General features: G+C 31.0%; 70 protein-coding genes and 3 tRNA genes (1 of these 73 running past the window's edge). 41 read left to right on the forward strand and 32 right to left on the reverse strand.

Annotation, left to right across the window (positions count from 1 at the left end; all coding sequences use genetic code 11):
- The 3 genes from Q0997_RS06630 to Q0997_RS06640 all read left to right on the forward strand — a co-directional run.
- On the forward strand, nucleotides 1-3,183 hold a 3,183-nt coding region (locus Q0997_RS06630; protein WP_299886402.1), incomplete at its 5' end, for a hypothetical protein.
- Between the two features lie 954 nt (nucleotides 3,184-4,137).
- Nucleotides 4,138-5,949 (forward strand): hypothetical protein, encoded by a 1,812-nt coding sequence (locus Q0997_RS06635; protein WP_299886405.1) that lies wholly within the window; start codon nucleotides 4,138-4,140, stop codon nucleotides 5,947-5,949.
- Between the two features lie 29 nt (nucleotides 5,950-5,978).
- Nucleotides 5,979-7,745, forward strand: a complete 1,767-nt coding sequence (locus Q0997_RS06640; protein WP_299886408.1) for a hypothetical protein — start codon at nucleotides 5,979-5,981, stop codon at nucleotides 7,743-7,745.
- Nucleotides 7,746-7,892: 147 nt separating this feature from the next.
- Here Q0997_RS06640 and Q0997_RS06645 read toward each other — a convergent pair whose 3' ends face one another.
- Nucleotides 7,893-9,554 carry a tetratricopeptide repeat protein gene (locus Q0997_RS06645; RefSeq protein ID WP_299886411.1) on the reverse strand — a complete coding sequence of 554 codons (1,662 nt, stop codon included), beginning with the start codon at nucleotides 9,552-9,554 and terminating at the stop codon, nucleotides 7,893-7,895.
- 201 nt (nucleotides 9,555-9,755) lie between these two features.
- On the opposite strand from Q0997_RS06645, the gene Q0997_RS06650 reads away from it, so the two are divergent.
- The 11 genes from Q0997_RS06650 (at nucleotide 9,756) to Q0997_RS06700 (ending at nucleotide 53,044) form a co-directional block, all read left to right on the forward strand.
- Nucleotides 9,756-15,272, forward strand: coding sequence for a LamG-like jellyroll fold domain-containing protein (locus tag Q0997_RS06650; protein ID WP_299886413.1), 5,517 nt, complete (start codon nucleotides 9,756-9,758; stop codon nucleotides 15,270-15,272).
- 88 nt (nucleotides 15,273-15,360) lie between these two features.
- The gene (locus tag Q0997_RS06655; protein ID WP_299886416.1) at nucleotides 15,361-17,064 is read left to right on the forward strand and encodes a tetratricopeptide repeat protein; all 1,704 of its coding nucleotides are present in this window, start codon (nucleotides 15,361-15,363) and stop codon (nucleotides 17,062-17,064) included.
- A 191-nt stretch (nucleotides 17,065-17,255) separates the two neighbouring features.
- Nucleotides 17,256-27,071, forward strand: coding sequence for a M4 family metallopeptidase (locus Q0997_RS06660; RefSeq protein WP_299886419.1), 9,816 nt, complete (start codon nucleotides 17,256-17,258; stop codon nucleotides 27,069-27,071).
- Nucleotides 27,072-27,228: 157 nt separating this feature from the next.
- Nucleotides 27,229-30,501, forward strand: coding sequence for a hypothetical protein (locus Q0997_RS06665; RefSeq protein ID WP_299886422.1), 3,273 nt, complete (start codon nucleotides 27,229-27,231; stop codon nucleotides 30,499-30,501).
- Between the two features lie 323 nt (nucleotides 30,502-30,824).
- Nucleotides 30,825-39,290, forward strand: coding sequence for a BspA family leucine-rich repeat surface protein (locus Q0997_RS06670; protein ID WP_299886425.1), 8,466 nt, complete (start codon nucleotides 30,825-30,827; stop codon nucleotides 39,288-39,290).
- A 173-nt stretch (nucleotides 39,291-39,463) separates the two neighbouring features.
- A complete protein-coding gene (locus Q0997_RS06675; RefSeq protein WP_299886428.1) occupies nucleotides 39,464-44,104 on the forward strand; it encodes a LamG-like jellyroll fold domain-containing protein in 4,641 nt (1,546 codons plus the stop codon).
- A gap of 88 nt (nucleotides 44,105-44,192) precedes the next feature.
- A complete protein-coding gene (locus Q0997_RS06680; protein ID WP_299886432.1) occupies nucleotides 44,193-46,181 on the forward strand; it encodes an ATP-binding protein in 1,989 nt (662 codons plus the stop codon).
- A complete protein-coding gene (locus Q0997_RS06685; protein WP_299886435.1) occupies nucleotides 46,174-46,806 on the forward strand; it encodes a response regulator transcription factor in 633 nt (210 codons plus the stop codon). Before Q0997_RS06680 ends, Q0997_RS06685 begins: the two co-directional genes overlap by 8 nt.
- Nucleotides 46,807-47,063: 257 nt before the next feature.
- On the forward strand, nucleotides 47,064-48,761 hold the full coding sequence (locus tag Q0997_RS06690; RefSeq protein ID WP_299886437.1) for a hypothetical protein: 1,698 nt from the start codon (nucleotides 47,064-47,066) through the stop codon (nucleotides 48,759-48,761).
- 19 nt (nucleotides 48,762-48,780) lie between these two features.
- On the forward strand, nucleotides 48,781-52,230 hold the full coding sequence (locus Q0997_RS06695; RefSeq protein WP_299886440.1) for a LamG-like jellyroll fold domain-containing protein: 3,450 nt from the start codon (nucleotides 48,781-48,783) through the stop codon (nucleotides 52,228-52,230).
- A gap of 37 nt (nucleotides 52,231-52,267) precedes the next feature.
- On the forward strand, nucleotides 52,268-53,044 hold the full coding sequence (locus Q0997_RS06700; protein ID WP_299886443.1) for a T9SS type A sorting domain-containing protein: 777 nt from the start codon (nucleotides 52,268-52,270) through the stop codon (nucleotides 53,042-53,044).
- A gap of 77 nt (nucleotides 53,045-53,121) precedes the next feature.
- On the opposite strand, the gene Q0997_RS06705 is transcribed toward Q0997_RS06700, so the two are convergent.
- The 4 genes from Q0997_RS06705 to Q0997_RS06720 all read right to left on the reverse strand — a co-directional run bounded on the left by Q0997_RS06705 (nucleotide 53,122) and on the right by Q0997_RS06720 (nucleotide 56,135).
- On the reverse strand, nucleotides 53,122-53,913 hold the full coding sequence (locus tag Q0997_RS06705; protein ID WP_299886446.1) for a hypothetical protein: 792 nt from the start codon (nucleotides 53,911-53,913) through the stop codon (nucleotides 53,122-53,124).
- Between the two features lie 101 nt (nucleotides 53,914-54,014).
- Nucleotides 54,015-54,569, reverse strand: a complete 555-nt coding sequence (locus Q0997_RS06710) for an RsmD family RNA methyltransferase (protein WP_299886448.1) — start codon at nucleotides 54,567-54,569, stop codon at nucleotides 54,015-54,017.
- Entirely contained in the window at nucleotides 54,569-55,396 is an 828-nt protein-coding gene (locus Q0997_RS06715) for a DUF3822 family protein (RefSeq protein WP_299886449.1), read from the reverse strand. Before Q0997_RS06715 ends, Q0997_RS06710 begins: the two co-directional genes overlap by 1 nt.
- Complete coding sequence (locus tag Q0997_RS06720; RefSeq protein WP_299886451.1) at nucleotides 55,374-56,135, reverse strand: hypothetical protein; 762 nt, start codon at nucleotides 56,133-56,135, stop codon at nucleotides 55,374-55,376. The genes Q0997_RS06715 and Q0997_RS06720 overlap by 23 nt, the downstream gene beginning before the upstream one ends.
- Before the next feature lie 123 nt (nucleotides 56,136-56,258).
- On the opposite strand from Q0997_RS06720, the gene Q0997_RS06725 reads away from it, so the two are divergent.
- The 6 genes from Q0997_RS06725 to Q0997_RS06750 all read left to right on the forward strand — a co-directional run bounded on the left by Q0997_RS06725 (nucleotide 56,259) and on the right by Q0997_RS06750 (nucleotide 61,496).
- A complete protein-coding gene (locus tag Q0997_RS06725; RefSeq protein ID WP_299886454.1) occupies nucleotides 56,259-57,692 on the forward strand; it encodes an AAA family ATPase in 1,434 nt (477 codons plus the stop codon).
- Nucleotides 57,693-57,796: 104 nt separating this feature from the next.
- A complete protein-coding gene (gene kdsB, locus Q0997_RS06730; RefSeq protein WP_299886457.1) occupies nucleotides 57,797-58,525 on the forward strand; it encodes a 3-deoxy-manno-octulosonate cytidylyltransferase in 729 nt (242 codons plus the stop codon).
- Entirely contained in the window at nucleotides 58,516-59,220 is a 705-nt protein-coding gene (locus tag Q0997_RS06735; RefSeq protein ID WP_299886460.1) for an HAD family hydrolase, read from the forward strand. The genes kdsB and Q0997_RS06735 overlap by 10 nt, the downstream gene beginning before the upstream one ends.
- Before the next feature lies 1 nt (nucleotide 59,221).
- Nucleotides 59,222-59,851: a CatA-like O-acetyltransferase gene (locus Q0997_RS06740; RefSeq protein ID WP_299886463.1), complete on the forward strand. Its 630-nt coding sequence runs from the start codon at nucleotides 59,222-59,224 to the stop codon at nucleotides 59,849-59,851.
- Nucleotides 59,852-59,863: 12 nt separating this feature from the next.
- Nucleotides 59,864-60,946 (forward strand): iron-containing alcohol dehydrogenase family protein, encoded by a 1,083-nt coding sequence (locus Q0997_RS06745; RefSeq protein ID WP_299886465.1) that lies wholly within the window; start codon nucleotides 59,864-59,866, stop codon nucleotides 60,944-60,946.
- 1 nt (nucleotide 60,947) lies between these two features.
- Nucleotides 60,948-61,496 carry a 1-acyl-sn-glycerol-3-phosphate acyltransferase gene (locus Q0997_RS06750; RefSeq protein ID WP_299886467.1) on the forward strand — a complete coding sequence of 183 codons (549 nt, stop codon included), beginning with the start codon at nucleotides 60,948-60,950 and terminating at the stop codon, nucleotides 61,494-61,496.
- A 248-nt stretch (nucleotides 61,497-61,744) separates the two neighbouring features.
- Here the strand turns inward: Q0997_RS06750 and Q0997_RS06755 are convergent, their stop codons facing one another.
- Nucleotides 61,745-62,251 (reverse strand): hypothetical protein, encoded by a 507-nt coding sequence (locus Q0997_RS06755; RefSeq protein ID WP_299886470.1) that lies wholly within the window; start codon nucleotides 62,249-62,251, stop codon nucleotides 61,745-61,747.
- Between the two features lie 179 nt (nucleotides 62,252-62,430).
- Here Q0997_RS06755 and Q0997_RS06760 point away from each other — a divergent pair, with 179 nt between their 5' ends.
- On the forward strand, nucleotides 62,431-64,200 hold the full coding sequence (locus Q0997_RS06760; protein WP_299886473.1) for a phosphatidylserine decarboxylase family protein: 1,770 nt from the start codon (nucleotides 62,431-62,433) through the stop codon (nucleotides 64,198-64,200).
- 272 nt (nucleotides 64,201-64,472) lie between these two features.
- Here the strand turns inward: Q0997_RS06760 and Q0997_RS06765 are convergent, their stop codons facing one another.
- A complete protein-coding gene (locus Q0997_RS06765; RefSeq protein WP_299886476.1) occupies nucleotides 64,473-65,426 on the reverse strand; it encodes a M57 family metalloprotease in 954 nt (317 codons plus the stop codon).
- Between the two features lie 252 nt (nucleotides 65,427-65,678).
- On the opposite strand from Q0997_RS06765, the gene Q0997_RS06770 reads away from it, so the two are divergent.
- Nucleotides 65,679-67,163 (forward strand): hypothetical protein, encoded by a 1,485-nt coding sequence (locus Q0997_RS06770; RefSeq protein ID WP_299886478.1) that lies wholly within the window; start codon nucleotides 65,679-65,681, stop codon nucleotides 67,161-67,163.
- A gap of 144 nt (nucleotides 67,164-67,307) precedes the next feature.
- Here Q0997_RS06770 and Q0997_RS06775 read toward each other — a convergent pair whose 3' ends face one another.
- Nucleotides 67,308-68,759 (reverse strand): TonB-dependent receptor, encoded by a 1,452-nt coding sequence (locus Q0997_RS06775; protein ID WP_299886481.1) that lies wholly within the window; start codon nucleotides 68,757-68,759, stop codon nucleotides 67,308-67,310.
- Nucleotides 68,760-68,864: 105 nt separating this feature from the next.
- On the opposite strand from Q0997_RS06775, the gene Q0997_RS06780 reads away from it, so the two are divergent.
- Complete coding sequence (locus Q0997_RS06780) at nucleotides 68,865-69,632, forward strand: MBL fold metallo-hydrolase (protein WP_299886484.1); 768 nt, start codon at nucleotides 68,865-68,867, stop codon at nucleotides 69,630-69,632.
- Between the two features lie 84 nt (nucleotides 69,633-69,716).
- Nucleotides 69,717-70,157 carry a hydrolase gene (locus Q0997_RS06785; RefSeq protein ID WP_299886487.1) on the forward strand — a complete coding sequence of 147 codons (441 nt, stop codon included), beginning with the start codon at nucleotides 69,717-69,719 and terminating at the stop codon, nucleotides 70,155-70,157.
- Here the strand turns inward: Q0997_RS06785 and Q0997_RS06790 are convergent.
- The 5 genes from Q0997_RS06790 to Q0997_RS06810 are packed head-to-tail and all read right to left on the reverse strand — an operon-like array spanning nucleotide 70,154 to nucleotide 75,372.
- Nucleotides 70,154-70,801 (reverse strand): alpha/beta hydrolase-fold protein, encoded by a 648-nt coding sequence (locus Q0997_RS06790; protein WP_299886490.1) that lies wholly within the window; start codon nucleotides 70,799-70,801, stop codon nucleotides 70,154-70,156. The two genes, Q0997_RS06785 and Q0997_RS06790, sit on opposite strands and share 4 nt — an antisense overlap.
- Nucleotides 70,801-71,130, reverse strand: a complete 330-nt coding sequence (locus tag Q0997_RS06795) for a hypothetical protein (RefSeq protein WP_299886493.1) — start codon at nucleotides 71,128-71,130, stop codon at nucleotides 70,801-70,803. Before Q0997_RS06795 ends, Q0997_RS06790 begins: the two co-directional genes overlap by 1 nt.
- A 3-nt stretch (nucleotides 71,131-71,133) precedes the next feature.
- A complete protein-coding gene (locus Q0997_RS06800; protein ID WP_299886496.1) occupies nucleotides 71,134-72,384 on the reverse strand; it encodes a dihydroorotase family protein in 1,251 nt (416 codons plus the stop codon).
- Nucleotides 72,381-74,312 (reverse strand): BatA and WFA domain-containing protein, encoded by a 1,932-nt coding sequence (locus Q0997_RS06805; RefSeq protein WP_299886499.1) that lies wholly within the window; start codon nucleotides 74,310-74,312, stop codon nucleotides 72,381-72,383. The genes Q0997_RS06800 and Q0997_RS06805 overlap by 4 nt, the downstream gene beginning before the upstream one ends.
- Nucleotides 74,313-74,364: 52 nt before the next feature.
- Nucleotides 74,365-75,372, reverse strand: coding sequence for a glycosyltransferase family 2 protein (locus tag Q0997_RS06810; protein WP_299886501.1), 1,008 nt, complete (start codon nucleotides 75,370-75,372; stop codon nucleotides 74,365-74,367).
- A gap of 126 nt (nucleotides 75,373-75,498) precedes the next feature.
- On the opposite strand from Q0997_RS06810, the gene Q0997_RS06815 reads away from it, so the two are divergent.
- The 3 genes from Q0997_RS06815 to Q0997_RS06825 all read left to right on the forward strand — a co-directional run bounded on the left by Q0997_RS06815 (nucleotide 75,499) and on the right by Q0997_RS06825 (nucleotide 79,633).
- Nucleotides 75,499-77,406: a peptidase M61 gene (locus Q0997_RS06815; RefSeq protein ID WP_299886505.1), complete on the forward strand. Its 1,908-nt coding sequence runs from the start codon at nucleotides 75,499-75,501 to the stop codon at nucleotides 77,404-77,406.
- Nucleotides 77,407-77,548: 142 nt separating this feature from the next.
- Nucleotides 77,549-79,174: an aryl-sulfate sulfotransferase gene (locus Q0997_RS06820; RefSeq protein ID WP_299886508.1), complete on the forward strand. Its 1,626-nt coding sequence runs from the start codon at nucleotides 77,549-77,551 to the stop codon at nucleotides 79,172-79,174.
- A 129-nt stretch (nucleotides 79,175-79,303) separates the two neighbouring features.
- Nucleotides 79,304-79,633 carry a DUF6799 domain-containing protein gene (locus Q0997_RS06825; RefSeq protein WP_299886511.1) on the forward strand — a complete coding sequence of 110 codons (330 nt, stop codon included), beginning with the start codon at nucleotides 79,304-79,306 and terminating at the stop codon, nucleotides 79,631-79,633.
- A 59-nt stretch (nucleotides 79,634-79,692) separates the two neighbouring features.
- Here the strand turns inward: Q0997_RS06825 and Q0997_RS06830 are convergent, their stop codons facing one another.
- The 4 genes from Q0997_RS06830 to Q0997_RS06845 are packed head-to-tail and all read right to left on the reverse strand — an operon-like array spanning nucleotide 79,693 to nucleotide 84,243.
- Nucleotides 79,693-80,457, reverse strand: a complete 765-nt coding sequence (locus tag Q0997_RS06830) for a TIGR02757 family protein (RefSeq protein ID WP_299886513.1) — start codon at nucleotides 80,455-80,457, stop codon at nucleotides 79,693-79,695.
- Nucleotides 80,458-80,475: 18 nt separating this feature from the next.
- Nucleotides 80,476-81,039 (reverse strand): CPBP family intramembrane glutamic endopeptidase, encoded by a 564-nt coding sequence (locus Q0997_RS06835; RefSeq protein ID WP_299886515.1) that lies wholly within the window; start codon nucleotides 81,037-81,039, stop codon nucleotides 80,476-80,478.
- Between the two features lie 9 nt (nucleotides 81,040-81,048).
- Nucleotides 81,049-81,711, reverse strand: a complete 663-nt coding sequence (locus Q0997_RS06840; RefSeq protein ID WP_299886517.1) for an ABC transporter ATP-binding protein — start codon at nucleotides 81,709-81,711, stop codon at nucleotides 81,049-81,051.
- Between the two features lie 51 nt (nucleotides 81,712-81,762).
- Nucleotides 81,763-84,243 carry a DUF5916 domain-containing protein gene (locus tag Q0997_RS06845; protein ID WP_299886520.1) on the reverse strand — a complete coding sequence of 827 codons (2,481 nt, stop codon included), beginning with the start codon at nucleotides 84,241-84,243 and terminating at the stop codon, nucleotides 81,763-81,765.
- Between the two features lie 177 nt (nucleotides 84,244-84,420).
- On the opposite strand from Q0997_RS06845, the gene msrA reads away from it, so the two are divergent.
- The 3 genes from msrA (at nucleotide 84,421) to Q0997_RS06860 (ending at nucleotide 85,951) form a co-directional block, all read left to right on the forward strand.
- Nucleotides 84,421-84,975, forward strand: a complete 555-nt coding sequence (gene msrA, locus Q0997_RS06850) for a peptide-methionine (S)-S-oxide reductase MsrA (protein WP_299886523.1) — start codon at nucleotides 84,421-84,423, stop codon at nucleotides 84,973-84,975.
- 4 nt (nucleotides 84,976-84,979) lie between these two features.
- Entirely contained in the window at nucleotides 84,980-85,576 is a 597-nt protein-coding gene (gene folE / locus Q0997_RS06855; protein WP_299886526.1) for a GTP cyclohydrolase I FolE, read from the forward strand.
- 72 nt (nucleotides 85,577-85,648) lie between these two features.
- Nucleotides 85,649-85,951, forward strand: coding sequence for a hypothetical protein (locus Q0997_RS06860; protein ID WP_299886528.1), 303 nt, complete (start codon nucleotides 85,649-85,651; stop codon nucleotides 85,949-85,951).
- A gap of 56 nt (nucleotides 85,952-86,007) precedes the next feature.
- Here Q0997_RS06860 and Q0997_RS06865 read toward each other — a convergent pair whose 3' ends face one another.
- The 4 genes from Q0997_RS06865 to thrA all read right to left on the reverse strand — a co-directional run bounded on the left by Q0997_RS06865 (nucleotide 86,008) and on the right by thrA (nucleotide 91,482).
- The gene (locus Q0997_RS06865; RefSeq protein ID WP_299886531.1) at nucleotides 86,008-86,556 is read right to left on the reverse strand and encodes a hypothetical protein; all 549 of its coding nucleotides are present in this window, start codon (nucleotides 86,554-86,556) and stop codon (nucleotides 86,008-86,010) included.
- 260 nt (nucleotides 86,557-86,816) lie between these two features.
- The gene (gene thrC, locus Q0997_RS06870; protein WP_299886534.1) at nucleotides 86,817-88,109 is read right to left on the reverse strand and encodes a threonine synthase; all 1,293 of its coding nucleotides are present in this window, start codon (nucleotides 88,107-88,109) and stop codon (nucleotides 86,817-86,819) included.
- Between the two features lies 1 nt (nucleotide 88,110).
- On the reverse strand, nucleotides 88,111-89,031 hold the full coding sequence (locus Q0997_RS06875) for a homoserine kinase (RefSeq protein ID WP_299886537.1): 921 nt from the start codon (nucleotides 89,029-89,031) through the stop codon (nucleotides 88,111-88,113).
- A gap of 6 nt (nucleotides 89,032-89,037) precedes the next feature.
- The gene (gene thrA, locus Q0997_RS06880; protein WP_299886540.1) at nucleotides 89,038-91,482 is read right to left on the reverse strand and encodes a bifunctional aspartate kinase/homoserine dehydrogenase I; all 2,445 of its coding nucleotides are present in this window, start codon (nucleotides 91,480-91,482) and stop codon (nucleotides 89,038-89,040) included.
- A 338-nt stretch (nucleotides 91,483-91,820) separates the two neighbouring features.
- Here thrA and Q0997_RS06885 point away from each other — a divergent pair, with 338 nt between their 5' ends.
- Nucleotides 91,821-93,380 carry an NAD(P)H-hydrate dehydratase gene (locus tag Q0997_RS06885; RefSeq protein ID WP_299886543.1) on the forward strand — a complete coding sequence of 520 codons (1,560 nt, stop codon included), beginning with the start codon at nucleotides 91,821-91,823 and terminating at the stop codon, nucleotides 93,378-93,380.
- Between the two features lie 75 nt (nucleotides 93,381-93,455).
- Here Q0997_RS06885 and Q0997_RS06890 read toward each other — a convergent pair whose 3' ends face one another.
- Together Q0997_RS06890 and Q0997_RS06895 are read right to left on the reverse strand one after the other, a co-directional pair.
- A complete protein-coding gene (locus tag Q0997_RS06890; RefSeq protein ID WP_299886546.1) occupies nucleotides 93,456-94,499 on the reverse strand; it encodes a TlpA disulfide reductase family protein in 1,044 nt (347 codons plus the stop codon).
- A 19-nt stretch (nucleotides 94,500-94,518) separates the two neighbouring features.
- A complete protein-coding gene (locus Q0997_RS06895) occupies nucleotides 94,519-95,880 on the reverse strand; it encodes a TlpA disulfide reductase family protein (protein ID WP_299886549.1) in 1,362 nt (453 codons plus the stop codon).
- A 125-nt stretch (nucleotides 95,881-96,005) separates the two neighbouring features.
- Between Q0997_RS06895 and hutH the strand changes: the two genes are divergently transcribed.
- On the forward strand, nucleotides 96,006-97,517 hold the full coding sequence (gene hutH, locus Q0997_RS06900) for a histidine ammonia-lyase (RefSeq protein WP_299886552.1): 1,512 nt from the start codon (nucleotides 96,006-96,008) through the stop codon (nucleotides 97,515-97,517).
- Here the strand turns inward: hutH and Q0997_RS06905 are convergent.
- The 6 genes from Q0997_RS06905 to Q0997_RS06930 form a co-directional block, all read right to left on the reverse strand.
- A complete protein-coding gene (locus tag Q0997_RS06905) occupies nucleotides 97,514-100,159 on the reverse strand; it encodes a carboxypeptidase-like regulatory domain-containing protein (RefSeq protein WP_299886555.1) in 2,646 nt (881 codons plus the stop codon). The two genes, hutH and Q0997_RS06905, sit on opposite strands and share 4 nt — an antisense overlap.
- 5 nt (nucleotides 100,160-100,164) lie before the next feature.
- Complete coding sequence (locus tag Q0997_RS06910) at nucleotides 100,165-100,848, reverse strand: GLPGLI family protein (protein ID WP_299886557.1); 684 nt, start codon at nucleotides 100,846-100,848, stop codon at nucleotides 100,165-100,167.
- A gap of 64 nt (nucleotides 100,849-100,912) precedes the next feature.
- Nucleotides 100,913-101,134, reverse strand: a complete 222-nt coding sequence (locus Q0997_RS06915) for a hypothetical protein (protein ID WP_299886559.1) — start codon at nucleotides 101,132-101,134, stop codon at nucleotides 100,913-100,915.
- A 121-nt stretch (nucleotides 101,135-101,255) separates the two neighbouring features.
- A complete protein-coding gene (locus Q0997_RS06920) occupies nucleotides 101,256-101,780 on the reverse strand; it encodes a thioredoxin family protein (protein WP_299886562.1) in 525 nt (174 codons plus the stop codon).
- A 118-nt stretch (nucleotides 101,781-101,898) separates the two neighbouring features.
- Nucleotides 101,899-102,297, reverse strand: a complete 399-nt coding sequence (locus Q0997_RS06925) for a hypothetical protein (protein WP_299886563.1) — start codon at nucleotides 102,295-102,297, stop codon at nucleotides 101,899-101,901.
- Nucleotides 102,298-102,447: 150 nt separating this feature from the next.
- Complete coding sequence (locus Q0997_RS06930) at nucleotides 102,448-104,997, reverse strand: ATP-dependent Clp protease ATP-binding subunit (RefSeq protein ID WP_299886566.1); 2,550 nt, start codon at nucleotides 104,995-104,997, stop codon at nucleotides 102,448-102,450.
- Nucleotides 104,998-105,259: 262 nt separating this feature from the next.
- Between Q0997_RS06930 and gyrA the strand changes: the two genes are divergently transcribed.
- Together gyrA and Q0997_RS06940 are read left to right on the forward strand one after the other, a co-directional pair.
- Nucleotides 105,260-107,794, forward strand: coding sequence for a DNA gyrase subunit A (gene gyrA / locus Q0997_RS06935; RefSeq protein ID WP_299886575.1), 2,535 nt, complete (start codon nucleotides 105,260-105,262; stop codon nucleotides 107,792-107,794).
- Between the two features lie 30 nt (nucleotides 107,795-107,824).
- The gene (locus Q0997_RS06940) at nucleotides 107,825-109,069 is read left to right on the forward strand and encodes a tetratricopeptide repeat protein (protein WP_299886578.1); all 1,245 of its coding nucleotides are present in this window, start codon (nucleotides 107,825-107,827) and stop codon (nucleotides 109,067-109,069) included.
- Nucleotides 109,070-109,114: 45 nt separating this feature from the next.
- On the opposite strand, the gene Q0997_RS06945 is transcribed toward Q0997_RS06940, so the two are convergent.
- Together Q0997_RS06945 and Q0997_RS06950 are read right to left on the reverse strand one after the other, a co-directional pair.
- The gene (locus tag Q0997_RS06945; RefSeq protein WP_299886580.1) at nucleotides 109,115-109,864 is read right to left on the reverse strand and encodes a C40 family peptidase; all 750 of its coding nucleotides are present in this window, start codon (nucleotides 109,862-109,864) and stop codon (nucleotides 109,115-109,117) included.
- A 12-nt stretch (nucleotides 109,865-109,876) separates the two neighbouring features.
- On the reverse strand, nucleotides 109,877-111,055 hold the full coding sequence (locus Q0997_RS06950; RefSeq protein WP_299886582.1) for an acetyl-CoA C-acyltransferase: 1,179 nt from the start codon (nucleotides 111,053-111,055) through the stop codon (nucleotides 109,877-109,879).
- Nucleotides 111,056-111,188: 133 nt separating this feature from the next.
- Here Q0997_RS06950 and Q0997_RS06955 point away from each other — a divergent pair, with 133 nt between their 5' ends.
- The 7 genes from Q0997_RS06955 (at nucleotide 111,189) to Q0997_RS06985 (ending at nucleotide 114,968) form a co-directional block, all read left to right on the forward strand.
- The gene (locus Q0997_RS06955) at nucleotides 111,189-113,234 is read left to right on the forward strand and encodes an HDIG domain-containing metalloprotein (protein ID WP_299886584.1); all 2,046 of its coding nucleotides are present in this window, start codon (nucleotides 111,189-111,191) and stop codon (nucleotides 113,232-113,234) included.
- Between the two features lie 91 nt (nucleotides 113,235-113,325).
- A tRNA-Ser gene (locus Q0997_RS06960) sits at nucleotides 113,326-113,414 on the forward strand.
- Between the two features lie 18 nt (nucleotides 113,415-113,432).
- Nucleotides 113,433-113,507 (forward strand) — tRNA-Pro (locus Q0997_RS06965).
- A gap of 35 nt (nucleotides 113,508-113,542) precedes the next feature.
- A tRNA-Arg gene (locus Q0997_RS06970) sits at nucleotides 113,543-113,616 on the forward strand.
- A 71-nt stretch (nucleotides 113,617-113,687) separates the two neighbouring features.
- Complete coding sequence (locus Q0997_RS06975; protein ID WP_299886586.1) at nucleotides 113,688-113,843, forward strand: hypothetical protein; 156 nt, start codon at nucleotides 113,688-113,690, stop codon at nucleotides 113,841-113,843.
- Nucleotides 113,844-114,126: 283 nt separating this feature from the next.
- The gene (locus Q0997_RS06980; protein WP_299886588.1) at nucleotides 114,127-114,537 is read left to right on the forward strand and encodes a hypothetical protein; all 411 of its coding nucleotides are present in this window, start codon (nucleotides 114,127-114,129) and stop codon (nucleotides 114,535-114,537) included.
- Between the two features lie 26 nt (nucleotides 114,538-114,563).
- The gene (locus tag Q0997_RS06985; protein ID WP_299886590.1) at nucleotides 114,564-114,968 is read left to right on the forward strand and encodes a hypothetical protein; all 405 of its coding nucleotides are present in this window, start codon (nucleotides 114,564-114,566) and stop codon (nucleotides 114,966-114,968) included.
- Between the two features lie 128 nt (nucleotides 114,969-115,096).
- Here Q0997_RS06985 and Q0997_RS06990 read toward each other — a convergent pair whose 3' ends face one another.
- Nucleotides 115,097-115,343, reverse strand: partial view of a class I SAM-dependent methyltransferase gene (locus tag Q0997_RS06990; protein ID WP_299886592.1) — the end only. The gene runs 944 nt beyond the window's last position; 247 of the gene's 1,191 nt are visible here — the last part of the coding sequence; its start codon lies off the right edge, out of view; the stop codon is at nucleotides 115,097-115,099.

Here is a 115,343-nt window from a genome sequence, read left to right on the forward strand (position 1 = left end):
TATAACTGGAATATACCTAATACTATTGATAGCAATACAGTTAGAGTAAAAGTAAGTGCGTATTATCATACCGAAAATGAATCAGTTAGTGCTAATGCATTTACAATTTCTCCTAGTAACCATATTATTGTTACTTCACCCACTGGAGGAGAGATATATACAGCAGGTGTATCGCAATTAATTAGTTGGATGGGTGCTCCGGAAACATCAGGTACATATACAATTCAATATAGAACAAGTGATAGTTCTTCATGGATAACAATTGCTTCAAATATATTTGCAACTAACTATAATTGGACAATTCCTAATATTTATTCAGAAGAAGTTACGCTAAGAGTACGAGATTCTAACAATAGTTGTATTTTTAAAAATACTTCACATTTTACAATTCTTCCTTCAGAACCTGTATTAATATCTCCAAATACTAATGTAACCTATTATGCAGGAGAATACAGACCAATAACTTGGGAAACAGGAAGTATATTTACCTCAACTGTTCGATTAGATTATTCTATAGATAATGGTAATAATTGGATAAATATAATTGCTTCTACTTCTAATGATGGAAATTATAATTGGCTTGTTCCTACAGCGAATAGTACAAACTGTTTAGTTAGAGTGAGTAGCTATAACTTCCTGCAATTTTACGATGTTAGTGATGTTAATTTTACAATAAAGCCAGCGGTAACAATTTTAACACCTCAAGGAGATATCGCTGCAACTAATTGGAGAGAATGTACTGTTACTTCAATAACTTTTGAACATGGATCTAGGTGGGATGACTATACAATTCAATATAGTATTAATAATGGTGGAACATGGTCTACAATTAATTCTTCTTGGGAGGCAACCCAAAACCCTGCTACATTTCAATGGAATATGGGTGATATAGAAACAGAAAATGCTTTAGTAAGGGTATATCCTACAGGAACGAGTGCAACGGGTACTTATCATGATGTTTCAGATTCTTCATTTGCTATTGAAGAGTCAATAAAAGTTATTAGTGCAAATTATGGAGGTATTTTAACAGTAGGATCTTCTTATGATATTACTTGGGAGTCTGATGGAATATCAAATTTTTACGACATTTCTTATTCTATAGATGGAGGATCAACATTTACTGAAATTGCAACTAATTATGAAACTTCTAGTAATATTTATACATGGATTGTTCCTAATACAATTTCTTCGAATTGTATTTTTAAAATAGAAGACAACTTAAATCCTTGTAAAAGTAATGTTAGTGAAATTCCTTTTAGTATTGAAAATAACTCGGCAGTTATAACAGTAATAGCTCCTAACACTTCTTCAATAGTTTTAAATGCTTGTGAAACATATACTATTGCTTGGAATGAAACAATTCCAATTCAGTTTTATAATATTCATTATTCTCTTAATAGTGGAAATACATGGATACCAATTGTAACAAACTATCAAGCTACTTTGAATGAATATGATTGGACTATTCCTAATGTTTCAAATGAAAATGTAATACTTAGAGTATCTTCATTTGTAGATTCAAATAATTTTGATGTTACAGATTACTCATTTAAGATACAAGGTGAGACGTTGAATGCTATAACTATTGAAAATTCTTCTCAAACAGATATTTGCATAGGAGATAATGTATCGTTTACAGCAATCCCACTAGACCCAGATGATGTATTGCAATACCAATGGAAGATAAACGGTGAGAATGTAGGAACAGATACTAATTCATTCTCTAGTAATACATTAGTTGCAGGTGACACCATAACTTGTGAAATAGCAGTGTCTTATAATTGTTTTTCAGAAACCAGTATAACGTCTAATGGTATAACCATAAATACTGTTACTCCAATTGAGACACCAACAGTTACAATAAGCGGGGTTGACCAAGGAATTATATGTGATTTTGCATCAACAACTTTAACTGCAAATGTTACTAGTGGAGGCGTAAGTCCTAGCTATCAATGGAAAGTGAATAATGTAAATGTAGGTTCAGATAACCCACAGTTTTCGACTACAGATTTAGAGGTTGGAGATGTTATTATTTGTGAAGTTACTTCATATTTTGAATGTGTATCTGTACAAACAGTTACTTCTAATGAAATAACAATAACAACTATTTCTCCAGGTGTTCCAAGCATTCCAGAAAATCTTTCAGGTGCAGTTATTGTTCCTCAAGGAACATCAGAAACATACATTATAGATCCAGTGCTTGGAGCTACTTCTTATGAATGGAGGTTAACAAATAATGGATGGACTGAAAGCACTTTGACAAATGAAGTGACTATCCCGAATATTATGGAATCAGGAACTTTGTATGTATCTGCTGTAAACGAATGTGGCAGTAGCATTGAAGAATCACTATATATTAGAACTTCTCCGCCATTAGAACTTTCATTAACATTAAAGGTATTTTTGCAAGGTGCTGCTCTTAATCCTAATATTGGAGAAGAAAGCCTAATGCGTGACGATATACGTATTGCAGGACTAATACCAACAACAAGCCCTTACATGGATATGATTACTTGCGATGCAGCAGTTTTTAATATCACAGGAGATAATGCTATAGTAGATTGGATTTGGGTAGAATTGAGAGATGCGACAACTAATACAACAATATTAAGTAGTCAATCTGCTTTACTACAGCGTGATGGAGATGTTGTTGGGGTTGATGGTATATCATCATTGACTTTTAGTCAAGCTCCTAATAATTATTATATTGTACTGAAACATCGTAATCACTTAGGAATTATGACAACTACTCCTATAACTCTATCCTCAGTAAATACTATAGTAGATTTTACAGATGCCAATAATCAAATCACTTTTGGTACAGATGCGCAAACCACGTTTGGTATGTCAAGTGGCATAGTTGCCATGTGGTCAGGAGACGTTAATGAAGATGGACAATTAAATTATTCAGGAGGTCAATCTGATGCACCAGGGATAAGAAGTAAAGTCTTTAATGATCCAAATAATTCAGTCTTTGGAGGACCACCAGTGGCTAGTTATCAATCTGTAGGTTATAATACAACAGATATAGATATGGATGGACTAACTGTGTATTCTGGAGGAGCAAGTGATGTATTACATATTAGAAACAACATCTTTAATAACCCTTCTAATTCTGTTTTTGGTGGGCCACCAACAGGAACCTATTTGTTTATACAGCAATTACCAGAAGGTGGAAATTAAGTTTTAAAATTACTTTACGATAGTAATTAGTATATACTATTTAAAAACCAGAACATGAATTTGTTCTGGTTTTTTTATTTTTTTGCTTGAAAAGTAAGTTTAAATTGATACTGTACTTAAATATTGAGATTTCAAAAAAACGAATGCAATGCCCAGATTTTTAGCGTCTATAATATGGATATTAGTTTTACTGTTATAACGTTTAATTATCCTTTTTTAGCTATCTAGATACTTAAACACATTGTTGTAACTTTTTAATTTTCTTGAGATAACAACTAAGTTGTTTTTTCTTGAATAATTAAAGCATCTTTATCGTGTTTTTGTTTATTATATATTTGGGCAATATCATTGTTGGTATCGATAATTTTTATACTTACACCATAAAATTGTTTCGCACTTTAAAATAGTATTTATACTTGATTATAATCGCCTTTTTATAAAAGAAAAGCCCATAATTATTTAAAGAAACAGAGCATGTTTTAAAGAATCTTTTTTTCATATACTCAATAGCTTTATCATAATTATTTCTACGCGTTCAATAATTCCTAAACAATCATTAGCGAGTGCTTTCTTTTCTAACCTAGTAAACAAAGGTGTAATTATTATCTAATAGTTTTAATGCTTCAAAAATGATATTCTGCTTTTTAGGGGCAGGTTTATTTTTTTAGTATCCCAAGTTCTAAATGAAGCCTTATCAGTAAAAAAAACTGAAGATATTTGTTTTTAAAGAGAAGAAATAGAATCTATCTATTTGGGTTTTTCTTTACCAAAAACAAATAGTAATCCTAAAAATTAAAATATAATATGTAGAAATCTATTTTTATCATTGCCTACAAATTAACAATAAAAATAGTGACTTTATAAGTTTTTGCTACTATTTGCTACCTATTAAAATAACTAATATTTTAAAGATTATACTAATTTTGAACTTTTCAACACTTAACCCAAATCATAATGCAAAAAACAATCGTTAATCTTCTGTTTTTTTTAATAGTATCATTCACTTTTTCACAAAATGCACCTCAAGGAATTAATTGGCAAGGTGTTATTAAAGGAGTAGACGGAAATCCGTTAGATACTGAGACTGTAAGTATACAATTTAAAATTAATGAAAGCAATGCTAATGGTAGTACAGTATATACGCAAACAGAAACTGTAACAACCAATAGTAAGGGGTTGGTGGCTGTTATTATTGGAGATGTTTCTAGTAATACTGTATTTTCTTCAATTAACTGGAATAACAATTTATACTTTTTAGAAGTATCTATAGATATTACTGGAGGGACTAATTATATTAGTCTAGGAACAACACAATTATTAAGCGTGCCTTATGCAATGTATGCTAACGAAAGTGGCTCTAGTAAAATGTTAGAAGATGCTAGTGGTAATACACTAGTAACAACGTCTTCAAATAAAGTAGCAGTTAATTTTGGTGTTTTTGAACAATTAAGTTTCACCAATAACAAATTAGTATTAAATACAGCGATTCCAAATTTTGGAAATATCGTGAGGCTAGAGTTTAAAGACGATTCTAATATAAATACCATAGCCAATGTTTTTCCTAATGTTGCATCTCTTCCAACCCCAACTAATGAAGATTATAAATTAAACTTAAATGTAAGAGGAAATGAGACCTTTAGCGCTAGAGGAGATGGTACGGTTCGTATTAATAATGCTTATACGTTTCCTAATACAGCTGGAGCACTTGGGCAAGTATTAGTAAGTGATGACTCTGGTAATTTAAATTGGGGTGGATTTTCAAATCTAGCTGATGAAGATAGCGATACACAAGTTATATTAAATAATGTAATATCTGGTAATGATAATATGCAGTTTAGAGTAGAAAATAAAAATGCACTAATACTTAGAGTAAACGCTGGAGGTCAAGTACCAATACTAGATATTCCAAGTGATGATGTTATTATTGGTTCTGGAGCTGGCGAAACTATTTCTAATGTTAATGAATCTAATAACGTTTTCATTGGAAAGCGAGCAGGAAGGCTAAGCACTTCAGCTGTCGATAACGTTTATATTGGTAATAATGCCGGAAGAGATAATATTACAGGAAGTGGTAATGTATATATAGGACGTTCTACAGGTTTAAATAATGAAAATAATAATAATGTATTTGTAGGTAGCTATGTAGCACTCTCTAATGGTGGAACAGAAAATGTATTTTTAGGGCATAGAGCAGGAGCTAATGGGAATGGTTCTGGTAATGTATATATAGGTTATAATGCAGCAGCTAATGTAACTAGTAATAATAAACTATATATTGAAAATTCAGATAGTGCAACACCATTAATTTACGGAGAATTCGATACCAATTTGGTTAAGGTAAATGGTACGTTTGAAACGTCTTCTGGAGCTACTATTGGAGGAAATACTGCAGTAAACGGAAATTTATCTACTACAGGAAACACAACAACTACAGGAAACACAACAACAGGAAGTACTACAACAGGAACATTAAAAATAGGCTCTAGCGCAACTTTAAGTGGTATTTATAAAGTCTCTATATCAAGAAATATAGGAAATATAGGAGGAAACAGTAGTCGTATAGAAAACTTTACAGTAACTGGCGCAAGCCCAGGAGATGTTGTCTTTATATCTCCAAGCGAAAATTTACAAAGTCAAGTGGTAGTGGGACAAGCATGGGTAAGTGGTAATAATACAGTAAGTGTACGTTTTAGAAACACCGATGGCGGTAGTCAAGATCCAGATGGCGGTGATGGAGCAACTTACTATATATCTGTAATTAAATAACAAAAAAATCAACCCATAATCATATAATTATGAAAAAAACATTTCTATTAGTAGTATTTTTTATGTTATCTATAATTGGAGTTTCTGCACAATCTCCACAAAAAATTAACTATCAAGCGATTATTAAAGATGCCAATGGTGATGCAGTGAGTAATCAAAACATAAGTTTACAAATCAATATTAACGAAAGTACATCGAATGGGACAACAGTCTATACAGAAACTCATACTGTAACAACCTCTCCAGATGGACTAGTAGTATTAGCTATTGGAGATGGTAACACAACCGATGATTTTACAACACTTTCATGGGGCAGTACTGCTTATTTTTTAAATGTTGCTGTAGATCTTAATGCAGGAACCACTTACAGTGATATGGGGACACAACAATTGGTTAGTGTACCTTATGCATTAACAGCAAATACTGCTGAACATGCTGAAAAACTAGAAAGCGAAAATGGGAACTTGAGTTTAATAGCAAATAATGGTAATTTGAATATGAGAATTGGGTTTAGTGAAGTATTTGATTTCTCTAATAGTAAAATGAGATTAAGTACAACTAATCCAAACTTTGGTAATAATTTACAATTAGAATTTAAAGACGATTCTAATATAAATACGATAGCCAATGTTTTTCCTAATGTAGCGTCTCTTCCAGCACCAGGAAATGTGGATTATAGATTAAACTTAAATGTAAGAGGAAATGAGACCCTTAGTGCTAGAGGAGATGGTTCGGTTAGAATTAATAACAGTTACACATTGCCAAATACCGATGGTAATGAAGGACAAGTATTGGTAACTAATGGTGGTGGTACTATATCATGGGGAAGCTCAACAAAGTTATCAGATACTGATGGCGATACACAAATACAGGTTGAAGAAACTAATGACGAAGACATTATTCGTTTTGATATTGAAGGTGCTGAATACTTTAAAATGGAAAAAGGAAGGTTAGAAACCTTAAATAATGGTCTTAGTGTTTTTATAGGAGAAAACGCAGGAGCTAATGATGATTTAACAGCTAATGAAAATGTAGCTGTTGGGTTTGGTGCTTTACAACAAAATGTTAATGGAGACGCTAATACTAGTGTAGGAGCATTTTCATTAAATGCATTAACTAATGGAGGCGCGAATACAGCAATAGGAATAGGAGCCTTAGAAAGTTCAGTACATGGTAGTAATAATGTTGCTATTGGTGTAGGCGCATTGAGTACTACTGTTGGGAGTGCTTCAACTGGTGCCGGTGATAATAATGTTGCTATTGGTTATAGAGCAGGTTTAAATAGTAGAGGAAGAGGAAATGTGTTCTTAGGGGCTAATACAGATTTGAGCGGACTAACCTCAAACATGCTTATAATAGACAATACTAATACTACATCACCGCTTATTGAAGGCAATTTTGGTACGAATGACTTAAAAGTTAATGGAACTTTTCAAACAACATCACATGCTACAGTGAATGGAAATGTAACAGCTACGGGAACAACAACTACAAGCTCTTTAAAAATAGGATCTAGTTCAACTTTAAGTGGTATTTACAAAGTATCAGTTTCAAGAAATGTAGGTAACATAGGAGGAAATAGTAGCCGTATAGAAACCTTTACAGTAACTGGCGCAAGCCCAGGAGATGTAGTTTTTGTCTCTCCAAGCGAAAATTTACAAAGTCAAGTGGTTGTAGGACAAGCCTGGGTAAGTAGTAACAATACTGTGAGTGTACGTTTTAGAAATACCGATGGCGGTAGTCAAGACCCTGATGGAAGTAATGGTGCCACTTATTACATATCTGTGATTAAATAATTAATTATATCTGCAAAGGATTTAAGGTTAATTAGATATATTTTAAGTTAGAAAATAACTAATAAATGTTAATGTATTATAAAAGCAGCACCTGTAATAGGCTTGTTTTTTTATTAACATATATCTAAAAAGTGTATTAAAAAATTATTATACTAATTCCATAATTACTTGTTCAAGCTCTTGATGTCTCTCAAGCCCCATTTTTTTTCTAATACGATGTCTCGAAGCTTTAATAGAGCCCATAGTAACATTACGAATTACCATAATTTCCTTAAGGCTTAAATTCATGCGCATTAAGGCACATATTTCTCTTTCAGATTTTGTGAGATCTGGATATAATTTCCCTAATTTTTTATTGAATTCTTCATCAAGCAATTCAATATTATCACCAATAGAGTCAAATTTACTTTCTGTATGGATTTGTGCAGTTAGGTCTGTAATCAAAGTTTGAAAATCCGAATTGTCAATTGTATTGGTATGTTGTTTTACCTTTTTTAGTTTAGCTAAAAATTCCTGTTTAAAATGCAAACGCATTTTATTATCTGCGATTAACTGTTTGCTTTGGTAGGTGGTATGTTTTAGTTTTTCGTCTAGTAACTCTTTTTCTAGTTGTTCTTTTTCAAAACGTTCAGTAGTAAGTTTTTTTCTGTTTTTCATTATCACTAATAGCGCTATTATACTTATGCCTGCTAGAATTAACAGAATGATATAGAAGTTATTTTTTGCTTTTTCTGCTTCAGACTTCAATTGAATCTCTTGTTTTTCACTTGCAAATTGAAGGCTGTCTGCTAGTTTTTCCTTCTGAAATTGATAATTCAATTCCAGTGCAGTGATCTTTTTAGCATTTTTGACATTAAAAATCGAGTCATAATAATATTTGTGTGTTTTATAAAAGCCAAGTGCATTTTTATAATTGCCCATCTGCTCATAAATATGGCTCCGTAATTGATAAATAATAGGAAATTTAGAGGTGTTACCTTGTTTTTTAGCATAATCAAGAGCTTCATCCATATAGGACAAAGCTTCCTCATATTTCCCTAAATCCGAATGAATTTTGGCAAGATGCATTAATGTATTAGAAACGAAGTTATAATTTTTTGTTGATTTAAAAATATCAATAGTTTCTTCATATAAAGCAATGGCTTTTTCATACTTACCCGTGGTATAATAGATAGTTGCAATATTATCATTGGACTTTGCTTTTTCTTTAAGTGTTCGAGAATAATTTTTAGATATTTGATAGTAATGCATAGCAGAATCATTCTGCTTGGTATAATAATAAATAACTCCCAACATATTATAAGTTCTAGCCAATTGAGAACTATCCGGATTTTTTTCCTGTAAGGATATAGATTTCAAAAAAAAAGATTTTGACCTTTTATACTCTTTCTGATATCTAAAGATCATGGCGATACTATGATAACTCTTGGCAATTCCAAAAGAATCTTGCAATTCTTCTCTAATTTTTAAAGCCTGTAACCTAAAATCCATAGAGTTTTTATAATTGGTTTGCCTGGATTCATATTTGCCTAATACATCTAGTATGTTTGCTTTTTGCTTTAAAAAGTGATCAGAAGGAGCCTTGATACTATCAATAAAAGTTAATGTTTGATTCATCAAATCCCTTCCTTGATCTATGCTGTATTGCTCTACCACTTTGGTAAGCTCTATTAGGTAATGAACCTTTAAAGAATCATTTGGAGCTTTTGCTACTTTTTCTCTTAAATTAATTTCTAAAGCGTCTTGTTTTACTTGACTAGATACAGGAAGTAAACAGAATAAAAAAATGATAAAAAATAAGACTCTCATGTGATTATAAAGATGAATAGAGTAATACAAATATAGAAATATTGATTAAAAATGAGGCACAACTAGCAAATTACGATTCTTTGTAAAGTATTGTAAATATTAAGGTGAAACTTTTTGTAACCATAAAAAAACAACAAATATGAAAACTGATTTGTACTATAGCATAATCAAAATTTTATAACAAGGCTTAACCTAATAAACATGAGAAGACTTTTACTCACTAAAATACTATTTTTAGTTTATGTTTTTTCTTTCGGGAGTGAATATAAAAGTATCAACACATTACTTTCAGAAACCTTATATGTTCCTCAGATATCGATAACAGGACCAGATATGATGACCGTTATACCAAACGGTGACACCACACCAGATTTTATAAAAGGGACTTTATTCTTTGATACACTTACAGGACAAGAAACCCCTTCTTTTTTTAATATTAGTAATTTGGGTTTTACCGATTTAAACATCTCTAGTATTACAATTACTGGAACAGATGCCAGTGATTTTATTATTGATGGTACACCACCAACAGTAGTAAATCCAGGTCCACCACAGATGGTCCAAATTGCTTTTGTACCTCAAACAGCAGGACTTAAAAATGCTACTATTACCATAAATAGTGACGATCCCACAACACCTACTTATTCCTTTGCCATTCAAGGTAATGCTCTTGAAGGAGGGACAGGCTTGCATTTTGATGGAATGAATGACTATATAGCATTTAATAATGGGAACTATAGTTTAACACCAAATTTTAGTATAGAATTATGGATAAAACCAGAAATTTCGGGAACTACCGACCATTATATTTTAGATACTCGTACAGGAACTACTGGACATGGATTTTTTATTGATATTACAGGGCAGCTTAATTTTACCTTTTACACTTCAAGTGGCATCCAAACACTTACAAGTAGTAGTGCTTTAAGTAACCAATGGCAACATATTGCAGTAACTTATAATGGGATGATTTATAAGTTATTCATAAATGGAAGTTTAGATTCAAGTTTAAGTCTTACCGAAGGATTAATAGATAGCACAAATAACTTAAAATTAGGAGAAGTTGCACAAGGTGGTGGTTTAAACTATCAGGGCGAGATGGACGAATTACGAGTATGGGAATCGGCATTAGCGTCCTGTGGAATGGAAAATAGAAGATTATGTGAATTAGCTGGAGATGAAATCAACCTTGTAGCCTATTACAACTTTAATAATGGAGAAGTGAATGGTAATAATTTCCCTATATATAATATTTTAAGAATCAATCATAATATAACAGGAGGCATTGCCCCAGAAGGAGAATTAATGAATTTTGGCTTAACAGGAACAACCTCCAATTGGATTGATGCCACGGCTAATATGGTATCAGGATCCTGTGCAACTTTTCCTGAACTATCGGTAAGTTCATTAGGAGTCATAGTTATTGAAGATGGAGATACTACACCAGATACAGCAGATGGAACAGATTTTGGTAATGTAGACATTAATGACCCTTTAGCTGATACTAATTTTACAATAACAAATATCGGTACAGCAGATTTAATAGTTTCTGATATAGTTATAAGTGGCACTAATGCTTCAGAATTTTCTATACTTAACTCATCTGTGGGTACGATAAATGCTGGAAGTACAGATAATTTATTAATAGGCTTTGATCCTGTTTCTGAAGGTGTAAAAACAGCAACCGTTACTATAACTACAAATGATTGTGATGGTTCGTATACATTTAACATACAAGGTAATGGAATAATTAATGGAACAGGACTAAACTTTGATGGAACAGATGATACCGTTGTAGTCTCCCATAATTCAGCATTTAATGTAAATACATTTACAATAGAAGCCTACTTTAAAACAACATCTACTGCAGGTGGACAGTCAATTATTGGTAAATATGATGCCACAGGAATTAATGGGTTCTCTATGAATTTAAGCAGTTCTGGAAGACTACGATTTGAGTATGCAGTACCAAACATTGAATCATCTAGTTCATCTAGTACTTCTGGACTTAATGATGGGAACTGGCACCATATTGCGTTAGCATTTGGAGGCGGTAAGGTAACATATTACATAGATGGTGTACAGGATAATGAAATTACTTTTAATAATATTCCAGATGCCCCAACAAACACAGAATCAATATCCATAGGGTACTCTGCATTTAATAACGTTTATTTTAATGGAGATATAGATGAAGTACGTTATTGGTCCAGAACATTATGTTTAGATGAAGTAAATGCGCAACAAAGCTGTGAATTATCCGGAAGTGAATCGGGCTTAGTATTAAATTATGCATTCAATCAAGGAATCATCAATTCAGATAATTCAAGTATTACTACTGTAACAGATTCCTCTTCAAATAATTTCGATGGAGCATTGACTAATTTTGCTTCAACTGGAGCAACTTCAAATTGGATAGATGCTACATCAAATGGTATTTCGGGAACTTGTACAGTGGAAATTCCAGAAATCAATGTTCAAGGAAATGGCAATGATATTCTTTCAGGAGATACCACACCAGAAACTAACGATAATACAGATGCTGGTACAGTAACTGTAGGTTCTTCGCAGAATATGAACTTTAATATACGTAACACATATGGTACAGGAAACTTATTGGTAAGTAGTATTGATCTATCAGGAGATACTACTGAATTCACAGTGACACTCAACCCAAGTAATAACCCTATATTGCCCGCACAATCTGCAGGTTTAACAATTGCTTTCCATCCAACTTCTGGAGGGCTTAAAACGGCTGTAATTACTATTAATAGTAATGATTGTGATGAGTCAGAGTATACTTTTACTATTCAAGGTTATGGTGCACCTATAGGATCTGGGTTAGATTTTGATGGTACAGACGATATTGTTACGATTCCACATGCCTCATCACAAAACAATTTAAACTTTTCTGTAGATTTCTGGATAAAGACGACAGATGGAATTGGAGGCGTTATCAATAAGTTTACTCCAGATGGTAATAATGGATGGCGTATTAATTTAGATGGTGGAAGAATTGAATTTTACTATTACGCTAGTGCTTCAAATTATATTACCAGATTATTAAGTGCTGATACCTACGTTGCAGATGGTAATTGGCATCATGTAGCAGTTACCCTTAATTCTGGCAATGCTAGATGTTATATAGATGGTACAATAGCTCGATCTACAGGATGGAATGGAACCGCAACAGCAACATCTACAACAGCAAATTTACAAATAGGTTATGCTGCAACAGATTCGCCAACAGGCGATAGTGGAGGTTATTTTAATGGACAATTAGATGAGTTACGCCTTTGGACTAAAACCTTAACGGCTTTCGAAGTAGAAAACCTTAACGGTTGTACAACAGACATGGCGCAAAATGACTTATTATTAAGTTATAACTTTAATCAAGGTATTGCAACCTTAGACAATAGCACAGTAACCACATTAACAGATAATTCGGGTAACAATACCGACGGAACATTAGCTAACTTTGCGTTAGATGGAAGTACAAGTAACTGGATAGATGCTTCAGATAATAACATTTCTGGAAGTTGTGATTGTATTGTAGCTGGGGGTGTTAATTTAATGACTCAGGCAGAAGTAGATAGTTATGTGGCTACTCTTGGAACTTGTGGTATTATAGAAGGCAATGTAATAATTGATGGTACTATAACAGATTTATCAGGTTTTTCTAATATTCATACTATTTCTGGAGATTTATATATGGAAGGAAATATTGTAGACGACCTATCTGGCTTCTCTTCCTTAACAACAATTGGAGGCGATTTTACATTAAAGAATATGACCAATACAACGAGCATCGCTTCATTTTCTAATGTTACGAGTTTAGAAGGTGATTTTCAGGTTGATAATCTTGATTTACTTACAGAGGTATCTATTTTAGACCAGATCTCTTCAATAGGAAACCTAACTATTACAAATAATGCGCAATTAAATACAGTTACTTTCAACCAGTTACAAACAATGACGGGTAATTTTAGAATTACCTTTAATAGTTCATTGAGTTCACTTTCTGTACCTCAGTTAAATCAGATTGGGGGAGAGCTGCGTGTTACTAATATTGGCTCAGGATTAACAAACTTGTCTTTTCCACTTTTGGTTTCCTCTGGAAATGTTTGGATTTCAGATATTGCAGGAGTAACAATTATAAATTTTCTTGAATATCAAACAGCTAACGGAGTATTGAATATAGGATCGTGTAGTAATCTAACAACTATTAATCTTCCAGAATTATTGAGTGTCGGAAATGATTTTTCAATTAATAATTCACCACTAGTAAACTCGATTACTGTACCAGTATTAAATACAGTTGCTGCTGATTCCGAGTTTGATGATCTTACGATGACTAACTTGACCTTTCTTCAAAATGTCACTAGTATAGGTGGGAGGCTTTCGTTAACCGATATGACAGTATTAAGCTCCCTTCAGGGTATGGATAATTTAACAAGTTTAGGAGGCTTTAATTTAACAAACTGTGACTTAGTAACTAATCTAGAAGGTTTTTCTAATTTAAATATTACCTCTCTTGGTTCTTTAAATCTTTCAGGAAACGAAGGAATAACCTCTTTAAATAACTCGTTTTTAGAGTCCTTAACAAATATGGGAACTTTAGGGATTAGTTTTAATGGGAATTTATTAGAGATTGATGCTTTGCAAAATCTAACATCATTAACAGCTACAAGTTCATCTACTATTAGAGATAATAATTCATTAGGAAGTATGAACCTATTTGCGTTAAATAATGTTACAGATACATTTACTATTCAAAATCAGCCAAATATTACAAGCTTATGTGGTTTATATAGTTATGTAACTACTGGTAACGGAGCAACAACCTTATCGTTTTTCGGGACAAATGCTGCAGCATGGGATAGCGTTCAAGATATATTAGATAATTGTAATACAGGGTTAAATGCAAAAGCCTATCTACAAGGCGCAGCCTTAAACCCTAATACAGGAGAAGAAAGCCTAATGCGAGACGATTTAAGAATTAATGATATAATACCAACAACAAGTCCATATTCAGATGGCATGACCTGTAACACAGCTGTATTTGTTAAAGAAGGAACCAATGCTATTGTAGATTGGATTTGGTTAGAACTACGAGATAGCTCAGACAATACAACAATTATCGCTTCACGATCAGCTTTATTACAACGCGATGGATATATAGTTCATGTAGATGGAAATTCACCAGTATATTTTAATGCAACCGAAGCAGGAAATTATTATGTTGTTATAAATCATCGTAACCATTTGGGTGTTATGACTGCTAGTACAGTAGCATTATCTAATACAGCTACAGCTGTTAACTATACAGAAGCTGCTAACCAAATCACTTATGGAACAGATGCGCAAACCACGTTTGGCATGCCAAGTGGAGTAGTTGCTATGTGGGCAGGAGATGCGAATGGTGATGGGCAATTAAATTATTCAGGAGCCTTATCAGATGTTCCAGGAATAAGAAGTCAAGTATTTAACGATCCTAATAACTCCGTCTTTGGAGGTCCGCCGGTGGCTAGTTACCAATCTACAGGTTACAATACAACAGATATAGATATGGATGGACTAACAGTGTATTCAGGAGGAGCAAGTGATGTATTACATATTAGAAACAACATCTTTAATAATCCTTCTAATTCTGTTTTTGGTGGTCCACCAACAGGAACCTATTTGTTTATACAGCAATTACCAGAAAGTACAGATTAATGATAGGTTTATAATTTTAAATAAACGAATAAAACCATCTTAAATTTAAGATGGTTTTTATTATTTATAAATTACTAGTTTTGTAATAATGAAACAGATCTTCATTATTTTCCTCTTTTTGTTAGGCTTCTTTTCATTTTCCCAAGAAGTAGATACAACTCTTGTACTTTTAAAACAAGCAGTTAAACAAGCAAAAACAGATTCTTTACGTATAGAGCGGCTACTAGAATTAGGTAGTTACCAATTACGAAGAGATTTTAATACAGTTAAATCTTATACAGACCAAGCTATTACGCTTATAGATAGGCAAAAGGGGTATGACACTAGATTACAAGAGACAGAAGTTTTCCAACAATTAGGTATCTTAAATAGAAAAAAGTCCAATTACTCAAAAGCATTACAGTATTATTTAGAGGCTCAAGAAATACTTTTAGCGATAAGAGATTCTGCAAATTTATCTTCTAATTATCATAATATAGGTACTGTTTATAAATTTCAAAAAGAATATGAGAAATCTATAATAAATTTAAAAAAGGCAATTAAAATTAATCAAAAACTTAATAGACCTAGACCAGAAGGAAACAATTATAATATGATCGCAGGTGTTTATAATGCTATAAACAAAACGGATTCTGCGTTTTATTATTTTAATAAGGCAGATGAAAAATATAAACAGTCAGGTTATGAAGAGGGAGTATATCAAGTAATCGCTAATAAGTCTAATGTGCTCATTAAACAAAAAAAGTATAAAGAAGCATTAGCATTACAACTTACTAATTTATACTATGTACAAAGAATAGGAAAAAAAACTGCTATAGCTACTTCTCATTATAATTTATCAAGAATTTATATTCACTTAAAGAAGTTTACTAAAGGATTATATCATGCAGAAGAGGCTATTAAAATATCTAAAAATGAAGGTATTGGTAGACGATTGGCATTATCATATAAAAGAAGAAGTCAGGCTTATTATGAAATGAAATTATTTGATAAAGCATTAAATGATTATCGAAAGTTTTTTAAGATTCATGATAGTATTTTTAATATTAAAAAAGTAAAAGAAGTAAGAGAAATAGAGCTTAATTATAAGTTTGAACGCCAAAAATTGGCAGATAGTATATTGCATGTTCAGGAAAAGAAAATAATTCAAGCACAATCTGAAAACCAGATATTAAGAAAAAAATTATATTTCACATTATTCATTATCACCTTAATTATAGCAATTATTATAGGTAGATATTTTAAAAAAAGATGGCATATTGAGAAAGCAAACCAAGAGATATTAAATGCTAAATTAAAATTATCTAAAGCGGAAAGTAATGAACGTATTACTTTTTTAAAATCTGAAATAGATGATTTAAGTGAAGAAATTATTACTAGAAAAGAAGAAATTACCAGCTTGATGACGGAGTCTCTTCAGCACTTAAAATCTAAAGAAAAATTAGTTGTAGATCTTAAAAATGTAGTGTTAAAAAAGGAAGACACTTCTATAAAAAGTATTATTGCAGATTTAAAATCTGAAGCCCTTGATGATTCTAGATTGTTAATGATAAAAAATCATTTAGAAGAACTCCATTTTGAGTTTTATAAATCACTTAAATTAAAACACCCTGAGCTTACAAAAACTGATATTGAAATCTGTTCTTATTTAAAATTAGGATTAGGTAGGCAAGAAATAGCAAAACTTCGACACACTTCAATTTTAGCTGTTAAAAAATCTAGAAATCGGATTCGTAAAAAAATGAATTTAACTCCAGAAGAAGATTTAGAAACTTATATTCAATCTGTTTAAATAAAAACAAAGAAGAGTTATTTGTATTAAATCTCTTTGTTTTAGATGATTTTGTTTTGTCACCCCATGTGTCACCCCTATGTTTTTTTGTAATGAATTGTGCCTCGTTATTTTAGCGCTGTATAATTTATTGAGCTTTTCAAAACCTACATTTTTGCAAAGCTAAAACAACAAAATAACACATCCCCATTATGAGAAAACGATCACACTTGCTTTTTATCGTACTCCTTTTAGCAATCAACTTGACTCATGCTCAAGAAAAATTAAACTTTGGAAAAATACCCTTAACAAAAGTTAAAAAGACTTTACAAAGAAGTACAGATCAAAGTATTCTCTATTCCGAATTAAAACCAATTTCAGGTACAGAGTTTCGATTAATAAAAACCGAAATTGATAAGTCTGGAATAACACATAGAACATACCAGCAATATTACAATGGTATTAAAGTTCATTTTGGAGTCTTGAAAGTACATGATAAAAATGGATTAAGGCAATCTTATAATGGCGCTTATTTTAACTCTTCTGGAGTAAAAACAAGGTCTAGTATTTCTACGTTTCAAATACAAAGCATTGCAAAACAATTTATGGGTTCGAATAATGTTTTTTGGTTAGGAGAAGGAGAGCTATCCAAAGACACAAAACCAAAACAAGAATTACTTATTCTACCAAATAGGAGAACTGGAGAATTAAATTTGGTGTATGCTATTGGTATAGGAGTAAATGGTAAAGAACTTAGAATGGGAACGGTTTACATTGATGCTAGTAATGGCACTGTATTAAAATATGATAATCAGTTCTTTAGTTGTTTTGGAGTTAAGGGGAATAAACTGGTTCATAATAGTCATACAAAAGATAAAAAAAGAGAGGCTTTATATGTTTCTGGTACCGCAGCAACAGCTTATTCAGGTTCTCAAAGTTTTGAGACACTACTAGATGGTAATTATATTTTAAATGACGAATCAAGAGCAACAGGAAGTAACTGGAATTTGTCGACCCAAGGCTTAGGTACAAAAACAGGAATTATTACTGTAGATATACAAACAGGAACAGATGTAACAGGATCATTATTTGAATTTACTGATAATAACAATACTTGGACAGCAGCAGAAATGAGTGCAAACGAAGACCAGTATGCTTTAGATGTACATTGGGGTTCTCAATTGGTTTATGATTATTGGAATAATGAACATTCACATAATAGTTATAACGGAAGCAATGGAGCTTTACTTTCTCTAGTTCATTATGGAACTAATTATACTAATGCTGGTTGGGCAGGAATAAGTAATACTAGTGGTTACATGATTTACGGAGATGGTAGTGGTTCATATACACCATTAACAACATTAGATGTTGTTGCTCATGAAATAGCACATGGTATTAATAATGCCACCTCAAACTTAGATTATGAATTAGAATCTGGGGCATTAAACGAAGGTTTGTCAGATATTTGGGCAATGGTTATTGAAAACTATTCTAATAATAACTATGGCACATCAAAAGATTTTTCAGAAATAAATGAAGAGAATGGAGGAGGAGCTTTTCGTTCTATGTCTAACCCTAATAATTACAGTCAGCCAGATACTTACGGAGGAACCCATTGGTACGATGTAGTAGGCTGTACACCTGATGGGGATACAAATAGTGGAGCTTATAATGATTATTGTGGGGTACATACCAATAGTGGTGTGTTAAACTACTGGTTTTGGTTATTGTCACAAGGTGGATCTGGAACAAATGATAATGGCGATACTTTTAATGTAGGAGCTATAGGAATGGATGACGCTGCAGCTATCGTTTGGCAAATGCAAGATAATTATCTAACTAGCACCTCAGACTATACAGATGCAAGAACGCATGCTATTCAAGCTGCTATAGATTTGTTTGGTAGTTGTTCACAGCAAGAACAGTCAACAACCAATGCTTTCTACGCTGTTGGTGTAGGAGCTGGATATGTGGTTGTAAATCCTTCGGTTTCTAGTGAACCCAATGATGTTTCAACTTGTGAAGGCGATATGACAAGTTTTTCCGTTTCAGGATCAGATTACGATTCATTACAATGGCAAGTTGATGATGGAAGTGGATGGTCAAACATTAGTAACGATGGAACCTATTCAGGAGCTACATCTACTACTTTAACTATAACCAATCCGTTATTTTCAATGGATGCGTATGATTACCGTGTACAATTAATCAATAGCTGTAGTACTACGAACTCTAATACAGTGGTTTTAGATGTTGATGAATACCCAGTATCTTCCGTAGTAGCTCAAAATGAAACATGCATCGGAGGTGATGGATCTTTAACGTTTACTTTTTCGGACAATAGCTCAAGAACAAATATTGAATTTAGTATAGATGGAGGCACTAACTATGATTATAATTATGATGATGCGACTAGTCCACAAACGCTATCAAGTTTAAGTGCTGCAACCTACAATATTTGGGTACGTTGGGGTAATGATGAATGCCCTTTAGAGCTAGGTGATTTTATTATTAGTACAGGAACAACACCAACGGCTAGTTCAACCGGTACAACAAATGAAACCTGTTCTTTAAATGATGGTAGTATTGCGCTTAGTTTTTTTGATAATGCAACAGAAACACAAATAGATTTTAGTATCGATGGTGGTCTTAATTATGATTATTCATTTGATGATACAATGGGAACTGGAAGTATTACAGGATTAACACCAGGAGATTATGATGTATGGGCAAGCTATGGAGGAAGCTGTGCTGTTAGTATAGGTACATTTACTGTAGATTCTGAGGCGCCAATAGCGACAGTAACTCCAGTAGATTCTACTATTGGTGGTAGTGATGGAGGTTTTTCTGTTACGTTTATAGATAATCCTTCGCGAAATGTTATAAAGTTTAGTATAGATGGTGGCGTAAATTATCCTTATAATTTTAATAACAGCTTAGGAACAGCATCTATAACAGGATTAGCAGCAACAACCTATAATGTATGGGTTGTATGGGGTAATGATGAATGCCCTAAAGAATTAGGAGATTATACTATAAATGAATCTGCAGATTATGTGAGTATTCCTGATAGCAATTTTGAATCAGCATTAAACGATTTAGGATACGATGATTTGCTAGGAGATAATAAAGTACCATTAGCTTTAATTAATACAGTACAATGGTTAAATGTAGCGAATGAAGGTATTACAGATTTAACGGGTATTGAATATTTTACAGCACTTACTAATTTTGATTGTTCATATAACTCACTTACGAGTATGGACATGACTTCAAACGTGTTATTGGATACTTTTAGATGTGATAATAATTCAGCATTAACAAGCATAAACACGAGTGCCAATACAGCCTTATTATATTATGAAGCGTTCAATTGTGCGCTAAGTACTATAGATATCAGTAATAATTTAAACTTACTGAACTTAGAAATTTATAATAATAGTTTCACCAGTTTAGACTTAAGTAATCATGCATCTTTAGAAGTATTGGACTGCAGTGATAATAATCTAACGTACCTTAACATAAAGAATGGTAATAATACCATGACGGCCAATTCGGAATTTGATGCCACTGGGAATCCAAGCTTGACTTGCATTGAGGTTGATGATGTAGCATATAGCACAACAACTTGGACGAATATTGATGGTACAGCAAGTTTCAGTTTATATTGCGCTTATACCGCAATACCTGATGCTAATTTTGAAGCTGCTTTAGAAGCTTTAGGTTATGATGATATTAGTGCTGATGGACAAGTACCAACCTCTTTAATCAATACAGTTACTTCGCTGAATGTAGACGGAGCATCTATTTCAGATTTAACCGGGATTGAAGATTTTGTTGCTTTAGAAACTCTAGATGCCGACAATAATTCTTTAACAAGCGTAGATGTAAGTGCTTTAAGTAATTTAATAACATTAAGGTTAGATTATAATAACTTAACTATTATAGATGTTACAGCGAATACAAACCTAGAAACCTTATCATTTAGAAATAATACTGTTGCAAGTCTTGATTTGAGTAATAATGTTCTGTTAAAGACTTTACATTTTCAGTTTAATGATGTCGCTACTTTAGATTTAACCAATAATACAGCATTAACTGGCATAATATGTAGAGGTAACGATTTGACAAGTTTAGATCTTTCTCAGAATGTATTATTAAATAACTTTTGGGCTGGTGATAATTTCATCACCAGTATGGATTTAAGCAACAATACACTTTTAGCAATTGTTCAACTTTACAATAATGAGTTGACCTATTTAGACCTAAGAAATGGAAACAATACTATAATCAATAATTTTTCTTTAACAAGTAATTCAAGCTTATCGTGTATTCTAGTAGACGATGCAGCTTATTCCACTTCAAATTGGACAAATATAGACAGTCATACTAATTTTTATGAAACGGGTTGTGCATATACCACTATTCCTGATGCTAATTTTGAATCTGCCCTTGAAACATTGGGTTATGATAATATTTCAGGAGATGGACAAGTTCCTACTAACTGGATAGAAACAGTAAATAATTTGGACGTAAGTAATAATAATATTGCTGACTTAACGGGTATTGAAGATTTTATTGGGTTGGAAAACCTATATGTAACTACTAATAATTTAACTAGTATTGATTTAAGTAATTTATCTAATCTAGATAGGCTTTATGCTCAAGAAAACTTTTTAACGACTATAGATTTAAGTAATAATACATTGCTAACTTATTTTACTCTTCGAGATAATGAAATTGCCAATTTAGATGTTAGTAATAATACTGATTTAACACACATTTATGTAAGTAATAATAATATAACCTCTCTAGATTTAACTAATAATTCAAATTTAGAAGTTATTTCATTATCAGGTAATCAATTGAATTCATTAAATACTCAAAATGGAAACAATACGAATGTTACAACATTTAATACAACTGGAAACAGCAATCTGTTTTGTATTCTAGTAGATGATACAGCATACAGTACGACTAATTGGACAAGCATAGACGGTACTACTAGTTTTTCTGAAAGTGATTATTGTCGTTACACAGCTATTCCTGACGCTAATTTTGAAGCTTGGCTTGAAGCACAAGGATACGATGATATTTCTAGTGATGGACAAGTACCAACTGCTTTAATTGAAGTAGTGACTTCGGTATCTGCTAGCTATCAAGACATAGCTGATTTTACAGGTTTAGAAGATTTCACTGCGCTTGAAAGCCTTACAGCTGCGTATAATTCATTTACACAATTGGATGTAAGTAATAACGTAAATCTAACCTTTTTGCATTGCGGATATAGTAGTTTAACAGGTTTAGATGTAAGTGCTAATTTATTATTAGAAACGCTATGGATTTCTAGTACCTCAGTTAGTACATTAGATCTTAGTTTGAACACTAGTTTAACAGATTTAGTAGCAAATAGTAATTCCAGTTTAGTTGATTTGAATATACAGAATGGGAATAACACGAATGTATCTCAATTCAATACTGCAGGTTGTGCTAGTCTTAGTTGTATTATAGTAGATGATGCAGCCTATAGCACTACAAATTGGACAAATATTGACGTAGGTCATAGTTTTTCTGAAAGTGATTATTGTCAATATACCGCCATTCCAGATACAAATTTTGAAGCTGAATTAGAAGCACTCGGTTATGATGATATTTCTAATGACGGACAAGTGCCTACTGCACTTATCGAAGTAGTGACATCATTAGATGTAAGTTCTAAAAACATTTCCGATTTAACAGGAATTGAAGATTTTACAGCACTTATTTCTTTAGTTTGTGAGTCAAATAGTATAACTAGTCTTGATTTAAGTAATAATGTGGTACTTGAAACAATAGATGCAGATGCAAATGATTTAACTTCATTAATTTTACCAACTAACGGAAGTCTAATAACATTTATATGTAATAACAATGCTAACCTCACTACAGTTGACTTCAGCGGAAACATCAATTTAGAATCTATTCAGGCAACTAACAATGATTTAACAACTGTTAACTTTAGTAATTTACCTGTATTGACGAGCTTATTTTTATCTTCAAATAACTTGACCAATGTTGATATTTCAACATTAACATCACTAGAATCGTTTAGTATAAATTCAAATGGATTAACCAGTATTGATTTATCTAATAATAGCTCTCTTACTAGTTTAGATGTAAGTCAAAATTCATTGACTAGTTTAGATATAAACAACAATTTGGCGTTGGAATATCTAACATTCACAGATAATACGATTAATACTATTGATGTTCAAAATCATACTTCATTAATCTGGCTTTATGGAGGTCAAAATGTATTATCGAGTATTGATATAACCAATAATACTGCACTTGAAAGGCTATGGCTTAATGATAATAATTTAACTAGTATTGACTTGTCTAGCAACATCTTACTGTCAGATTTAGTTGTAAATAATAATTTTTTAGACACCATTGATGTTAGCGCGAATACAGCCGCAAGTTGGTTGTTTGTTGATGGGAACAATCTAACCAGTTTAGATTTAAGTAATAACATTGCCTTATCAAACTTAACAGTTTTCGACAATGATTTAGAGTATTTGAATCTTAAAAACGGGAATAACACAAATATTAGTTTTTCCATTTTTACGGGCAACCCAAATTTAGCTTGTATTCTTGTTGATGATGCGGCCTATAGTACAACTAATTGGACCAATATTGATGTGCAAACCTCATTTAGTGATACCTATTGTAGCTATACTGCCATTCCAAATGCTAATTTCGAGGCTGAATTAGAAGCACTTGGTTATGATGATATTTCTGCCGATGGACAAGTGCCTACTGCTTTAATAGAAGTGGTAACAAGCCTTAGTATTCAAAATAAAGGCATATCAGATTTAACAGGAATAGAAGATTTTACTGCATTAGTAACTTTAGCTTGTAGACAAAACGGTTTAACAAATTTAGATATTAGTCAAAATACGCTCTTAGAGACTTTAGCAGCAAACAACAATGATATACTATCTATAGATCTTTCAAATAATTTAGCATTAAAAAATATCAATTTAGGAGCAAATGAACTTACAGAAATAGATGTTACGAATCACCCATTATTAGAGAACTTGCAAATTAATAATAACGATATTTCAAGTTTAGACATAAGTTTTAATACCGCTTTAAAAGAGTTAAGAACTTATAACACAGATATTTCTACAATAGATTTAAGTAACAATCCATTAATCACGCTACTTCGAGCGTATGATTCCCCGCTTTCAGCACTTGATTTATCAAATAACCCTAATATTGAAGAATTAAGAGTTGAAAATACTTCAATATCTATATTAGATTTGAGTAATAACCCTTTAATTACAACAATTAGAGTTAATGATACTAACTTAAGTTCTTTAGACTTAAGCACTCAAACTGATTTAACATTTTTACGTTGTCAGAATACGAACTTATCCTACCTAAACCTTAAAAATGGGAATAACACAAATGTTACTAGTTTTCAAGCAACAGGAAATTCAAACTTAGACTGTATTTTAGTAGATGATGCTACATATAGTACTACGAATTGGACGGATATTGACGGTGCAACTAGTTTCTCAGACACCTATTGTCGCTATACCTCCATACCAGATGCTAATTTTGAAGCAGCTTTAGATACTTTAGGATACGATGATATTTCTAGTGATGGACAAGTACCAACTGCATTAATTGAAGTTGTGACTACTTTACACGTTAGCGATGAAAGCATCTCTAACTTAACAGGTATTGAAGATTTTACAGCCCTTTTAGATTTAAATGTACAGGATAATAATCTCTCAAACTTAGATTTAACAAATAACATTCTATTAGAAGATTTAAATTGCTCAAGTAATAATTTCTTTAATCTAGATCTTAGTCAAAATGTATCGCTTAATTCATTATATGCAGATAACGGTTGGCTTATTGAATTAGATGTAAGTGCAAATACGCAATTGCAATATTTATACTTGGCAAATAATAACTTTTTAAACTATCTTAATTATCAAAATGGTAATAATACCAATAATCTATTTTTTAATGCTACTGGCACTCCAAATTTAACTTGTATTCTAGTAGATGATGAAGTTTATAGTACTACTAATTGGACTAGCATAGATGTAGGAGCAAGTTTTGAAGACACTTATTGTCGTTATACCGCTATACCAGATGCTAATTTTGAAGCTGCTCTAGAAGCTTTAGGCTATGATGATATTTCTAGTGATGGACAAGTACCTACTGCTTTGATAGAAGTAGTAACAATTTTAGATGTGAGTAATGAAAACATCGCAGATCTAACAGGAATAGAAGATTTTGAAGCATTAACAGCATTAGATTGTTCTAGTAACCAAATAGCAGAAGTGAACTTTGGATCTAACGTACCACTTTCGTATTTAGATATATCAACAAACGACTTAACGCTTTTAGAAGTGCCTACGAGTATCGAAAACCTATTAGCAAACTCAAATCACTTGGTTTATCTAGACTTAACGAGTTACGTGGCATTACAGGAATTATCTTTATATAATAACGAGCTTATTTACTTAAATATACAAAACGGTGTAAATACCAATATCTATAATCTAATCACGACAAGTAATGATAACCTTACCTGCATTATTGTAGACGATGTTGCTTACAGTGATACGAATTGGAATAATATAGATGTAACGACCAGTTTTAGTACGACGTATTGTAGATACACACAGGTGCCAGACATCAATTTCGAAACGCGATTAGAGAATTTAGGACATGATGATATTTCTGGAGATGGACAAGTACCTACAGGATTAATTATAGATGAAGAAAGTTTAGATATTTCTTATACAAATTCTGGGGCTATATATGATACAACTGGAATAGAAGATTTTTATGCTTTGAATAATTTGATATTAAATGATAATCTTATGGCGAGTATTGATTTATCTTCTAATATTAATCTTAGGTATGTTACTGCTGAAAATACAAGTCTAACTAGCTTAGATTTGTCTGCTAATAATTTATTAGAATATGTTCTTTTGGATGATAATAGTGATTTAATCTCCCTTAATCTTCAAAATGGAAACAATACCAATATGGATTCCCCAAGCGATTTCCAAGCGACAAACACACCAAATCTAACCTGTGTACTGGTAGATAATGCAACGTATTCAGTAACCACTTGGGTTGGTTATATTGATCCTCAAATTATGTTTAGTGATACTGAATGTATTCTAGATTATAAATTAGAAGCTAAAGCTTATTTACAAGGAGCCGCTTTAAATCCAAATACAGGAGAAGAGACCTTAATGCGAGACGATTTACGTGTCACAGGCCTTATCACGACAACTAGTCCGTATACAGATGCAGCAACTTGTGCTTCTACAGTATTTAATACAGGTGGTACTGCAGGTACAGGAATCATAGATGATGATATTGTAGATTGGGTATGGGTGGAATTAAGAGATCAAACAGATAATACTCTTATAGTTACTTCACAATCTGCCTTGCTTCAACGTGATGGAGATATTGTTGATGTAGATGGAATTTCTTCATTAACATTTTCATTAAGTAGTGGCGATTATTACATAGTAATTAAACACAGAAACCACTTAAGTATTATGTCTAAAAATATAATAAGCTTATCAACAACATCAACCATTATAGATTTTACAGATGCCAATAATCAAATAACTTATGGAACAGATGCGCAAACCACGTATGGCATGCTAAGTGGTATAGTAGCCATGTGGGCAGGAGATGCTAATGGAGACGGGCAATTAAATTATTCAGGAGCTTTATCTGATGTTCCTGGAATAAGAAGTCAAGTGTTTAATGATCCAAATAATTCCGTATTTGGAGGTCCACCTGTGGCAAGTTACCAATCGGTAGGTTACAATACGACAGATATAGATATGGATGGACTAACAGTATATTCAGGAGGGACAAGTGATGTATTGCATATTAGAAACAATATATTTAATAACCCTTCTAATTCAGTATTTGGTGGACCACCAACAGCAACATATTTGTTTATACAGCAATTGCCAGAAGGTGGTAATTAAGTTTTAAAATTATTCTAAATAATATATATTATTTAAAAACCCAGAACATGACTTTGTTCTGGGTTTTTATGCTTAAAACATAACTTTAATTTAAAAATATTATATCTATATTGTGCTAACTATAAAGATGTTTTAACCGCTTTTAAATCTGTGACTTATGAAAAAAACTACTCCGTTATCTATAGTGCTAATTGTAATTCTTTTTCTATTCAGTTTAAATCTTTCGTTTGCGCAGTGTGGCTCAGGTCAAACATATAATACCTTTTGCCATTCTCAAAATGATAGTAATGTAGTAGGTTTTGAGTTTTGTCCATCTACAGGAGAAATAGCGCAATCTACTATTATAAGTGGGACGATTGGATCTGCATTTGCAGGAATTCCAACAACATTAACTAACTTAACAGTATACGAAGGAGCTTCTGGTTCAGGAACATCTGGGACTATTGTCTTTGGTCCAGTAAATGGAGATATAAGTGGTAATACCATTACTGCAACGCAACCCGACTTATGTCTAATCTTTGTATTCAATAATACACCAGGAATTTTCGGCTGTGCTGAAGGTTTTGATACAACAACTGAGGTATGTAGTGAGAGTATATCAGCAACAACAGTTTCATTTACAGCACCAAACGATTTATGTGTAAATGCAGGGATACAAACAAACCTAAGTGGAGGTTCACCTTCTGGAGGTGTTTATTCTGGACCAGGAGTTACAGATAATGGTAATGGTTCTACTTATTCTTTTGATCCTAACACGGCTAGTACTGGGACTATTACCATTACATACACTAATGGAGGTGCAGCATCAGATACTGTAGATGTTATTGCCGTACCAACAATTAACTTTACAGCACCAGCAGATTTATGTATAGATGCTGGAACAGTAGCTTTGAATAATGCAACGCCATCAGGAGGAACTTATTCTGGTCCGGGTATTACTAATACAGGAGCAAATTATTTCTTTAACCCTGCATTTGCTGGAGTAGGAGTACATTCTATAACCTATACAGAACCCGGTGTTTGTGGAGCAACAGGAACAGATACAATTGAAGTACTCGAAGCATGTGGTTGTCCCTCAGAAGAATCATCTTTCTTTTTCTGTGGAGGTGAAAATGTAGAAACAAATTTAGTCGTGTTTGAAGTTTGTCCATCATCAGGAATGGCAGCTCAAGCCACAATTAATTCAGGAACGTTTAATAATAATTTTGGAAACAGCTTAACAGTATACGAAGGTGATTCGGGTTCTGGTACTTCGGGAACAATTGTTTTTGGGCCAGCTTCTGGTGATTTAACTAATACGGTAATTTCAAGTTTAGGTGCTAATAAGTGTTTAATATTTGTTAGTAATTCATTAAGTGGGGTTGGCTGTCAAGACAGTGCAGAAACAGCATTATCTGTTTGTGGAATAAATATTGCGCCATCAATAAGTTTTTCAGCCTTAAATGATTTGTGTATAGATGAAGGTGAGCAGTCTGGATTAAGCGGTGGCTTTCCAGTAGGCGGTGTCTATTCAGGAAATGGAGTTACAGATGATGGTAATGGAATAACGTATACATTTAATCCTAATATTGCTGGAGCAGGTATAACTACAATAACCTATACAGAAAGTGGTAATTCTGTAACTGATGATGTTGAGGTTTTCGATTTAGGAACAGCAGGATGCTTAAAATTTACAGCACCAGCAGATTTATGCATAGATGCTGGTGTACAAAACACACTTGGCGGAGCAACACCTACAGGTGGTATCTATTCAGGAAACGGAGTAACCGATGATGGTAATGGATTGACTTATAGTTTCGATCCAGCAACAGCGGGTACTGGTACGACAACGATAACTTATACGTTAGGAATGATTTCAACAAATGATATAATAGAAGTCTTTGCTTTACCAGCTGTAACCTTTTCAGTAGATTTTGCAGACCTTTGTACTAATGGAGGGATACAGTTATCTTCATTGGCAGGAAGTCCTTCTGGTGCGGGAGGTGTATTTAGTGGTCCAGGAGTAACCAATGTTGGAGGTGGAATTAATTATCTTTTCGACCCTTCAGTTGCAGGAGCAGGAATTCATACAGTAACATACACGTATACAGATGCTAATGGCTGTTCTAATTCAGCAAGTGATACAGTAGAAGTATTTGCTTTACCAGACGTAACATTAACGTTACCAGCAGATCTTTGCGCAGGAGGAAATGGAGGTTTACCAGTGGGAGGAACCTATAGTGGACCTGGTGTAACAGACGATGGTAACGGGACAACATTTAGTTTCAATCCTAACGTGGCAGGAGCTGGCGCACATACAATTACATACTCATTTACCGAAAGTGTTAATGGATGTACAGGAGAAGCAACAGCTATTTATGAAGATACGGAAGCACCTATAGCAAATTGTGTAGCACCATTTATAGTACAGCTTGATGCTATGGGAAGTGCTTCAATAACAGTGGGAGATATTCTTGATAATGCAACCGATAATTGTGGTGTAGCTAGTTCTAGTATAGATATAACTAATTTTGATTGTTCTAATGTAGGTGAAAATACAGTGACATTAACGGTAACAGACATTTCTGGAAATGAAGGTACATGCGTAACCGTTGTTACTGTAGAAGACCCAACAGGAAATTGCCCATTACGAGTAAGCCCAAAAGTATACTTGCAAGGAGCAGCTTTAAATTCTACTATAGCTACAGATGGATTAATGCGTGATGATTTAAGAGCGTCTGGAGATATACCAACAACAAGTCCGTATATAGATATGCTAACTATAAATGCTTCAGTTTTAAATACAACAGGAGTAGATGCAATAGTAGATTGGGTTTGGGTAGAACTTAGGGATGCAAACTCAAATACTACTGTAGTAGATAGCAAATCAGCATTATTACAGCGTGATGGAAATATTGTTGAAATAGATGGAACATCTCCTTTAGTATTTAACCAAGCTCAAGGTAGTTACTATATTGTTATTAAACATAGAAATCATTTAGGAATAATGACAGATACATCTGTAGCTTTATCAGGAGCTATATCAACTATAGATTTTACCGATGCGAATAATCAAATTACTTTTGGTACAGATGCAGAAACCACTTTTGGTATGCCAAGTGGAGTAGTTGCCATGTGGTCAGGAGATGCTAATGGAGATGGGCAATTAAATTATTCAGGTGCCTTATCAGATATTCCAGGAATAAGAAGTCAAGTTTTTAATGATCCAAATAACTCCGTATTTGGAGGTCCACCAGTGGCTAGTTACCAATCTTCAGGTTACAATACAACAGATATAGATATGGATGGACTAACCGTGTATTCAGGAGGAGCAAGTGATGTATTGCATATTAGAAATAATACCTTTAATAATCCTTCTAATTCTGTTTTTGGAGGACCACCAACAGGAACATATGTGTTTATACAGCAATTGCCAGAAGGTGGAAATTAAGTTTTAAAAATTACTCTACGATAGTAAATAGTATATGTTATTTAAAAACCAGAACATGAATTTGTTCTGGTTTTTTTATTACTAAAAAAAATCTAATGCTACATCAACATTAATAATTTTTCATTTTTTTAATCAGTATTTTGTAAATACCACTTCAATATTATAGTTTTTTAAAAACTATAATATTTTTGACTTTGCTACTTTTTGCTACCACAAAAAAAGCATAGTATTATTAGGTTTAATATACTTTTGCAAAAAAAGACCCTTATACTATGCGAACACTACTACTAAGCTTAATTTTTTGCACTTTTATCTCAAACAAAATGCTTTCTCAAAATTTTGAGTTTTTTATTGAAACCACTACTCAAAATGAAACCTTCACCATACCTATTGATGGTTCTTTAACTTACAACTATAATGTTGATGTTGTTGTTCCTTTTAATCCTAATGCCACTGTTTCTTATACGAATGTTACAGGAGCCCTAACGCACACTTTTGGAAATGCAGGGTCTTATATTATTAGAATACTAGACGGAAGTTTGTTTCCAAGAATAATTTTTTCTAACAGTCCAGATAAATCGAAGATAACAATTATATCGCGTTGGGGAAATAACCCTTGGACAACTATGGAGTCTGCTTTTGAAGGCTGTGATAACTTAATCCTCGATACTAGTGATACTCCAAACCTTAGTAATGTAACGTCTACTAATAAAATGTTTAAAGACGCTGATGCTTTTGTCGATAATAGAAATAAAATAGGGACATGGGATGTGAGTAATGTGCAAGATATGGAGCAAATGTTTCGAAACTGTACTGTATTTAATGAAGATCTAAGTAATTGGGATACGAGTAATGTACAAATCCTTCATAGAATATTTCAAGGAGCCGCTCTTTTTAATCAAAATTTAGGGAATTGGGACATTAGTAATGTAACCGGGACAGATGCTATATTTGCTCAAGCAGGTGTTTCAACAAGTAATTATGACCAAACTGTGACTGGATGGGGAACGCTAGATACAGGAGAAACACAAATTCCAAGTGGATTAAATATTAGGTTTGATAACAGTACGTATTGTGCATCGCAGGCAATAAGAACAACATTAGCGAGCGCTCCCACGAATTGGAATTTTATAGATAGTGGTTTAGATTGTAGTAATGTTTCTGATGATGGTCTTTTTATTACAACCTGGGAAACGACTTCAGCAAACGAATCTATTACAATTCCTACTGGTGGACTAGGATACGGGTATTATATAGATTGGGGAGATGGGCAAATAAACAATTCAGTTACAGGAAACATCACGCATACCTATACTAGCGCTGGTACATATACAGTAAGAATAGGTGGTTTATTCCCTAGAATCTATTTTAACGAGACAGGAGATCGATTAAAAATTAAAAGCATTGAACAATGGGGAACTATTGTTTGGCGAGATATGTTTAATGCGTTTGATGGATGTGAAAACCTGACGTACAATGCAACGGATGCCCCTAACTTATCAAATGTAACTGATGTATCGAGAATGTTTAGTAAATGTAAGAATTTCAACGCTACAAATCTGAATAACTGGGATTTGAGCTCTATTAGATCTGTTACATTTATGTTTAACGAAGCTGAAAAGTTTAATGGAGATATCACCAATTGGGATGTAAGTAACATAATAGATTTTAGAAATATGTTTTCTTCGGCTCGTGATTTTAATAGAGATATATCAGGATGGACAATTAACACGAGTGAATCTGTAAACATGGAAGGAATGTTTGCTGGAGCAAGTGACTTTAATCAACCCATAGGAAATTGGAATATAAGCCAAGTGACAGATGTAGGTTTTATGTTCCAAGATGCGCTAAATTTCAATCAAAGTTTAGCCAATTGGGATATTTCAAACGTAACCGATATGGATGGCATGCTTGACAATACAGGTTTATCCATAGATAATTATGATGCTACATTGATGGGTTGGGCAACTATAGAAAACGGAGAAGCTCAAATTCCTACGGGCATTACTTTTAGCGCGTTTGGACTCACGTATTGCCATGCATATAATGAAAAAAGTATTTTAGAAAACACACCAAACAATTGGATTATTACAGATGCAGGACCTGAGTGTTCTGATTTTGCTTTTATCACCACTTGGGAAACCACTAGCGCGAACGAAAGTATCGAAATTCCTACCGATGGCAATGGATATAACTATGTAGTCAACTGGGGAGATGGAACTTTTGATACCAATATTACAGGAAATGCCACGCACACATACACAACCGCAGGAACGCATACAGTTGAAATTTTTGGAGACTTTCCTAGAATTTATTTTAATAACGCAGGAGATAAAGATAAAATTTTATCAATTGATCAATGGGGAGCTATTCAATGGACTAGCATGAAGAGTGCTTTTAATGGCTGTTCTAATCTTGTTGTAAATAACGATGCTGGTGCTCCAGACCTTTCTAATGTTACCGTTTTGGCAAATATGTTCGAGAGTACAGCTATCAATACCCAAGGGAATTTAAATAGTTGGAATGTTGAAAACGTAACCGATTTCTATCGTTTGTTTTTTGTTTGCCCTAATTTTAACCAACCGCTAGATAATTGGAATGTTTCGAATGCAACTACCCTTAGAGGGATGTTTCATCATGCAATCAACTTCAATCAAGATATCACGGGTTGGAATGTAGGAAAATGTAGAAATTTTGCTCAAATGTTTTTGACTTCTGATAATCAAACACACCTATTTAATCAGGATATTTCACAATGGAATATTGGCGAATTTGTTTCCGATGTTCAAAATATCGAAATGTATCAGATGTTTAAAAACGCTAAAAACTTTGATTATAATTTAGGAAGTTGGGACATTTCTAATGTTACCAATATGGACAACATGCTTGATAATTCTGGATTATCTGTAGATAATTATGATGCTACGTTAATAGGTTGGGCTACTTTAGATGCGGGTGAAACTCAAATTCCTTCTAATATTAATGTAGGAGAAGTTGGTTTACAGTATTGTGCTTCTGTGGTGGAACGTACAAATTTAAAAAATAGTAATAATTGGTCATTTTTAGATGCAACTTTAGCTTGTCCCGAGGAAGACAAATTTATTATGGTATGGAGGACCACATCTAATAATGAGAGCATTAGATTTCAGTTTACGGGGGCAACGGGTAATAATAATAGTTATACTGTAGATTGGGGTGACGGCACTGTAGATAAGGATGTTTCTGGAAATAGACAACATACCTATGCGCAAGCAGGAACTTACGAGGTGAAACTATCGGGGGAATTTAGATTTAGATACAATAACTTGTCTGCCGCTACCTCAACAAGATTAAAACTTTATGAAATTAAACAATGGGGAGCCAATCAATGGACGAGTACTGCCCAAGCCTTTTACGGATGTGAAAATTTGAAAATCACAGCGACTGATGTGCCAGACTTAAGTTTGGTAAGTAATATGGAAGATATGTTTAGAAACTGTAATGCACTAGAAGATTTAGGTGGCAAAATGGGATCTTGGGATGTAAGTACTGTAGATAATTTTTCTTCAATGTTCCAAGGTGCAAATAACTTCAATACACACTTAGGGAATTGGAACCTTATCAATGCTACGAACATGAGCAATATGTTAAACGGTTCAGGCCTTTCCAGCGGTTCTTATGATTTGACTTTAGTGGGTTGGAGAAACAATCCAAATACACCTTCTAATATCAATTTAGGAGCTTCAGGATTAACCTATTGCAATGCGGTAAGCGAACATGATTATTTAGACAATGACCTTAGTTGGTCATTAAATGACGCAGGACTTAACTGCCCAACAGAAGAGCCATTTGTAACAAAATGGGAAACAACTACAAATAATGAAACGATTACAATTCCTATAGAAACGAACATCCTAAACCCAATAATTTATAATTACTATGTAGACTGGGGAGATGGTTCGCCAATAACATTTGAAACAGGAGACGCAACGCATGCCTATGTCACCGCAGGAATCTATGATGTTAAAATTACTGGGGAATTTCCTCAAATACGCTTTGATAATTCTACTACCAGTAATAGAAATAAAATATTGTCTATTGAGCAATGGGGAACTAATCCATGGAGAAACTTTTCAAGAGCTTTTAGAGGATGCTCCAATATAGTTTTAAATGCTACCGACATTCCAAATTTAAGCAGTGTAACAACTATGCTTTATATGTTTGAAGGGACAAGTGCTTTTGTTGATAATGGTGGGCGTATAAATGACTGGGATATCAGTACTATTCGACAAACAGGTTATATGTTTCAAAATTCTTCGTTTAATGAAAATATAAACAATTGGGATGTAAGTAATGTTACATTTATGGGCTTTATGTTTAGAAATAATACAAACTTTAATCAACCCTTAAACAATTGGGAATTATCAGACGATGTAAGTCTTTTTGAAGCATTCAAGAATGCAAGTGCGTTTAATCAAGATCTAGGAAGTTGGGATATTAGTGGCGTGAATAGTATGGGAGGTATGTTAGACAATACAGCCCTGTCTATGGAAAATTATGACAATACTTTAATTGGCTGGGTAACACTAGATGCTGGCGAAACACAAATACCTTCAGGGTTAGGGTTAGGAGCTGTAGGGCTTACCTACTGTAATAGTGAAACCGAAAGAGCGCTTTTAACAGGGACTTCCTATATTTGGATAATCACGGATGCAGGAAAAGACTGTGATGCTATTTCATTTATTACCACATGGGAAACCACAACTGCCAATGAAACCATTACGATTCCTACGTTTTCGGGAGATCCGTATGATTACATTGTAGATTGGGGCGATAATACAGCTGATACCAGTGAAACTGGAGATGCGACGCATACATATGTTACTCCGGGAATTCACACAATAAAAATTAGAGGAACATTTCCAAGAATATTTTTTGATGATGCAGCCGCAGATAAAGACAAAATCTTAACAATTGAACAATGGGGACCAAATCAATGGACAACCATGAGTCGTGCCTTTATGGGATGTACAAACTTAGTCCTAAATGCAGATGATAGTCCAGACCTTAGCAGAGGCGGAACTTCTACAATACGATTACAACAAATGTTTACCAATGCAAGTAGTTTGGTAGATTTAAAAGATCAAATTGGAAACTGGGATGTAAGCAATGTGGTGAATATGTGGGCGACTTTTGGCAACTGTACTTTATTTAATGAAGACATTAGTGGTTGGAATGTTTCTGGAGCTACTAGTATGCTTCAAATGTTTATAAATAATCCAAACTTCAACCAAGATTTGAGCGGATGGAATACCAGTAACGTTCAAAATTTTTCAGCAATGTTTGCAAGAGCAGCTGTTTTTAATCAGAATATTAGTGGTTGGAATACCAGCAATGCAACAAATATGTATGCCATGTTTATAGATGCAACTTCCTTTAACCAAGACATTAGTGGTTGGGATGTTTCTACTGTACACCGAATGGACAAAATGTTTCAAAACGCTACCGCATTCAATCAAGACATTAGCGGTTGGAATGTTTCCTCAGTACAGAGAATGGACAGGATGTTTCAAAATGCCACAGCTTTCAATCAAGATTTGAGTAATTGGGACATCAGCAGTTTAGGAAGCAGTGTCACGTTTACAGAAAGTGCAGAGTATATGTTTTTTAATGCTACGGCATTCAGTACTGAAAATTATGATGCATTGCTTTTAGGTTGGTCAACAGATAGTAGTGGTAATGCTACGGATGGAGACGACGATATTCCTTCAGACATAGTATTCGAAGGTCCTCCAACAACCTATTGTCCGGGAGCAGCAGGAATAGAAATTTTAACCGATATACCTTATAATTGGATAATCAGCGGCGGCACGGAAGACTGTGAAAGTATTTCTTTTATTACTACATGGCAAGTAGGTGCTAATGAAACCATCGTGATACCTTCGTTTCCTGGAGCTACTTATGATTATAGAGTAGATTGGGGAGATGGAACTGTAGATACCAGCCAAACAGGCGATGCTACACATACCTATACAAATGCAGCTATATATACCGTAAGCATAAGTGGAACATTTCCAAGAATTTATTTTAATAATGACCTTTTGTTAGATAACGTAACGCCTCGACCAAATGGATCAAAAGACAAACTGTTAACTATTGAACAATGGGGACCAAACCAATGGACAACCATGCACAGGGCATTTCAAGGCTGTAGCAATCTAGTATTAAATGCAGAGGATACACCTGATTTTAGCGGAGTAACAACTATGGGCATTCACCAAATGTTTCAGGGAGCTACCAATTTTGAAGATTTAAAAGATGAAATAGGAAATTGGAATGTAAGCAATGTTGTCAATATGTATGCAACCTTTGCAGGATGTGAAGTATTTAATGAAGATATTAGTAGTTGGAATGTTGCTAGCGTGAGTAATTTTATTCAAACATTCGTAGGTGCACTTCGATTTAATCAAAATATTAGTGGTTGGAATACCAGCAGTGCGATTACAATGTCTACCATGTTTGCCAATACGGAGGATTTTAACCAAGATATTAGTGGATGGGATGTGTCTTCTGTAGAACAAATGCAATACATGTTTGCTAACACAACAGTCTTTAATCAAGATATAAGCGGTTGGGATACGTCAGCTGTACAACGCATGGATAACATGTTTCAAAACGCAGCAACCTTTAATCAAGATTTAAGCAGTTGGGATATTAGTAGCATAGGAACTAGCGTAACGTTTACGGAAACAGCTGAAAATATGTTTCAAAATGCAACTGCATTCACTTCAGAAAACTATGATGCATTATTGATAGGATGGGCAACGGATAGTAGTGGGAATGCAAGTGATGGAGACGATGATATTCCATCGGATATCGTTTTTGCCGCAGCACCAGAATATTGTTTAGGTCTTAGTGCAAGAAACACACTTACCAGCATTACGTACAATTGGATGATTACTGATGGCGGACAAAACTGTGATTTTACTAACGCTTTTATAACCACATGGGAAACCACCACAGCGAATGAAAATATTACGATTCCAACTACAGGATCAGGATATAATTATGTAGTAGATTGGGGAGATGGAACTGTGGAATCTGGATTTACAGGAAATGCAACACATACATATACAACAGCAGACATTTATACAGTAAGCGTGATAGGAGATTTTCCAAGAATTTATTTTAACAGTTCTGGAGATAGAGACAAAATAAAATCTATAGAACAGTGGGGAATGCAAGAATGGACTTCTATGAAAGAAGCTTTTAGAGGATGTGAATTTATGGCCATTAATGCTATAGATAGCCCAGATTTGAGTCAAGCTACAGATTTAACTAGAATGTTTGTTATTTGTAAAGGAATCGAAACTGCAGATCTTTCAAATTGGGACACCTCTACCATTACAAATATGTCATATATGTTTAACCTTTCTCGTTTTAATGGGAATATTTCAACTTGGGATGTAGGTAACGTAACCACGTTTAAAGGCATGTTTAAAAGTGCAACACGTTTTAATCAGGATATTTCACAATGGAATATTGGTGAGTTTGTAACGGGAGCTATTGATATGTCTGAGATGTTTCAATCAGCTATTAAGTTTAACCAATCCTTAAATACTTGGGATGTTAGTAAGGCAGATCGAATGCATTTTATGTTTGATAGAGCATTGAGGTATAATCAATCTATGAATAACTGGGATGTCTCTAATGTTATCTTTATGAATGAAATGTTTGATGGAGCAAGTGATTTTAATCAAGATTTATCTTCGTGGGATATTAGTACTGTAGATACCTTTGTAAATTTCTTAACAGGCTCAGCAATGTCTCAACAAAATTATGATAATACTTTAATTGGCTGGGCTACTATTGATGCTGGAGAAACGGGCCTACAAACAAACGTAAGATTCGATGCGGATGCGACCTATTGTTTAGCATTTGATGCCAGAGAAACACTAACATCAGCGCCATACAATTGGGATATTACGGATGGCGGAGTATCCTGCGGTATCTTTCTTGCTGGAAAAGTGTATTTACAAGGCGCAGCATTACAACCAAATACAGGAGAGGAAACTTTAATGCGAGATGATTTACGTGTAGCAGGTTTATTACCAACAACGTCTCCATACGCAGATGGATTAATGTGTGACGCAACTATTTTCAATACAACTGGAGCAAATGCTATTGTAGATTGGGTTTGGATAGAATTAAGAGACAAAAATGATAATACGTCCGTATTACATAGTCAGTCGGCATTATTACAAAGAGATGGAGATATTGTAGCCACAGATGGGGTTTCAGTATTATCTTTTAGCGCTAATATAGATAACTATTTTGTAGCTGTAAAACATAGAAATCATTTAGGAATTATGACATCTACAGCTATATTAATAAATACAACCTCTATTGATTTTACTAATGCCAGTAATCAAATTACTTTTGGTACCAATGCGCAAACCACTTTTGGAATGCCAAGTGGAGTAGTAGCTATGTGGGCAGGTGATACTAATGGAGATGGCCGTTTAAATTATTCAGGAACCTTATCTGATGTTTCAAGAATAAGAAGTCAAATCTTTAATGATCCTAATAACTCGGTATTTGGAGGGCCACCAGTGTCTAGTTACCAGTCTTTAGGTTATTACGGTACTGATGTCAATATGGATGGACTAACCGTTTATTCTGGAACTCTAAGTGATGTATTAAGTGTAAGAAACAACATTTTTAATAATCCTTCTAATTCAGTGTTTGGTGGACCACCGACATCAACGTATGTGCATACACAACAGTTGCCAGAAGGTGTAAATAATTAAAAATTGAAAAGTAATTTAAGCATAAACAAAAAATTAATATTTTAGTTTTATTGTATTTGTTTGATAATCATTTTGTTGTAATGTTTTTTTTATAAAAGGTAGGGTTAACCCTAATTGATTGGTGTATCTAAAAAAGTCATATTTGTTGCGTATAATTTATAACATGCAACCCAATGAAACGCCTACTATTTTTAATAACAATATTATTTACAAGTTTTTTTGCTCAAGCCCAATTTAGTGAACCTACAAATGTTGGATTTGATTTTTATTCAGATGGGCCTAAATTTGATTTTGCAGATGTAGATGGTGATAACGATTTAGATATCATTATAGCAAGTAATAATATACTTACTGGACTTGACCATACAGATTTATACCGTAATGATGGAACAGGTTTTTTTGTTAAGGACGTTAGTGTTTCTTCAGCTCTTATTGATAGTAAAGATGGTAGTATCTCCTTTGCAGATATAGATGGTGATTTAGATCAGGATGTATTAATTACAGGAATAACGAGCTCTGGACTAGAAATCACTATGTATCGTAATGATGGTACAGGAATTTTTACCATTGATGTGGTACAATCGGCAAATTTAGTCGCAGTAAATTATTCTACTATAAAATTTGCAGATATTGATGGAGATACGGACTTGGATTTAGCTATAATGGGAGAAGATAGTACAGGAACAATACTTTCTAAAATATATACTAATGATGGTACTGGAAATTTCACTGAAGACACTATAAACTCTGCTATAATTTATGATGTATCCGATGGGGATATGGATTTTGCAGATGTGGATGGTGATACCGATTTAGATTTATTAATCTCAGGGTATAATAATGAAGCAAGTACGTATTTGTATCTTAATGATGGCTCAGGTAATTTTACAGAAGATAGTGTAGCATCAAGTACAATACAAGATTATGGTGCTGGAGCTTCAGTTTTTGTAGACATAGATGGAGATACAGATTTAGATTTAGTTATAGGAGGTGCTGTTGGTAGTTCAAGTAGCACAAAAATGTACACCAACAATGGAGCAGGCGTTTTTACTTCGGTTTCAAGTAGTTTTTCAAACTATATCTATTATGGTGACATTGCCGTGTCCGATGTGGATTTAGATGGAGATTTAGATGTATTTATCTCTGGCACTATAGCACCTACAACTTCAGTTCACCAAACTAATTTATATAAAAATGATGGTTCAGGGAACTTCACCCTTGATACTGCTCAGTCTAGTATATTTTTTAGTGGGTATAATTCAAATGTGATGTTTGCCGATTTAAATAACGATGGTAATGAAGAGTTAGCCATTTCTAACCAAAATACTATTCTTATTTATAAAAACAATAGTCTTCCTCCAATTCCTGAAATAAACATCAAAGGAAATAACATAGATATTATATCAGGTGACACTACTGCAGATATAGCAGATGACACTGATTTTGAAACACTTTGTCAAGGAGACTCAAAAACTAATACCTATACTATTCAAAATTTAGGAGGAGCAAATTTAGAAGTGACTTCCATTACATTATCTGGTATTGGAGCTGGAGATTATGCCATTAATGGGATTATCCTACCATTAACGATTAACTCATTGGCTTCTTCTACTTTCGATGTAACTTTTACACCATCGGCAGATGGAGACCGTACAGCTACTATAACAGTAAACAATGATGATCCAGATGAAAATGTATATACATTTGACATTACTGGAAAAAGACAGTCTGATATTGTTGTAACTGCAGCTACAGGTACTTTTGAATGTAGTGGAGGCAGTGATAGTATTAACACCTCTTTATCTGAAGTTGGTTTATATTATTACTTGCGCAATGATGCAGATAATAACATTGTAGATGGGCCAATCACAGGAACTGGCAACGGGTTAACTTTCGATACTGGTGTTTTAACAGAAGACACCACATTTAATATATTTTCTACTTCAACACTCATAAGAGGTCTTGAATTTGACGGAGTGAATGACTTTATACAAATTTCTGGAGGACAGCTACATGCTCCCAATGCTATAACACTAGAATCCTGGGTAAAGTTTGATGCTTTGGGACAACGAAAACCTATAATCTCTAAAAGCGCTAGTCAACCCACTCAGGAACCTTTTTATGAATATGAGTTAGAAGTAAGAACTAATGGCGAAGTTTATTTTGCTATTGCGGTTAATGGCACACGTAAAGTGTTACAAACAACAGGAGTATCATTAACACCTAATACCTGGGCACATATTGCAAGTACTTGGGATGGCACAGACATGCGTGTTTTTATAAATGGAGTTGCTTATGGTGCTACAACACCTGCCTTAGGAACAATGAATTCCTATAATACACCAGTTCGTCTAGGAAGTCTTTGGCAACCTCCTTTATACTCTCAAGTAACTTTGGATGATGTTCGCATTTGGGATGTAGCAAGAACTGCAAGTCAAATTTTGAATTATAAAGATACTGAACTCAATGGAAATGAATCAGGCTTAATCGGCTATTATAAATTAAATGATGGCGCTGGAACTAATGCAAACGATTCTTCTACAAGTAATAATGATGGAACTTTGTTTAATATGGGAGCTCAAAGTTGGGTCAATGGAACGGTTGGAATTGGTACCAATTCAAGCTTTTGTCAATTAGGAGAAGTAGAAAATACCGTAACTATAATAGGTGTTAATTGTGCTCCAGAAATAAACATCACGGGAAACAACTTAGACATTTTAAATGGAGATAACACGCCTATTGTTGCAGATGGAACTGATTTTGAAACTCAATGTATTGGCAACTCCAAAACAAATACATTTACTATTGAAAATACAGGTTCAGATGATTTGGAAATTATATCAATAGTCTTATCGGGAGTTAATTCGGAAGATTATACTATAAATGGAATAACACTGCCATTAATCCTTAACAAATTAACGGCTACGACTTTTGATATTACATTTACTTCTACAGCATCAGGAGTACGATCAGCTACTATTACTATAAATAACAATGATGTAGATGAAAGTGCTTATACATTTAATGTAACTGGAGAAGAGTTTCCTGAAATAACAGTTTCAGCAACTACAGGAACATATGCTTGTGCCGGAGGAAACGATATGATTAATACATCATCTTCAGAAATAGGTTTAGAATATGTTTTACGAAATGATGCAGATGATAGCATTGTAGATGGACCAATAGCTGGTACTGGCAATGGATTGGCTTTTGATACTGGTTTTTTAACAGAAGATACCACGTTTAATATATTTTCATCTCCAATACTTATAGAAACAAATGGATTGAAATTTGATGGAGTAGATGAGTCCATAGAAATTCCTAATGATGTATCATTAAATCCAACCAATGCTATTACTTTAGAATCTTGGGTAAAGTTTGATGGTTTAGGAGATAGAAAACCAGTAATATACAAACCACCAACAAGTGCTAGCAGTGAACCTTTTTATCAGTACGAGTTTGAAATTAGAGATGATGGAGAAGTTTATTTTGCACTATCTATAAATGGCAGTCGTAAAACCTTAAGAACTACAGGTACATCATTACCCGTAGATACTTGGAGTCATGTAGCTTGTACTTGGGATGGTAGTACTATGCGTATTTATATCAACGGGGTTGCTTATACCAATACAACTTCAGCTTCAGGAACATTGTCAACATACGCTACAAATGTACGCTTGGGAAGTCATGTTAATACAAACTTCGGAGAAATGGAATTAGATGATGTTCGTATTTGGGAAGTTGCGAGAACAGCTACAGAAATTTTAAACGCTAAAGACATTGAATTAGTTGGTAATGAAGTAGGTTTAGTAGCTTATTATACATTAAATGATAATACTGGTAACATAGCCAATGATTCTTCAATGAACAATAACAATGGAAACTTATTAAATATGGAATTTGAAGATTGGATTACTGGAATTGTTTCAGCAGAAGGTTCCTCTTCGGATCTTTGTTCTATAGGCGAATTAGCAAATACAATAACAATAGTAAGAACTTGTACTATTTTATTATCCCCTAAAGTGTATTTACAAGGAGCTGCTTTAAATCCAAATGCAGGTGAAGAGATTTTAATGCGAGACGATTTACGTGCTATAGGAATGTTACCAACTACAAGCCCATATATAGACGCTTTAACATGCGATGCTACTGTTTTTAATGTTACTGGAGATCATGCAATAGTAGATTGGATTTGGGTAGAATTAAGAGATAAAAATACAAACACTTCTGTGTTACATAGTACTTCTGCTTTATTGCAAAGAGATGGAAATGTAGTAGGTGTAGATGGCATATCTCCTTTAAGTTTTAATACCTCGTCTTTAGATGATTTTTATGTAACTATAAAACATTTTAATCATCTAGGAATAATGAGTTTGAATACTGTTTATTTGTCAGAAACGACTACCATTGTTGATTTTACAGATGCTAACAACCAAATCACTTATGGTACAGATGCGCAAACGATATTTGGTATGCCAAATGGAGTAGTGGCGATGTGGTCGGGAGATGCTAATGGAGATGGGCGTTTAAATTATTCAGGATCACAATCCGATATACCTATAATACGAAGCCAAGTATTCAATGATCCAAACAATTCAGTTTTTGGAGGGCCACCAGTGGCAAGTTATCCTTCCCAAGGTTATAACCATACAGATGTAGATATGAATGGAGTATCAGTATATTCAGGAGCAGCAAGTGATGTGTTAAATATAAGAAACAACATCTTTAATAATCCATCAAATTCGGTGTTTGGAGGACCACCAACATCAACATATTTGTTTATACAACAATTACCAGAAGGAGCGAATAATTAAAAAGTAAATTTATTTGATATAAAATAGGAAGGAATACCCCAATGTATATATTAATTTATAATTTGTAGTTTTATTACAAAACCTAACTATGAGATATTTATTGTGTTTTTTTTTATTATTCGCATCTACTTTAGTAGCTCAATCTGAGTTAGAAGAGTTAGTTCTTAAACTTGAAATGGAAACTTCTAGTAAAGGTAAAATTGACTTATATAATAAAATTGGAAAGTTAACTCATAGAAAAAATAATGAAGTTTACATAAAGTATACAAAGAAGTTAATAGATCTAGCAATAGAAATAAAAGAGTATGATATTGCCGCTATGCACTCAATAGATTTATTTGCAATTTATCGCAACCATATGGGAGATCCAGAAAAAGCGCTAAAAGTCTTTGAAAAAATTCAGAAATATGAAGATCAATTAAAAGATTCACAGAATATAGGTGGAATCTATCAAAAGATTGGTGGTTATTATTATAGTGGAAACAACTTTGACAAAGCCATTGAGAATTATACAAAAGCTATTGCAAAATACACGAGTAATGACTCTATCTATATAGCTGATGCTACATTTTTTAGAGGTCAAGTATATAGTTTTAAAGGGGATTTTGTTAAAGCTGCCAACGATTATGAAATTGCTATAATTTATTATACTAATCTTGATGATCAACAATATGTAATAAATACAAAAAATAGTTTGGCTTTGTTGTATAGTAATAATGGTTTTCAAAAAGAAGCAGATAAGATCCAAGATGAAGTACTAACATATTCTATAGCTACGAAAGATTATAACACGATTGCTACTACTTATTATAATAAAGCATTACAAGCTAAAAAAAGGAATGATAATACAAAAGAGTTGGATTATTTGCAAAACGCTGCTAAGTATTTTAAAAAAGCAGATGTATATACATACCAATTAGTAATAGTACAGTGTGGTTTAGCCGATTTTTATGCTCGCCAAGGTAATTTACATAAAGCGAAAGAATTCCTTAATAAAGTTGAAATACAAAGTGATATTTTAAAGACTAATAAACGTATTCAATCTTTTTATAATGTTGCAAAAATTCAAATAGAAAAATCACAAGGAAATTATGATAAAGCATTAGATATTCTTAAAACACAAGAACATTTATCTAAAGATTGGAATAATACAACACAGCAAATAAATGATGAAAAGCAATTTTATGAATTGTATAAACTAAAAGGTGATAAAGAAAAAGCCTTATACCATATAGAAAAATATAATACACTAAGTGATTCTATTTATAATACTCAGAAAATTAATACTTTATTATATTATCAAAATCTATACGAATCTGAGCGTAAAGATCGTGATATAGCATTATTAGAAAAGGATAGTATTATAAAGCGAAATTGGTTGTTATTTGGAGGTATAGGCTTAACATTATTATTTACATCTTTATATCTGTTAAAAGGAAAATTCTATGCAGACAAATCAAAGAAAATGCAAGAACAATATTCTCAAAACCTCATATTAGAACAGGAAAAAGAGAGAAAACGTATAGCTTCAGAATTACATGATAGTGTTGGTCAACAATTATTACTTATTAAAAACCAATCTATAATTGGCAATATGGCAAACATTAAGAGTATTGCAAATCAAACAATAGAAGAAGTACGAACTATCTCTATGAATTTGCATCCTTACCAATTAGAAGAATTTGGATTAACAAAAGCTATAAAAATGAATTTGAAAAAATTTGAGCAGAGTGCCGATGGTTTTGTTACCTATGAAATTGATGAAGTTGATGAGGTTTTTGATGAAACTCAAGAAATAAACATTTACAGAATTATTCAGGAATGCGTATCAAATATTGTTAAACACTCTATGGCAAAAGCAAGTAGGATAGAACTCAAAAAAAATAGAGATGGAATACAGGTTACTGTTAACGATAATGGAATAGGATATAATTATGATAAAGCCTACAATAGTAGAAGTTTAGGATTAAAAACATTAAAGGAACGTTTAAATTTTTTAAATGGAACAATGACCATTAGTTCTGAAAAAAATAAAGGCACAAAAATCCAATTTATAATTCCTTTCAATAATGTATAAAGAAAGTATATTTATAGCAGATGATCATCCACTATTATTGGGTGGATTAGAGAAGTTTTTGACAGATAGAGGGTTTACTGTTATAGATACAGCATCTGATGGTTTTTCGGCTTATAACAGTATAATAAAGTTAAAGCCAGAGATTGCAATACTGGATATTAATATGCCAAAGCTATCAGGTATAGAAATTGCAAGGAAATGTCAACAAAATAAAATAGAAACAAAAATAATTCTAAACACATTATATAAAGACGAAGAGCTTTATTTTGAAGCCAAAGAGTTAAATGTTTATGGCTATCTATTAAAAGAGTTTGCTTTAGAAGAAATAGAGAACTGTTTGCAAACAGTGCTATCTGGAGAAACTTATTTTAGTAAAGATATTTTAAAGTATTTAAATGTAACTATAAGACCTTTAGAAGTATTAGAAAAATTAACACTTACAGAACGGAAAACATTAACTCTAATTGCTCAAAATAAAACGTCTAAAGAAATAGCAGAAATGTTATTTGTTTCTATTAAAACGGTTGAGAAACATAGAACAAATATTAGAGTAAAATTAGGTTTAGAGCCTAAAACTCATAGTTTGCTAATTTGGGTAAAAGAAAACTACCGTCTTTTTTTGTAAAAAAATATTAGGGAAAACCCTTATTGACTTATCTCTATAAATAACCGAGTTTTGTTTCTGTAATATTTTTATAACGATATATTACATGGTTAATAGCTATAATTTCTATAATCACTTACATGTATTTGTAAGTGATTTTTTTATTAAGAAAACTACTTTTGTAAAGTATTTATACTGTGTTAAAATTAGGGTTAACCCTAATTGTTATTAAGTTCCTTAAAATAGAAATTTGTCTTGTACTAAATCTATAGGACATAATGGAAAGATTGTTACCTAAAACAGCACAAGTTTTAAATGAAAAATCATATAGTTTAAACAACAACTTTTGGATGCATATGTTATTATGCAATATAGCCTGTTTTTGTTTTATTCAAAACGCTACGAGTCAAGTAGGTATAAGTACTACTATGCCAAAAGCGCAATTAGATATACAAGCATCTATAAAAAATAACCCTACTAATACAGATGGATTGTTAATACCAAGGATTGACACTTTTCCTGGAGTAAACCCAACTATAGATCAACAATCCATGTTAGTCTATTTAACTACAACTGTTGGAGCAAATGAACCTGGTTTTTACTATTGGGATAATTCTATCCCAGCGTGGATTCCTTTTAAATCTAACGACCATGATTGGTATGAAGAAAATTCCACTAGCGAACCAGATAATATTAATGATGATGTGTATACTCAAGGTAATGTTGCTATAGGAAAGACCAACGCTTTTTTTCCATTAGACGTAGTTAATGATGCTTCAAGTTCTAAAGCGTTACAGGTTGAGATAAATGGTAATACTAATACTTCAGGATCAATTTTTGTAACTGCAGCAGAGATCATCAATTCAAATGAAACCAATGATACACAATTTGGAGCGCAAGTTTTAGTGTCAGGAGATGGAAACGGTATACATTATGGTATTAGAAATCAGCTAACAGGTAATGGTACAGGGACTAAATATGCAATGAGTAATGATATTTCAGGCTCAGGTGATGGAAGATTAACAACAATGTACAATGAAATATCAAATACAAGTGACGGAGAACATATTACTGTGCACAATGTAATTAGTGGAAATGGAAATGGTACTCATACAGGGTTTCATAATCAATTATCAGGTTCTGGTAGCGGAGAGCGAATTGGTTCTCAAGTAACAATTAGTGGAAGTGGAGATGGAGATCATTTTGGAGCACATCATAATATATATGCTTCTGGTACAGGAGATCGTCGAGGTGTAGAAAACTTTGTTTGGGGTTCTACTACAGGAGATTTATATGGTGTAGATAATAGAGTGGCTGGAACCTCTAATAGTGATAGATATGGGATTAATAACCGTGTGTATGGTCCTGGAACAGGAAAAAAATACGGTATAAAAAACTATTTGAATGATTATGTCACAGGCGAACGTTACGGCGTATATAATCAGATAAATTGTTATGGTAACGATAAACATTATGGAACCTATAATACACTGCTTGGTGGATCAGGAACAAACTACGGTGACTATAATGAAGTATCTAGTTCAAATGATGTTTATGCTAGTTACAATATGGTACACAGTTTTGGAACAGGCACAAAATATGGGGTATTATCTACAATAAGCAGTTCCAGTTCTGGAAAACAATATGCCATACATGCTACAGCGTTAAGTACATTCGATCCTGATGTGTATGCAGGTTATTTTGTAGGTAAAGTTTCCTTCGGAAATGCTACAAATAGATATGTTTTTCCTACAACAAAAGGCTTAGCTGGTCAAGTATTAGTTACAGATGCTTCAGGTATACTTACTTGGCAGAATGCTTCAGCAATTACTGCAAGAGCAGCAACTCCAATCTTAGAAGGTTTAAAGGAAGAAAATAAAGTACTAAAAAAGCAAATTTCAGAAATTAATAACGATGTAGCTTTTTTAAAACAACAAGTACAAAAGCTAGAAGATTTGTTGAATCAGAAGAATTAATTTTTACAAACAATTTATTATGAAAAGAATTTTACTCTTATTAAACTTATTATTAATTACTCTTATAAGTCATGCGCGAGTTGTTGATATTATAATAGATAAAGGCATATACGAATATGAAAGTGCTAGCATTGCTGGTCCAGAAATAAATGTAAGAGGTAATAATAACTCTATAGCTAATGGAACTATAACAACATCTTTATTTCATAGTACCGATTTTGAATGGACATTTTGTTCTACTAATCTAATAAGAACATTTTTAATAGAAAACACTGGAGATAGTGATCTCATTTTTACAGACACTGCTCCAAATTTTGTAAGTATTATTGGATCTTCAGATTTCACTGTATTGTCACAACCTTCTAGTAATGTTTTACCAGCAGGCGCTTCTGTTGTAATTAATATAATGTATACAGGTACAATAACAGGCAGCAGTGCTTCTGCTACAGTATCTATTGCGAGTAATGACTCAGACGAACCTGTTTATACTTTTGCAATAGAAGCCGAAACAAGAGAGCAAGAGGTGACCGCAAACTTTGGCAATATTTTTTGTCAAGGTTACGATATCATTAGGGTGTCAAATACAGAATCTGCAGTGAATTATTATTTAAGAGATGATGCAGATGATTCTATTGTAGATGGTCCAGTTTTGGGAGTTGGTGAGTCTCAAGTAGTATTTAATACAGGAACAATCACAGAAACGAAGACATATAATGTTTTTGCCGAAAATTTAAACAGGGCACTAGATTTTGATGGAGTAGATGACTATATTACTATTCCAGATACGCCTTCTTTAAACCCTACCAATGGGATTACATTAGAAGCATGGGTGAAGTTAGATGCTTTAGGACAACGCCAAATTATTATTGATAAATCGTCTACAAATCCTCTTACAGAACCTTTTTCTCAATATCATTTAGAAATCAACGCTAATAATGAAATATACTTCTCAATATCACTTAATGGAGCAATGCATGATCTTGAAACAACTAATGTTGGACTTGTAGCAAATCATTGGCATCATATTGCAGTGACCTGGGATAATAATAAGATATTCATATTCAAAGACGGAGTAAAATATAATGAAGTATATACTGGCTCTCAAACAATAGATAGTTACGCTACAAGTCTTAATATTGGAGGGCAACCTATTACTAACACCTATGGGACAGCTATTATTAATGATGTTCGTATATGGGATATTGCTAGGTCTCAAGTAGAAATTCAAAGGTTTAGATATAGAACATTTGATGGAACAGAAACGGGTTTAGTTGGAACTTACGATTTTAATGAAGGTGCTGGAATCATTGCAAATGATAAAACGGCTAATGCAAACCATGGTACATTAACAAATATGAATCCTGCTACAGATTGGGTAGCTTATGATAATTTAAATTGTCTAGGAGAATTGCATAATACAATAACTGTTACTGTTGAAGAATTAGTTAATGCTCCAATAACGATACTGGACCCTAAAATTTGCGATGAAACAACGAGTACAATTGAAATAGAAACACAACAAGGTGTTACCTATTTTATTAGAGATGGAGATGATAATACTTTTTTAGCAAGTTTATTTGGAGATGGTAGTGTGATATCTATAGAAATCCCTGTTGTTAATAAATCTATTCCTTTAAGGGTTTTTCAATCTGCTGGTGCTGGTTGTTTTAATAATTTCACATATTCAGGAGGAAAAATTGTTAAATTAATAAAAGATCAAACTGTAATAATTGGTTCTACAATACCAAATCAGCCCATTATTGTTAGTATGAATTCATCAGAAGTAGGTGTAGATTATTATTTAAGAGACGATTTAGATGATACTATTATTGTTGGACCAATTACAGGTACAGGATCACAATTGGATTTTATCGATCCTATACCACTCGTTGGATATAGAGGTTACAATGTATTAGCAGAGAAATATGCCACTGGTTTAACCTTTGATGGTATTGATGATGCTATTGTAACTGCTCCAATTGATTTTTCATCGGGTAATACTATGACAATTGAAGCTTGGATTAAACCTAATGATATTACTACAAATCCGTTTTACGAAATCAGTCGTCAACAGTCAGGAACAGGTATAGCAAATTTAGATTGGTTATTTGCATTTCAAGACAATGGTGCTATTCTATCTTTTGGATTAAGAACAACTTCCGGGTACAATGAACTAGACATTTCAATTACGGCTACAGATTATACAGATGGCAATTGGCATCATGTTGCTGCAGTATATGATGGAGCCAATAGATATGTATATTTAGACGGCAATTTAATAGGGGCAGATTCAAAAACTGGAAACATAACTTTTAATGCAACGCAGCATGCCATAGGAAGTTCACCTGTAACTCCTGTTGAGAGTTTTGATGGAGCTATTGATGAATTACGTTTTTGGAATACAGTAAAGACACAAACAGATATTCAAAATACAATGAACATGCCTTTAGAAGGTAATGAATCTGGTTTAATAGGGTATTATAATTTTGATGAAGCATCTGGCTTAATAACAAGAAATCTTGTTACAGGTAATAATCAAGTATTAACTAACATGGATGCAATTACTAGTTGGACAAAAGGAGCTTTTCAAATAGTAGAATGTCAATTAGAAATTTTAGATCAAACCTATATACTTCAAGGAGGTTCTTCCGTAATATCATCTAAAGTGTTTTTACAAGGCGCTTTTATTAATCCGATAGTTGGTGAAGAAACATTAATGCGAGATAATTTAAGAGATAACGGTCTATTACCAACAACTAGTCCTTATTCAGATAGTTTAACCTGTGCTGCAACTGTTTTTAATAGAGGAGGCACATCTGGAGTTGGAACAATAGCTAATGATATTGTAGATTGGGTATGGGTAGAATTGCGTTCTGCAACAGATAACACTATAGTTATTGCATCGCGGTCTGCTTTATTACAAAGAGATGGAGATGTTGTTGATATAGATGGTAGATCATTATTAGTGTTTTATCAAAATCCAGAAGACTATTTTGTAGCTATAAAGCATAGAAATCATTTAGGTATTATAAATACAAACGCTTTAACATCAAACTCAGCAGTATTTATAGATTTTACTAATGATAATAATCAAATTACATTTGGTACCAATGCGCAAACCACATTTGGTATGCCAAATGGAGTAGTGGCAATGTGGGCAGGAGATACAAATGGAGATGGACGATTAAATTATTCAGGAGCATTATCTGATGTTCCAGGAATAAGAAGTCAAGTCTTTAATGATCCTAATAACTCTGTATTTGGAGGTCCACCAGTAGCCAGTTATCCATCGCAAGGGTATTATGGAACTGATGTAGATATGAATGGAGTAACGATATATTCTGGTACAGTGAGTGATGTATCACATGTTAGGAACAATATTTTTAACAATCCATCTAATTCTATATTTGGAGGTCCACCAACATCAACATATCTATTTACACAGCAATTACCGGAAGGAGCTAACTAAAACAAAAACAATTTACACATCCAATTAACAAAAAACAATGAAAACAAAATTACTATTATTACTAGCTTTAACGTTTGGACTAACACTACGGGCTCAATCGTATGAATTGACACTTCTCCAGAATAGTGGCTATAACTATTCTGTAGCAGCAGTTCCAGATTTTAATTCTACTGCACCACATCCATATATTAATGATCAAAACTTTACTGTATTATTACCAGATGGAGTTACTATTTCTAATGTAACAGGAGGTTATTCTGTACCAGTGTTTACATCTTTACCAGCACCTAATACAGCTGAAGATGCTATTGCATTTAATCTAGTACAAGATATAGTATTACCTGCACATACAGCAGGGACACCAATTGTATTAACAACATTTGATGTTGATGGTTCTCCAACCTCTGGATCTATAACATTATTAGATAATGCATCATCGTTAGCTATGGCTGCGCCAAGTATTTTTAATTCATTCTTTATAGGTACATTATCAGGGAATCTTGTGGATACAGCAACAGATAACTATGCAGGTCAAACAGGAACTACAACATATAGTTTTTCAACATTAGGTACTGTTGATAATGAATTAACAGGGTATTCAATATTTCCAAATCCAGCAAAAAATGTTGTAATAATTAAAGGTTTAGAAAATAACTTAAAAAGTGTTGAGATTTATAGTATTTCAGGACAAAAAGTAATGACAGCAGTAAATAACTTAGAGACTGTTAATATAAGTGCATTACAATCTGGAGTTTACTTTGTTAAGTTAAGTACAGAAGAAGCAAGTACAACAATAAAGCTTATTAAAGACTAATTTAAATTAGTCTTTATAAAATAAAAAAGCCAATTGAAATTTCAATTGGCTTTTTTATTTTTTGAAGGATTAGACTTTTAACTAAAATTAATTTTAGTACAAGTTTCTCCGTATACTGACGATAATACTACTTGTACAGCTTTATCTGAAGTTTCAGCAGTACCAATTTTAACACCATCATCTAATATATCTCCATTTTCTGCCCAAACAAAAGTTTTATCATTATTACCTCTATTAACAATGGTACGTTTCCCATCTTTAATACTTACTCTATATGACTTATACTCTCTATTGTATTCAACTCCTGCTGGGTAGTATGTTTCAGCATTAAAGAAAGATTCTCCCTTTGAAAATAAATAACATACACAATTACCTATTTCACTTGCTTCAGAAACTCTTACAGTGTTATTATTAATAATCTTCCATTCATCTTGTACTAGAGACGTTACAATATTCATTAAAATTGTACCTTTTTCTGCTATTTTACCTTCAATTTTTGATTCAAAATTTATAAGAGCAGAAACAGTTCCTGCTTTTTGCTTTTGCGATTCATAGATTATATCTCCAATAGACATTTTGAAATTATAGTTTTCGTTTTTTAAATTATCAGATAATTGTTTAGACAATTGATCAAAATTTATGGTAGATTTATTTACAACACCTGTTAATCCAACATAGGCAATATTATTTTTATATTGTTTATCGAATAAGGATAATACATTATTTATATCTTTAGTTTCACTTAAATTATTTGAAGCCTCAATGTAAGATTTCAATATAGATGTTACCTTTTTTTCTTGAGAATTTCCAGTAATAGAAGACAATAGAGCTATTGTCAATACAAACTTAAAAATAGTTGGTACTTTCATTTTATTAGATTTTAGGGTTAATGTTATAAATTATTCCCGCTAATATATAAAAAGAATGCTACTAAAAAAGAAAAGTATACTAGAGTTTCTAATAAAAAAAACTACTCATCGTTATTTGTAATTATTTCAAAAAAGCTAAACATACTCCCACCATAGTTTTTAGAATAACTATAATGATTTAAATGTGATATATCTGTATGTTTAGAATGTTCAACAATTAAAAGCCCTTCATTCTCGAGTAGATTATTTTTAAATACTAAATCTGGAATTTTAGAAAATTTTTCAAGAGAAAAATCATATGGTGGATCTGCAAAAATAATTGTATGCTGTTGTTTAGTATTTTCTAAAAATTTAAAGACATCGCTTTTCATTGCTTTAATAGGCATTTCAAAGCTATTTGCAGTGTCGTTGATAAAGCGAACACAGCCAAAATCACCATCTACACTTAAAATGTTTTGTGTACCACGTGACGCAAATTCATAACTTATACTACCTGTACCTGCAAACAAATCAAGTACACTAATATCATCAAAATAATATTGATTGTTAAGAATATTAAAAAGGGCTTCTTTAGCCATATCTGTAGTAGGTCTTACTGGTAATTTCTTGGGAGCAGTGATTCTTCTCCCTTTAAATTCTCCTGATATTATACGCATTATAAGCTTTTTATAAGTGTGAAATCTGAATATGTGCTTGCCGGGTTTTTAGTAAAAGAAAAAGTATCCATCCTACTACCAAAACTAACATGCCTAATATATTTATAGACTATATTATATAAATTATCTCCTTCTTTTATATCTCCTAAAAAAACTAAATTTAATGTTTCAGGATTAAAGCCTAGTTGTTCTGCTGTAAAAAGAATGTAATAAATGAAATCATTATTTGTAATGTATTCAAATGTATTATAGAGTAACAATTTACCTTCTTTAAGAGCTATAATTTCAAAGTGATTAGTATTAACATTTATATATAGCTTTGTGTCATTAGAATTCTTTTCTATTGCTAAAAGAGACTCAATTAAAATAGTTGAAAAATGTTTAAATGTAAAATCTCCATATTTCTCATAAATAAAATTATTTACATTAACGTAAGGAACATAGACATTGATAGATTCATTACTTAGAATAGTGTCATAAGTAATATAATCTGTTTTTAATATTTTAGAATTAAGCTTAAGATAATCTGCTATAGCATCTTCATTAAAAAGAGCTTTAGGTACTAATGTTGCCAATTCATTTACATGAATTACTGTTATTTTATCAAAAGGCCCATTAAGGTCAATATCTGTATTAAATAGATGTTTTACTGTATCTAACAACTCAAAAGGCGTCTGCTTTTGAGCTTGTTTAAAATGTCTAAGACTTAAAATATTTTGCGTTAATGGGTTTAGAATACAAAAAGAAAGTCCATTCAAACTTATTTGAATGGACAGCTCTTTATTATTTAATTCTTGTATAGAACTATTTTTTTGCTTTAGGGTCATAAAGTTTTGGCCAGTTACCATTTACTTTTACTTCTTCCATAGAACCAACTTTAATTGCATCTCCATTAATTTCATCTACAGATACAACTTGATTTTCTTGAAGAATGTATTCTGGTTCTTGATCATGTAAAATATCTTTCTTTAAAACCATAGCTTCAAAAACCGGTAGCATATCTTTCTCTTCTGGATCTTCCTCATCACTATAAGTTCCAGCTTTTAATGTGAACTTAGTACCTTCTTTTCCAAAAGGAACATTCATCATGGTTTTATAGCGATTAGAGTTTTTAAATAAAGAATCTTTAACCGATACAAAATCTAAAGTATCAATAATTGTAATTTCTTTACGTGTTTCAACTCCTCCATAAGCTTTAGTTAATTCTTCATCAATAACACTACTATCTCTTCTTTCGATGATAGCAAATTTTCCGTTTTCAATGAAATTTACTAATTCACTATAGTTTCCAGTAAACTTTCCATTAACTTCTTTATAAGCTAATTGAGAGTCTCTAATATCTACTAAGTTTTCAATTACTTTAGCATAGCGCTTTTCTTTTACTTGATTAAATTTTATAGGCTTGTAAACAGACATAAAAGTAATGTAACCTAAAAAGAATATTAATGCCCATAAAGCTAAAGTTACTATACGCTTAAATTTTGCTGGGATATATTTATCAATAAGCTTAACTATACCAATTGTTAGTAATACTACAACTACTGTAATAATAATAAATTTTATCATGTTTGTTCTGTTAATTTAATTAAATGGTCTACGGCAAATCTACAATTTTTTTTTATTCGTAAAAACCATAAGAGTAAAAATCATTTATATATTTGGATAAAAATAATAAATAATCTACTGTAAATGACAAAATCTGAATTTTATACCCTTATAAAACAACAGTTTCCATTTAAACCAACATCAAAACAAGATATTTTATTATTACAACTTTCTGAATTTATTTTTGAAACAGATAAAAATGGCGTTTTTTTACTAAAAGGTTATGCAGGAACCGGAAAAACCACTATTATAGGTACTATAGTTAATAATTTATGGAAAGCAAAAAAAAGTGCAGTATTAATGGCCCCAACTGGTCGTGCTGCTAAGGTAATTGCTAATTATTCTAAAAAAGAAGCATTTACTATTCATAAAAAAATTTATTTCCCAAAAAAAGAACGAGGAGGCAGTGTGAAGTTTGTATTACAGCCAAATAAACATAAAAATACCATATTTATTGTAGATGAAGCCTCAATGATTCCTGATTCACCAGGTGATTCAAAGTTATTTGCTAACGGATCGTTATTAGATGATTTAATGCAATACGTTTATCAAGGGCATCATTGTAAATTACTTTTAATTGGAGATACGGCACAATTGCCACCTGTAAAATTAGATATTAGTCCAGCTTTAGATGAAAATACGCTAAGCCTTAATTACAATAAATCTGTTTCAAAAATGGAATTAGATGAAGTGATGCGACAGGAACAAGATTCTGGTATTCTTGAAAATGCTACTATGCTTCGAGAAACTATTGCTGATGGTTTTTTTGATAGCTTTCAATTTAACCTCAAGGGTTTTAAAGATATTATTAGATTGGTAGATGGTTATGATATTATGGATGCAATAAACGATGCTTACAGTACTTTAGGTAATGAAGATATGGCGATTATTGTTAGAAGTAACAAACGGGCTAATTTATATAACCAACAAATAAGAAGTCGTATTTTATTTAATGAGAATGAATTGTCAGCTGGAGATTATCTTATGGTTGTAAAGAATAATTATTTTTGGCTAAAACCAACAACAGAAGCAGGATTTATAGCAAATGGAGATATTATAGAGGTTTTAGAGATTTTTAATTTTAAAGAAATTTATGGTTTTCGTTTTGCAGAAGTTAAAGTTCGTATGGTCGATTATCCAAAAATGAGACCATTTGAAACGGTATTACTGTTAGATACTATTACAGCAGAAACACCTTCATTAACCTATGAAGACTCTAATAAATTATATCAAGAAGTACAAAAAGATTATGAAAGTGAAAAGAGTAATTATAAGAAGTTTCTAGCAATTAAAGGCAATAAACACTTTAATGCATTACAAGTAAAGTTTTCTTATGCCATTACCTGTCATAAATCGCAAGGAGGACAATGGAATACTGTATTTGTAGAACAGCCTTATTTACCAGACGGTATTATTACTAAAGATTATTTACGTTGGTTATATACTGCAATAACAAGAGCAAGAGAGAAAGTCTATTTAATAGGTTTTAAAGATGATTTTTTTGAAGAAGCAGATTGACAATGCTATTAACATTTCATCGAAAAGAAAACTTTTAATTGATGAAGACGATTAATTCGTTTTAAAAATTATATTTTTGGATTATTAATACTTTAGTTTTATAAATGAAAATAATTGCAATGATTCCGGCACGTTATAGTGCCTCTCGTTTCCCAGGTAAACTTATGCAAGATTTAGAAGGTAAACCTGTAATTACTCGTACTTATGAGGCGACTATTGCTACAAAATTATTTGATGAAGTCATTGTGGTTACAGATAGTGATATTATTTATAATGAAATTACTTCAGTTGGTGGAAAAGCAATGATGAGTATTAAAGAACATGAATGTGGTAGTGATCGTATAGCCGAAGCCGTTGAGTTTATGGATGTAGACATTGTCGTTAATGTTCAAGGTGATGAACCTTTTACAGAAGTAGATTCTTTAAAAAAACTCATTAAAGTATTTAAAGACGATTCAAAAAAAGAAGTAGATTTAGCTTCATTGATGGTACATATTAAAGATTGGGAAGAAATAGAGAATCCAAATACGGTTAAAGTTATTGTAGATCAAAAAGATTTTGCTTTGTATTTTTCTCGTAGTCCAATTCCATTTCCAAGAGATAAAAATATTGAAGCGAGGTATTATAAACACAAAGGAGTATATGCTTTTAGAAAACAGGCATTAATGGATTTTTATACATTACCAATGCTAACTTTAGAAGCTTCAGAAAAAATAGAATGTATTCGCTATTTAGAATATGGAAAACGTATTAAAATGGTAGAAACAAATGTACAAGGTGTAGAAATTGATACTCCTGAAGATTTAGAACGCGCAAAAAAATTGTGGAAATAGATTATAACAATATAAAGGTCATTGGTTTTGACGCAGATGATACACTTTGGGTTAACGAAACATATTTTCGTGATGCCGAAACAGAATTTGCTAAGCTATTAAGTCAATTTGAAACGCCAAATAAGATTGATCAAGAGTTATTTAAAATGGAAATGAAAAACCTTCCAGTTTACGGTTATGGAGTTAAAGGTTTTGTTTTATCTATGGTAGAAATGGCATTAGAATTATCAAATAATACGATTTCTAACACAACTATTTCTAAAATTCTTGAGATAGGTAAGGATATGATTAATAAACCAGTAGAATTACTTGAAGGAGTTGAGAAAGTATTATCTATATTATCAGGTAGTTATAAGTTAATAGTTGCTACTAAAGGTGATTTATTAGACCAAGAACGTAAATTAGAAAAATCTGGATTGCTAGATTATTTTCATCATATTGAAGTATTAAGTGATAAAAAAGAAGAAAATTATTCTAAATTGCTAAAACATTTGGATATAGAGCCAAGTGCGTTTTTAATGATTGGGAATTCACTAAAATCTGATGTGTTACCATTAATAAAAATAGGAGCTAAGGCTATTCATATACCATTTCATACTACATGGGCTCATGAAGAAGTAGAAATTAATAGTAATGATAATTTACCTTATGTTACATTGTCTAATTTAAATGAAGTTATAAACTTGCTTAATTAAATTGAAAGAAATAGATATAAATACATGGAATAGAAAACAACATTTTCATCATTTTAATAGATTAAAAGATCCATATTTCGCTATAACTATTCCATTTAATGTAACGAAAGCATATCGTTTTTCGAAAGAAAATAACGTATCCTTTTTTGGAGTTTATTTACATGATTGTATGAAAGCAATGAATGCAGTAGAAAATTTAAGATATAGAATAAAAGGAGAAAAAGTTGTAGATTATGAAGTAATTAATGCTTCTACAACTATTTTGAGAAAGGATAAAACATTTGGTTTTTCATTTATAGATTTTAATGAAAATTTAGACCTATTTTTGCAAAATCTTAGCGAAGAAAAAAAAAGAATTGAAAATTCAAACGAATTATTTCCTCCAAAAAATGGATTAGATTGTATTCATTGTTCTGCAATGCCTTGGATAAATTTTACGGGACATAAAGAACCAGTATCAGATGAGAAAGAATCAATTCCTAAACTCTCTTTTGCTAAAGTAATTGAACAAGATAATGAGTTATTAATGAATGTTTCAATAGGTGTTAATCATGCATTGGTAGATGGTTATCATTTATCTTTGTTTGCAGAAGCATTTCAAAGTAACTTAAATAAAAAAATGAATAAATAAAGGCGCAAGTCAATGAGTTATAAAAATTTTCCAATGGTGTCCAGAGTAGTATTTGGACGTGGCAGTTTTAATCAATTAGAAGAAATTCTTTCACCTAAACGATTAAATGTCAAAGCACCATTTATATTTTTTGTAGATGATGTGTTTAAAGGTAATGCTTGGTTAACATCAAGAATACCTTTATCGTATGATGATAAACTGATCTACGTTTCGGCAGCTGAAGAACCCAAAACATCTCAAATAGATGCTTTAGTCGAAGATATTATTCTCAACTTTAAAGAATTACCTTCTGGTATAATTGGTATTGGTGGAGGTAGTATTTTAGATACAGCAAAAGCTGTTTCAATAATGCTAACAAATAATGGAGAATCTAAAGATTATCAAGGATGGGATTTGGTAAAAAACCCAGCAATATATCATGTTGGAATTCCTACTATCTCAGGAACAGGAGCAGAAGTGTCTAGAACAACTATTTTAACAGGTCCAGAAAGAAAGTTAGGTATTAATAGTGATTATACACCATTTGATCAAGTACTTCTAGATCCAGAATTAACTAAAGACGTTCCAAAAGAACAATGGTTTTATACTGGTATGGATTGTTATGTACATTGTATAGAATCTTTAAATGGAACGTATTTAAATGCTTTTAGTAAGTCTTATGGAGAAAAAGCATTCTCTCTATGTAAAGAAATATTTGTTGATGATAATTTATCAATAGAAGAAGCGCAAGATAAGTTAATGATGGCTAGTTGGCATGGAGGCATGAGTATTGCTTATTCTCAAGTAGGAGTAGCACACGCATTAAGTTATGGTTTAGGTTATTTATTAGGAATAAAACATGGTATTGGTAACTGTATCGTTTTCGATCATTTAGAAGACTATTACCCTGAAGGTGTAGCTTTATTTAAAAAGATGAAAGCTAAACATCAAATAGAATTACCACAAGGTATTTGTGCAGACTTATCTGATAAAGAGTTTGAAACTATGATTGATGTAGCGCTAAGTCTAGAACCATTATGGGAAAATGCTATTGGTAAGAATTGGAAAAAAACTATTACACGTGATAAATTAAGAGCTCTTTACGAAAAAATGTAATATGCGTAGCATAGCAAGATTTATATATTTTAAAATTTTAGGCTGGAAAATAGTTGGTAATACTAATATGTCTAAAAATGAAATTAAGAAAGCTATTATTATAGCGGCACCTCATACTAGTTGGCATGACTTTTTTATTGGTGTCCTCTTAAGAAGAGTTGTTGGAGTAAAAACTAATTTTGTAGGTAAAAAAGAATTATTTACTTGGCCGTTTGGATACTATTTTCGTGCAGTTGGTGGTGTCCCATTAAATAGATCTAAAAACGAAAACAAAGTAGAAGCCATTTCTAAAGAGTTTGATAAGTTTGAAGAATTTAGAATAACATTTGCTCCTGAAGGTACTAGAAAAAAAGTAGAACAATGGCGTACTGGATTTTACTATATAGCTAAAACAGCAAGAGTACCTATTATTATGTTTACTCTAGATTTTAAAAACAAACAAAACTTAGTTTCTGAACCATTTTATCCTACAGATGATATCGAAGCAGATTTTCTATTCATGAAAAGTTTCTATAAAGGAGTAATAGGTAAAAAACCAGAGTATTCTTAGTTTTAGAGGTTTAAATTATTATATTAATAAAATTAATATGTTAATTTTATTAAATCCGTAATATTTTTTTTGATATTTAATATAAAATTTATTACTTTGGCATTGTAATTGAATTATTACTGACGTCTAATGATGGTAATGAAACATAAAGTAAACTTTTAGTCCCTAAAAAGAAACATTCACCTACTAAGACATTCAAAAGCTACTTCACGCCTACATGAAGTAGCTTTTTTTATAGATTACTAAATCTATATTTTTTGTTTTATTAAAGGATCTTTTTTTGGAGATATGTTCTCTTTTTTTTCTCTTTCTCTACCTGGGAAAATTAAAGGCGTACTAGAATAAGACGTTCCAAAATTTACTTTTGCTAAATAAACTTGTTTAACAGCATCTTTAACTTGGTTTTCTGTGAGTTCTTTTAAAGGATGAATATATACTGCCCATAATAAATCATCAGATATGGCGTACTTAACATCTAATGCGGTATGAAAATTGGCAACCAGTGCATTAGTTTTCATGTCTTCATCTAACATATTAGATTCTACTATTGGAGAAATAATACGCATTCTATTGTGATTTGTATCTGTTACACAAATAATTTGAACATCATTAATAAAAAACTGCCATTGTCCATTTTGACCCTGTATTGTATCACTAACGGTTTTTAAAATAACATTTAATTTCTCATTTTTCATGTCTTGAGAGAAAGAAAAACTCACAAAGAAAAACAGAAGTAAATTGACGATTTTTTTCAAAATAATAAGGTTTTGGTTCTTTTCTTAGACGAAGAATACTGAAAAACATAACAATATATTATGTAATAATATTACCAGGTAATTATACCTGTAGCTATAAAACAAGTATTTATACTCTAGTAAGAATTTTAATATTGTAAGACATTTATACTATAGGTAAATAATTTTAAAATAGTATTATGAAAAAAAATGGAATTGAGTCTAATAGTGATGAACAAATGATAATGCATAAACACTTTAATGTGAGAAGTGGTTGGTTGCCAGAAAATGGTAGCCCAAGTATGCAGAAATATTTTAAAAAACTTTTAAATGCTGAACGTACAGAATTAGCTCCATGTATTAAGAAATTAGATGAATTTATTGAAGGAAACCCCGTAATAAAATATCTTGTAGACAATGCATGTAAAGAAAATGAAAATATTTTAGCTTCAAAATTACCTCAAATAAAATCAGACAAAGTTCCAAGAATTAAGGATAAAGAAACATTGTTACATACGTTTAACGCTATTTTAAAAGAAGCACCACAATTTATTAATTATGATTTGGTCGGATTACCTTTTTCCGCTTTTGTAGTTGGTATAGATCCAACGCTAAGTGGTAGCACTTTATTTAGATTACCAATGTTTAATGAAAAGATGTCTGCTATTTTAAAAGAATGGAACACGTTTTTAGCATCAGAACAATCAAATGTTGGATTTAGAAAAGACCACGAACAATGGCTTTCTACGGCAGCAAAAGAACAATATGATTTTGAGATATGGAAAAAAGATTCAGAAACGCTTCCATATTGGAAATCTTGGAACTCATTTTTTACAAGACAATTTAAAGATAAAGAAATCTCAAGGCCAATAAGTGATCCGCAATCTAATAGAACAGTGATTTGCCCAAATGATGGTTCTATGTACAGATGGGAATCTAATGTAGCAAGGAAAGATGTTTTTTGGTTTAAAGACATGAAATACTCTTTGTCTGATATTCTAAGTTCTTCTAAACCAGAACAACAAGCAGTTATAGACGAATATAATTTATTAGATATTTTTAGTGGAGGATATATTTTTCAAACGTATCTAAATCCTTATAATTTTCACAGATGGTGGTGTCCAGTAAATGCAGAAGTGCTATTTACGCCTTTTTCAATTCCTGGATGTTTCTTTAGTAAGTTGATTTTACCCGATTTTGGTGGCGCTACTACTGCATCTTTACCATATTTAGCAGAAGTAAACGCTCGTGGATTAATTGTTTTTAAAACAGAAGAATATGGCCATGTGTGTTGTATTCCTTTAGGGATGAGTGAAGTATCATCTGTAGAGTTTAACAAAGATCTAAAAAAAGGAACAAAAGTAACAAAAGGACAAGAGATGGGAATGTTCAATTATGGCGGGTCTTCTTTTGCTATTATTTATGAAAGGTTACCAGGAAAGAAATTAATTTTTGAAAATAGCCAAGGTGTTCCTTATCAGAAAGACCCTGTTTTACCTAGTGGTAGTTCTGGAACTGGAGGAGAAGTAACATCAATAGGATCTAAAATAGGAGTATGGCAAACTGTTGTGCCAACACAGTCTATTGATTTAAGTGTAGCAAATCCTAATTCTACACAACAACTTTCAATGACAAAGAATGAATATGTTGAATATAACGAAACGTATAAAACATGGGCCTTATATAATAAAGGTATAATCGATTTTCAATTATCTATAGACGAATTGGTTGATGTAGAATTAAAATTAGACATCTGTTCTGCATTGGTAGGAGGAAAGGCTAATTCTCCTGCTTCAATTAGGGTAAATGGGATTAAAGTAGGTACATTAAATCCACAAAGTGGCAATTTCAAAACTGTTAAAAAGCTAATTAACGAATCGTTACTTAATATTGGTCAAAATATTATTTCAATTAATTTAGAAGATTCAGCTACTGGCCAACTCTTCATTAATAAAGCTACAATTAATTAATATCCCTATTATGCTAACAATAGTGTAATTAAGCAAAGAAAGAATCCTATTCTGGATTCTTTCTTTTTTATTTTAAGAATAAAAGTTATAAAAAGGCTGAATAGTTACATTCAGCCTCTTAACCACAATTAAAGACACGTTTATTAATTGTTTCATTGATAATTATATTTTTAAAAGAGGCTGGATGAGTATTCAACCTCTTTTTTAAGAAATTAAAACTGACTTTTACTTTTTAATCTTTAACCTTATCATTAATTTCTTTATTATTTGTTTTACCATGCAGGTATTGCAGGATATAATTCTCGTAAAGCAAACCTGTCAAAAGTATTTAATTCACCAGTAACCTCTGGTATTATAAAACATGCATTCATAATAGAATCTTCTTGGTAAAAAAATGTTGGTAAAGTACCAGGAATGTAATTGGCATCATTTTCAGAAACTTCTTCATCTGCTACACCAGCTTCTACACATGATCGTCTTGTATCCCAATCTGTATGTCTAAACCCAATTGTATGCCCTAATTCATGGGTAATTAAATGCTCAATGGCATCTGGTACATTTCCTGCAAATTGATTAGCATCTGGACTTATAAAAAGAAAATTTCCAGGAGAATTGTCAGATTGTGGAAACTGAGCAAAACCGCCAAAACCTGTTGATTGCGGGTCTACGGCAATAGATGTTTCAAAAATAGTATTATCGAAATTTGGGTTAGTACCAATAGTAATATCAAATTTTATATTTGATGTAAAGGGAAAGCTATTATTCCAGTTGTCTACTGCATCTCTAACACCTTGAACAGCATCTGGACTTAAACCAAAACCTGCTGGTTGTGAGCCTACAAAAACATATAGGTTTATAACATCAAATTCTTCAGTATCTACTAGAAATTCTGTAGAGTATTGTCTTGACTGTTCTTCTTCATTAATAGTAATCATGTCAACAAAATCGGCCTTAGAAAAAGCCATATCTCCATTAGTTACGATAACTGGATATTTTATATTCTCGTGTAAACCAACTTCAGTATATTTATAATCATTAGCATTTAATCCTTTCAGGCTAATAGCATCTTTTACGTCTCCAGGAAGTTCTAATCTTGAATTTAAATCAAAAGCCTCAAATGTAGGATCATTATTAACATTTGAAATAGCGTCACTATCTTGTGAGCAAGAAGTAATAATTGATATACCTAAAATGGCATAAAAAAAGTTTTTTGTTGTAGTTTTCATGAATTAATTTTTAATGTTTCGCTCAAATATCTCAACTAATGGAGTAATCAAAAAATTAATTTCAATCATAAAATTTTGTTAATTTGATACTAAAAAAACAAATCAAATAAATTCAACTATTTGATTTGTAAGGCTTTATCTGTGTTAAAAAAAAAGAGTAAATTTATTTGTTTTATGATTTAGGCTACCTTTTCCATGGAGTATTAACAAGTAAAATGTTATATTATAAAATTTTATTACAAATAATAATCAATGTCTAAATTAGAAGAAAACGATTTATTTATTTTTATTCAGTCATTAAGAAATTCAGAGTACAAGTCTTTTAAGCGTTATCTTCAATCATTAAATAAAAAAGATAGTGTATTAAAATATAAGTTGTTTGAGGCTATATCTAAAAAAAGAAAATTAGATAAAGCTAAGCTTATAAAAAAATATGCGCTATCTGATAAAAAATATAGTGTATTAAAGTTTGAATTATTTCAAGAATTAATAAGTTTTTTAAAAACCAATTATGATACTTATTCAGATATTGCCTTGCAAAATTTAGTTATAGAATTCGAACTATTATTAAATAGCGGTCTATATATTAAGGCAAATAGAAGGCTAAAAAAAATAAAAGAAATAGCGTTAGAGAAATGCGATTTTAATACCTGTTGTGTAGTACAAAGTAAAGCTATTAATCATCGTCTATATGTACAAACCAATCCACCAAGTAATTTAGCTAAAGAATCTACTAAGCTTCGGAAATATCAAGAATTATCAGATAATTTAAATACTTACAGATTATTATCTGATGAAGTATTAAATGCGCATTATGAGTATATGGATAAAAGAGTTCACGATAGAGAAACTTTTTTAGATTACTTAAATGATCCGCATCTTCAAGATATAAATATGGCTTCTTCAGTTATGGCTAAATATTATTTTTATAGGATTAAATCTTTAGTATACTTTGGAGATAATAATTATGAAGAAAATAAAAAATACTCCTTAATAGCTTATAATTATTTAAAATCACACCCATCAAAATACCGAGATGATTATGTACACTATTTAATTTGTTTGAATAACTATTTAGATTCTAGTATTCGTCTACTGGAAACAGAGCCTTTTATGGAGGTCTATCCTAAGATTATTGAGTTAGTAAATAGTAACACAAAAAACAATAGTATTGATATTAATACCCAAACATTTCAAGTACTTTGCTCATTAAAACTAAATTATTTTTGGCTTACAAAAGATGTAGATTCATTTTTAAAAGAAGAGCAAGAGTTTGAAGAAAAATACAAAAAATATGAAGGCACTTTTAGACCTAATTTTAAAATAGAAATTATATTATGCTTAGCAAAAATGTATTTTATTTCTGGAAGCTTAAAAAAAGCAAATAATTATTGTAAAATGATTAATAATGAAAAAACAAATCCTACATCCTTATTTATTTCCTGTGTTACTTTATTAAGAATTATGATTAATTATGATATGGAAAATTATAGACTTATACCACATTTAATTAGTACAAGTAAATATTCGTTAAAAAAGCGAAGCCGCTTATTTAATTTAGAACTTCAATTTTTAAATGGCTTACATAAAATAAAGTTTTATTATTCTGAAGATGAAAAGTCAAAACTATTTTCTGAACTATATGTAAAAATAAAAACGCTTTTAGAAAATTCTGAAGAGATTATTGTAGATAAAGAAATTAGAATCTTAGAATGGTTGCAAGAAAAGATTCAATAACTACTCTTTCAATAATAATAAAACGAGCCCTATATTACTAAGGCTATGTATAAAAGCGTGTAAGTTTCTCTATTTTATAACCTCACATCTATAACAAGACACTTGTTAATCTATATTGCATTCTGTAAGATAACTGGTATGTAGTTATCCTTTATTCTGTACTTCTTCAGTTTCACAACCAAATAAGCTTTTTTGCATAATTAAATTCGAAACACCTTCTGGTAACATAGTTTGCCATCCATCTTCACCTTTGGCAATCATACTTAATACTTTTCTAGAAAAGACATTAAGAGTAGCAGGATCATAATCTGTAATATCTACTACTTTACCATTATATTTAAAGAATTTATATAATTCTTTCATTCTAGGATGAACTTTTAAGTTGTCGCTAGTAGTAAGTGTACCATCTTCATTTTCCATTGGGTATAGATAGACACGTAAATCTTTAAAAAATAATTTACCAAATGCCTCAAGAATTCCACCACTAAGATGGCGGTAATATTTCTCATCAAAAATATCAATTAAGTTATTTACACCCATTGCTAACCCCATTCTAGCTTTAGAGTATTGAGAGAAATATTCTACTAATTTATAATACTCTTGGAAATTAGAAATCAACACAGTTTGCCCTAATGAACATAGCAACCTTGCACGATCCATAAAATCCTGCTCATCTATTTCTCCTTCCGCACGCAAGTTCGATAAAGTAATTTCAAAAATAACTTGCGTTTTACTTTCATCTACTTTATTCTCTTTTAAAAACATGCCCAAAGATTTTTGAAACATGTCCATATTTACTTTTGTTACTGGTCTAAAACTACCACGTAACGCTAAAATATTTTTCTTATATAAAACTCTTGCAGGTAATACGTTGTTTCCATCAGGCGCAAACATAATAGCATCTGTCATGCCGTTTTTAACGAGCTGTAAGCTCATTAAACGATTATCTACATCTTTAAAAACTGGACCAGAAAAATTAATAGTATCAATTTCTAATTGGTCTTTATCTAAATGATCATATAAATAGCGTAATAATTTTCTTGGTTCATTATATTTATAAAAAGCACCATATATAAGATTAGTACCTAATTTCCCTAAGGTCTCTTGCTGTAAACGTGCATCATTTTCTTTAAAACGAATATGCAATACAATTTCATTATATTCTTGTTCAGCATCAACTTGGTATTTAATACCAACCCAACCATGGCCTTTATATTTTTTAGCAAAATCTATTGTTGCTACTGTATTTGCATAGCTAAAGAACATCTTATTTGGATGTTTATCTCTAGTAATACGTTGTTCTATCAAGCTAATTTCATGATCTAACATTTTACGCAAACGTGCTTCAGTCACATAACGCTTATCATTTTCAATACCATATATGGCGTCACTAAAATCTTTGTCGTATGCAGACATTGCTTTTGCAATAGTTCCTGAACCACCACCAGCTCTGAAAAATTGTCTAACAGTTTCTTGTCCAGCTCCAATCTCGGCAAATGTGCCATAAATATTCTGGTTTAAATTGATACGTAATGCTTTGTCTTTAAGAGACGGAATGCTTTCTATATTAGTATCTCCTTTCAGCGTAATTTCCATAGTAGATTTAAGATTTTAATGCTATTACAAAGGTATCAAATTACTATAGCAAACAAAAAAAATAACCTATTTTTGTGATAGTAGTATTTTATAACTATTTCTCATTTGAAAATTACTTTTTTAGGCACAGGAACTTCGCAAGGTATTCCAGTTATTGGAAGTACACATCCTGTTTGTTTAAGTAATAATCCTAAAGATAAACGTTTACGTGTTTCTGTTTTAATAGAATGGGATAGTTATACTTATGTTATAGATTGTGGGCCAGATTTTAGGCAACAAATGCTTCGTTCAAATTGCTCAAAAATTGATGGAATCTTATTTACACATGAACATGCAGACCATACTGCTGGATTGGATGATATTCGTCCATTTTTCTTTCGTCAGGGAGACATTAATTTATATGCACATGAACGTGTTTTTGGTGAATTAAAAAAGCGTTTTGATTATATTTTTACTCTAGAAGATAAGTATCCTGGAGCTCCAAACGTTATTGAGAATATTGTAAGAAACCATTCTTTTCAACTTAAAAATATAAACGTTGTACCTATTGAAGGATTGCACCATAAACTACAAGTTTTCGGTTATAGATTTAGAAATTTTGCTTACCTAACAGATTTTAAGACTATTGAAGATGAAGAATTAAATAAGCTTCAAGACCTTGATGTTTTAGTAATTAATGCTTTACGTGAAGAAGAACATATGTCTCACTTTAGTTTATCTGAATCGTTAACTATTATAGCTAAACTAAAACCTAAATTCGCTTACCTTACTCATATTAGTAGCTTGTTAGGTTTTCATGATAAAGTACAACAAAACTTACCAGAAAACGTTTTTTTAGCTTATGATGAGCTTACAATTCAAATTCCAGATTAATAAATTCCAAATTTCAATATAATGAAGAACCGCATTTTTATGTACCTGTTTATTTTTTCACTATTACTAATTTTGTTTCAATACATGAACTCAAAAAATATCTTTGATGATAGTAATCGCAAAGTTGAAAATAGTAAGATTCAAATAAAAAAATACCAGGATTCTATTTTAGTATTAAATGATAAAATAGCAGATTTGTCTTATTTCACTTTCGATAGTAATGATAAATCTTATTTCTATTTTCAGGATAAAGGTTTTAATGTTGAAGAGCTATTAAGAGCTATTCAAGATGGATTATATTCTCAAAATGTCTATGAAGGAGAAGAACACCCTATAGTGCCTTATGGCTCAAGTGAAGGTAATAAAATGCAAATAAATATTGTGAGAATTTTAAATCATAAATGGATTATTGCCGATTTTGCAGATGGACAATTTGAAGGGGAATTATTTATAACTTATAACATTAATGAAAAAGGGGAGTTAAAATACAATTTAGCCGAATCATTTTTGTATCCTTTAGACTAAATCTTGGTTTTTAACCAATCTTTAAACTCATAAAAATTTTGAGGAGCCACACCATGTCCAACTGGAAACTCATTGTATTTATGAACTATTTTTAGTTCTGAAAGAAATTTTGGAGCTTGTCTAGCCCAATCTACTGGAATAACTTGATCAACACTTCCATGAGAACAATAGAAGCTTAAATGATTATAGTCTTCTGTAGTTTTAGTATCAAATAAATCTGTATTAATATAGCCACTTAAAGCTATGATGTTTTTAATTTTTTCTGGGTAAGTGAAAGCTACAGCATAACTTAAAATAGTTCCTTGACTAAAGCCTAATAAGGATACATTATCTTTGTTTACTGGATATGTAGCTATAACTTCATCAATAAATTTTGCAATTAAATCTCGAGACTGTATAGCTTGTTCATTATCACTCCATTTACCTTTTTCTGCATCAAAGTTAATAGCATACCATGCATTACCATAAGGTTGCATTGCATATGGAGCTCGAGCAGATACTATAAATAATTCTTCTGGTAATTCTGAAGCAAATGAAAACAAATCATTTTCATCACTGCCATAACCATGAAATAAAATAAGTAAAGGTGCATTATCTTTTAAAGATGATTCACGAACAACATGATGTAATTTAAGTCCAGACATTATTCCCCTAATTTTGCAAACCATTCTTGAAATTTCTCGCCTATAAATGGAATTAATTTTGCTTCTCCTTTAATAGCATATATAATAGAATACAACCATGAACCAAATGTAAAAAACCAAAGAATAGTGCCTAACCAACTATGAATAAATTTTTCTACTACATTAGAAACAATAAGCATAAGAATAAGTCCAATCATTTGACGAATATGAAAGTTAGTGAAAGGATTCTTTTTTTCAAGATTCATAAAAAGAGCAATTAAAGTACCTATAAAAGTAAGATAACTTGCAATTGCTAAACTTTTTCCTTCTTCAATTGTGTGTTGATTCATAAATTATAATGCTATAGTATTATTGGCAATTATGCCGTAAACTGTTCCTTTTAATTCTTTATCTAAAAACAGACTATTTTTAGATTTTGATTGAATGTTTTCTTCAGTAAAAGTATATTTCTTATCTGGATTAAATAGTGTTAAATTGGCAATTTCAGTCTCATTAATGGCGTAGCTTTCTATTCCAAAATTCTTTTTACCTGCGGTCAATAATTTTACTGTTTTTTTTGTTGAGAAGAGTGTTTGTAACACTCCAAAAGCGCTTTCTAAACCAATAGTTCCATAAGCAGCATAATCAAATTCGACTTTTTTGTCCTCAATAGTTATAGGGTTATGGTCGCTAGTTACCATATCTATGGTACCATCTTTAACACCATTAATTAAAGCCTCTATGTCTTGTTGTGTTCGTAATGGAGGTAATACTTTATAATGTGTATTAAAATCGGTTAAAACACTATCGTTTATAGATAAATTGTGTATAGCAACACTACAAGTTACATTTAGTTTTTTCTTTTTGGCGGTTCTAATTAAATCTACAGCTTCTATTGTAGATATTGTTGGGATATGTAATTTACCACCAGTGTATTCTAAAATATATAAGTCTCTAGCTATTTGTAACGCTTCAGAGAGATTAGGGTTACCTTTTAAACCTATAGTTGTACTGGTAATGTTTTCATTCATTACACCATTGCCAGTAATTTTATTTTCTTGTGGGTAAGAACAAACTAAGCCATCAAAATTACTAGCATATTGTAATGCTATTTTTAATAGATTAGGATTAGTTATAGGTTTTTTATAATCTGAAAACGCAACAGCACCAGCATTTTTCATATCAAAAAGCTCAGCTAAATCAATACCTTCACTATTAACGGTTAAAGCACCAATTGGAGCTAACTCTACAGCGTTATTTAGTGATTTAGATTTTACAAAAGCTACATTAGCATTAGTATCAATTATAGGATTTGTATTAGCTTGTAACGCCACTGTAGTAAAGCCAGATTTTGCAGCTGTTTTTAGTCCGTTTTCTATAGTTTCTCTATCCTCGAACCCTGGCTCACCAAAACACACACTGCTATCAAACCATCCTTGAGAAACATGTAAATTCTCTAACTTGACTTCTTTACAATTGTTTGGTTTTTTTATTTTTTTTGCGATTTTACTAATACGTCCTTTCTCAATTAAAATATCTTGAGTTGTATTATGAAAATCACTCTTAGAGTCAATTATTGTTGCAGATTTTATAAGTACGTTCATTTAAAATATTTTAAGATGAGCATTTCAATAATTAATAACAATAGCGCAAAAATAACAAACCATTTCCATAGTGCATTAACTTTATTATCACTTTTTATAGTATCAAATACTTGAGAAATAGAATTGCTAATAGATACATTATCGTTGTTAGAAAATTGATGATATATTAAATTGCTTTCATCTCTTTTATAATTGTAACTAACATTTTCTATAATTTCAGTTTTGTTTTTTAAATTATATATATTAGCCTCATTTGGTGTCTCTATGGTTGTAATTGCTACTTTATTATTAAAGTATTGTTGCTGTGGTATTATTTTATTTTCCCCACTCACCAATGTCAATACAGCGTCTTGTTGTAAATTGGTAGCTACATCATATTTATTTTCTTTACCTATAGTATAATAAAGGTTTGGCAATTTTAAACTTCGCTTCGCGATATTATAAAAAGTAGGAACGATTAAGTTTATGTTTTTAAAATTACTATTCTTTATGTTTAAAGCAGCTGAGAAAACAAAAACGTTATTATTTTCTAACAAGAATGGTTTACCATCTTCATATTGAAGCACAGGAGAAGCATTGTTTATGTTTTGTGAATAAAATGAATTTACTTTTGGATATTGAAAATTAGTAACTTGTTTTTCAAAAACACCATTACTATATAAAGGATGAGAATAATTAATATTTGTTAATCGTTTTTCTGTTTTTGAGAGTTTAGAAAAACTACTTAAGTTATAGTTTAAAAGAAGTGAGTTATATGTTTGTATATTAATGTTTTCTGATGGAATCACAACTAAAACACCTCCATTTTTTGTAAATGCTTTTAAAGCAGTAGCAAGTGCATTTGGGGTTTGAGTTAATTCGTTTAGAATAATCAAATTTTGATTACTAATATCGCTATAGTTTAAATCTTTAAAAGCTGAAGATTTATAATTAAATTCTGGCTCTGTATAGATTCGTTTTAAGAAAGAATCATCACTTTCATTTACAGTTAAGACATTAATTTTGGAAGCAATATTTAAGTTAAAATAGAGTTTGTTGTCAAATTGAAGGTTTGTATCATCAATAATAACTTCTCCATTAATAACTTCATTTGCTGGCAATGTAAAAACAGCATTTGCTTTATCCTTTATTGAGACAGAACTTTTAGTTAGTAAATTACCATCACTATATAATGATACAGGTAAATTATCTATTAGATCTCCATTATTTTTTATAATAGCAGTTAACTCAATATTACTAGTACTGCGTTTAGATATATATAAGCTATCTACTGAAACATTATTATCATTTACTGGTTTTAACTGCACTAAGTTTAAATTAATATCATCTTGTTTTTTTGTATTAAATACCACAGTGCCTTTTTGTTGAAAATCACTAATAAAAACTAGATTTTTAACTGTATTTTCTTTTTTAGAGAAGTACTTCTTACTTTTTAAAAGTGCAGCATCATAATCTAATTGATTTGCAGAATAATTTAAAGTTAACAAATCATTAGTAATTGCTTTAACAGTTGTATTTCTATAGCTATCATTATTCGTTATTAGTGAAATAATCTCGTCTTCAGAGACAAGACCTATAATATCGTTTACAGCTCGCTTTAATAATTCACCTTTATCACCTTTAGCTTGCATACTAAAAGAATTATCTAAGTAGATAACTGTTTCCGTCTTCGTATTAAATGCTTTATTTTTTGATATGAATGGTTGGGCAAAGGCAATAACTATAGCCGCTATAATTCCCATTCTTGTTAATAACACTAACCATTTTTTTATTTGAGAACTTTTGCGAGTTTGTAGTGTAATTTGCTTTAAAAAAGCCACATTTGTAAAAGATTCCTTTTGGAATTTACGCAGTTGAAATAAATGAATAATGACGGGAATTAGCAGTAAGAAAAGTGCGTAAAGAAGTTCTGGGTGTTTAAACTGCATTGCTAATTTTGATTAGACAAATATAAAAACTAAAACTGAATTAATACAGGCTTTAACAAAAGAAAAAATAATCATTCATTGATTCCATATTTTGAGACCTAAAATAATGTTTAATAATTTCTTGTTCTCCTGCGTTTGCAACACTAACAATACTTTGAGGACTTTCTAATCTTTCTAAATACTGAAATGGTTTCATTTCTATATTATAAATATGTTTTCCAATTTTTTTTGGATTATCGCAAATCCAATGAAATTTAATATTTAATTCATTAAGTTTCTTAGCTATTGTTTTGCCTTTTTTTCCTGCACCCCAAATTACTAATGGCCTTTTTGTATTATAATTTAATTTTAAAAAGTAATGCAATTTTATATCTATAAAACTATTTTCAGCATAATTATTATCTGTTCGTGATGCTCTAGTGCCATAATCTCTCCAATAATGTAATATTTCATTACATGGAATAACTTTATAGCTAGCTTCATAGAACCTAAAGGTTAAATCATAATCCTCAGGATAACGCTTAGAATTAAAAGCATCAATTTCTATTAAATCATCTCGATATAACATCCAACAAGGGGAAGGAATGACACATTCCTTATAAATCTCGGTATAATTATTTCCTTTTATAGTCAATTTATTTAGCCAGTTTTCATATTTGCGATAGCCATCACTTATACCTTCTTTAGAAAAGTAACTCACTAATCCCGTTGCAACATGTCGCTTCCCGTATTTTAGTAAATTATTTGATAATATTTTTAGCTTATCTACAGGCATAATATCATCACTATCCATTCTTGTTATAAAATGCCCTGTACTTTTAGAAAACGCAAGTTTTAAAGCATTAATAATTCCAGAACCATCATTTTTAAGTAAGATTATTCTTGAATCTTTTTTTGAAAATGAACTTACAATATTGTAGCTTTCATCATTAGAATGATCATCTACTATTAATAACTCCCAGTTAGTATAAGATTGATATATTATGGAATTGATACACTCTTCAAGAAACTCTTGAGTATTTTTAAATGGGATAAGGATGCTAATTAGTGGTTGTTGCATAAGCGAATATAATAAGTAGAAAAGAGCTACTTAACACTAATTAACATAATTTTTAAATAAAATAGAGTAACATCTTCTATTTTTGAGCGTCTTAATATTATTGAGACTAGAACAAAACTAATAAACATGAAAAAACACATTTTTACCGCTGCATTTGCTGGTATTCTTTTGGTGGGTTGTAACTCTACTAAAACAGCAGGAAGTAAATCTACTAATGATTTAGCGACTTTAAACCCAATTGAAACTACTTTAGATTTAACAAAAGTGGTTGACGATAAAGCTCCTGTGGTTATAAACCCTGGACGTTTTACAACACAAACAGTGACTTATAGATTACCACGAGTTGTTCAAGGAACATATTCTGTAAGTGATTTTGGAAAGTATATTGATGATTTTAAAGCAATTGATTACAAAGGAAATGAATTAGTTGTAACTAAAACAGATACCAATACTTGGACTATTGATAATGCCAGTGAATTAGATAAAATCATGTATAACGTTAATGATACGTTTGATATGGAAGCACAAGGTGGTGGTATTGGACTTGAAGTACCGTTTTCTCCAGCTGGAACAAATATCGAAACGACAAATTATGTTTTAAATCTTCATGGTTTTATTGGATATTTTGATTCTTTAAAGAATGCACAATATAAATTAGATGTTACCGCTCCAAAGACAATGAAAAAAACGTCTGCTTTACAGGAAACTGGTACAGTAATGAATAAAGATGGAGTCTCTATGACTTCTAGCTATTTTGCGCCTAGATACTTTGATATTACTGATAATCCAATGTTTTATGGAAACCTTGATGTTGAAGAATTTAAAGTAGGTGATATTAAAATTGTTTTAAGTGTATACTCGCCTAACAAAGTACATTCTGCTGCTAAAGTTAGAGAAACAATGGAAAAAATGATGCAAGCGCAAAAGACATATTTAGGAGATATAAATAGCACGCCTAGATATGATATATACTTGTATTTATCTGAAGGAAAGCCAGAATCACCTAAAGGCTTTGGGGCATTAGAACACCATACATCTACTGTAGTGGTATTACCTGAGTCTATGCCAGATGAAGCACTAGCAGAAAGTATGATTGATGTCGTGTCACACGAATTTTTTCATATTGTAACACCATTAAGTGTACATTCTGAAGATGTACATTACTTTGATTATAATCAGCCAACATTCTCTAAGCATTTATGGATGTATGAAGGCGTAACCGAATATTTTGCAACTTTATTTCAAGTAGATCAAGGCTTAGTAGACGAAAAAGAATTCTATTCAAAAATCGCTGGTAAAATACAATCATCGCTAAGTATGAATGATGCTATGAGTTTTACTAAAATGAGTGAAAATATTTTAGAGCAACCATATGCACCTCAATATGTTAATGTATATCAAAAAGGAGCATTAATAGGAATGTGTATTGATATTTTAATGAGAGAAGAAAGTAATGGAAATCGTGGTATATTATCATTAATGAAAGAGTTATCACTTAAATATGGTAAAAACAAACCTTTTGAAGATGACAACCTTATTTCTGAAATAACTCAAATGACTTACCCAAGTGTTGGTGAGTTTTTACAAACACATGTTGTAGGTAATACGCCAATTAACTATAATGACTTCTTTGCAAAAACAGGGTTAGAGTTTATAGAAGGAAAAGTACCAACAAATTATATCCAAAACGATGGTCAATTAATTTTTGCTCCAGATATGGCTACTGGGACTATTCCATTTTCTGAAGCTGTAAAAAACAATAGTTTCTGGGCAGATAATGGTGTGTTACCAGGCGATGTTATTAAGACTATAGATGGTAAAAAACTAACTCTAGCTACAGCTCAAGAAATGTTAACAGAAGCATTTATGTGGAAGCCAGGTAGAGAAGTAGATGTTCGTATTGATAGAAAGGGAGAAGAAGTTGTAGTAAAAACAACTTTAACACAATCATATACTACAGGAAGAACATTACAAGCTAATCCAAAAGCTACTGCAAAACAAAAAGCACTACGTGAAGCTTGGTTAAAAGGTTAAAAAAGACAAATACTATTTTAAAGCCTGATGTAATGCATCGGGCTTTTTTTGTATGTCATAGTTTAATAAAAGGTATAATTGATAACAATAGATTGTAAGTTATTGTATTTAATAATGACTAACCTTTACATATTATGTTTTTATGAAAAAGTTTAATGTATCGCTTTTACTTTTCTTGCTGCCATTTTTTTTAATAGCCCAAAATACTGTAGGGATTATCCTTAATCCAACAGATACAGAACAAGGCTATACTTTATTTAGTGTCCATACTAAAACGTTTTTAATTAATGATTGTGGAGAAGTCATAAATGAATGGCAAAGTGTATATCCTCCAGGAAATGCAGTGTATTTATTAGAAAATGGAACATTGCTAAGAGCAGGAAAAACAGATACTACGTCTATAACTTTAGGTGGAGTAGGTGGAGCGATTGAGCTCTTTGATTGGGATGGTAATATATTATGGTCAATAGAATATGATAGTCCAAGCTTTAGGCAGCATCATGATATATTTCCTATGCCTAACGGAAATGTTTTAGTTCTTGCAGCAACTATTATGTCTGAAACAGAAGCTATTCAAGAAGGTAGAGATCCCAATTTAATTAATAATGGACAACTTTATAACGAGCAAATTGTAGAAATAGAACCAGTTGGTATAAATCAATATAATGTTGTTTGGGAATGGAACGTTAAAGATCATTTAATTCAAGATTTTGATCCTAATAAAAATAATTACGGTACAGTGAGTCTGGAACCAGGAAAATTAAATATTAATTTTTTAAACAATTTAAATTTATCTCCTAATTGGCTTCATTTCAATTCCATTCAATATAATGAACAATTAGATCAAATTCTTATAAGCTCTCGTAAGATGAGTGAAATATATATTATAGATCATTCTACAACTACTACTGAAGCTGCTACAAGTTCTGGAGGTATATATAATAGAGGTGGTGATTTTTTATACCGTTGGGGAAATCCTCAAGCTTATAATGTAGGAACTGAGGTAGATAGAAAGCTGTATGGTCAACATTATCCACATTGGATTCCAGATGGTTTTAATGATGCAGGAAAAATTATTTTATTTAATAATGGAGCTGGAAGAACTCCTGAATTTTCAGAAGTATTTGTATTAAATCCTCCAATTGATTCTAATGGTAATTATAATTATACAAGTTTAACATCATATTTGCCTAATGCCCCAGATTATATATATACAAACTCAGATAATTTTTATTCTGCAATATTAAGTAGTGCTCAACGATTACCAAATGGAAACACATTAATATGTGAAGGAAGAACAGGTGAAATTATTGAAATAAATGCTAACAACGATATATTATGGAAATATATAGTACCAGTTAATAATACTACAGGACAAATATTTTCAACTTCTGAAGCTCCAGTACAAAATTCTATATTTAGAGCTATTAAGTACACCTCAGATTATAGTGCGTTTATTGGTAAAGATTTAACACCAAATGCTCCTATAGAAATTAATCCATCATCTACATGTAGTATATTAGGGATTACAAGTTTTAATAATGAGTTTTTTAAGGTTAAGGTTTTACCAAATCCTACTAAAAATGTAGTAATTATTGAGTCTTCGATAGCTATAGAAAAAACGACTCTATTTTCTATAACTGGACAAAAACTTCTTGAAAAAGAAAGAAGTAATGTTTTAAATTTATCTAATTATAAATCTGGAATTTATATTCTTAAAATTCATTCTGAAAAAGGAAGTGTAGTTAAACAATTAGTTAAAAATTAACTTCTAAATTATTTAATTAATAATGTTACTTGAATTTTGGCATAGAAATTGAAATTGAGTAGTTAAGAAGAATTATTTTAATATCTTTATTAAATAATAATAAAAATTTTAACCTAAAAATATATAAAAATGAAGAAGTTTATTTTAATGAGTTTTATTTTTTTATTGAGCATTGGTACAGCAATGGCACAAGAAAAACAAGACAAACAATTAGAAGATAGTAATTATGTTATTTTGCTTGATGGCAAAGTGTTTCATTATACTTTTGAAGGAGTAAAACCTTTAGCTGAAAAATTAACTCTTAATAATGGCACTGTTGTTAATAAAGATGGAACTTATATGGTTGGAGATAAAAAAATGACTTTAAAAGATGGAGAATGTTTAGGATTAAGTGGGAAGAAATATAAAAATCAAATGGATTTAGCTAAGAGACTTAAGAAAAAAATGAGAAAAAAATAAAAGATACCAACTTTTAATCTAGTTTATAAAATCGATGTGTATTCATCGATTTTTTTTTGCTAAAAACCTTCAAAAACGCCTAATCCAAATAAAGCAAAGTCATATTTTACAGGATCGTCTTTATCAAATTTGCGCAAGTTTGTATCTAACTCCATTAATGCTTTACCATCGTTTTGTTTTCGTTCTAAAAGCGTTAGTTTTCTTGCAACATTACCAGAATGAACATCTAAAGGGCAAGATAAAACTGAAGGAGAAATACTTTTCCAAATACCAAAGTCTACACCTGTGTTATCATTTCTAACCATCCAACGTAAAAACATATTAATACGTTTTGCAGCTGAATTTTTTAAAGGATCACTTACATGTTTTTGGGTGCGTTGTATATGTTCTATCTTAAAAAATAGTTGTTTAAATTCATGTATCGCATATTGAATAGAATTATTTTTTACATGTTTTGAAAATATACTTTCTAAACCATTATGATTTATATAAATATTTTGAAGTGCTTTTATAAACGTTATAAAATCTATACCGTTAAATGTTCTATGAACAAAAGATTCTAACTGAATTAAATCACTATCTTGATGATTTATAACAAAATCATAAGGTGATTGTTGCAGCATGATCATCATTTTATTTGCATTATTAATAATGCTTTTTCTATTTCCCCAAGCTATTGTTGCTGTTAAAAAACCTGCGATTTCAATATCTTCTTTTTTGCTAAATTGATGGGGTATTTGGATAGGGTCTGTATCAATAAAATCTAATCTATTGTATTGCTCTACTTTAGAGTCTAAAAATTCTTTTAGCTCATTTGTTTTCATTTGTATTACATTTTAAAGTTAAACACCTAACATATCTCCAAATAACAATATAGGAGCAGATAAAATGCCATTATATAAACCATGTAATAAAATAGAATATGGTAAACCTAATTTTATTCGTATATAGCCTAAAAACATACCGAGTATTATTTGGGGTAAAACTAAAATAGGAGATAGGAGAATAATTAAAGCGTGTATTTCAAAATTAAAAAGATGTACATATCCAAAAGCTATAGCAAAGGCATAAAATATGTATTTAAATTGACGGTTATATTTACAAAATAATGTTATGGGTGCTCTAAAAATAAGCTCTTCTAGAACAGGAGCTACAATAGCAACTAAAAATAACACCTTTATTGGAGAAAAGTTTTCAAACAATTCAGAATTTGCATGTTTGTTCATGTCTATAATTTCTAAATGATCAAAAACAGAAATCAACATTCCTAAACTAATGGCAACTATAAAAGAAAAACATAGCGTGTATAAAACAACAATTAGTTTTTGTTTTATAGGTAAACTCTCTCTTGACTCACAATTTGGTGCCTTAAGAAATGTAATAATATCAATAAATGTTTTATTCATGTTATGTTTTTAACCTAATATTTTACCATCAACCATTGTTAACTTCCTATCTGCTAAATTTGCTAATTCTTCATTATGTGTTACTATAACAAAGGTTTGTCCAAATTCATCACGAAGCTTAAAAAATAAATTGTGAAGATTCTCTGCACTTTCGCTATCGAGATTACCAGATGGTTCGTCTGCAAAAATAAGACTAGGGTTATTTATTAAAGCACGAGCTACAGCAACACGTTGTTGCTCTCCTCCAGATAATTCATTAGGTTTATGGTCATAACGATGAGATAAACCTAAAAAATCTAATAATTCTTTTGCTCGTTTTGTTGCTTCAGCTTTTGGTGTCTTTTTTATAAATGCAGGAATACAAACGTTCTCTATAGCTGTAAATTCTGGTAATAATTGATGGAACTGAAAAATGAATCCAATATGTTCATTTCTAAATTTAGCTAGTCCTTTTTCAGAAAGCGATCCAATGTTTTGCTCATTAATAACTAGTGAAGAGTTATTCTTTTTAGAAATAACATCTAAAGTCCCTAAGATTTGTAGCAATGTGGTTTTTCCAGCTCCAGATGCACCAACAATAGAAACAACTTCCCCTTTTTTTATATGGACATTTACGCCTTTTAAAACGTGTAAGTCATCATAGTATTTGTGAATATTCTCAGCTTTAATCATAGTGCAATTTTAAAAGTTGAAAATAGCACTTTGTAAAGAACTGTACAAGGTTTATATGGTTTTAGATTTTCCTTGAAATACGTTTTTAATATTGTTGTAGTCAATAAAGTATACCATTTTTAAAGAAACAGTATTTCCTTTTGGGTTACTAAATAATTCATCTAAACTACTATTAAAACTCTGAGCTCCATTATTATTAAAGTTAGCAATTCTATTTCTATATTGAGCCGTTAAAAAACTACCAGGTGCAAATTGCCAAGAATATGTAAGGTTTAAGTTCCATGAACTAAAGTTTACATCAGGATCGGCAATATCTTCTTTTGTGTAATTGTCATCTCTGTTTAAACGACCATTTTCTCCTAAAGCAAATAAATTATTTTCATATTGCACGGCACTCCAATAGTTTCTAAAACTTAGAGTTAAACCATGAAAAGGATTGAAGTTATAGTTAGCAGAAACACTATTCTCAATAGTTATTTGATCGCGTTGTCCATAAATTATGTCGTCATCAATAAAATCAACCCAACCACGTTCACGTAATTCTTGATCCCATTGAAATTCATATACTACTATAAATTTTTCGTTTACTTTTACTCTAGGCTCTAAGCCAAAGAATACACTTTCATAGTTACGCCCATTTTCAAAGAGCGTCTCATATCCTATGTTAGCATCAAGTGCAAATGTTTTGTTATAATTTGAAGATAAAAACGCGCGCATATTTAACCAATCTTCACTTATAAAATAACGACCAGCAACTCTTGGTCCAAAATAATCAAATTGTTTACCTGGTTGTACATTAAAGTTGCCTCCATATGCCATAAGACTTTCTTTTCCAACAGCAAATACACGTGCACCAAAGTTTTTGCCAGTGTAAGTATTTGGTTCGAATAATTGCCTGTAGTTAAACCAAGCATTTATACTAAAGTTATTATGTTTTTCTGTAGGTTCGAAAATTCTATATGAAACATCAGCACCATAATTACTAAAATTATTTCTAAACTGTATTCCCATGTCATTAATATCATATTTAGTATCCGCAAAGCTATAATCTGCACTAAAACGATATTGACCACTTGTTTTTCCAAAAAAGGCGCTACCACTTAAACCTGTTTCTATACCATTTGTTAAATTAACATTACTCATTTTTGCCTGAGCATTCAAACTATAAGTATTGCTTTTGTTAGCAAGATTTGCAATAAGACCAGTAACATTAGCGTCTCTAAAACCAGAACCATTTCTTGTAACATTTGTATTAATTAAACTTACAGAAGAATTTTTATTAAATTGTTGGTCAACAACTAGTATGTTATAGTTAGCTATAGGTTCTACAATTTCATCTCTAAATGAAAATACTTCTTCATTTTGTGTTGTATTTGGATCATCTTCTATTTCAGTTTTTTTAATTCTCACTTTAGTTTTTTCGGTAATAGCATTAAAAAAACCAATACCTAAACCGCCTTTTGTACGACCAGAAATTTTTATAGCATTTAATAAATTCGTTTTCAAAGGAAAATCTTCATCTAAAACTTCATTTTCTTCCAAATTTGGTCTACCAATTGGGGCACTTCCTATTCGTCTAGAAAAGAATAAATTACCTTTTCTAAATAAATCGAGTCCTTCTGTAAAGAATTGTCTTTGCTCAGAAAATTGTTGCTCAAATGGACCTAAATTGAGTTCTACATTATCAAAACCTGCTTGACTAAAATCTGGAATTAAAGTAGCGTCTAAAGTGAAGTTTTCTGTAATACCATATTTAATATCTAAACCAACATTTAAATCTTTATTAAATTCTCCATCAAAATCATCAAATACAGCAGAGGCAAATGGATAAAAATTTAGTCTTGTGGGTGGTTTTAAATTTTTTAACCCTTTTAGTTCTGCATTATAAAAACCAATTTGAGCACCACTTGTTACATCAAATGCATTCCAAGTAGATTGTTCTCTTGTATTTCTATAATGTCTATGAAATTGTATTCCCCAAGTAGGGTTTTCTTGTTGTGTAAAACGCAATGCGCGATACGGTATTTTCATTTCAACAATCCAGCTATCATCTAAGGTTTTAGTAGCACTTTCCCATACTGCATTCCAACCAAAATCTTCACCACTTGAATTTTGTACAGCATCTGCTTGAGTACCAGAACTAAATACAAAAAATTCAGTGTTATTTTGAGCATCATTATTTGGATTAAAAACGGCAGCAAAAAAATCGGACTGGCCAAAGTTATCACGTTGCGTAAATTGACGCATCATATCTTCTTTTAAATCATATAATCTTGCAGCAATGTAAATACCCGAATCATCGTAAGTCATTTTAACCTCAGTGCGCTTGTTTTCTGGAGCTGTTTTTCCTACAGTAGGTCTAAATTGAATAAAATCTGTAGCAAGTTGTGCAGTTTCCCATACAGCATCATCTAAAATACCATCTATTTTTGGTGGAGTGTCTGTTCGATTTATGTTATATGTTTTTTTGTCTTGAGCAAAAATATTCAATGTGATTAGCAATGAAAAAGCGAAAACTGAAAAATGTTTCATTATGTAGGATTAGGTTTTTGATTGATGTACTAAAGACATCTTTTATATATAATTGTTACAGTTTGTTAGGCAAAACTACTTTTACCATATTTTTTATTTCATAATTAAAAGTTAAAAAAGAATACGTTTTGCGACTGATACTGTTAAAGTCATTAGATTTTTATTTAAATTGAAACAATGGAAGAAAAAAACACACAAATAGCTACTTTTGCTAATGGATGCTTTTGGTGTACAGAAGCTGTATTTAATAGAGTAGAAGGTGTTATAAATGTTGTTTCAGGCTATACTGGCGGCTTTATAAAAAATCCAGCCTACCGTGAAATTTGTACAGGTAATACTGGGCATGCTGAAGGCATTCAAATTTATTTTGATAATACTAAAATTAGTTTTCTTGAACTGTTAGAAATATTTTTTGCTACTCACGACCCAACAACTCTAAATAGACAAGGACATGATGTAGGAAGTCAATATAGATCTGCTATATTTTATAATACTGAAATACAGAAAAATGAAGCAGAGGCATTTATAGCACATTTAAATATGGAAAATGTTTTTAATGCACCAATAGTTACAGAAGTAACTGCTTTAGATGTTTTTTATAATGCGGGAATTGAACACCAACAATACTATGAACGTAATAAAGAAAATTCTTATTGTCAATTTGTAATACATCCAAAAATTAAAAAAATAAATACTTATTATAAAGATAAACTTAAAGTAAAAATAATTTAATAAAATGCCGTACAGAAAATTTGAAGAATATAATATAAAAGTAACAGATGATGTTAAAGAGCGTTATAAAAGTATTATTGAAGAGTTAGGAGAAGACACTTCTCGAGATGGTTTGTTAAAAACTCCAGAACGTGCTGCTAAAGCGATGCAGTTTTTAACTCAAGGTTACGAACAAAATGCTGCCGAAATATTGAGTGGAGCTATGTTTAAAGAAGAGTATAATGATATGGTTATAGTAAAAGACATTGAGTTTTACTCCCTTTGCGAACATCATATATTGCCTTTCTTTGGTAAAGCACATATAGCTTATATTCCTAATGGACATATTGTTGGTCTAAGTAAATTGCCTAGAATTGTAGATGTTTTTTCAAGACGACTACAAGTACAAGAGCGCTTAACTCATCAAATTTTAGATTGTATTAACGATACATTAAAGCCTGAAGGTGTTGCAGTAGTAATAGAAGCTAGCCATATGTGTATGCAAATGCGAGGTGTACAAAAACAGAATTCTGTAACCACAACTTCTGGTTTTAGAGGTGCTTTTCAAAACATAGAAACACGTACAGAGTTTTTAAATTTAATTAGTTCAAAATTGAGCTAAAGAAATAAAATCTGACATTTATTTTTTTGGAACACTATTTGCAATCTGTTTAGTATTAATACAATACAAACAATGACTTTACACAACACAAACAAATATAAAAAATTAGCTTTAAGTATTCTTTTTGATGCTATGGGATATGCTAGTTTTTTGGTTCCTGTTTTAGGAGAATTTTTCGATTTATTCTGGGCACCAGCATCTTCTTGGTTAATGACTAAAATGTATAAAGGAAAAAAGGGTAAAATTGCAGCAGCAGTAACCTTTGTTGAGGAAATTCTACCAGGATTAGATGTTATACCTACATTTACTATTATGTGGTTTTACACTTATGTAATAACAAGCCCAAATGAAGAAACAATTATTGAGGTAAAGTAATTTATATAAAACAAAAAGAAGCTCTTAATGTAAATTAATATTAAGAGCTTTATCTTTTAATTATTATTTGCAATTGCTGTAGTTTTTTTGATAGTATATACTTTATATAAGTTATCTGTAATATCATTATACTCCTTTTTTAATGCTCTTTGTTTATTCATGCACTTGTTATAATTACTTACAGCTTTTGTCTGTTTATCGTTAAGCGAATTGTATTTTTTAATTTGGTCATTTAATTTTATTAATTCAGATCTAGAACTGTTATTACTTTCAGCCTTTTTTTTAAGTGCTAGAACTTCTTTATATAGTTTTTCTACATATTCTCTATTTTTTTCTTTAGCAATGTAAGTTGATACACAAGCTTTAGTAATTTTTCGTCCTTCCACATTTGCAGTTAAAAATAAGCTATTGTTTAAATCCAATAGTTTTATAGCAGCATTTTGCTTACCACTTTTGACAATTTCTTCTTTTACAATTTGTACATCTTCATCCGAGTATTGTTCTCCAACAACAATTTTGGTTACTTCTTGATAATTTATTTCTTGACTAAAAGTGGTTTGAGTAAAAAGAAATATTACTAACGTTAGGTGCAGGATAGTTCTCATTTTAAGTAGGCGTTTAGGGGTTAATACTAAATATAAGCGGCTTATATTTTATTAAAGTAATATTTTTTTTTGAATTACGCAAATTTAATTAATTGAAAATGAGTTGCTTAATTGTTTTGCTAATGATGATAATTGATTTTAGTATTGGTGTTTTGTTATATATACATAAAGGTTTGTTTTAAGAAACGTGTGGAATTAATAGCGCATATAATCCTAAAACATAAAATGCTATAGAGAGTAATTGTAGTAAATAAATAAATTTAATTTTTTAAAAGAAACTCTTTTAATTCGCTATAGTTATTAATTTTAATCGAAACTTTTTCTTTACCCATAACAGCTTCTATTTGCTTTGGCAAAGGCTGCTTTTCTTTAATAACATCTTCTACAACGTCTAAAAACTTTGTTGGATGTGCAGTTTCTAAAAATACACAATGGGCGTTAGGGTTCTTTGCTAAATAGGCTTTGCAACCTAAATAACCAACTGCTCCATGTGGATCTGCAACATAGTTATAGTTGTCGTATATTTCTTTAACAGCATCACTTGTGGCTTGATCTGTAAAGCTAAATGAAGACATGTTAGCTTTTAAATCTAAGAAATTACTGTAAATTTCTTGAATTCTAACCAAATTACTTGGGTTACCTACATCCATTGCATTACTAATAGTTTGTATGGATTTCTTTGGTTTGTATTCTTGAGTTTCTAGATAATCTGTTACACTATTATTAAGATTGTTTGCAGCAATAAAATGTTTTATTGGCAAACCTAGTTGTTGAGCCATCATGCCTGCACAAATATTCCCGAAATTGCCACTAGGTACTGAAAACACTATATCATTGTATGTGTTATGCAGTTCTTTATAAGCAAATATAAAATAGAACAGTTGAGGCAACCAACGCGCTACATTTATAGAATTAGCAGATGTTAATTGTTTATAATGGTTTAACTCAGGATCTAAAAAGGCTTGCTTTACCATATCTTGGCAATCATCGAAAACACCATCTACTTCAAGTGCAGTAATATTTTTTCCAAGTGTTGTTAATTGCTTTTCTTGTATTTCGCTAACTTTTCCGCTAGGGTAGAGGATAACTACATTTACTCCCTTTACATCTAAAAATCCATTAGCAACTGCTCCGCCAGTATCTCCAGAGGTTGCTACTAATACTGTTACTTCATTAGAGTTATCTTTATTAAAATAACCTAAACAACGTGCCATAAATCTGGCACCAACATCTTTAAAAGCCATTGTTGGTCCATGAAAGAGTTCTAGAGTAGATATATTGTTATTTAAGTTTACTACTGGGAAGTTAAACGACAGTGTTTCTTCTACAATTGTTTTTAAAACAGCTTCAGGAATATCTGGAGAAACAAATTGTTTAATAGCTTCAAAAGCAATTTCGTTATAACTTAATTGATCAATATTTTTAAAAAAATCTACAGGTAAAGGAGTAATGCTTTCAGGGAAATACAAACCTTTATCTGGCGCTAATCCTTTTATTACAGCTTCTTTAAATGTAGTATTGGGAGCTTCTCGGTTAAGTGAGTAATAGTTCATTTTATATGATTTTTATGCCTTGGGTATTAATTTTAGAAATATATAAATTATAATTTATATTGGTTTTTGAGTATACTTTTTTCATAGCTTCAGCAACTACACTAGCATTTTCTTTGCCTTTACTTAAAGTGAAAATTGATGGTCCAGAACCAGAAATACCAGCACCGAGCGCACCAGCTTTTATACTTTCGTTTTTAACAGCATTAAAATGAGGTATTAATTTACTGCGGTGTGGCTCAACAATAGCATCATGTAAAGAGGCTTTAATTAAATCGTAATCATTACTATGCATAGCATGAATAAGACTACCTACATTTGCCCATTGGGTGATTGCTTTAGAAAGCTGTATTTCTGTGGGTAAAACTGCACGTGCTTCAGATGTTTTTATTTCAATTTCAGGATGTATAATTGTAGCATATAATTCAACTGGTGTTGGAATTTCTAATACTTTAAGAGGTGCTATAGACTTTACCAATGTAAAGCCTCCAAAAATGGCAGGAGCAATATTATCTGCATGTTCGCATCCACTAGCTAAGGCTTCACCTTTCATTGCAAATGCAGTAATTTCAGTTTTATTATATGGCCTTCCTAATAACTCATTCATAGCCCAAACACTTCCAGCTGCACTAGCTGAGCTACTTCCAATACCACTTCCAGGCTTAATTTTCTTATAAATTTCTATTTCAAAACCAAAATCTGGTTTTGCATCATTAAGCATAGCTAAAGCAGATACACCAGCAACATTTTTTTCTGCCTCATAAGGTAAATCGTAGCCTTCAATTTTGGTTATATGTATTCCTTTTTTATTAGTTTTTCTAATAACCATCTCATCACCTATGGACTCTAAGCAAAACCCTAAAACATCAAAGCCGCATGATACATTTGCAACAGTAGCAGGCGATAGTATTTTTATTTCTTTCATAACATTTTATAAGTTTCCAATACGGATAATATCTGCAAATAAACCAGAAGCAGTTACATCTGCTCCAGCTCCAGCTCCTTTAATAATCATAGGTTGTTCTGGATAACGTTGTGTATAAAACATAACAATATTGTCTTTGCCTTCTAAATTATAAAATGGGTGACCTTCTGGAATTTCTTTAAGTCCAACTTTTGCTTTTCCATCATTAAATTCTGCAACATATTTAAGTTGACAATCTTTAGATTTAGCAGAAGCATATAATTTTTGAAAATGTGATTCATCTGCAATTAATGAGTCATAAAAGTCATCAACAGAATCACTTTCTAGATTTGCTTTGGTTAAGAAAGATTCATTTACAATATCGTCTATATTTAAGTCTGTTCCATTTTCTCTAGCTAATATCAATACTTTTCTAGCTACGTCAATACCACTTAAATCAATTCTAGGATCTGGTTCTGTATAGCCTTCAAATTGTGCTTGTTTAACTGTGTCATGAAAATTCTTTCTATCATTAAAGTTGTTAAATATAAAATTTAAACTTCCAGATAAAACTGCTTGTATAGAAATGACTTTATCGCCAGATGCCACTAAATTATTTAAAGTATTTATAACCGGTAGTCCAGCACCAACATTAGTTTCAAATAAGAAAGGAGTATTATATTTGCGAGAAAGATGTTTTAAATTACTATAGCTTTCAAAATCACTAGAACAAGCAATTTTATTACACGCAACCACTGCAATACTATTTTTTAAATAGTCAGAATACAAACCAGATAGTTCTTTATTAGCAGTAATATCTATAAAAATACTATTACGTAAGTTTAATGCTATTGTTTTTTCTATAAAACCATTTAAACTAGATTTCGTTCCTTGTTGTAATTTTCTAGGCCAAGAGTCAAATGGAATGCCCTCTGGATTAAAAACCATAGTTCTAGAGTTAGAAAGCCCAACAATTTTTAAGTTAATTTTTAAGTTTTTATTTAAAAATTGATTTTGCTGTTCTATTTGATCTATTAGTTTTTCTCCAACATTACCAACACCAGTAATAAATAAATTAAGCTGCTTAATATTACCCTCAAAAAAACGTTCATGCAACGTATTTAAAGCTTTTTCAACATCTTTTTCTGTTATTACAGCAGAAATACTTCTTTCTGATGCTCCTTGAGCAATAGCTCTAATATTGATGTTATTTTTACCTAGAGTACTAAACATCTTTCCACTAATCCCTTGATGGCTTTTCATCTTATCACCAATTAACGCGATAATGGACAAACCTCTTTCAACGATTATTGGATCGATTTTGTGCATTGAAATTTCATACTCAAAAGTTTCATTAATTGAAACTTCAGCTAAATCAGCATCATCCTCTAAAATACCAAAACAAATGGAATGCTCTGATGAAGCTTGAGTAATTAGAATTATATTTATTTTTTTCTGAGCTAAAGTTTCAAATAAACGTTTTGAAAAGCCTGGAACGCCAACCATACCATTACCTTGCAAAGTTAACAATGCAATATTGTTAATGTTTGTAATGCCTGTAACTGCAGAAGTTTTATTATTACCTTCATTAGATATAATTGTCCCATCTGCTTCTGGATCTAAAGTATTTTTTATATGAATAGGTATTTCCAAATCTAATACTGGTTGAACAGTTGGAGGATATAGTACTTTAGCACCAAAATGCGACAATTCCATAGCTTCTTGATAACTTATACGCTTTATAGGATAGGCTTGCTTAACTAATTTTGGATTAGTAGTGTACATGCCACTAACATCTGTCCATATTTCTAGTTTTTTGATGTGTAAAGCAGCAGCTATAATGGCAGCAGTATAATCTGAACCTCCACGTCCTAAAGTTGTGATTTCTCCAGAATCTGATTTTGAGATAAATCCAGGTAAAACTGTAATATTTTGATTAGCATTATTAAAATACTCTCTAATATTTATATTAGTAGATTTAAATTTAACTTCTGCTTTTGTGAAATTTGAATTTGTAACAATTAAATCTTGAGAATTCTTTTGCTTTGCATTACTATTTCTAGCAATTAAAGTCTCAGCAATTATGTATGAAGATAATAATTCGCCAAAACTAACTAATCTATCTGAGGTTTGAGGAGAAAGCTCATTAATTAAAGAAATACCATCTAATAGGTCTTTTAAATCATTTAATTTCTTTTCCAATATCTCAAAAACTGACTGGTTTTTATTTGGAATTAATTCATTTAAAATAGTGATGTGTTTTTGTCTAATAAAATCATATTCAGATATATAATCTTCATTTTTGTTTTTTGCTAAATGGCCAGCTTTAAGTAATTTATCTGTTATTCCGCCTACAGCAGAAACGACGCAAATTACATTGTTACTTTTAGAATAATCTTCTAAAATTGTAATGACTTTATTTATGTTTTCTGAAGAACCTACAGATGTTCCTCCAAATTTTAATACTTGCATTTGTATTTAATTATAATGTTGTGATTTGTTAAATTAGGTAGTAGTGTACTACTACAAAGGTCGGAGGTATATATAATTAAGCACCCAAAAGGGTAATCGTAATAATAGTAGTAAATGTGAACATAGCAAAAACAACCTCTAGAGTAGAAGTGTAGTTAATTGTGTTTATTTGCGAGTTGTTATACATTTTTTCTGTGCAATACTTGGTAAATGTATTACATTTACGCTAATAACAAAACAAAAATCACATTTTTATAAAATTCTGAAATTAAAACCAATTTATTTCATTTTTTGAAACTATAAACGGTTAAAAGTTAAAAATTATTAATTTTTTTTAAATGAAAATATTCTCAAAAGAACAAATTTATGCTGGTGATAAATTAACAGCAGAAAAACAAAATATATCTTCGACAGATTTAATGGAACGAGCTGGAACGCAAATTTTTAATTGGTTGCATATGCGTATGCAGGGCGCTCAAGTACCAATTCATGTGTTCTGCGGGATAGGAAATAATGGTGGAGATGGTTTAGTAGTTGCTAGGCATTTAATTACTCATGGTTATAATGTAAAAACTTATGTAATTAATTGTAGTGATAAACGTTCTAAAGATTTTCTTATTAATTATGATCGTATTAAAAACGTGACTAAAGAATGGCCAACATTATTAAGTTGTGCTGAAGATTTTAGTGAAATATTAATAGATGAAAAAGATATAATTGTAGATGCTATTTTTGGTATTGGTATTAATAGACCTGTAGATGATTGGGTAAAAGCCCTATTCAATCATTTTAGAATTACCAAAGCCTTTACATTATCTATAGATGTCCCATCAGGACTCTATACAGATAGAGTAGTGGATGATCCTGAAGCAGTAGTTAACGCAGGATATACACTTAGTTTTCAAACCCCTAAATTAGTTTTCTTTTTACCGGAAACTGCAAAATATACTGTGCAATGGGAAGTATTAGATATTGGTATAGATCCAGAATATTTATTTACAACGCCAACTGAAGCTGACTTAATTGGCAAAAACGAAGTGCTGCCAATATATAAACCAAGAGAAAAATATAGTCATAAAGGAACTTATGGGCATAGTTTAATTATAGGAGGAAGTTATGGTAAAATTGGAGCCGTAACTTTAGCAAGTAGAGCGGCATTAGCTGTTGGAGCAGGAAAAGTCACAGCATATGTTCCAAAATGTGGATATACTGCTTTACAGGCCTCTTTCCCTGAAGCTATGGTTATAACAGATACTGATGAGGATAAAATTACAAAAATTGATTTTGATATAGAACCTACAGTAATAGGTTTAGGTGTAGGTATTGGTACAAATACTAAAACGGTTTCTGCTTTAGAAGATTTCTTAAAAACGAATATAACTCCTTTGGTTATAGATGCAGATGGTTTAAATATTTTAGGTAAGAAGAAAGCACTATTAAAACTACTACCAGAACAAACTGTTTTAACACCGCATCCAAATGAATTAGAACGATTAATAGGTAAATGGAAAGATGATTTTGATAAGCTAAAGAAAACCAAAGCTTTAGCAAAAAAATATAATTTAATTATTGTTATAAAAGGAGCAAATTCTATAGTTGTTACTGCTGAAAAATTGTATGTAAATACTACTGGCAACCCTGGTTTAGCAACAGCTGGAACAGGAGATGTTTTAACAGGTATGATTACTGGTTTAATTTCCCAAGGATATGAGGCTATAGCAGCAACAATTTTTGCTGTTTATTTGCATGGTAAATCTGCCGATTTATTAATAGAAGATTTTGGTTACCAAAGCTTAATAGCTAGTCATGTTATTGAAGGTATTGGTGAAGCTTATTTGGATTTATTTAGGCAACCTGAGCAGCCTCAAGTTGAACAAGCGGATGATGGAGAAGAGTAGATAAATACAATGTAGTTATATAAAAAGCGACCGTAAGTACATACGGTCGCTTTTTTATTCTAGATTAAATAAATATTATATATTTTCTAATCCATTTAATAATTCTCTTAATTTAGAACTAGAAGGTCTAGGAGCATCGGCATTTACAACATTCCCAGCTGGATCTATTAATATAAACCTAGGAATTCCATTAATTTTGTAACCTTGAACAAAATCAGATTTCCATCCTTTGTCAGATAATATTTGAATACCACCTAATTCTTTTTCTTTAATCATTTTTTTCCAACCTTCTTTTGCTGCTGCTGCATCACCTTTAAAGCCTCTACCATCATCAACAGAAAGGCTTACGAACTCTATGTTTTTATCATGAAAATCTTTTTCAATTTCCTTTAAAGAAGGAATTTCTCTTATACATGGACCACACCAAGTTGCCCATACATCTATATAAACATATTTCCCTTTTAAATCGGCTAAAGAGGTTGTGCCTCCTTTTACGTTTTCATAATTAACAAAATCTGGAGAAGGTTTACCTATAAAATCTGCAAATTGGGTTGCTCTAGCTTTTTGCTGTTTATATGCTCCAGATATACCTTTATTAAATTGGCTAATTTGTAGTTTTTCGTTAGCAACCAACATAGAATCTAAACCGTTATTGTTGTTTTCTAAAAAGCCATTCATTTCTGTTTCAATTTCTGCTACTTTCTTTTTGAACTCATCTTCATCTAAATCAAAAATGCTAGGGTTTATTAGGTTTTCCTGCATTAATGCTTTTTTTACTAAATAGTTGTTTGATTCTGCTCCATTACCAGAAAATTTAATGGATTCATCAAATTCTTTAGTATCAAGAGTTAAGTTTAAATCATAACCATTTTTTAAAAAAACATTTGTTGACTCATTACCATCATATATACCATACATACCTTTTACAACTTTTAAAGTATCGCTAAAGGTTCCATCTTCATTAACTTTTATAGTTTTAGAAAACTGCCTTCCTTGATATACAAATAATGAATCACTATTCTTGTTAGCAATTTTGCCGGCTAGTGTTACGTAATCTTTAGGTTCTTCTTTACAAGCTATTACTGCTATTGCAGACAAGCATATTAATAATTTTTTCATCATGAGTTTTTTTATGGAATTATATATTAAGACTATTAAATAGTTCTTTTAATTTTGGATTAGATGGTCTTGGAGCATCAGCATTAACTATATTTCCTTGAGGATCTATTAAGATAAATCGTGGTATTCCATTAATACCATAATCAACTACAAATTTTGATTTCCAATCATTATCTGCCATTAGTTGTACACCACCAAGTTCTTCTTTATTAACCATGTCTACCCATTTTTGGTGAGAATCTGCAACATCAATAGATGTGCTTACAAATGCAATGTTTTTATCGTGGTATTCTTTTTCTATTTTTTTAAGAGAAGGAATTTCTGCTTTACATGGTCCACACCAAGTAGCCCAAACATCGACATAAACATATTTACCTTTTAAATCTGAAAGAGAAGTAGTGCCTCCTTTATGGTTTTCATAATTTACAAATACAGGAGACGGTTTTCCTTTTACTAAATTCTCTGCTCTTTCTAGACCCTTCTTTAATTCTTTCTTTACTTTTTCGTCTGTTGTATTGTTATTTAAAAATGCATAAGTTTCAGTTAAACTAGCATTAGCAGGAGACAAAGCCATACCTGCCAAATATTGAACAATTTTATTTTTTAATTCAGGAATTTCTATAGTGCTAATAGTACTTAAATCTGAAGGAGTAATACTATTATAATCCTCTAAACCTTCATAAATAGGGTCCATAACACTCTTAAATGCAAGTCGTTGATATGATGAAGATGTTTTGTAAGCATTAACATCATTATATATTAAATCTTTAAAAGCTTTAGGTAAAAAATTATCAGAGGTTTTAAAAGTATCATTCTTGGTAAAATAAGAATGTGCATTTTCATACTGATCTAAAGCTGCGTAAGAATCATATTCAAGATTTTTTAATTCAGTGTTAATAAAGTTTTTATCCAATCCTTCAGTTATATCTAAAGTCGATTTATGGCTTTCTTTTATTTCATTTACTTTTTCTTTAAATGCAGCTTCGTCAAGTGTATAAAATGATTGAGCATTACCTTTAAATTTCTTGTTATTTGAATTCTTAGATGCTAAATATGAACTTTCTTTTGCTCCAACACCAGAAAAACTAAAACCTAATGAGTCTTTTGTAATAGCAATATTAGCACCAGCTTTAAGGTATAAATTAGCACGTTCTCTACCCAAGCTTAAAGTATAAAATCCATTTTCTTTTATTGTTAAAGTATCTAAAAACTTACCTTCTGCATCAATAGCTATTTTTTCTTCAACATCACCGCCAATTAAAGTTATTTCTTTAGCTTTAGTATCTCCAAATTCACCAGATAGTATAGTATAGTCAATTTTTGGATCTTCTTTACAAGCTACAATTGCTATCGCGGAAATGCATATTAATAATTTTTTCATAACACAAAATTTATTTAATCAAAAGTAATGGATTATTCTTATTTTTTATCATTTTCATAAATTATTAACATTTCTTGCATATCAACTTCTGATTGTTGACTTTTGATGCTCTATAAATTAACTTTATGAGTACAGTACATTATATATCATCTAAAACATTAGATTTAACTACTATAAATGCTATTATAAACGAAAAAAAGCAAATAGCATTATCAGAAGAAGCAGCAATACGTATTAAAAACTGCCGCCTTTTTTTAGATAAAAAATTACAAGGAGAAACTAAACCGATTTATGGTATAAATACGGGGTTTGGCTCTTTATATAATGTTAAAATATCTAAGGAGAATTTAACGAAGCTTCAAGAAAATCTAATGATGTCTCATGCCTGTGGAACAGGAGAAGAAGTGCCGCAGGAAGTTGTAAAATTAATGTTGTTATTAAAAATTCAATCTCTTAATTATGGGCATTCTGGAAGTCAAATTGAAACGGTAGAGCGTTTAGTTGATTTTTATAATAATGATATTTTACCAATTGTTTATACTCAAGGCTCACTTGGAGCATCAGGTGATTTAGCGCCTTTAGCTCATTTGTCTTTACCATTAATAGGAAAAGGTAAAGTAAATTATAAAGGAAACGTTGTTTCTTCAGAAGTGGTTCTTAAAGAATTTAACTGGGAACCAATTCAATTACAATCTAAAGAAGGTTTGGCCTTGTTAAATGGTACACAATTTATGAGTGCTTATGGTGTGTATTTACTATTAAAATCATACAAACTTTCTTATTTGGCAGATTTAATAGGAAGTGTTTCTATAGAAGCTTTTGATGGCAGAATAGAACCTTTTAATGAACTAATCCATATAGTGAGACCACATAATGGACAATTAAAAACCGCTGGCCGTGTTCGTGAGTTTTTAGACGGCAGCGAGATTATTGGTCAAGCAAAACAGCACGTTCAAGATCCATACTCATTTCGTTGCATTCCTCAAGTACATGGGGCTACAAAGGATACTCTATCTTTTGTAGAGAAAACATTTACAATAGAAATAAATTCTGTTACAGATAATCCAAATATTTTTTCAAAAGAAGACGAAATTATTTCTGGTGGTAATTTTCATGGGCAGCCATTAGCTTTAGCTTTAGATTATTTAAAAATTGCTATGGCAGAATTAGGAAACATTTCTGAAAGAAGAATATTTCAACTTGTATCTGGATTAAGAGGTTTGCCTGCCTTTTTGGTTAATAATCCTGGATTAAATTCTGGATTTATGATACCGCAATATACAGCAGCAAGTATTGTGAGTGCTAATAAACAATTAGCATCTCCTGCTTCTATAGATTCAATTGTGTCATCAAATGGTCAAGAAGATCATGTAAGTATGGGAGCAAACGCTGCAACTCAAGCCTATACTTTAATAGATAATGTAGAACGTGTTTTAGCTATAGAACTCTTTAACGCTTCACAGGCATTACAATTTAGATCTCCTTTAAAGTCTAGTGATTTTATTGAATTGTTTTTACAAAGTTATAGGGTAGAAGTGCCTTTTATAGAAGAAGATGAAGTGCTTCATGACGATATTGCTGCATCAATTCAATTTATTCAAACTATAAATATTGATTCAAGTGAATTGTTTTCTTAAAGTTTATAATAAACATTAAATAAAACATACCTAGGAAAAACAAATGTTTCATCTAGCTCTAATACAATACCATTAAAAGATGAAGTATTGTTTGATTGGTTGTTTAAAATATTTTTTGCTTTCAATTCAAAACTCCAAGGATTATCTTCTTTATGATATAATATTGAAAAATTAAATGTATTAAAATCGCTATTTCTATCTATGGCGTTTTTACTTTTAAAATAAGTTTGAGAACCATCAATTTTAAAAGTCCATTTTTCTAATTCATGGGATAGCCCTAAATATATATTAGTAGAATTTACTATACTTTTAAAAGTATCACTATTGTTTATTCTGTTGTTGTAATTAATAGAAAAATCGTAATTTATATTTTCTTCAAAATTAGTTTTAAAATCTAAATACGTAGAAAATGTGTGATTCTTATTATTTGTAATAACATTATTAATAATAGATTTAAAATTAAATATTTCGTAACTAGGTGTCAAGCTAATATTAAAATATTTTCTATTATATTTTGTTCTTAGTCTTAAATGATAGCTTTCATTTGGAGTGTTTAAGGTTGTCGGAGAAGTTACATTATATATATTATTTAATACTGTCTGGTTTATCACTTCTTTAGATCTCTTTCTGTAAGTAAATGATGGATAATAACTAATGCTGTAAGATTTGTAATTTTTATAGTTTATAGAAAATACTTCGTATTTACTTAAAGGTAAATTCTCATCACCCAAGAATAAAGAATTAAAATTGCGTATTTGATTGCTAACAACACTATTTCTAAAGTGAAAAAAACGACTTTCGTTTCTATAACTTATTTTTAATTTTTTTTTATTTGTAGGCTCCCAACTTAAGATTGCATTTGGTAAAATAAAAGATTTGTTTTTGTTAAAGTTTATAGTAGATTGATCACTTTTCCAGTTGTTTTGTTCTAGAGTTATTTTTGTTTCTAGTAAAAAATTGCCAAAAACCTTTTTAGTTTCTATATAAAACTCAAATTTGTTATAATTGCTTTTTGTTTCATTTAAAAAATCTTGAAAAACATTTTGATTACCGTTATTTAGTTCTTGATAAGTAGAGTAATCAAAATTATTATGTAAATACTCATTTTTTATACCAAAATTTAAATGTGTTTTGCGGTTAACTATCCAATAATATTTTAATGTGGCATCTAGAATATTGTCTATATAATTATTTGGATTAACAATAGTATAAAAGTTAGAATTTTGAATTGGGATAGCATCGTTAAATAAATTATCTTGACTTAACCAATTATTTAAACCGTTACGTGTTTTGTTAGTATAACTAGTATTGAAAGTAAAGGTGTGTGTTTTGTTAATTTTATTTTTGTAATCTACAGCTAATGAAAATTTAGTTTCATCTAATATAGTATTGGTGTTATAATTAAAATTGTTATTTAAAAATTGAGTAGTATTTATAAAAGCACTTTTTAGGTCAGAAATATCTAAGCGACTCTCCATTTTTAATTCTGTATTATTATCACCTTTGTATTTATAATGAAGTTTTGAGAATAAAGCATGTAAATTGTCTTGAGTATTTGTTTTTCTAATTTGTTTACTATTATTATCTGTTACATAAGTATTTGAATACCTATTTTTGTATTTAGATTTATCTAACATACCAATAGCAAATATTCTAAACTCATTTTTTGTATTAGGGTTAAGTTGAAAATTTAAAGCACCAAATTTATGTTTGTTCTCATTAAAATCTTGTACACGAAAAGATTGTGCTAAACTCGAGCTATAAATATTTGTAATATTGTCTTTATCAAAACCGCCTTCAAAATCTATTAAATCTTTAATAGTAAAAGATTTTTCGTCTGTATTATTTAAATCACCAATTAAGTTATAAGTTGCTTTTGTTCCATATTTAAAAAACGTAGGATGTACTTTATATTTTTTATCTATACCAATACCAGCTTCTAAATCTCCAAAAATAAAATTTTTCTTATCATCTTGTAAATTGATATTTAAGGCAATTTCCTCACTATTCTCAATGCCTTTCATAAAAGCAGTTTCGTGGTAGTCATCAATTATCTCTACTTCTTTTACGACATCAGCAGGAATATTATTAACAGCTACATTAGTATTACCATTAAAAAATTTTTTATTTTCTACTAATACTTGTGTTACTTTTTTTCCTTGAGATTCCACATTACCTTTTTTATCTACTGTAACACCAGGTAATTTTTTTAAAACTTCTCTTAATTTACGTTCATTACCGTTTACGAAAGCAGATACATTGTAGGTAATAGTATCTTTTCTTACGTTAATATCTGGTTTGTATTCTAGTATAACTTCTTTAAGTTCGTTTGGATCTAGTTGTAGTGTGAAATTTTTTTTTAAGTTGTTTTTTTTAACAGTTAAGGTATCATTGTAAGTAATATAACCGATATGGCTTAATGTTAATTTGTAAGTAGTATTATCTTTTAGTTCTATGGAATAACTACCATTAGCTTTAGAAGTAGAAAAAGACATATTAGCTTCTTTATCTAAAGGAAAAGCTAAAATATTAACATTTTGTAAAGTATTATTATCTGACCCTGAAATATTACCATATAAAGTAGATTGAGAAAAACAAACAGTATTATAAAAAAACAATACTATTAGTATAATGTATCTCATAAATATTAATCTTTAGTTACTTTTCGTTCTTTTTTACGTAGTATTAATTTTTCTTTTATTGATATTTCTTCAGCATTCTCTAATTTGGGGATTTTAATTTTTTTTAAGTTTAACTTTATACTCTCAGGAGTGTATACAAAACCATTTCTGTTTTTTAATTCTAAAATTAGTCCAGGCAAGCCACCATATCCAATGGGGCCAAATGGAACAGGTATTTGGGGTGTATACCAAGCTTCTATAATATAATCTTTTTGACTACGTGTGTTAAATAGGGTTAATGTAGCCTTATAACATTCATAATTCTCAATTATTTTAGATTCGTTTGTAAGTTTCCAATTATTCATTTTAGAAGTATCTACTACTCTATATACTTTACTACTGATTTCAGAAATGTAAATTGTTTTTTTATCATTTACTAATTGATGAATCTCTTCTTTAGAACCAGAAGCAATAGATGCCATTATAGATGCTAGCTTTTTTATTGGAACATTTTTGTTTTTTTTAAAAAATGATTTTTCTTTATTATATACTAATTGGAAAGACATTAATTCTAACTCATCATGTATATCAGCTCTTTTTTCATTTGATAAATCTACTGTTGGAGTAATTATATATGTTATAACTCCATTTTGACAGTATGTTGAGTTAGACAAAAGTAATATTGTTATTATTGTAATAATGTTTTTCATAATTAAATTTTAATAAAATAAAAATAAGCCATCATAAGTATTTATAAATATGACAGCTCTTTTTTTAATCATCATTGTAAGTTCCCATGCAAAGCTCGTATCCAACACTATATGCATAATCTACATCTTCTTCTGTTGCTTCTCCAAAAATAGCTTCATACTGTTCAACCATTTGGCAACCTCTTAAATGACAATCCTTTGTGAACTCATTTTTTTCAAATGTAGTAGCATTTACAAGCGATACAAATAGCATTAGTGTAAACACACTACTTAAGACTTTTTTCATAATTTAATAAATTTAATTGGTTTATAATCAATCAAATTTAAAAGTAATATTTGTTTAAAAAAAATTAATATGTTATTATAAAATTTAATTTAAAACAATTTAATAATATGATCACGGATTCTTAGTCTAAATAGGTGTGTTTGTAGGTGTTGTTTTTGAGAATTTTAAGTAAATCTTGTTCTAGAGATTCTATTGGGGTTTCAACAATTCTATTTATTTCTTTCCCTTTTTTATATATAATTATTGTAGGAACATAATTTATAATCTTACCCAATTCTACCTTATTAGGAGATGTTTTCTTTTTGTCCAAACCAAATAATTTTAAGTTGTTTATATTATAATTAATACTATCTAATATTTTTAAAAACCGTGGTACTTGCCTTTGGCTATCGTTACACCAACTACCTAAGTAAATAGAGACAGTATAATCTTTGGGGATTTTTTTTAATTCTTCTAAATAGTTATGTTTTAGCCTGTATGTGTTATAATTTTTATTAAACCATTCAGTATGTTTTTCATCTTTTAAATCTAGAAGATTTATTTGTCCTATGAACATGGTTTCATTTTTTGGATTTTGTTTAGTAGTACCACAATTAAAAAAGGAGAATATTATAAGTGTTATTGTTAGTGTTTTTTTTTTGCTCATTGTAGTTATTTTAATATTTAAGTACTTTAAAAATATAAAGTGCTTCATGACGATATTGCTGCATCAATTCAATTTATTCAAACTATAAATATTGATTCAAGTGAATTGTTTTAACTGGCTAATTTAACTTGGTGAATTTTTGTGTTGAATAATTAGTTTTAATGAGTGTATTTGCCCAATTAATAGCATCATCATATAGATCAAAACTTTCAAACGGTTTTTTTAAGAAAAGTTTTTCTATTTCTATATTTTGAAGAGATAATGAGTTATTTGACACTACAGCAAAACCTAATAATTCATTAATTTTTGAAATTGAAAGATAGGTTATTGGATCTACAGAATAAGAGTGTAATCTATGTGATATATAGACAAAAGGCTTGTTTTTAATATATTCTTTTATAGTATTTATAATTTCTTTACTTACCGCTTCGGTAATATGTATTCCTTCTTTAATAATAGAAATTATTATTTGTCCTTCAATTTTAAGTGAGCAATAAGGGAGTTCAATTTGTTTCATTTATTAGGGATATAATGAGTCAAATGTATTGAACAAAGTTTAAAAATACATACGTTTTTTAATCAAATTTTAATTAATTAATATTAAAAATAAAGCCTACAAAATCAATAGGATTTTGTAGGCTTTAACCTCACTACAATAAGCATTTATTTATGACTCTGTAGGTTTTTCAGATTTTTCAATTTTTATAGTTATTTCATCAGTTTTTTTATCTAAATCCATAATAATTTTGTCTCCATCTTGAATCTGAGATGTTATTATTTCTTCGGCTAAAGCATCTTCAACATATTTTTGAATAGCTCTTTTTAAAGGACGAGCACCATATTGCTTATCAAAACCTTTGTCTGCAATATAATCTTTAGCAGCTTTGGTTAATTTAAGTGTGTAACCTAAGCCTTTAATTCTTGCTAATAGCTTATCTAATTCAATATCAATAATTTTGTTAATGTCTTCTTTTTCTAAGGCATTAAAAACTACAACATCATCAATTCTATTTAAAAATTCAGGAGCAAATGATTTCTTTAATGCATTTTGAATTACAGCTCTTGCGTTTGCATCTTCCTGAGATTTTTGTGAAGATGTACCAAAGCCCATTCCTGTACCAAAGTCTTTTAATTTACGAGCTCCAATATTTGAAGTCATAATAATAATGGTGTTTCTGAAATCAATTTTTCTTCCTAGAGAATCTGTTAAATATCCATCATCTAAAACTTGTAAAAGCATATTAAAAACATCTGGATGAGCTTTCTCAATTTCATCTAAAAGCACAACAGCATATGGTTTGCGTCTTACTTTTTCTGTTAATTGTCCACCTTCTTCATAACCTACATAGCCTGGAGGCGCACCAACTAAACGCGAAATAGCAAATTTTTCCATGTATTCACTCATGTCTATTCTAATAAGCGATTCTTCGCTATCAAACAATTCACGAGAGAGTACTTTTGCTAATTGGGTTTTACCAACGCCTGTTTGACCTAAAAAGATAAATGAACCTATTGGCTTATTTGGATCTTTAAGTCCTGCACGATTACGCTGAATAGCTTTTACAACCTTAGCAACTGCTTCGTCTTGGCCAATTACTTTTCCATTAATTAAATCTGGTAACTCGGCTAATTTATTACTTTCTGTTTGTGCTATACGATTTACTGGAACTCCAGTCATCATAGATATCACATCTGCTACATTGTCTTCAGTAACTGTAACTTTGTGTAGTTTTGTGTCTTCTTCCCATTTTTCTTGAGCAATAGATAGTTCTTTTTCTAAACGTTTTTCGTCATCTCGCAAACGAGCAGCTTCTTCGTATTTTTGCTTTTTAACAACAGAATTCTTAGTTGCTTTTACATCTTCAAGCTTCTTTTCTAGTTCAAGAATTTGTTTAGGAACATCTATATTAGTTATATGCACTCGAGAACCAGCTTCATCTAAAGCATCAATTGCTTTGTCTGGAAGAAAACGCTCAGTCATATAACGATTAGTTAACTTTACACAAGCTTCTATTGCTTCATCTGTATATTCTACATTATGGTGCTCTTCGTATTTTCCTTTTATATTATTTAATATTTCGATGGTTTCATCTACAGTAGTAGGTTCAACAATTACTTTTTGAAAACGACGTTCTAATGCACCATCCTTTTCTATATATTGTCTATACTCATCTAAAGTAGTTGCTCCAATACATTGTATTTCTCCTCTTGCTAAAGCTGGCTTAAACATATTTGAAGCATCTAAACTTCCAGTAGCACCACCAGCACCAACAATAGTGTGAATTTCATCTATAAAAAGAATAACATCGTCATTCTTCTCTAATTCATTCATTACGGCTTTCATTCGCTCTTCAAATTGCCCACGATATTTTGTACCAGCAACTAAACTAGCTAAGTCTAATGTCACAACACGTTTATTAAATAAAATACGAGAAACCTTTCGTTTTACAATTCTATTTGCTAAACCTTCAGCGATAGCACTTTTACCTACACCTGGTTCTCCTATTAATAAGGGATTGTTTTTCTTTCTTCTAGATAGAATTTGAGAAACTCGTTCTATTTCTTTTTCACGGCCAACAACAGGATCTAATTTTCCTTCTTCAGCCATGGCTGTAAGATCTCTTCCAAAATTATCTAAAACAGGTGTCTTAGATTTTTTATTGCCTTTACCGGTTGGTGTATTAAAAATATCTTTAGATTCATTGCCTTCATTAGCTTGAGCATCATCATCCTGAAAAGACTCAGCCTTTGGCTCTATGTAATTGTCGTCGTTTGTAATCATAGACTTAAATTGTTCTTTAACATTGTCATAATCTACTTTTAGCTTATTTAAGAGCTTAGTTGTAGGGTCGTTTTCATTTCTTAAAATACACAATAACAAATGTGCAGTATTAATAGAGGTGCTTTGAAAAAGTTTTGCCTCTAAAAAGGTGGTCTTTAGCGCCCGTTCTGCTTGTCTTGTTAGGTGTAAGTTCTTTTTTTCATTTGAGGTAATAGTTACGTTAGGATTTGCGGGACTCAATATTTCAACTTTCCGTCTTAGATGATTTAAATCTATATCTAGGGCGTTTAATATATTAATTGCTTTTCCGTTTCCGTCTCTAAGTAAACCAAGCATAAGGTGTTCGGTCCCAATAAAATCATGACCTAAGCGAAGCGCTTCCTCTTTGCTGTAAGCGATTACATCCTTTACTCTTGGTGAAAAATTGTCATCCATATTTTGTGTCCTTATCGTCATTAAAAATACTAAATCATATTACTAATGGCAAAAACTATTCCTTAAATAATATGAATGTAGCTAATAGACAAAAAAAAGTTTATTAAATCAAAACAATTAACAATAGAGTTATTAACGAAAACCAAGTGTTAAATTGTTAATAAATACTGTTAAAAAAAAACGTTGTAAAGCTTACTATGACTAATGAAATAATTATATTAGCACGTTTTGAAATAACTAGAAAATAATAACTTAAATATATATGGCAGAAGGAGAAAAACTTATCCCGATTAATATTGAAGATGAAATGAAATCGGCTTACATTGATTATTCAATGTCAGTCATTGTGTCACGTGCTTTACCAGATGTAAGAGATGGTTTAAAGCCTGTTCATAGACGCGTACTTTATGGTATGCATGAACTGGGTGTTAGAGCTAATAGTGCGCATAAAAAATCGGCAAGAATAGTTGGTGAAGTTTTAGGTAAGTATCACCCGCATGGCGATACTTCCGTTTATGATGCAATGGTACGTATGGCTCAAGAATGGAGTTTACGCTACATGCTTGTAGATGGTCAAGGTAACTTTGGATCTGTAGATGGAGATAGTCCAGCAGCAATGCGTTATACAGAAGCAAGAATGCGTAAGATATCTGAAGACATGTTAGCAGATATTGACAAAGAGACAGTAGACCATAAATTAAACTTTGATGATACTTTAGAAGAACCAACAGTATTACCAACGCGTATTCCTGGACTTTTAGTTAATGGTGCCTCTGGTATTGCAGTAGGTATGGCAACTAATATGCCACCACATAATTTAACAGAAGTTGTTGACGGTACCATTGCTTATATCGAAAATAATGATATCGAAATTGATGAGTTAATGCAACACATTAAAGCTCCCGATTTCCCAACAGGTGGTACTATTTATGGTTATGATGGTGTTAAGGAAGCATTTCATACAGGTCGTGGAAGAATTGTAATGCGTGCAAATGCAAATATTGAAGAAGTACAAGGCAGAGAATGTGTAATTGTAACTGAAATTCCTTATCAGGTGAATAAGGCAGATATGATTAAGAAAACTGCCGATTTAATTAATGATAAGAAATTAGAAGGTATCTCAACTATTAGGGATGAGTCTGATAGAAATGGTATGCGTATTGTTTATGTTTTAAAACGTGATGCTATACCAAACATCGTTTTAAATAAACTATATAAATATACAGCTTTACAATCTTCTTTTAGTGTTAATAATATAGCGCTAGTAAATGGTAGACCACAATTATTAAATTTAAAAGAATTAATTCACTATTTCGTAGAGCATAGACATGAAGTAGTAGTTAGACGTACAACTTACGAATTGCGTAAAGCAGAAGAAAGGGCACATATATTAGAAGGTTTAATTATCGCATCAGATAATATAGATGAAGTTATTAAAATTATTCGTGCGTCTTCTAATGCAGATGAAGCTCGTAATAATTTAATAGAACGCTTTAAATTATCTGAAATACAAGCGAAAGCTATTGTCGAAATGCGTTTACGTCAATTAACAGGACTAGAACAAGACAAGCTTCGTAATGAGTATGAGCAAATAATGAAGACTATTGAAGATTTAAAAGATATTTTAGACAAGAAAGAGCGTCGAATGAATATTATTAAATCTGAATTAGAAGTTGTTAAAGATAAATATGGAGATGAGCGTCGTTCTAAAATTGAATATGCAGGTGGAGATTTAAGTATTGAAGATATGATTCCAGATGAAAAAGTAGTTATTACTATTTCTCATGCGGGTTATATTAAAAGGACGTCTTTAACAGAATACAAAACACAAAATAGAGGTGGTGTTGGACAGAAAGCATCTACTACTCGTAATGAAGATTTCTTAGAGCACTTATTTGTAGGTACCAATCACCAATACATGTTGTTCTTTACGCAAAAAGGAAAATGCTTCTGGATGCGTGTATATGAAATTCCTGAAGGAAGTAAAACGTCTAAAGGTAGAGCCATTCAAAATTTAATAAATATTGAACAAGATGATAAAGTGATGGCTTTCATTTGTACTCAAGATTTAAAAGATGAAGATTATATTAATAGCCACTATGTAATTATGGCTACTAAAAAGGGTCAAGTTAAAAAGACTTCTTTAGAGCAATATTCTAGACCAAGAACTAATGGTATTAATGCAATTACCATTAAAGAAGACGATACTTTATTAGAAGCTAAATTAACTACTGGTGAAAGTCAAGTAATGTTAGCGCTAAAATCTGGTAAAGCTATTCGTTTCGAAGAAGCAAAAACAAGACCAATGGGACGTGGAGCATCTGGTGTTCGTGGTATTAGATTACAAGACGAAAAAACAGACGAAGTAATAGGCATGATTGCTGTAGATGACATGGAAAGCAATGTACTTGTAGTTTCTGAAAATGGTTATGGTAAAAGATCAAGCCTAGAAGATTATAGAATAACCAATAGAGGTGGAAAAGGTGTAAAAACTATATCTATTACAGAAAAAACAGGTAACTTAGTGTCTATCAAGAATGTAACAGATGAGGATGATTTAATGATTATTAACAAATCTGGGATTGCAATTAGAATGGCAGTGGCAGATTTAAGAGTAATGGGTAGAGCTACGCAAGGTGTAAAACTAATTAATCTTAAAGGAAAAGACTCTATCGCTGCAGTTGCAAAAGTAATGCATGAAGAAGAAGAGGACGTTCTCGACGAAACACTTGAAGGTACTGAGAACACTGAAGGTAAAGATAATGGCACGACTCTTGCTTCTAACGAAGAAGAATAAAACTTTAAATAATAAACAACTACTATTAAAATGAAAAAACAATTAATTCTCTCATTAGCTGTAATGGTAACATTTTTTTCTTTTGCGCAGAAAAAAGAATTGAAGATGTTAGAAAAAGCAGTTAAAAATAATAATTATGCAGAAGCTAAAACTGCTGCAAGTGGACTTGAATCTATGGTTGACTCTATGGATGATAAAATGAAAGATAAATATTATTTCAATAAAGCAAAAGCTTATTTTGCAAATGGCGCTGGTTCTAATCAAGATGTAATGGAAGCAGTTAAAAGTTTGAAGAATCTAAAAGAGAACACTAAGTATAAGTCTGAATTAGCTGAATTGAATCAATTAATGCAGAATGATTTTCTTCAAAAAGCAAATACTTTATACACAAATAAAAAATTCAAAGAAGCTGCTATGGCATTTGAAAATTTACATAGTATAGTGCCTACTGATGATTCATATCTATATTATGCTGCAGTAAGTGCTGTAAATGCTCAAGATTTTGATTTAGCATTAAAACACTATTCTAAATTGAAAGAATCTGGATATACAGGAGTTGAGACCGTTTATTATGCTACAAATAAGGAAACAGGAGAAGAAGAAGTATTAAGCAAAGCTACTAGAGATTTGTATGTAGGCAAATTAAAGACTCATATTAATCCTGGAACTAGAGAAACTGAATCTCGTACTGCAGAAATAACTAAGAATGTTGCACTAATATATGTAAACCAAGGGAAAACAGATAAGGCTTTAGCTGCAATTAAAGATGCTAGAGATGCAGATCCTAATGATACAGCTTTAATAATTACTGAGGCTAATGTTCAACTAAAACTAGGTAATAATGAAGCATATAGTAAATTAATTAAAGAGGCAACAGAAAAAGAGCCTAACAATAAAGATTTGTTATATAATTTAGGAGTTTTGTCTGCTGAAGCTGGAAATATCGATGAAGCAAAAGCATACTATGAAAAAGTAATAACATTAGATCCTAACTATGCAAATGCATTAACAAATATAGCTGCTTTAATTCTTGAAGGTGAAAATAAAATTGTTAAAGAAATGAATGGCCTTGGTAGTTCTGCTAAAGACGATAGACGATATGATGAATTAAAAGGTAAGAGACAAGATTTATACAAAAGTGCAATACCTTATTTAGAAAAAGTATTGGATTTAGATAATAAAAATACAGATGTTGTTAAAACATTAATGAATATTTATAGTGCAATTAATCAAAATGATAAAGCAAAAGCACTAAAAATAAAATACGGATTATAATAGATTTTAATTCTAAAAAAGCCGCTAATTAATTAGCGGCTTTTTTTATATGATCTTTTTAATTACTCTGAGTTTATGAGTATGTATTCGTTTGTCTACATTATATATTCCAGAGTGATCTAATCTATCAATTCTAACTTTTCCATGTGCGTGAATAATGTAATTGTCTTTCATTATAATACCAACATGTACAATTTGACCTTCAGAATTATCAAAAAAAGCCAAATCACCCGGTTCACTTTCTTCTATGAAACTTAAAGCATCTCCTTGAGTTGCTTGCTGTGACGCATCACGAAGTAAATTATAACCATTAAGTTTATATACCATTTGGGTAAACCCAGAGCAATCAATTCCAAAAGGCGTTTTGCCTCCCCATAAATATGGCGCATTTAAATAATTAAATGCGGTTTCAATTATTTCGTTTTTTGCTTTCTTTTTATTTGAAAAACCACCGTCGAAATGATGTTCTAAAAGCGATAAGCCGTTTAAAGAAGCCCCTAATGGAATAGAGTATAATTGTTGGTTTTTGTCTTGTACAAATTCAATTAAATCAGTAGATAATTTAGGTTGTTCTCCTTCTAATATTTTATACTCATCAAGAGAGAGTTCTATATATTGCTTATTATCTATCCAACCTTCATATTTATCAAATGCTAAACGTATTTTACTCCAAGATTTGCGTTGTTCCAAAACTTTAAAAACATCACCATATAATACCTGCGAAACCATTTCACTAGTATCGGTAGTTTCAAGTCTTAAAGGGACAATGCTTAAGTTACAAATGCCGTATTGCATTAAATAAATGTATTAGTTTCTTTCAATAACTACTGCAGATGCTCCGCCGCCACCATTACAAATAGCTGCAGCACCAATTTTAGCATTATTTTGTTCTAAAACATTTAACAGAGTTATTAATATTCTAACTCCAGAACATCCAAGTGGATGACCTAAAGAAACAGCACCTCCATTTACATTAACATTACTATCATTAAGTCCTAAAATTTTCATATTCGCTAAACCAACAACAGAAAATGCTTCATTAAACTCGAAAAAATCAACATCTTTTATATTAACCCCAGAACGATCTAAAGCTTTAGGTAAAGCTTTAGCAGGAGCAGTAGTAAACCATTTTGGCTCGTGTGCGGCATCTGCATACCCTTTAATTGTTGCTAGAGGTTTTAAACCTAATTCTGCTGCTTTTTCTTTGCTCATCAATACCATTGCTCCAGCACCATCATTAATAGTAGACGCATTTGCAGCAGTAACAGTTCCATCTTTTGTAAAAGCAGGTCGTAAAGCTGGAATTTTTTCCATTTTCACATTAGTATATTCCTCATCTTTACTAACAACAATGGCATCTCCACGTCTCTGTGGTACTTCTACAGGAACAACTTCGTTACTAAATTTCCCTGCATCCCATGCAGCAGCAGATCTATTATAAGATTGTATAGCAAAAGCATCTTGGTCTTCACGAGAGAATTCATATTCAGTTGCGCATGCATCTGCACAAACACCCATTGCGTTTTGATCATAAACATCTACCAAACCATCTTTTTGCATACCATCTACTAAGCTTGTTGGTCCAAACTTTGTAGCACTACGTGCATGAAAATAATGTGGAATTAAACTCATGTTTTCCATACCACCAGCAACAATAATATCTGCATCCCCTAAACTAATAGCTTGGGCAGCTTGCATTACAGTTTTCATTCCAGATGCACAAACTTTATTAATAGTAGTACACGGTACCGTATCTGGAATACCAGCAAATATTGCTGCTTGTCTTGCAGGCGCTTGTCCTGTACCAGCTTGTACTACATTCCCCATTAAAACCTCCTGAACTAATTCAGGCTTTAGATTAATTTTATCAAGTGCTCCTTTTATAGCAATTGCACCTAACTTTGGAGCAGGCACAGTAGATAAAGCACCTAAAAAACTACCTATAGGTGTTCTAGCTGCAGATACAATAACGACTTCTTTATTCATTTGTATGAGTATTTAATTTCCTGCGAAATTAATGATTTTTTAGGAAAAAGTAGAACCATACTACAATAATAACATGTATTAGAAAACAATATTTATTACATTTGAAACACATTATAAAAGCATTCGCTTAACTATGAAAGATCTAATCAATTCGTTTTACAAAAATCACTCACTAATTTATAAAGTTTTACTTTTTGTATCTACAACATTTCTAATTGTTTATTTATTTCCAAAAAGCGGAAAGTTTAAGTATAATTTTGAAAAAGGCAAACCATGGCAATCTGAAACTTTATATGCTCCTTTTAATTTTGCTATTCAAAAAACAGATGAAGAGTTATCTATAGATAAAGAACAAGTAGAAAAGAACTCAATAAAGTATTTTAATATAAACACTACTGTTTTTCCAGAGGTAAAAAAGGAGTATAATACCCAATTTAAAGTACTATTTCCAGATTCAGTTTATAATGCAACCCAATCCATAAGAAAAAAAGGAAACTCTATTTTAAATGAGTTATACTTAAATGGAATTTTAAATCAAAGTTTATCTTTATCTGACAATGCAAATATTACTATTCTAGAAGATCGAGTTGAAAAAAAGAAAACGAAGTTCTCTAAATTGTATAAGTTAAATGATGTTCGATCTAAAATAGATAGCGAATTAAAGAAAGCTAATTTAGAGCAATACATAAACCCATTAACAAATCTTTTTTTCAATATTGTAAAACCTAATTTAGAATTTAATAAAAACCTTACAGAAAAAGCACTTGCAGAATCTTTAAATTCGTTATCCTATACTCGTGGCAGTATTGATAAGGAGCAACTTATTATATCAAAAGGAGAGGTTGTAGAAGGTAATAAATATATAATATTAAAATCTTTAGAATATGAATACGAGTCTAAGGTCTGGAATGAATCTAACTACAATTTAATTGTATTTGCATATACCTTATTGGTAGCTTTAGCATTATTAATGCTATTACTATTTTTAAGAAAATATAGGTTAGATGTTTTTAATAATAACACTAAAGTTACTTTTATTTTCTTTAATGTGCTATTAATGGTCTTATTAACGACAATAGTTGTTAATTATAATTCAGCACTTATTTATATTGTTCCTATAGCAATACTTCCTTTAGTTTTAAAAGCTTTTTTTGATGCGCGATTAGGTTTATTTGCCCATGTAATTACTGTTTTATTATTAGGTTCTATTGTTTCTAATAGTTATGAATATATGTTTTTGCAAATTACAGCAGGGATTGTTACTATTTTAACGGTTTCAGAATTATATAAACGTGCTAATTTATTTATTTCTGTTGGACAGATAACTTTGATTTATATTATCGCCTATTTTGCATTTTTTGTAATTCATGAAGGCAGTGTTGAAACAATGGAATGGAATACTTTTGGGTATTTTGTGCTTTGCGGATTAGCAACCTTATTTGTTCAACCATTAATATATATATATGAAAAACTTTTTGGATTAGTTTCTGATGTCTCATTATTAGAGTTATCTGATACTAATAGTAATCTTTTAAAACGTTTAGCAAATGAAGCACCAGGTACCTTTCACCATTCATTAAATGTTGCAAATTTAGCAGAAGCAGCTGCAAACGAAATAGGAGCAAATGCAATGTTGACTAGAGTAGGAGCTTTATATCATGATATTGGAAAAATGAAAAACCCTACGTATTTCACCGAAAACCAATCATCTGGTTTAAATCCTCATGACGAATTATCATCAAAAGAAAGTGCTAAAATTATAATTAACCATGTAATTAATGGGATAGAAATTGCAAAGAAAAATAATCTTCCTGATCGTGTAATAGATTTTATAAGAACTCATCATGGTACAAGTACTGTTTATTATTTTTACATGAAAGAGAAAGCTTTAAATGAAGAAGTGGATATAAAAGATTTTAGTTATCAAGGACCAAAACCATATAGTAAGGAAACAGCAATATTAATGATGTGTGATAGTGTAGAAGCAGCTTCAAAAAGTTTAAAAGAACCAACTTCAACCAAAATAGATAATTTTGTAGAAAATATTCTAAATAAACAAATGGATGACGGACAATTTCTAAATGCTAATATTACTTTTAAAGAAATTCAGTCTATAAAAAAAGTGCTAAAGCACAAGCTTGCAAATATTTACCATTTAAGAATAGAATATCCAGAATAATTATTAAAAAAATTGAATAAATTTGTTGCGTTATATTAGATGTTATCTTACATTTGCATCCGCAATTTATTGCAACGTTCATATTACAATTGGAGAGGTGCCTGAGTGGCCGAAAGGAGCGGTTTGCTAAATCGTCGTACCTAGAAATAGGTACCCAGGGTTCGAATCCCTGTCTCTCCGCAATTTTTGATAGCCTATCGGGGTGTAGCGTAGCCCGGTTATCGCGCCACGTTTGGGACGTGGAGGCCGCAGGTTCGAATCCTGCCACCCCGACTTTAAAGTTTTAATATTACTTTATAATTTGCTAAGGGCTCTTAGCTCAGCTGGATAGAGCACCTCCCTTCTAAGGAGGCGGTCGAAGGTTCGAATCCTTCAGGGCTCACAGAATCCCTTTCATTTATTTGGAAGGGATTTCTTGTTTTTATATTCTTCTAAAATCATTATTTTTATTCTATGGCAAAAAAGGGCAGTGCTAAAAACACAAAAAACAAAGCGAAACATACTAAGCTGATGAATAGAAAAAAAAATAAAATTCGTCAAGAGAAAATAGCACATAAAGAGAGGTTAAGAGCTATAGTGACACGTGCGAAAAATAAAAATATTGAATAAATCTTCATTTATTGGTATATTCTTTAATTATTAACATAATTAATAAGAATTAATTAATTATTTATTACACAAGTACTTCTGTGTTATTAATATGTTAATATAATATTAAGTTTCAAAGGCTAAATCAAGCGTTGTCAACTCGATAAAATGCATTTAAACGATATTATATGCGTTTAATAGTGATTTTATTGCTTTTTGTCGAATTCTAATTTATTTCATGAAATTCACTGTATGGATATCCATAAATGAGTACTACTTTTGCGCCCTCAAATTAATTATTATAATGAAAAACCTACTTAACAAAACAGCGCTAGCAATAGTATTATTATCATTAACAAGTTGTTCTATTGAATCAGTTGAACAAGAATTAACCAATGATAATTCGCTAGAAAGTACTTTTAGTTGTACAAATTCTCACCCAGAAGCACGATTAACAAATAATGGAACAATCAATTTTTCATTCAAAGTATATGATGAAAATTTCAATCTTATTGTAGAACAGTTAAATGTTGCTCCAGGATCAAGTACAAACTGGTCGTCTTTTCCAGAAGGAAATGTTATTATCTCACTAGAGAATGATGTAACCGGAGTGTCTGAAATAAAAAAAGAAATACTTATGTCAAACTGTACTGTATACGATGTTACAGTTGCAACAGATAACACATTAGGAACAAATCAGCCAATATCTTTATAAAAACAAATAATTTACACTAATAAACAATGAAAAAACAATTAAACAAAGCTGTATTAGCATTAGTATTATCATTATCTCTTACAAATTGCTCAACAGAATCTATTGATCTAGAATCAAATAATAATGCTTCTTCACAAAGCACTGTAGAATGTAATACAAAAGCAAAAGTGCGTTTTACAAATAATGGAACTAAAGCATTTACTTTTAAAATTTATGATGAAAATCTAAATTTAATTGTTGAAAAAATAAATGTAGCACCTAGCACTAGCACGAATTGGTTTTCTTTTTTAGAAGGAGATATTATTTTTTCTTTGAAGAGCGATGAGGCAAATAGCTCTACAATAAGCAGACAAGTTTATGTACATAAATGTAACGAATACAATGTTACTGTTAAACCAGACAACACACTAGATTCAGATTTATCTATCTAATTAGAACTAACAATTAAATTAAAGCCTGAGACATAATCTCAGGCTTTTTTTTATGCATTAGACTTCGCTTATAAACATGTGTGTTTTCACTACGCCATTAACATAGTATTAAATTAATACCTTAGCTACTATTGTGTCTTTGTTTTTTTAGTAACTATAATGATTTTATTATTGTCCATATCTGTAGTAAAAAACAAATAATAATCTCCTCCATCTTTAATACTTAGTCTTTTTCTAATTTGACTTACGGTTTCTGGAAAGTTTCTAACAGTAATATTTGCTTTATTGATTTTTACATCTTGCTTAAACTGTTTCTTATTATATTTTATCACTTTTTCAATTTCAAAAGCACGTCCTGGGAAATCAATTATATCT

This window comes from uncultured Lacinutrix sp. (assembly GCF_947500325.1).
Taxonomy (GTDB): Bacteria; Bacteroidota; Bacteroidia; order Flavobacteriales; family Flavobacteriaceae; genus Lacinutrix.

Coding starts and splice junctions, on each gene's coding strand:
- Q0997_RS06635 (WP_299886405.1), top strand. CDS start 4,138: ATGCAAAAAACAATCGTTAATCTTCTGTTTTTTTTAATAGTATCATTC.
- Q0997_RS06640 (WP_299886408.1), top strand. CDS start 5,979: ATGAAAAAAACATTTCTATTAGTAGTATTTTTTATGTTATCTATAATT.
- Q0997_RS06645 (WP_299886411.1), bottom strand. CDS start 9,554: ATGAGAGTCTTATTTTTTATCATTTTTTTATTCTGTTTACTTCCTGTA.
- Q0997_RS06650 (WP_299886413.1), top strand. CDS start 9,756: ATGAGAAGACTTTTACTCACTAAAATACTATTTTTAGTTTATGTTTTT.
- Q0997_RS06655 (WP_299886416.1), top strand. CDS start 15,361: ATGAAACAGATCTTCATTATTTTCCTCTTTTTGTTAGGCTTCTTTTCA.
- Q0997_RS06660 (WP_299886419.1), top strand. CDS start 17,256: ATGAGAAAACGATCACACTTGCTTTTTATCGTACTCCTTTTAGCAATC.
- Q0997_RS06665 (WP_299886422.1), top strand. CDS start 27,229: ATGAAAAAAACTACTCCGTTATCTATAGTGCTAATTGTAATTCTTTTT.
- Q0997_RS06670 (WP_299886425.1), top strand. CDS start 30,825: ATGCTTTCTCAAAATTTTGAGTTTTTTATTGAAACCACTACTCAAAAT.
- Q0997_RS06675 (WP_299886428.1), top strand. CDS start 39,464: ATGAAACGCCTACTATTTTTAATAACAATATTATTTACAAGTTTTTTT.
- Q0997_RS06680 (WP_299886432.1), top strand. CDS start 44,193: ATGAGATATTTATTGTGTTTTTTTTTATTATTCGCATCTACTTTAGTA.
- Q0997_RS06685 (WP_299886435.1), top strand. CDS start 46,174: ATGTATAAAGAAAGTATATTTATAGCAGATGATCATCCACTATTATTG.
- Q0997_RS06690 (WP_299886437.1), top strand. CDS start 47,064: ATGGAAAGATTGTTACCTAAAACAGCACAAGTTTTAAATGAAAAATCA.
- Q0997_RS06695 (WP_299886440.1), top strand. CDS start 48,781: ATGAAAAGAATTTTACTCTTATTAAACTTATTATTAATTACTCTTATA.
- Q0997_RS06700 (WP_299886443.1), top strand. CDS start 52,268: ATGAAAACAAAATTACTATTATTACTAGCTTTAACGTTTGGACTAACA.
- Q0997_RS06705 (WP_299886446.1), bottom strand. CDS start 53,913: ATGAAAGTACCAACTATTTTTAAGTTTGTATTGACAATAGCTCTATTG.
- Q0997_RS06710 (WP_299886448.1), bottom strand. CDS start 54,569: ATGCGTATAATATCAGGAGAATTTAAAGGGAGAAGAATCACTGCTCCC.
- Q0997_RS06715 (WP_299886449.1), bottom strand. CDS start 55,396: ATGACCCTAAAGCAAAAAAATAGTTCTATACAAGAATTAAATAATAAA.
- Q0997_RS06720 (WP_299886451.1), bottom strand. CDS start 56,135: ATGATAAAATTTATTATTATTACAGTAGTTGTAGTATTACTAACAATT.
- Q0997_RS06725 (WP_299886454.1), top strand. CDS start 56,259: ATGACAAAATCTGAATTTTATACCCTTATAAAACAACAGTTTCCATTT.
- kdsB (WP_299886457.1), top strand. CDS start 57,797: ATGAAAATAATTGCAATGATTCCGGCACGTTATAGTGCCTCTCGTTTC.
- Q0997_RS06745 (WP_299886465.1), top strand. CDS start 59,864: ATGAGTTATAAAAATTTTCCAATGGTGTCCAGAGTAGTATTTGGACGT.
- Q0997_RS06750 (WP_299886467.1), top strand. CDS start 60,948: ATGCGTAGCATAGCAAGATTTATATATTTTAAAATTTTAGGCTGGAAA.
- Q0997_RS06760 (WP_299886473.1), top strand. CDS start 62,431: ATGAAAAAAAATGGAATTGAGTCTAATAGTGATGAACAAATGATAATG.
- Q0997_RS06765 (WP_299886476.1), bottom strand. CDS start 65,426: ATGAAAACTACAACAAAAAACTTTTTTTATGCCATTTTAGGTATATCA.
- Q0997_RS06770 (WP_299886478.1), top strand. CDS start 65,679: ATGTCTAAATTAGAAGAAAACGATTTATTTATTTTTATTCAGTCATTA.
- Q0997_RS06775 (WP_299886481.1), bottom strand. CDS start 68,759: ATGGAAATTACGCTGAAAGGAGATACTAATATAGAAAGCATTCCGTCT.
- Q0997_RS06785 (WP_299886487.1), top strand. CDS start 69,717: ATGAACTCAAAAAATATCTTTGATGATAGTAATCGCAAAGTTGAAAAT.
- Q0997_RS06790 (WP_299886490.1), bottom strand. CDS start 70,801: ATGTCTGGACTTAAATTACATCATGTTGTTCGTGAATCATCTTTAAAA.
- Q0997_RS06795 (WP_299886493.1), bottom strand. CDS start 71,130: ATGAATCAACACACAATTGAAGAAGGAAAAAGTTTAGCAATTGCAAGT.
- Q0997_RS06800 (WP_299886496.1), bottom strand. CDS start 72,384: ATGAACGTACTTATAAAATCTGCAACAATAATTGACTCTAAGAGTGAT.
- Q0997_RS06805 (WP_299886499.1), bottom strand. CDS start 74,312: ATGCAGTTTAAACACCCAGAACTTCTTTACGCACTTTTCTTACTGCTA.
- Q0997_RS06810 (WP_299886501.1), bottom strand. CDS start 75,372: ATGCAACAACCACTAATTAGCATCCTTATCCCATTTAAAAATACTCAA.
- Q0997_RS06815 (WP_299886505.1), top strand. CDS start 75,499: ATGAAAAAACACATTTTTACCGCTGCATTTGCTGGTATTCTTTTGGTG.
- Q0997_RS06820 (WP_299886508.1), top strand. CDS start 77,549: ATGAAAAAGTTTAATGTATCGCTTTTACTTTTCTTGCTGCCATTTTTT.
- Q0997_RS06825 (WP_299886511.1), top strand. CDS start 79,304: ATGAAGAAGTTTATTTTAATGAGTTTTATTTTTTTATTGAGCATTGGT.
- Q0997_RS06830 (WP_299886513.1), bottom strand. CDS start 80,457: ATGAAAACAAATGAGCTAAAAGAATTTTTAGACTCTAAAGTAGAGCAA.
- Q0997_RS06835 (WP_299886515.1), bottom strand. CDS start 81,039: ATGAATAAAACATTTATTGATATTATTACATTTCTTAAGGCACCAAAT.
- Q0997_RS06840 (WP_299886517.1), bottom strand. CDS start 81,711: ATGATTAAAGCTGAGAATATTCACAAATACTATGATGACTTACACGTT.
- Q0997_RS06845 (WP_299886520.1), bottom strand. CDS start 84,243: ATGAAACATTTTTCAGTTTTCGCTTTTTCATTGCTAATCACATTGAAT.
- msrA (WP_299886523.1), top strand. CDS start 84,421: ATGGAAGAAAAAAACACACAAATAGCTACTTTTGCTAATGGATGCTTT.
- folE (WP_299886526.1), top strand. CDS start 84,980: ATGCCGTACAGAAAATTTGAAGAATATAATATAAAAGTAACAGATGAT.
- Q0997_RS06860 (WP_299886528.1), top strand. CDS start 85,649: ATGACTTTACACAACACAAACAAATATAAAAAATTAGCTTTAAGTATT.
- Q0997_RS06865 (WP_299886531.1), bottom strand. CDS start 86,556: ATGAGAACTATCCTGCACCTAACGTTAGTAATATTTCTTTTTACTCAA.
- thrC (WP_299886534.1), bottom strand. CDS start 88,109: ATGAACTATTACTCACTTAACCGAGAAGCTCCCAATACTACATTTAAA.
- Q0997_RS06875 (WP_299886537.1), bottom strand. CDS start 89,031: ATGAAAGAAATAAAAATACTATCGCCTGCTACTGTTGCAAATGTATCA.
- thrA (WP_299886540.1), bottom strand. CDS start 91,482: ATGCAAGTATTAAAATTTGGAGGAACATCTGTAGGTTCTTCAGAAAAC.
- Q0997_RS06885 (WP_299886543.1), top strand. CDS start 91,821: ATGAAAATATTCTCAAAAGAACAAATTTATGCTGGTGATAAATTAACA.
- Q0997_RS06890 (WP_299886546.1), bottom strand. CDS start 94,499: ATGAAAAAATTATTAATATGCTTGTCTGCAATAGCAGTAATAGCTTGT.
- Q0997_RS06895 (WP_299886549.1), bottom strand. CDS start 95,880: ATGAAAAAATTATTAATATGCATTTCCGCGATAGCAATTGTAGCTTGT.
- hutH (WP_299886552.1), top strand. CDS start 96,006: ATGAGTACAGTACATTATATATCATCTAAAACATTAGATTTAACTACT.
- Q0997_RS06905 (WP_299886555.1), bottom strand. CDS start 100,159: ATGAGATACATTATACTAATAGTATTGTTTTTTTATAATACTGTTTGT.
- Q0997_RS06910 (WP_299886557.1), bottom strand. CDS start 100,848: ATGAAAAACATTATTACAATAATAACAATATTACTTTTGTCTAACTCA.
- Q0997_RS06915 (WP_299886559.1), bottom strand. CDS start 101,134: ATGAAAAAAGTCTTAAGTAGTGTGTTTACACTAATGCTATTTGTATCG.
- Q0997_RS06920 (WP_299886562.1), bottom strand. CDS start 101,780: ATGAGCAAAAAAAAAACACTAACAATAACACTTATAATATTCTCCTTT.
- Q0997_RS06925 (WP_299886563.1), bottom strand. CDS start 102,297: ATGAAACAAATTGAACTCCCTTATTGCTCACTTAAAATTGAAGGACAA.
- Q0997_RS06930 (WP_299886566.1), bottom strand. CDS start 104,997: ATGGATGACAATTTTTCACCAAGAGTAAAGGATGTAATCGCTTACAGC.
- gyrA (WP_299886575.1), top strand. CDS start 105,260: ATGGCAGAAGGAGAAAAACTTATCCCGATTAATATTGAAGATGAAATG.
- Q0997_RS06940 (WP_299886578.1), top strand. CDS start 107,825: ATGAAAAAACAATTAATTCTCTCATTAGCTGTAATGGTAACATTTTTT.
- Q0997_RS06945 (WP_299886580.1), bottom strand. CDS start 109,864: ATGCAATACGGCATTTGTAACTTAAGCATTGTCCCTTTAAGACTTGAA.
- Q0997_RS06950 (WP_299886582.1), bottom strand. CDS start 111,055: ATGAATAAAGAAGTCGTTATTGTATCTGCAGCTAGAACACCTATAGGT.
- Q0997_RS06955 (WP_299886584.1), top strand. CDS start 111,189: ATGAAAGATCTAATCAATTCGTTTTACAAAAATCACTCACTAATTTAT.
- Q0997_RS06975 (WP_299886586.1), top strand. CDS start 113,688: ATGGCAAAAAAGGGCAGTGCTAAAAACACAAAAAACAAAGCGAAACAT.
- Q0997_RS06980 (WP_299886588.1), top strand. CDS start 114,127: ATGAAAAACCTACTTAACAAAACAGCGCTAGCAATAGTATTATTATCA.
- Q0997_RS06985 (WP_299886590.1), top strand. CDS start 114,564: ATGAAAAAACAATTAAACAAAGCTGTATTAGCATTAGTATTATCATTA.